This is a genomic window from Flavobacterium pectinovorum (assembly GCF_900142715.1).
Taxonomy (GTDB): domain Bacteria; phylum Bacteroidota; class Bacteroidia; order Flavobacteriales; family Flavobacteriaceae; genus Flavobacterium; species Flavobacterium pectinovorum.
In genome coordinates this window covers 518,747-634,089 of the sequence record NZ_FRBX01000002.1, presented here as the reverse complement: position 1 = coordinate 634,089, position 115,343 = coordinate 518,747, and the positions used below count along the sequence as shown (strand labels likewise).

Genomic DNA, 115,343 nt, shown 5'->3' with positions numbered 1-115,343 from the left:
GACAAAAGGCGGAGTTGATAGCGACAGAAACAAAAACAGAAGATTAGAAGATCAACGTGTTCAGAATTATTCTCTTCGCGGAGAGCATTTAATTAACTCAAAACTAGACTTAGACTGGTCTGCCAATTATGCAAAAGCCAGAGAATATCGTCCGGGAGAGCGTTATATCGAATACCGTCAGACAGGTTTGGAAATGTCTCAGGATTTATCTGATTTGAGATTTCCTTTAGTTACACCAACCGGAGAAGCGGTTGATCAATTCGAATTTAATTCGGTTACAGAAAACACAGATGAAACTAGCGAAAGTGAATTTGGTGCAAAAGTAAATATCCGTTTTCCATTCTCTATTATTGCTGCGGAGAAAGGAAGAATAAGAACAGGACTTCGTTTGAGAATGAAAGAAAAAGAAAGAAATAATGTTTTCTATTCTTATGAACCTGTAAACGGCGGAATGGATTTATTATCTGAAGTTCCAACTAGCTTTTATGATGGAAAAAACTTCAATCCGGGAAGTAAATATGTTCCGGGAACTTTTGCTTCGGCAAGTTTCTTAGGAAGTCTTGATTTGAATAATTCAGCATTATTTGATAAAGAAGCAGATCCTGCAGAATTTTTAGCGGTAAATTATAATGCTAAAGAAAACATTTATGCAGCTTATGTAAGATGGGATCAGGATTTTAATGATAAACTTTCGATGGTTTTAGGTTTCCGTGTAGAGAATACGCACATCGATTACACCGGAAATCGCGTTCTTGACGAAGAAGAATTAGAGAGCAAAATCAACACTACAAATGCTTATACCAATGTATTGCCAAGTATTTCATTTCAATATAACGCTACAAAAGATTTAGTTTTAAGAGCGGCTGCCACTACAGCTTTGGCAAGACCAAATTATTATGCACTTGCGCCTTATGTAAACAATATTGCGGCTGATAAAGAAATTACTGCAGGAAATCCTGATCTTGATGTAACGTATTCATACAATTATGATTTCATGGCCGAGAATTATTTCAAATCGGTTGGATTAATTTCCGGAGGTGTTTTCTACAAAAGATTAAATGATTTCATCTACAATTACAGTGACAATCAATATACTGATGCAAAATTTGCTGCAGATTTCCCTAATCAGGCAAACCCAATTCCGGCTGGCGAAAACTGGTCGTTTGTACAATCAAGAAACGGAGATGTGGTTGATGTTTACGGATTTGAAGTTGCTTTTCAACGTCAGTTAGATTTCTTGCCGGGGAAATTTTTGAAAGGTTTTGGTATTTATTTGAACTATACTTACACCAAATCGAAAGCAAAAGGAATTGCAGATGAAGACGGAAATGAAAGAAACGACATTAGTCTTCCAGGCACAACGCCACATATGTTTAATGGATCATTATCTTGGGAAAACAAACGTTTTTCTGCCAGAATTTCAACCAATTTCACTTCTGATTATTTAGATGAATTAGGTTCAGAATCATACAAAGACAGTTATTATGACAAACAATTTTTCTTAGATGCAAATGCTTCTTATAAAATTACGTCGCACCTTCGCATCTTTGCCGAAGCCAACAATTTAACCAACCAACCATTACGTTACTACCAAGGTGTAGAAGCGCATACTAAACAAGCAGAATTCTATCAGGCGAGATATAATTTCGGTTTGAAGTTTGACTTGTAATAATCAATTTATAAAATTCTTAAATTAGACAGGACTTAACGGCTCTGTCTAATTTTATTAAATGAAAATCATAATGAAACATAAATCTATACTTGCTTTTTTCCTTTTAAGCACTTTATTAATAGCCTGTAAGGACGATAAATTAGCGCCCGTTGCCGCAAATGCCGTAAAGCCAACAGCTGTTACACAAGTGTTACCACATGACACAGATGATCCTTCAATCTGGATTCACCCAACAGACGCTTCAAAAAGCATAATTATAGGAACAGATAAAGATACAGACGGCGGTTTGTATGCCTTTGATTTGAATGGAAAAATCCTTAAAAAATCAATCACTTTAAAACGTCCAAATAATGTTGATATCGCTTACGGTTTACTAATTGATGGAAAAAAAGTAGACGTTGCCGTTACAACAGAACGTGAAAGCAATAAAATAAGAATTTTTAGTTTACCTGATTTAAATCCAATTGACAATGGCGGAATTGCTGTTTTTGAAGGTGAAGAATTACGTGACCCAATGGGAATTGCTTTATACACACGCCCTAGCGACAAGAAAATCTTTGCTATTGTGGGAAGAAAATCAGGACCTTCAAGAAGTTATTTATGGCAATATGAACTTTCTGGCGCTGGAAAATTTGCAACGGCAAAAGTCGTTAGAAAATTTGGCGCTTACAGCGGAAAAAAAGAGATCGAAGCCATTGCTGTTGATAACGAATTGGGAACTGTTTTATATTGCGACGAACAATTCGGTATCAGAAAATACAAAGCTGATCCTGCTTTAAATGATAATAAAGAATTGGTTCTTTTTGGAAAAACAGGTTTCAAAGCAGACAACGAAGGAATCGCAATTTACAAAAAAACAGATTCTACCGGATATATTTTAGTCTCTAACCAACAGGCGAATACTTTTATGGTATACCCGAGAGAAGGTGCAAAAGGAAATCCAAACGAATATCCTCTATTAGCAGAAATCCCTACATCAACTATAGAATGTGATGGTGCCGATGTAACAAGCGTAAACTTAGGAGGAAAATACAAAAACGGACTTTTCGTAGCCATGAGCAACGGAATGACTTTCCATTATTATGCCTGGGATTTGATTCAGAAACGTATCGATTCTAAGAAATAAGTTTTTTTGTTTCAAGTTTCAGGTTTCAAGTTCTTTACTGTGAGTTAAAACCAAAACTTAAGCCCCCAATTTGTCAGGCTGAGCGTCCCGAGGCTTCGGGAGAAGCCCCGCAACGAAAAGCCGCAAACTAAATCACATTTTCAATGCGTCAAAAAACGAAGTCGAAGTGCTTTGCGTGGGCTTCTCCCGAAGCCTCGGGACGCTCAGCCTGATAAACAAAACCAAACCCAAAGCCCGAAACTTGAAACTTGAAACTTGAAACTTGAAACTTGAAACTTGAAACTTGAAACAAACAAAAAAGCTGTTCATCACTGAACAGCTTTTTTTAGTTTGAATTAGTAATCTTCCTTATTCTGTTTTAGGCGCACCCGCTAAAATTTCAGCGTTGGCAAACTCTTCAAATTTGGCAAAATTCGCTTTGAATTTCTGTGCCAATTCGATTGCTTTTTTATCGTATAACTCAGGATCTTCCCAAGTATTTCTCGGATTTAAAATTTCACTTGGAACATTCGGGCAAGATTGTGGTTTTGCAATTCCAAATACTGCGTGATTTTCAAACGCTACATTATCAAGTTCTCCTTTTAATGCAGCTGTAATCATGGCGCGGGTGTATTTTAGTTTCATACGCGTTCCTGTTCCGTAAGCACCACCTGTCCAACCAGTGTTGATTAACCAAACTTTTACGTCTGCATCTTTCATTTTTTTAGTCAGCATTTCAGCATAACGAGTTGGGTGCAAAGGCATAAATGGCGCTCCAAAACATGCTGAAAAGTTAGGTTGCGGTTCTGTAACTCCCGCTTCTGTTCCGGCAACTTTTGCAGTATAACCTGAAATAAAATGGTAAGCTGCCTGACCTGGAGTCAATTTTGAAATTGGAGGCAAAATTCCGAAAGAATCTGCCGTTAAGAAAAATATATTTTTAGGATTATGCCCAATAGATCCCGGTTGAATATTGTCAATATGAGTTATTGGATAACTTACACGTGTATTTTGAGTGATAGAAACATCATCATAATCAACTTCGTTTGTTCCCGCTTTAAAAACCACATTTTCTAAAAGCGCTCCTTTTTTGATCGCTCTAAAAATATCCGGTTCATTTTCTTCAGATAAGTTAATTACTTTTGCATAGCAACCACCTTCAAAATTGAAAACAGTATTTTCAGCTGTCCAGCCATGTTCATCATCACCAATTAATTTACGATCAGGATCTGCAGATAAAGTCGTTTTTCCTGTTCCTGACAATCCGAAGAAAATAGCAGTATCTCCATCTTCTCCAACATTGGCGCTGCAGTGCATTGGTAATGTATTTTCGAAAACCGGTAAAATGAAATTTAAAGCAGAAAAAATTCCTTTTTTCATTTCTCCAGTATAACCCGTTCCTCCAATTAAGGCTACTTTTTTAGTAAAATCTAAAATAGCAAAATTCGACTGACGTGTCCCATCTACAGCAGGATCTGCCATAAAACTTGGTGCACAAATTACTGTCCATTCTGGTGTAAAGTTGGCTAATTCAGAATCTTCTGGTCTTAGAAACATATTGTAACAAAACAAATTAGACCAGGCTGTTTCTGTAACCACACGAACATTCAATCTGTAATTTGGATCTGCACAAACGTATGCATCACGAACAAATACTTCTTTATTCGATAAAAATTGAGTTACCTTATTATATAATTTTTCAAAAGCTTCTGATGAAAACGGAATATTTACATTTCCCCACCAAACTTTATCTTCTGTTATGCTGTCTTTTACGATAAAACGATCTTGCGGAGACCGCCCTGTAAATTCACCCGTATTAATTGCCAGTGCTCCTGTAGAGTTCTCAACACCTTGTCCTGATTGCACTGTAATTGCATGCAATTCGTCTGCAGATAATTGATAGTGAACCTTGGCATTTTCAATTCCTAATTCAGAAAGCGAAATCGATTGCGTGAAAAGTGTGTTAGTGTCCATAAATTTGTAGTTGTGTATATTATTTTTTTATTGCACAAACATATTTTACTTTGAACTTTAAGCAGTTAGCCTAAAGATATTGAATTGTTATATTTTTTATCAATATTGATAAAAAGCAATAAAAACTCACATAAGTAATGTTTTATGTTATTTATGAGACAAAATTAAAGATTAATTTTTAGATAGAATTTTTTATTCGGTATTTTATGATTTTTGCCTCAAAATACTAACAAATAATCCCAACCAAGCAAGAATTAATAAAAATCCACCCAAAGGTGTTGCGAATACGATAATTTTAGAATCGAAAACTGTAAGATTTTTTGTAGCTAATAAATAGATAGATCCGCTAAATAAAATTACACCGGCAACGGCTAAATTATAGATGGTTTTTATCGTTTTTTGAGAAAGTTCTTTTCTTGTAGAAAGAAAAAATAAAAAGAAAGCGTGATACATTTGATAGCGAACTCCGGTTTCGAAAGTTACTAATTGCTCAACAGATAAATATTTTTTTAGCAAATGCGCTCCAAAAGCCCCTAAAATAATAGCCAACATTCCTATAAAAGCACCAGTAAGGATAATTTTTCTTTTCATATTTTTCTATACTTTCTATTTGAATACAAAAATACTTCAAACTATTGGAAAAGCTTTTCTACTTTGTAAAAATGTTTTCACGAAACAGAATTCTTTAGTATTTTATCTGAAATAAAAAAGATTTCATTTTTTTGAATTAATTTGATTGTTATATTTGTAACAATTTAATATATTTGTGTTATAAATATAAAATATGAAAAGCATTTTAATTTTTGGAGCCGGAAGGTCAGCCTCTTCATTGATACGGTATTTGTTATCAAAATCAGAAAGTGAAAATCTGCATTTGGTTGTAGCCGATTTATCTTTGGCTTTGGCCGAAAAAAAGACACAAAATCATCCCAATGCAACTCCAATTGCTTTAAATATTTTTGATACCGAACAAAGAAAAGCGGCCATAGAAAAAGCGTCAATCGTTATTTCGATGTTGCCGGCTCACTTACATATTGAAATTGCAAAAGATTGTTTAGAATTTAAAAAACACCTTGTAACGGCATCATACATTAGCGATGCCATGCAAGCCTTAAATGAAGAAGCTATAAAGAATGATTTAATTTTCATGAACGAAATTGGTCTTGATCCCGGAATCGACCACATGAGTGCCATGAAAGTTATTGACGAAATTAGAGCAAAAGGTGGTAAAATGCTGCTTTTTGAATCTTTTTGCGGCGGTTTAGTTGCTCCCGAAAGCGACAACAATCTTTGGAATTATAAATTTACCTGGGCGCCTAGAAATGTGGTTTTAGCAGGACAAGGCGGTGCCGCCAAATTTGTTCAGGAAGGCACTTATAAATACATCCCGTACGGAACTTTATTCCGCAGAACAGAATTTCTGGAGGTAGAAGGTTATGGGAAATTTGAAGCTTATTCCAATCGGGATTCTCTAAAATACAGATCAATTTATGGTTTGGATGATATCCTGACTTTATATAGAGGAACCATCAGAAGAGTTGGTTTTTCGAAAGCATGGAATATGTTTGTGCAATTGGGCATGACAGATGATAGCTACATCATGGAAGATTCTGAAAGCATGAGTTATCGTCAGTTTACAAACTCTTTTTTACCGTATCATCCAACAGATTCTGTTGAAATTAAAACACGATTAATTTTAAAAATCGATCAGGACGATATTATGTGGGACAAGCTTTTGGAATTGGATTTATTCAATCCTGACAAAAAAGTAAATCTTCCTAATGCAACTCCGGCTCAAATATTAGAAAAAATACTTTCAGATAGCTGGGCACTTGAACCAGATGATAAAGATATGATTGTAATGTACCATAAATTCGGTTATGAATTAAATGGAAAGAAAAAACAAATCGATTCAAAAATGGTTTGTATTGGAGACGATCAAACCTATACGGCAATGGCAAAAACCGTTGGATTGCCTGTAGCAATGGCAACTTTATTAATTTTGAATGGAAAAATTAGAACTCCAGGCGTACAGCTTCCTATAAACAAAGAAGTGTATTTACCTATTTTAAAAGAATTAGAAGAGTATGGCGTTATTTTTAACGAACAAACCATGCCTTATTTCGGCTATAATCCTGATCTATTTTAGTGATGGCTTAGTTTTTTTTGAGAATTTTTTTTAGTTTTTAATTGATCCGCTTCCTTTTTAAGAAAGCGGATTTTTTTTGTTAAAGGCGCAAAGGTTCATAGCAACAAAGGTTCAAAGGTTTCATGAAATAGCTAAAAATTTTGTCGCTCTGCACCTTTGAACCTTCCTAAAAAACTATTTCTCTGTCTGCACTGTTATTGGCATAGTGTACAAAACACGCGCTGGCTTTCCATCTTTAGTTCCCGGAATCCATTTAGGAGAAAGTTTTATGGCACGAATTGCTTCATTCCCTATACCATAACCCAAATCTTTTACGATTTTAAATTCCGATAAACTTCCATCTCTTTCTACCATGAATTCAATTATGGCTTTACCTTCTAATTTCTGCTTTGAAACTGCTGCAGGTATTTTAAAATTCATGCCTACAAGTTTATAAAATTCTTCAATTCCTCCTGGATATTCAGGTTGTTTATCCATACAATCGTTGCTGTCTTTCACTATCATTTTATCATAATCTGATTTGTCTTTCACCTTCTGCGCAATAGTTTCTGAACTGAAAACAAACAATGATAATACACAAACAATACTTACAATCAATACTTTAAACGTCATTTTAAATCGGGATTCTTTTTTGGTCATCATAATAAGGCGTTTTTTGGTTATTAAATAATTAAGATTACTGGCTAATGCTATCGTATTTTTATTAGAAGCAAAATTTAATAACAGTTTTTGATACCTGGTAACCGACTCAAATTGAGTATTAACCTCTTCATCAGCTAAAAATTCATGGTTCAGTTTTATTGCTTTTTTGAATAAAACGATAAGCGGGTTAAACCAAAAAACAATTTGCAAAACTTCTATAAAAAGAATATCCAAAGTATGTTTTTGTTTTAAATGTGCTTTTTCGTGCGCTATTAATTCTAATGGAATTTTACCGGTTTCAAATTCTTCTTTATTGATAAAAACTGAGTTCCAAAATGAATGCGGTAATGTAGGTTCTTCTATTAAAACTACTTCTACGTCATTCAATAATTGCTTGCTATTGATTTTAGTTTTATTATAAAACGAATACAAATTCACAAAAAACTGAACCGTAAATAACAATACAACAACGAGATAAATTATACTTAAAACAGAAATCATAAGCTGTTCTGAATTATCATTATTTAAAACTACGTTGCTGGTTCTAATGACAACTCCATCGAGTTGAATTACAGATAATGTATTCCCCAACAAAGGTCTAACCGAAATTAATTGCAACGGAATTACAAAACTAAAAACCAAACTCAACAACAAATAAGCGCGATTAAAACGAAACATTTTTTCGTTTTCAAGCCATAATTTATACACTGCATAAAAAATCAAAAGCAGCATTCCTGATTTTAAAAGATAGTTTATCATTTTTTCTTTTTTTGAATTTGCGAATCGATTATTTTTTTGAGTTCTTCTAATTCTGAAGTAGACAAATTGGTTTCTGTAGTAAAAAATGAAGCAAATTGCGATGCCGAATTATTAAAGAAATTGCTAATTAAACCGTTTACATGTTTGGAGAAATAAGCTGTTTTTTTGACAAGCGGATAATATTCGCGAGAATTCCCGAATTCATTATACGCTACGAATTTCTTGTCTATCATTCGTTTTAAAAGCGTTGCAACGGTTGTTGTTGCCGGTTTTGGTTCCGGATACGCTTCGAGTAAATCTTTCATAAAAGCTTTTTCAAGCTTCCAAAGATGCTCCATTAATTGTTCTTCTGAGTTTGATAATTGTGTCATTATTTAATGTTTTCAAGTTTTTCAGTTTCAGGCAATTCCTTTTTATAAGCTTCTAAATTCCATTCAATATTCATTTTTGCCGCATATTCGGCCATAGTACCAAGCCCAACTTCAGCACGTCTCTTATCTACATTATCCGGATCTATCATCGGTGATATGTATAATTTATTAGTCGTTTTATTTTTCGAAGACTGGCTTCCATAAATTTGTCTTCTTCCTTCTCTTAAGGCTACTCTATCTTCCAGGTATGCCAGGTTTCCTTGGTTTGCATTACCTTTCTTAACAGCCTCTCGCATCATTGGCAAATATTTTTGCTGATATTTTAAATCAGAATGTTGTATAACCAAAAACAAGGTTTGATTGGCCTGTGCTCCAACAACATCTTTTCCAACCCAGCCTTTTTCATCTAAAATCTTTATGACCTTAATGAGATTAATACTGTCTTTTTTTCTCATTAATTTACCAATGCTGTCAATTTTCTTTTTATCCGAATTAGGGTCTTTATAAATTTTCATAAAATCTCCACGAATACCCTGATCCTCTGCATAAATCTCCAAAAGTTCTTTTTGAAGGGGCTTATCATAATTAGCACTCAAAATATTCATTTGCTTTTGAAGCTTATCTATAGTCTTTGTCCATTCTTTCTTATTGTGCAGCGATTCTAAATCATTATCTATTTTTATATGAGCAATGTTTTCATAACCATTATCAATTGCTAAATCCAGCCACTTAAAAGCTTTATCATCATCATTATTTAAAGCTGCAGCGCACGCACCATTATATAAATCTGAAGAGGATTTGTGTTCGATTTTAAATGCCTTTTCATAATAGCCAACAGATCCTTTATAATCTTTCGCTTTATAACAATTATCCCCTTTTGCTACAAATTCTTTATAGGTTTGAGACTGCATCAATCCAATATTCACAGTAATAAAAAAGAAAGCAATTAATTTTTTCATAGGTTTAAATCGATTAGTGGTTATTTTATTTTTTCTTCCGAGATTAATTCACCGTTATTATACTTTTTGATTTCGGTTAGTTTTCCTTTATCTGAATAGAATTTCCAGTCTCCAAAATAGAACCAATGTGTTTCTACTGCATTAGATTCTAATTTTGTTTTTCCTTTTGATTGTACTTTTCCGTTTTCATAATAATATTTTACGGTGCAAATTCCGTTTTTGTATTTTTCTGTTTTGTATATTTTTCCGTTTATGTAGGATTTCCATTTTTTGACCGGTTGATCCTGTTTGTAATATTCGAATGATTTGTATTGAATACTGTCTTGTGTATAATCATCAATCCAAACACCTTCTTTTTTCTTGTCAATCTTTTGATTAATTGGTTTGCTTTTGCAATTTGAAAGCATCATTCCAAAAATTAGCAAGATTATAAGTTTCCTCATTATTTGAATATTTTTACTCTACACTTATAGTTGTTGTTCTACAAATGTAGAGATTAATTTTTAATATGCAAGAAAAAAGAAACAAAGTTGCAGGGGTACAAAGGAACAAAGATGGAAATCGGCTAGTTTTTTTGAATTGCCCCAGCTTTAGCCGGGGTTTACAATAAATGCAAAAAAAAGGCTTTAGCCAAATAATTACGTTTTAGGATTAAAAAATTTCGGCTAAAGCCAATTACTTTTCTATAAATAAACCTCTAGCTAAAGCTAGGGGCTATTGAATTTTAATGCTAAAACCTTTGTAGCTTTGAACCTCTGGACCTTTGAGCCTCTATTGCGCGTTAGGGATTGAGGCGGTATCCTTTTATGAAGTGGAACGGAATAAAAGATATAGCCGAAAGCCCGACCGGAGGGAACGCCCAAAAAAAGAAATTCCAATTCTAAAACTCCAAATTCCAAAGTTGTGGAAACAAAAAAATCCGCTCATTTCTGAACGGATTTAATATTGGAAAATCTTTGTCAAAGTTTAAAACTTTGACAAAGATTAGAAACTTAAAAAACTTTGCGTCTTAGCGCCTTCGCGGCAAAATCTTACTTACTTAATTCCACAAAATACTTGTAAAACAACGGAATAGTTTCAATTCCCTTTAAGTAATTAAAGATTCCGAAATGTTCGTTTGGTGAGTGAATCGCATCTGAATCTAAACCAAAGCCCATTAAGATAGTTTTGCTTTTTAATTCTTTTTCGAACAAAGCCACAATCGGAATACTTCCGCCTGAACGAACCGGAATTGCTGGAACTCCAAACGTTTCTGTGTATGCTTTGTTTGCCGCCTGATATCCAATACTGTCAATTGGCGTAACATAACCCTGACCTCCGTGATGTGGCGTTACTTTTACGGTAACTCCTGCCGGTGCAATACTTGTGAAATGTTTCGTAAAAAGATCTGTAATTTCATGCCAATCCTGATTTGGAACCAAACGCATCGAGATTTTAGCAAAAGCTTTGCTCGCAATAACGGTTTTTGCTCCTTCTCCCTGGTATCCGCCCCAGATTCCGTTTACGTCTAATGTTGGACGAATCGAGTTGCGTTCGTTGGTTACATATCCTTTTTCACCGTAAACATCGTTTAGGTTTAAGGCATTTTTATATTTTTCTAAGCTAAAAGGCGCTTTTGCCATTTCGGCTCTTTCTTCTGTTGATAATTCCTGAACTTTGTCGTAGAATCCCGGAATTGTAATATGATTGTCTTCGTCGTGAAGTGAAGCTATCATTTTGGCCAAAACATTAATTGGGTTTGCCACTGCTCCACCGTATAAACCTGAATGTAAATCACGATTTGGACCTGTAACCTCAACCTCAACATAACTCAAACCGCGTAAACCTGTCGTAATTGACGGTTGTTGGTTAGAAATCATTCCGGTATCTGAAATTAAAATAACGTCATTTTTCAGTTTTTCCTGATTGCGCTCTACAAACCAGGCCAAACTTGCCGAACCTACTTCTTCTTCACCTTCGATCATGAATTTTACGTTACAAGGCAACGTATTGCTTTGTACCATATATTCTAAGGCTTTTACGTGCATGTACATTTGTCCTTTGTCGTCGCAGGCACCACGGGCGAAAATCGCTCCTTCAGGATGAATTTCTGTTTTTTTAATAACCGGCTCAAAAGGTGGCGACGTCCATAATTCCATTGGATCTGGCGGTTGAACATCATAATGACCGTAAACAAGAACGGTTGGTAAATTTGGGTCAATAATTTTCTCTCCATAAATAATTGGATAGCCCGGAGTGTCGCAAATTTCGACTAAATCGCAGCCTGCTTTTGATAAACTTTCTTTTACGGCCTCGGCAGTATCGATAACATCTTGTGAATATGCAGTGTCGGCACTTACCGACGGAATCTTTAATAATTCGATCAATTCGTTGATAAACCGATCTTTATGTTGTTGAACGTACGACTTAATATTTTCCATTTAAATTATTTTTATAGAAATTCAAAAATACAAAAAAGAGAATTAATATTTTTTTTCAAAAAATGCTTTGAAATTTAGAAGTTATGATTATCTTTGCACCCACAATTGAGCGGATATGGTGAAATTGGTAGACATGCCAGACTTAGGATCTGGTGCCGCAAGGCGTGTAGGTTCGAGTCCTATTATCCGCACGAAAAAAGCTTCTGAGAAATCAGAAGCTTTTTTGTTTTTAGGATCTCGTCGAATTTAACTATGAATGATGGATTAAAATCCATCCCTACAATATGATCCGTTTCTCCGAAACTCATTATAAAATTCCGTAGGAATGATTTATTTTGTAGCCAGGGATTTCAATCCCTTAAAACGCAACGTAACCCCAATATTGTTAAACCCGACAGGTTTTAAAAACCTGTCGGGTTTAATACGAACTTGCCATCAATAACAACTTGTCTTCATTCAACATCCAAATAAGGATCCAAAACTTCCGCCAACTTATTCAGCCAATAAAAATTATCTTCGAGATTATTGAATTCAGTTTCTACGGTTTCGCAGCCTCTCATGGCGCAAAGTGAAAGAACATAATTTACTTGTCGGATTGTTTTTGCCATATCTTCAGAATCAATTGTCTTTCTAAAAAAATCTATTAATCTGGTTTCTGTTTCTTTTGAGAGATTTTCCGTAGTCATTGTCTTATTTTTTTGATGCGCCAAATATAATAAATTGTAGGCAAATTTGCCTACATGAACAAAATAAATCTTGTGACTTTTGAAATATGAATATTTCAGAAGAAACTTTTATTATAAATCTTGGAATTCACATTCGCCAACTACGTGAAAAGAAAGGCTTATCCCAGCAGGGCTTAGCTGATGACTGTAATATTAGCAAATCTCAAATAGCGCGTATAGAAGTTGCTAAAATAAATACCGGCGTAAAAACTCTTGTAAAAATTGCCAATGCTTTAGATATTGAACCCAAAGAGTTGTTTAATTTTTCTACAAAATAATGCAAAACATTATTTTGAAAAAATACAAGAATCTTCATCTAACACAAAAATTTGCAATTGCAATTCCACTTTTGTTTTTATTAAGCTGCGCAACAATATCTTTTGTTTCAAGATTTAGATTTTCTGATAACTATCGTTGGATATACCAATTTGGCTCTATTGGGTCATTCATTTTATGCCTGTTACTTTTCGTTTTTTCTTTGGTTAACTCTATTTTAATTCTTCGGGTTTTGAGAATGAAATTAGTCACAAAACTCTTGTGGTTTTTATTAAGTTTTTCTGTTTTCTTTTTTATAATTATAATGATCAATATAAGTACCCTTAGAACACATTAAATGATTACAACCAAAAAATTCCGGCTTACCAAAAAAGAATATTTCACGTTCCTTGTTAGACTTGAATTAAAAAGACGAGGATGGTTATTTGCTTTTATGTGGATATTTTCTACTCTAGTTCTTTTTACCGGAAAGAAAGATTCCTTTAGCGTTTTTATTATAGTTGTTGGATTTATGTATCCTGTTCTTACCATCTATAAATATTGGAGTTTTGCAAATTCAAAGGATAACAAAATTATTTTTAAAGAAAGACAATACGAAATTTTCCCTGATAGAATCATTTCTCGTATGGGTGAAATATCAGAAGGCACAATTGATGTACAGAATTTCATAAAAGTTTTTGAGTTAAAAGATCTTTATCTTTTATACATTTCTAAAGGTCAGACATTTTTTCTTCCAAAACGAGTTTTTGAAACTCAGGAAGATGAAAATTGGTTTAGAAATGAAGTGTTTTTGAAGGTTAAAAACAGATAATTTCGGCTAAAGCCTTTTTTCTCTCAAAACATAAAAAAACCTCCAGCTAAAGCAGGAGGCAATTCACTTAGCGCAAAAAAACCTTTGTCAAAGTTTTTAAACTTTGACAAAGGTCTCTCATATTTTAAATGAACTTATATCTCTTATATGGTTTAAAATTTTAACTATTCAATAATTCTAAAACTTTATCAACATTAACTTCACTATAATCATTAATATAAAAATTACATGGCGGAAGCTGTTCTTTTGTATGCGTACTCAAAACGCCAACCACTTTCATTCCTGCATTTAAGCCCGCTGTAACGCCCGAAAAAGAGTCTTCGAAAACAATACAATCAGCAGGAGAAACGCCAACACGTTTGGCAGATTCCAGGTAAACTTCGGGATTTGGTTTATGAGCTTTCACATCTTCGCTTGACATCATAGAATCCATTTTATCGCCTATTTTTAATGTACTTATAATCAAATCAAGATTGGCTCGCGGCGCCGAAGTTGCAACAGCAGTTTTAAAACCACGAGATTTTAATTCGCTTAAAAACTCCAAATAATGCGGAATCGTTTCGACTTTGTCTTTATAAACTTCACGAAACATAGCTTCTTTTTCGTCTTCCAATAAGGTAAGTTCTTCTCCGGCAATAGAACGTTTGAAGAAATGCGTCATTATATAACCATTATGTTTTCCGTACATATGCTCTTCAAACTCTTCGTTTGTATACGGAATTTCATATTTATTAAAAAATGCCTCGAAAGCCTTTACATGATGCGGATTCGTGTGACAAATAACACCATCCATATCAAAAATAACACATTGCTGTTTCATTGTATATTTTGTTTTTAACGGTTCGCAAGATAGTTTAATAAAGTGTTATTCCACAGAGATTCACGGAGGTTTTCACGGAGAGTCGCGAAGTTTTTGTTTCACGCAGATTTTAAAAAGATTTAAGCAGATATGCGCAGATAATTATTATAATTTATTGAAAAAAAAATCTGCTTAAATCTGCAAAATCTGCGTGAAAAAATCTTCTACTTTATAAATTAAATTTATTTCAGTTTTGGAATTTGGAATTTAAAAAAAATTGGAATTTGCGTTCTAGCCAATCCAAATTTTACTTTTAACCAAAGTCATCGTTTGTCTTAAATGCTGATTACAGGCAATCAAAATAATCAAAACCACCAAACCATAACCAACGATAGTATAAATTTCCATATCAGCCAATAAAGTCGATTGTTTGGCAACGGTGCTAAAAAGTTTTTTTAACGCCAATGTATTAGAGTCATCAGCTGAATATCCTTTTGCCATAAAACTCTGTGCTGTTTTGGCTATGGTTTCCTGCGCTTCGGGATTTTCGCCGGTCACAAACTGACTTAGCTTTAAAAAGTGTTTTTTGTTTAAAAATGCCATGGCATTCTGCATCACGCAAAACCCGATTGTACTTCCCCAAAAACGTCCTGAAACCCCAACAATTCCTGAAGAAACCGCCATTTTTGCAGGAACCGACGATGTGGTAAATAATATTAAAGGAACAAATAAAAACCCAACGCCAATGCCTTGCAAAACATACGGAATTATAATATCTGATAAAGCCACATCGGGCACAAAAAGAAACGTAAACCAAAAGTGAAACAACGCAATTAGCGAAAAACCAATGATAAAAATAATTTTGGTAGAAACAGATTTCATCAGAAAATAAGCAGCCAGAATTAACCCAATTACATTCCCTAATCCGTTAATGTACTGCACGCCCGCAACGCGCGACGGATCCCAATTCCAAATAGAGAACATTGCCGAATGACATAAACTCAACGTTGCTCTGCTTATGTAAAAAAGGAAGAACAATAAAAACCCGATACGCAAATTGGCGTATTTAAAAACTTCGAAATTAAAGGTTGGTCTTTTTACCAAAAGCTCTTTAAAGATGAATAATCCTCCCGTAATCAAGGCAATCATGAGCATTAAAACCATTTGAGAAGATTCGAACCAATATTTTTTTTCGGCATAAACAAAAAAGTAAGCACCGCAGAGAATGGCTGTTAGAACCAAAATATAACTCATCCAGTCAATTTGATACAGTGGGATTTTCTTTGTAATTCTGTGTCCGCGAAAAGTAACCAGAATCAAAAAAACATTCAAAACCTGAAGTCCGCCCGAAACATACAGCATGTATTTCCAATCGTAATGATCCAGAAACCAAACGGCAATATTCATGATAAATGGCGTTGATAATAATAACGAACCATAATAAAAGGAGAAACCAATTATTATAGCGTTTTTAGAATGAAACTGCTCAATCAATAATTGTCTGATCGTAATTACCGGAAGCGCCATTAAAATTCCCTCGAGAACGCGCAGTAATAAAAACACATAAAAATTAGTAATATACGCCGATGAAACAATCGTAATTCCGATTAAGGAATACACCGCCATCAGGTAATTTTTTGCGGGGAAAAAACTCGAAAATCGGCTTTCTATTAAAATCGTGGCCAGCAAAGTTCCGTAAGTTACGCACATCGCAAACTGCAAATCTTCGGGTTCAATATCCAGAAAACTAGCTGCGTACGTTACGTTTGACGTATAAACTCCCAATAAAATCATGGAATGCAGCAAACAGACAAACAAAATAATAATGATTGCCCATTTTGGAACCCAGGATTTAAAAATACTTTTATCTTCCATTTTATTGGTGTTCTGCGATAACCGTGATGTTCATTCCGGCTCTTAAAAAATCGGCTTGTTTATCGGTTTCTTTCAACTGAATTCGAACCGGAATTCTTTGTTCGATTTTTACAAAGTTTCCTGTTGCATTATCCGGAGGCAATAACGAAAATCTCGCGCCACTTGCCGGAGATAATGATTTAATAACTCCCGTAAATTCTTTATTATTTACAGCATCGGCCTGAATTTTTACTTCCTGACCAACGGTTAAATACTGCAATTGTGTTTCTTTAAAATTGGCCGTAATCCATTTTTCTTTACTCACAATAGAAAGCAGCGATTGCCCTTCTTTGACCATTTGTCCCGGCTGCAAAATTCTTTTTCCAACCCAGCCGTCGTAAGGGGCGGTAATTATAGTATATGAAAGAAATAATGCCGCATTATCTGCCACAGCTTGTTTCGATTCTATAATCGTTTGCGCCGTAGGAACATTGGCCTGCGCTTGCGAAGTACTTAAATTAGAAGACTGAATTCGGTCCTGCATTTCTTTATAATGCGCTTGCGCCGATTCGTAATCTGCCTTAAATTTTTCTAATTGCTGAGACGTTGCCGCTTCCTCTTTTACTAAAGCCTGATAACGCTCGTATTCTAATTTTGTTTTCCAAAGATTGGTTTTTGCCGCCGCCAATTGCGATTCGCCAATAACTGTTGAAATTGCCGTAGTCGCCACATTTTTTTGAGCCACAACACTGCTTTGTTTCGCACTTTGAACATCGGCAAGAGCCACATTCAGTTTTGATTTGTATTCTCGATTATCAATTACAACCAAAGTATCGCCTTTGTGCACAAACTGATTTTCTTCAAAACGAACTTCCTGAACATAACCTGTAATTCGCGACATAATTGGCGTTACATATTGTTCTACCTGCGCATCATTGGTTTCTTCGTGATTGCTATTAAACACATAAAACCAAATTCCTAAAATGATTCCGCTTATTATAAGCGTACACGCAATAATTGTTATTATGATATGAAACGTTCTGTTTCTTCTAGTTTCATTCTTTATCTTAACCATAAAATCTATATCTTTTGTTGTCTATTTTCTATTCTCTAAATTCTATTCTCTTACCTCTTTCTTTTAACTTCTTTCTTCTTGCCTCTAAATTCTAAACTCTAACTCTGAGGCATAATCCCAGCCGTATGAAGCAATTCGTAATGTTTTAGAATCGCATCAAGTCGTGTAGAAATTTTATTGTATTTTGCCTGAAGCAATGCATTATCGGCATCCACCATTTCGGTAATTAAAACCAATTGGTTTAGGTATTTCAGTTTTACGATTCGGTAATTTTCATTCGCCAAATCCAAAGCTTTATCCACAACCACAAATTTTTCAAGGATTTCCTGATATTGTGTATGCTCCTTAAACAGCTTATCCTGAATTTCATCTTTTATAATTTCAGACTGCATTTTCTGCCATTCGATTTCTGTACTGGCTTGTTGTACTTTGGTTTTGTTTTTATACAAAGCCGAAATGTCAAAATGCGCTTCAATACCAATTTGCCCTAAAGTGTACAAATACGGATTTGGCGGGAAGAATTTGTAATTTGGATAATAAAAACCATAATTCCCGAAGAAGTTTACCGTAGGCAAATAATTGCCTTTCACCAGCTTTAGTTCTGTTTTTTTGATGTTTAATTCCTGACTCGCTATTCGCATTTCTTCATTCTGAAAAGCTTTTTCCAAATAAAAATCATACGGATCTAAACCATTCAATTCATCCATATTCGCTGTTGTATCGATGGTAATTTCTTCTGTTTCCGGAAGCTGAATCAACGTTTTTAAATCGTGAAGCGCGATTTTTATGTTTTTGGAATTTGTAAGCGAATTTAATTCACGGTCCGAAAGCTGCAATTCAGCTCTAATAACTTCGTTTTTGGTTATCGTTCCGTGTTTTTGCAGTGACTGCACTTCTTTTAATCGGCTTTTTTCTTCTTTAATGTTTTCTTCAAAAATTTTCTGAAGTTCCATCATTTTATAAATCGCCAGATAATTGGCCACCACTTCAAGCTCGATATCATTTTCGGTTTTTTCCGTTTTTATTTTGGCGATTTCACTTTCCTGATTGGCAATTTTGATGGCATTATTGATTTTATTTCCAGCATAAATTGGCATCTTAAAGCTTGAATTAACCTGATAAATTTCAGGAATTGCCTTCGTTACTTCTTTGCCATTCAAAAAACCATTGCCTTTAAATTCGGTAATATTGGTAATTCTGGAATATTCGCCGTTTAATTCGATATCCGGCAAACGAAGTTCTTTTCTTTCTTTGATATTTTGCTCTGAAAGCGTAGTCTCTAATTGAGATCTAAGGATTTTTTTATTGTTTTCTTTCGCCAGTTTCAACGCTTCATTTAACGAAACGGCATGAATTTCCTGAGCCTGTAAACTATTAAATGTCAATACAATTAGAAATAGCAACACGATTTTGAGAAAACAATCTTCTGTAGAATTTGTTATTTTAAGGAACATGAATATATAAATATTTTGATACTGCAAAGTTCCTGCATTTTTCTCATGACTGATAATTCTAAAAAGTCAATGACATATTCATTTCGGACAAGAATATTTGTTTTGATTGCCCACAGATTTTACGGATTTAGACAGATGTTCACGGATTATTTTTAGTAAATAAAATCATCAAGTAGGTTTGGCTTCAGACAATCGCATGATTTTTAAACAAAACCTGTGTAGATTCGCTCAAACCCGTCAAATCCGCGTGCCATTATTCACTTTCTATTTTTTCCTCAAAACATCCTCTCCATTTAAATAATCAGAAGGACGTTGACCGAGGATTTTAAAGAATGTATTACTAAAAGTGGGTACGCTGCTATATCCCACTTCCTGCGCCACTTCTTTAACCGAAAGTTTTCTGTCAAGCAAAAGTTCAATCGCTTTCAAAATTCTGCGAATCGTATAATATTGAATGAAAGACATTTTAAGATCTTTTTGAAACAAGCGATACAAAGAGCGTTCGCTATACCCAAATTCATGCGCCACATCGGCAAACAGAATTGTTTCGCCAAGATTGTTTTCAATATGTCTCAGGATTTTACCCAAACGCGGGTCTTTTGGCAAAGGCAATTCAAGTGGTAAATTGGTCAGGCATATTTGAGGAAGAATCGCTTTTATCGCTTTCGCAATCACAAAATTCGGACTTCCTTTTTTCAAATCACCGTTCCATTGATTGGTAAAAAGCATCATTTGAAGCAGTAAATTATTTACCGGATAAATACCTTCATTTTGATAAAATTCATCTTCATTTTTTTCAACCGGAAAATACAGATTTCGCATCATCACATTTTCAGATTTTGGATGAATGCTGTGTGCTACATTAGCCGGAATCCAGATAAAATGACGTGCCGGCAAGAAATACGTTTTGGTTTCTGTAGTTACAAAAACAACATCGCCTTCGGCATACAGCATTTGCGCTTTATCATGTTTATGTGTCGGAACAAGCAATTCTCCCATCAAATCATGATGACAGTAAATGCTCTTTTTATCAGCATCTACTTTTTTGATGTAATACTTGTCTACTTTAAAAGTTGATTGTTCCATTGAATATCTTTCTAGCGAAATTTAAATTCCAATATTTTAAAATTCCAAATTCCAAAGCTGGATTGTAAGTTCGCAAAGTAAAAACGCAAAGTTCGCTTGGGATACATAAATATAGGGAAATTTAAATTCCAAATTCCAATCTTGGATTGTAAAGATTTACCACAGCACGCAAGGCAAAAGCGCAATCCCGACACCTCGGGACGCAAAGCTTTATCAAAATCATAGCCAATGGTTTCAACCATTGGAGCGCAATGCATTTGCTTCAATATAAATAATCTCAACACGTCTCCCAAGATTGAAACCTTGGGCTATATTTGAAATACAAAAATATAAAAGCAAAAAAACTCCAAATTCCAATGATATCGGTATTTAATTGGAATTTTCTATTTGGAATTTATTTTTAGAAAACTTTCTAAAATAAAAAAGCCTTTCCGTTAAGAAAGGCTTCTCCCAATATTTGCGGTCTGGACGGGACTCGAACCCGCGACCCCATGCGTGACAGGCATGTATTCTAACCAACTGAACTACCAAACCAACTGCGTTATTGTGACTGCAAAAATACAATAGAACTTTGATTCTGCAAGGGTTTTTACGAATAAAAATTGATAAAATTTTAAAAGGTTAAATTCCAATATTTTATCCCGAAGCATCGGGACCAAATTCCAATTAAATACGCAGATCTTTGTCAAAGTTTCGAATTTTTATAGAGATTTTTCATACAGAAATATTTATCATCTTGCCAAACATAACCCGTGGTTTCAACCACGGGATACGGATTGTGATCATGATTGTGTCCCGTGGTTGAAACCACAGGCTATGTCTAAAATCCAATTCAATAAATCATTATAAGCGCAAAGGTCCGCAAAGCTATAAATAAACTTTGCGAACCTTTGCGTAAATCTTAGCGCTCTTTGCGGTAAAACCAAAAGTGTTATAAATCAAAAAAGCCATCCACAAAAGTGGAAAGCTTTTCATTGGTCTAACTACTAAACCAGCTACGAGTTACAAATTCGTAGCAAAACAACACAACTAATCTTAGATACCGTATTTGGGCAAAAAAGCCTTTCCGTTAAGAAAGGCTTTTCCCAATATTGCGGTCTGGACGGGACTCGAACCCGCGACCCCATGCGTGACAGGCATGTATTCTAACCAACTGAACTACCAAACCTCTGCGTTATTGCGGTTGCAAAGATAGTACAGAATTTCATTTCTGCAAGTGTTTTGATAAAAAAAATTAAATATATTTTTAATTCCTTAGCCAAAGTTTTGTTTTTCAACTAAATATGTAGTCAATATTTTTTCAAAATTGTCGCCCACATTTACCGGAACGTACTTAATTTGGTTCTTTGCGCAGGTTAAAGCGAGTTCTTTAAAATAACTTTCTGCTCTTTTTTCGTATTCTGCTTTTACATTATCTGCAAAAATCGATACTTCTTCTCCAGATTCTAAGTCGATAAACTTTCTTGGTGTATTGTCAAAATCAAATTTTAACTCTGTTGCATTATCAACAACATGAAACAAAATCACTCTGTGTTTGTTGTGTTTTAAATGTTGCAAAGCATTAAATAACTTCTCATCATCTTCAGACTGAAACATATCTGTAAACAAAATAATCATCGAACGACGGTGCATTTTCTCTGCAATTTGATGCAAATACGTAATCGTATCGGTGGTTTTTTGGACTTTTGGCTGTTCTAACAATTGTTCTAATTTATTGAGCAGCATTCTATGATGACGATCGCTTCCTTTTTCGGGAGCATAATATTCGTAATTATCTGAGAAAACACTTAAACCAACCGCATCCCGCTGTTTTTTTAAGATATTCATCAAAACTGCCGACGCCAAAACGGCAAACCCAATCTTCTTTTCATAAAAAGGCTGATTCGATTTTAATTCCGGATAATGCATCGATGACGAATTATCGACAATAATATGACAGCGCATATTGGTTTCTTCCTCAAAACGTTTCGTATACAAACGATCGGTTTTGGCAAACAATTTCCAATCGATGTGCTTGGTACTTTCTCCGGCATTATAGACTTTATGCTCAGCAAATTCAGCAGAAAATCCATGAAACGGGCTTTTATGCATTCCGGATATAAAACCTTCAACAACCTGATTTGCCAGCATTTCGAGATGCTGAAAACTCGAGACTTTCTCTATTTCCGTTTCAATTTTCATTCGGTTTCTTTTTTAATATTTTGGGCGCGATACAAAGCATCTGTCGCCTGAAATAATTTTCGTTTTAATATCGGACTAAAATTAGGGTTTTCTTTTAAGAATTGCTGCACTTCATCAAAAGCATATTTGGAAGAATAACGACCAATGGTTCCACTTAGCCAGTCTTTCGGAAAAAATATATCTCCGGTTCGCTGAATTTCATCGGTCAAATCCAAACAAAATCTCAAATGTTTTTGAGCGCTTTCCTGACGCAAAGGGTGAAAAACATTTCCTAAAGCAGATGAAACCCACGATTCTTTTTCTCTGTTTTTCTCTTCTTTTAATGATTGAATAAATGCATCACGAACAGATTCTTCTTTTGATAATGAAGGTAATAAAAACTCAAATCGCTTTTGCCTGTCCGGATTTGTAATTGCAGCTTTCGTTTTATTCAGAATTTCATCTGCTTTTTCATGTTTAAAGATAGCCAAATTCATAGCAATATTGGTGTAATCGTCTTCGTTTAATTTCAAATTTGCGATCACAATTTCCTTATTCCAAATCTGATATAATTTGGCTTTGGCCGAATCTGAATACGCAATTGAGCTAAATAAATTAAATAACGTTTTTTTGATATTTCCCGGCAAATTGGTCTGCAAACGATTGTAAACTACATCTTCAAATTGTTTTTGAGTGGCGTTTTGTTGTTTTTCAGTTAGAAATCTCCAAAAAATACTGCTCGCATTATTCGTCAGTATTTTTAAAACTAATTCATTTTCTTCAGTTTGAATTCCTTTTAAAAAACAATCAAAAGCTTTAGTTGGTGCAATATTTCCCGTTAAGGTATTTTCATAAAGATTACTATAACTCGATGCTCTTGCAACCTCATCTTTTAAACTTGAAATAGAGTTTAAATTATTCCCGTCAAGCGGAAAAACACCGTAACCAAAACCATTATAATTGTAAATGATATTCAATGGTTTTTCAAGCCCGATTGCCTCTTTTAAAACCGTTTTTTTATCCTTTACAGCAACATCAATAATCTTGACATTATCAACATAAACTAACCCTATTTGAAAAACCTGAGGCCAGATATTGCTAGATTTATCTTCGGCTTGTTGATTGATTTCAAACTTTTTGATTCGGTTTTTAGCATCATATTCTACTTTATCCGAAAAAATCGCTCTTCCTGATTTATTCACCCAAACTTCACTCCATTTTTTCATATCGAGCGGCGTTTCAGCATCCAGAATTTCTACGAGATTATTCCAATCTGCATTATCGTTGGCATATTTTTGAATGTATTTTTCAATTCCTTTCTGAAAAGCTTCCTTGCCCATTGTAGCTTCCAACTGACGCATCATAATGGGCGCTTTGTTGTAAATAATGCTTCCGTAAAGCGAGCCGGCATCTTTTAAATTGGCTAAATGTTGTCTTATAGGATGTGTACCCAAAGAACGATCTTCGGCGAAAGCCCCGGAATAATGTGTTGTAAAAAATTGCAGATTATGATTGATTTTCGGAAAAATCGGATTCATAATTTTATCTGCCATAAAATTCGCAAACACTTCTTTCATCCAGACATCATCAAACCATTTCATGGTCACTAAATCGCCAAACCACATATGCGAAGTTTCGTGAGCGATTAATTTGGCACGGCTTAATTTTAATTCGTCAGTCGCGGTATTATCCAAAAACAAAGCCGATTCTTTGTACTGAATAGCTCCAACATGCTCCATTCCGCCATATTGAAATTCAGGAATCGACGCAAAATCCAGCTTCTGAAATGGAAACGGATAATTAGTATATTTTTCTAAGAATTCTAAAGATTGTTGGTGCAGTTTAAAAATGGTATCGGTACTTGTCTGAAGCTTTTCGGTATTGTTTTCGCGATACAGCATTGTCATTTCTCGATTGCCCTGTTTTTGAGTGACGTTTTTGAATTTCCCGGCAACAAAGGAGAACAAATAAGTACTCATTTTATCTGATTCATTAAAAGTGTAATTGACAAAATCCCCTTTTTCAGATTTGTTGTTTACATCGGCTCCAGCCAAAACTGTCCAGTCTTTTGGAACTTGTAAAACCATATTATAAGTCGCCTTAATATCCGGCTGATCAAAACACGGAAACAACGTACTTGCACGATCCGGAACCAGTAAAGTATATAAATAATCATCGTTTCGGTTTAATGATAAATTACCGGCGATAAATGAAATTGCAATTTTATTTTTTCCTAAAATCAAACTTTCAGCAGGAATAATAATATGCCCTTTTTCGTGTAAAACGGTAATACTTTTTCCGTTAGCTTCAATTGATTTTATGTTCTGCGTTTTCTCTTTAAAATCTAAATATAATGGCTGACTTATATCTGATAAAGTCAAATGCAGCTTCATTTCCGATTTAATATCTTCATTTTTTTGATATGGAATTTCGAATAATAAATCATAAGAAACATCAGAAATTTGATGTTTTCTAAAAATAGCCAATTGTTCTGAAACTCCGTTTTCTAAAACAACACTTTCTTTTTGTTTTGATTGAGAAAAACCAATTGTTACGATTGTAAAAAAGCAAAGAAAACTATAAAAGATTTTCATTTTTCGAGGAATATTTGATTCGTAAAAATAAAAAAAGTTTGCCACGAATTGCATTAATTTTCACGAATTAAAATAGTTTAGTTTTTTTCAGATTAAAAGATTAAAATAATTTCTAATCTGTGAGAATCATTTAATCTGTGCCAAATTTTTTAATCACAATCAAAATAAATAATTCGTGAATTCGTGGCAAAAAAAACTTTATTCCAATAAAAAAGGCTTGACTTTCGTCAAACCTCTTTTATATAAATCATAATCTTACGATTACAACAAAGCGTCTAAACTATCAGAGTAAGTTTGTTTCGGAGCAACTCCTACTTGTTTACCTACTACTTCACCGTTATGAAAAACCAAAACGGTAGGTATGTTACGCACACCATATTTTGCAGCAAATTCCTGGTTAGCATCTACATCTACTTTACCAACCACTACTTTACCTGCATATTCTTCGCTGATTTGGTCAATAATTGGACCAACCATTCTACAAGGACCGCACCATGCTGCCCAAAAGTCAACCATTACTGGTTTATCTGATTTTAAAACTACTTCGTCAAAAGTAGCATCTGTTATTGCTAATGCCATAATATCTATCGTTTTTAAATTTATCGTCTGATTAACTTAAGTATCAAACTAGAGTACAAATTTAAAAATTAAAAACCAATCAAACACCATTACCAAATTAGTTTTCATTATAAATGCATTGTCATTTATTATATTAATCCCATGTTTTAAAATTGTGAGATTTAACTTAAACTACAGAATGACGTATTTTAAAAATAAGGTCAGTTTTTTATGCTATCTTTAATGTTCCGGAAACTTCATTTATATGAAAGCACTTTTACACCACATAAAAAGCTTTTTACAATCCTCTCATTTTAAGATATATGCCAAAAGATTTGGCTTTTTTATTTTAGGATGCATTGCGTTTGTGATTATTGCATCGGGCGCTTTATCGTTTTATTTTAATCGGAATAAAACCGAAATCATTGCTAAAATCAACACAAAAATTAATGAAAACATAAATGGAAAATTTCATGTTGGCGATTTTCAATATAAATTTTTAACCGGTTTCCCGAATTTTACGCTTGCGCTGAAAGATGTCGAAATCAAAGACAACCAATGGAATATCCACAAACATACTTTATTGAAAGCCAAAGAAATCGAAGTTCGTTTGAATGTTTGGAGTTTATTGCAAAACGAAATCAACATTCATAAAATGCTCATTAACGATGCAGATATTTATGTTTATAAAGCCGAAAACGGTTATTCGAACGCCAATATTTTTAAACCCAAGAAGAAAAAATCGGCAGAAGATAAATCTGATACCGAAACCAGCATTGACCAAATCGACCTCAACGACGTTCATTTTACTTTAGACAATCACGTTGGACATAAATTATTTGATTTTGAAATCGAAAGTTTAAAATCGAAAGTTGATTTTGACGGAGACGACTGGCAAACCGATGTTTACCTGAGAACCAATATAGAAAGCCTGGCTTTTAATACCGTTCACGGCAGTTTTGCGAAACAAAAAATTCTCGAAGGCACTTTTAATGTTTCTTATTCCGATGAAAAAGAAAAAATTGATGTTGTCACCAAAAATCTGAAAATCGGAACCGACTCTTTTGATATTATTGCTTTTTTTAATCTTACCGAAGGAAAAGCGCTTTTCGGAATCAATATTACCACAACGATTTTATGGCAAAATGCGTCGAATTTATTATCGGCAAACATTAGTTCGAAGTTGAACCGATTTGATTTAAAAGAAGAAATCGATGTTAATTGCGACATTAAAGGCGATTTTAATCAGGAAGGCGATCCGAAAATTGTGGTTCAGGCCGAAGTAAAAAACAACGAACTCAGTATTCCCGACGGATTAATTACCGATTGTGGTTTTAAAGGCATTTTTACCAATAATTTCAAGCCAAAAGACGGTTTTAACGACGCAAACTCTGCCGTAATTTTAACCCGATTTTCGGGTAAATACAAAAATATTCCGCTTACAATTCCACAGGCTGTGATTAATAATTTAGAAAAACCACTGGCAACCGGAATTGTAAATTCTGATTTTGACATCGAGAACCTCAATGAAGAAAATACCGAAAAATGGATTCATTTTACCGAAGGTCACGCTTCGGCCAACTTAAAATTTCAATTTGATATTGTCGATTTATACATTACCAAACCCCGTTTTATTGGCAATGTAAACGTAAAAGATGTTTCTTTTCATTTTATTCCAAAGAATCTTCACGCCGAAAAAGTAAACGTTCAGCTCGACTTTACCGAAAAAGCGTTATTGATTAAAAAAATCGCTTACAAACACAACAAAAACATCATTTATCTGGAAGGCAAAATCGATAATTTCCTGAATTTATATTACGACGCTCCCGAAAAAATGATTGTAAACTGGGATATTTATTGCCCCAATATTGACTTAAAACAATTTTTAGGCGTTTTGGCAAGTTCACAAAAAAAGAAAGTCACTGCAAAAAAAACCACAATGTCTGACCAATTGCGAAACGCCATCGAAAAATGCATCGTAGACATCAACATCAAAGCTGATAAAATAAACTACAATAAACTGACCGCCACAAACACAAAAGCCGAAATCCAGATGATCGATTCACGCCTTGTAATTAAAAATGGTTCACTTCAAACTTCCGGCGGAAGCATTACTTTTAATACTACAATTTCGCCAAATGGCAAGAACTATAATTTTGTCTCCAACGCGCAGGTAAATCGTGTAGATATTGCCAGTTTTTTAAGGTCGTTCAACAATTTCGGAATCACCTCTTTTAGTCCCAAAAACATAAAAGGCAGATTGAGCAGTCACGCCAATGTGAGTGGTTTTATCAACAGTCGGGGTGAATTACTGACCAATTCGATGCACGGAAAACTAGATTTTAAAGTGACTCAGGGCGCTTTACTCAATTTTGAACCGATTGTAAAAGTAGGTAAATTTGCTTTTCCGTTTCGCGATGTTCAGAACATAACCTTCAGCGATTTATCCGGAAACCTCAACATGCGCGGCGAGCAAATTGATATTAACAACCTCCTTATCAGTTCTAATGTGCTCAACTTAGACATTAACGGAATTTATTCTTTTGGCCGAGGCACCAATCTCGCCCTCACCATCCCACTCCGAAACTCTAAAAACGACGCCAAACTTGCCAGCCAGGAAGAACGCGACGCCGTTCGTGATCGCGGAATTGTCCTGCATTTGGTTGCGGTGGATGATGAAGGGAAAATGAAAATTAAGTGGGGGAAGAAGGGGAAGGATAAGTAGGCAATATTACAATCTGATTAATAATGAAAACAAAAAAATATTATACGATTTACACTACATTAATTGTTCCGTTTTGTATCAATTTTATAAATTGAAGGCAATCATGTTCATTAAAATTGTAAGTTTGTAATCATAATTATAATGTTTAAATTGGATGAAAGTAGTGTCATTTTTTGCAGGAGCTGGAGGGCTTGATTTAGGTTTTGAAAAAGCAGGTTTTGATGTTATATGGGCGAATGAATACGACAAGGAAATTTGGGCAACTTATGAAAAAAACCACACAAAAACATTTTTAGATAAAAGAAGTATTGTTGACATTCCTTCTAGTGAAGTTCCAGATTGTGACGGAATAATTGGTGGACCACCTTGCCAAAGTTGGTCAGAAGCCGGATCAAAGAGAGGCATTTCAGATAAAAGAGGTCAACTTTTTTATGAATTTATGAGAATTTTAGCTGATAAAAAACCTAAGTTTTTCTTAGCCGAAAACGTATCAGGAATGCTATTAACTACACATAAAGATGCCCTAGAGAATATAAAGCAAATGTTTACTGACATCGGCTATGATTTGACATTTCAAATGTTAAATGTTTCCGATTACGGTGTACCACAAGATCGAAAACGTGTATTTTTTATTGGGTATAGAAAAGATTTAGGAATGAAATTTACATTCCCAAGACCAACTACACTTGAAAACAAAATTACACTCGAAAAAGCCATCGGCGATTTGAAAGATAATGTATTGCCTGCAAAGTTAGGAAATTACACAAATGGTAGCGATTGCAAAATTTTAAATCATGAATATATGATTGGAGGTTTTTCATCAATGTTTATGTCAAGAAACAGAGTTCGTTCTTGGGATGAAGTTTCATTCACTATTCAAGCAGGGGGACGACATGCACCACTTCATCCACAGGCTCCAAAAATGAATTTTATTGAACAAAATATTCGAGAATTTGTAAAAGGTAAAGAACATTTATACAGAAGATTAAGTATTCGAGAATGCGCTAGAATTCAAACTTTTCCTGATTCGTTTTCTTTTGAATATAATAATGTTGTAGCTGGCTATAAAATGATTGGAAATGCGGTTCCTGTAAGAATGGGGAAAGTTTTAGCTCAAAAAATACATTCTGATCTACAAGAATTAAAAAACACAAAAAAAGCTAATTCAAAAAATATTGAAAATGAGATAAATGGAAATGTTGTACTTGAAAAAATGAACGAAATAATTAAAAACATGTCCGCATAATGATAAAAACATCGACACAAACAATTAATGGTAAAGCTTTTGAATATGCTTTATTAAATGAATTTTCTGAGCGCTTGAAAGTTCTGACTTCTGTTACAATTATCGAAAATGAGTCATTTAAAACCGCGCTTAAATGCTTTTTAAATTTTGATGAAAAAGAACAAAGCCATTATCAATTGGTCGCTAGTTTTTCTGTTAATTTTCTTCTTGATATTGAACCTCGCTTATCAAATGGAATTAATTCAGAAGATATTTTACAACTGGAAATTGTTGCTGATAAAGCCGGTCAAAGTGGAGATGTTCGTGATGTTTTAATGATTAGATCATTACAAAATTGGGAAATAGGGATTTCAGCAAAAAATAATCATAGAGCAGTCAAACATTCTCGTCTATCCAATGACATTAATTTTGGAGAAAAATGGCTAGGTTTTCCTTGTTCATCTGATTATTTTGAAGAAATTAAACCTATTTTTAGCAATTTAGCAGTTTTGAGGACAGCAAGCAAAGCAACACAAACATGGGATACTTTAGGTGATTATCACACATCTGTTTACGTACCTGTTTTAAATGCTTTCAAGACTGAATTATTACGATTAGATACTGAAAATCCTGGAATTGTTGCGGAAAGATTAGTCAAATATCTAATTGGAAATCAAGATTTTTACAAGGTTATTAAAGGCAAAAATAAAGTTGAGATACAAGCTTATAATTTACATGGTACACTAAACTTACCATTTAAGGATATAAAACCAAAAGCAAAAATGCCACGATTGAAATTACCAAATCGATTAATTGAAGTTGTATATCAAGATAATTCCAAAACCACACTCTTAGTTACCTTAAATGAAGGTTGGCAAATTTCTTTTCGAATTCATAATGCAAGTTCTAGAATTGAGCCATCACTAAAATTTGACATAAATTTAGTTTCTGCACCACATACTCTTTCTACAAATCACCTTTTTATTGGTTAATATACCTACATTAATAATTTCTTTATATTTATTTTAATCTAAACAAATATTAAAAAGCAAACATTAATTAACTCATTCATAGTAAAATAATACAACTTTTATTAAATAACATATAATCCATAAAATACCACTAATTATTAAATTTAAATCTTTAATAATTAAACCTATGGATTGTTTTACACCACAACAACGTTCCAAAGTTATGAGTGCTATCCGCAGCAAAGATACCAAGGAAGAAATTACTTTGGCAAAAGCTTTATGGCATCTTGGATACCGTTATAGAAAAAACAATCGAAAAATTTTTGGCTGCCCAGATTTAACTTTTACAATACTTAAAATTGCCATTTTTGTTGATGGCGAATTTTTTCATGGAAAAGATTGGGAGACCAAAAGAAAGCCTCAAACCAATTCGGAGTATTGGATCAAAAAAATAGAACGAAATATGCAACGAGATATAGAAGTCAATGCGTATTTAGAATCTCAAAACTGGAAGATTCTTCGTTTTTGGAGTAATGATATCAAAAAGAATTTAGATTCGTGTATTCTTGAAATTCAAAACGCAATAAACGAAAGACAAAAAACAAAATAAAAAAAGCCACTTCATCAGTGGCTTTTCCCATTGTAAATTTTATTCAAAATCCAAATAAGGATTTAAAATCTCGGCTAATTCATTGAGCCAGAAATAACCTTCTTCAACTGATTTCATATCGATTTGCAGAGTTTCGCATTCGCGCATTAGAGACATGGCGAGAAGATAATTTACTCTTCGAATTGCTTTTGCGAAACTTTTGGGGTCAGTCGCTTGGTTGAAAAATTCGTTTAACCGTAATTCTGTTTCTTTTGAAAGGGAGTTTACACTCATAATCTGAAAGTTTAGGGAATATAAAACCCATACAGGTTAGCTGTCCTACGCCTTTCAGAGCGTTGCAGTTGTTTCCAATACCGCCAGCATACCGCATGGGCAAAAGTTTTATCGAAGTCATAATCTGAAAGTTTAGGACTGCAAAGATACCAAAAAACGTGGGGTTTTGGTATTGATTGAAAAAGTTAATTCTTAGTTTGTTTGCTTATTGTTGTGTGGGCTTCTCCCGTCCCGAAACTTCGGGATCGAGGACGCTCAGCCTGACAATATTGTGAAACTTCCAATTCAAGCAGACAGAAAAAACACAAATAAAAAAATCTGTTTTTATCCGCGTTTTCACGAAGTGAATCCGTTAAATCTGCGTTCCATAATAACATTTCGACATCTGCCAAGTCTAACAAAAAATGCGATCAATTTTTCGCAAAAAAAATTCATAATGTTTTATTAACTCACTTGGCTTTTCAACCTAAATAAAATAGCTTTGAGAATAATCATTAAATATAAACCAATATGAAGATTCAAATCAATACCGACAAAAACATTGAAGGACACGAAAGATTAGCCGCTTATTTTTCTGAAGAATTAGAAAAAGGCTTAACTCGTTTTGAAGAAAAAATAACCCGCGTTGAAGTACATTTCGGAGATGAAAACGGAGAGAAATTCAGCCTTAACGATAAAAAATGTGTAATCGAAGTGCGTACTGCAAAATTACAACCACTAACAGTTACAGAACACGCTGATACTATAGAAAAAGCCTTTAGTGGCGCTTTGGCAAAAGCAAAAAAATCATTGACTACTACTTTCGAAAAAATGAAAGAACACTAAATATGTCCTGAACGTTTTTTTCACCATATAAGTTATATAAGTTCATATTAAAGTTTGTGGCTATATAACAAGCCGGTAAATTTTTAAACCATATAAGTCATATGAGTTCATTTAATTTAGTAGTGCATAACGCAAAACTAATTTGAACTTATATGACTTATATGGTTTGTTTTTTTATATAGCAGGCTTAACACAAAACTAACCTGAACTTTAATTTTTTATTCCGCAAAGCTTACCACAAAGTTTATATGAACTTATATAACTTATATGGTGAAAAAAAATTAAGATTTCGGTAACGGCGCTCCTACCGCGATATCGCAACGGTGTCCGGGTTGTCCGTGAGCCGGATTCATTCCTTCGGCTACAGTTGGGGTTTCGGTACTTAATAAAGCCGGAACATTATTGTTTGCTGGTGGTGTAACAGTAAAACTTTGCGAAGTGCTTCCGCTTTGTGCTGTATTTGTCGTTGTTTGTTTTGCTGCAACCGGCGAATTTAAAGACGCTCCAACCGGAATATCACATCTGTGTCCGGGTTGTCCGTGCGACGGGTTCATTCCCTTTCCTACTTTTACAGGCGCTGCAGTTGTTGTTGTAGTCGTAACCATCTTTTGTTGCTGAGTGGGGTTTACCTGAACGGTTTGCGTTGGCTGAGCTGTTGCCGTTTGTCCTTGCGTTGGAGCCGAATTTAATGGCGCACCAACAGCAATATCACATCGGTGTCCGGGTTGTCCATGTGCAGGATTTAGTCCGGCATTAGAACTCAAAACGGTATTTGGATTGGTTTGAACCGGAGTTTGAACAACAGAATTTACTTTTGTGGTATCCTTCATCAATCCTAATTTTACTAATTCTGATGTTGGTGTGTTTTCCTGAGGTTCTAATTCTTTTTTGCAAGAAGTAAAAAGTATTGAAGTAAGAACTAACAAACTGATAAGTATTTTTGAATTCATGATTGTAGATTTTAAAAGCCCTCAAATATAGTGGTTTTTGACGTTTCACCATATAAGTTATATAAGATAATTTAAGTTTGTGTTTTGTGTTTTAATCTCGCAAAGTCGCAGAAGCGCAAAGTTTTTGTTTCACGCAAATTATACAGATTTGAGCAGATTTTTTTTTTAATTAAATCACTTGCAAAAAATCATCTGCGCATATCTGCTTAAATCTTTTTAAAATCTGCGTGAAATAATTTGCAGCAAAAAACTTTGCGCCTTCGCGACTTTGCGAGATTATTATAATATTTGCTAACTTTAACCAAAACAAACTTTACATGAAAAAATCAATCCTGCTTCTATTATTCGTTACCGCTTTTGCAAATGCGCAAAACGTTGAAAAAGACAAAATCAATCAAACACTAGACGCCTGGCACAAAGCCGCTGCCGATGTAAAATTCGACGCTTATTTTTCTGCATTAAGCGATGATGCGATTTACATAGGTACTGATGCTACAGAAAACTGGACAAAAAAAGAATTTCAAGTTTGGGCAAAACCATTTTTCGATAAAGGAACAACGTGGAATTTTACGACTCTTGAACGTCATATCTTTTTTGATAAATCCGGAAAAATTGCGTGGTTTGATGAATTGTTAAATACACAAATGAAAATCTGTCGCGGATCTGGCGTTTTAGTAAAAGTGGGGAAAGAATGGAAAATTCAACATTACGTTTTATCCATGACAATTCCGAATGATGAAGTTGATGCTGTAACGAAATTAAAATCTCCGGTAGAAGATGTTTTAATTGGCAAGCTTAAGAAAAAATAAACAATTTCAGTGTTTCTTATTATAATCCTAACTTTTCTAGCGTTTTACAAAACCCGATATCAAATTAATTATAATATAATTGACAATTTTGGTTGTAAATTAGAAGTTCAAAATAAGATTGTCTCAAAAAAAGAGATCGAATTTTACAAAATCAACTAAAATAAACATCAAGCCTCTATTTTTTGAGCCCTGAAAATCTAAATATTGATTTTTTTTTAACTTTGACCCCAAAAAAAATAGGGTTCAATAAAGTATTTGAAAAATGAAAATAGAAAAACGCTGGGTCATCTCCTTTATTATTATAAGTATTGTTTGTATTACAGGTGCATTTTGGCCAACAGTTACCGAAAATAGCTATGTAGCATCAGAATTTGGAACAACAGATCATATAGTTCCTGCCGATGTTGCCTGGATGTTGACTTCGTGTTGTCTGGTTTTAATCATGACGCCGGGATTATCCTTTTTTTATGGCGGAATGGTAGGCCGAAAAAATGTGATTTCGACCATGCTGCAAAGTTTCATTTGTTTGGGCGTTGTTACGCTTTTATGGGTTGTAGTTGCTTTTAGTCTGGCTTTTGGAGAACCGGTTGGTTTTGGCTCAGGAGATCACTTTTATAGTTTCTTCGGAAACCCGACAACTTTTGCTTTCATGGATTATGTGGGTGTTTTGCCTCATAAACAATTGGCAAACACGATTCCGTTTATGTTATTTGCATTGTTTCAAATGAAATTCGCGATTATTGCTCCGGCCATTATTACGGGTTCGTTTGCAGAACGTGTTCGATTTATCTCGTATTTACTTTTCATTAGTTTATTCACGATTTTCATATACGCGCCTTTGTGCCATTCGGTTTGGTATCCAACAGGTGTTTTAGGAAGTTATTTTGGCGTAAAAGATTTCGCCGGAGGAACGGTAGTACACATGAGTTCAGGATTTGCTGCTTTGGCAGGAGTTCTGGTTTTAGGGAAAAGAAAAAACAGCGATCATATTCCAACCAATATTCCGTTTGTATTATTAGGAACCGGAATGTTATGGTTTGGCTGGTTTGGTTTCAACGCCGGATCTGCGCTTGCCGCGAATGGAACAGCCGCAATGGCTTTTGCTACAACCACAACTTCATCTGCTGCAGCCATGTTAACTTGGGTTTTCTTTGATCGAATGAATGGCAGAAAAGTTTCGGCTCTTGGCGCTTGTATTGGTGCCGTTGTCGGTTTAGTTGCCATAACGCCTGCTGCAGGTTTTGTATCGGTTCCGGAAAGTATGTTTTTCGGATTCATCACGGCTTTGGTTTCAAACTCAGTTGTAAATTGTCGTTTATCTAAAAGATTTGATGATACGCTTGACGTTTTTGCCTGTCACGGTGTTGGCGGAATTATGGGAATGATCTTAACTGCGATTTTCGCTCACGGCGAAGATGCAAGTTTACTTCACGGTGGCTGGAACGTATTTGCACATCATATGATGGCGTTGGTTCTGGTTTCGATATTTACTTTCTTTGGTGCTTATTTCTTGTTTAAAGTAACGAATTTCATTATTCCTCTTCGAGTTTCAGAAGAAAACGAACATATTGGATTGGATTTATCTCAACACGATGAAACACTTGATCCAAAATTGAAACCAATTACTGAGGCGCATTACGGGTAAAAAAGTTTGCCACGAATTGCACTAATTTTCACTAATTTTTTCTTTCAAACTGTAAAAATTAATTCGCGAAAATTCGTGTAATTCGTGGCGAAAAAAAATATTCTTCCTGAAAAATTCGTGGCAAAAAACTTTAAACGTAATTGCGCTATTTTCATTCGTTTATATTCCTTAATTTTGCCGAAAATTTTTGTACAAGTGGGAAGTAAAAATAAACTAAAAAGATTCAGAGAAAACGAAACATTTCAAAACGTTTTTCAACCAACCAGAGAAGAAGTTGTAGGCGATTTAATGCCTTTAAAAGGAAAATGGAACTCTGATTTCTTCAAAAATGATAATCCATTAGTTTTAGAATTAGGATGTGGAAAGGGAGAATATTCTGTTGGATTGGCAGAAAGATATCCAAACAAAAATTTTATCGGAATTGACATCAAAGGCGCGCGTTTCTGGAGAGGTGCAAAAACCGCTGTTGAAAACGGCCTACATAATGTTGCTTTTATTCGAACTCAAATCGAATTGATCAATCATATTTTTGCTGATAATGAAGTGGATGAAATCTGGATTACTTTTCCGGATCCGCAAATTAAATACAAGAGAACAAAACACAGAATGACGAATTCTGAATTTTTGAAATTGTATAAAAAAATCCTTAAAAAAGACGGTGTTGTGAACCTTAAAACCGACAGCGAATTTATGCACGGTTATACGCTGGGATTGCTTCACGGAGAAGGGCATGAAGTTTTATATGCCAATCATAATGTGTATACAAATGAAGGAAGTCCGGAAGAAGTTACTGCTTTTCAAACATTTTATGAAAAACAATATTTAGAAATTAATAAGGCAATTACGTATATTCGCTTCAAAATTAAAGATTAATTTAATTTTGAAAACAAATTTACGAACATATTAAACAACTGAATGGCCTTACTTACTCCATTACTTTCAGGTTTTATTGCAGCTTTCATTGGAATTATCCCGCCTGGCTTAATTAACATGACGGCAGCCAAAATAAACTTGAAAGAAGGAAAAAAGAATGCCTTGTGGTTTGTTATTGGTGCTGTTTTAGTCATATTTTTTCAGGTTTTTGTAGCGGTTTTATTTGCACAGGTAATTGATAACCGACCAGATGTTGTAACTTTATTACGCGAGGTTGGTTTTGTAATTTTTGCTTTTTTAACGATTTACTTTTTATTTCTTGCCAAAGAACCAAAAACCAAAAAGAAATCGAAGATTAAAAAAAGCAGTAAAAAAAGCCGTTTCTTTTTAGGAATGTTACTTTCGGGGTTGAATTTTTTCCCGATTCCTTATTACGTTGTGGTGAGCGTTACTTTGGCTTCCTACCATCTTTTTGTATTTGAAAACAACATTATTTTTACTTTTGTTTTAGGATCTGTTTTAGGATCTTTCGCAGCTCTTTACAGCTATGTTGCTTTCTTTGGAAGAATCGAAAAGAAAACAGATTATCTAATGCGCAACATGAATACTATTATTGGAAGCATTACAGGTTTAATTGCCGTCGTAACACTTTTTAATATTTTGAATTACTATTTCGGATAACTACAGATTAAAAATTTAGGTTTTATAAAAATTGAACCATTAAGAAATTAAGAAAAATTAAGTTTCGCTTTGTAACTTCACTTTCTTAATTACCTTTTAGATAAAATTTAAGTTTCGACTTAATGAAACTTAATGTCTTAATGGTAAATAATTTAAACTTATGGCTGAGGATAATTTTTTTGAAAAAGTTTATGCCATTGCAAGACAAATTCCGTACGGAAAAGTAACTTCTTATGGTGCTATTGCGAAAGCTTTAGGAACCGCACGCTCTGCCCGAATGGTCGGCTGGGCCATGAACGCCTGCCATAATATGGACGATGTTCCTGCACATCGCGTTGTTAACAGAAAAGGGCTTCTTACGGGAAAACATCATTTTGACGGAACCAATTTAATGCAGCAGCTTTTGGAAAACGAAGGCATTAAAGTCGTCGATAATCAAATTATAGATTTTGAGAAGCATTTTTGGACTCCTGAAGTGGAATATTAATTTTCACCATATAAGTGATATGATCTCATTTTAGGATTTCCTGCAAGGTTTCCAAAACCTTGTAGGTTTGACTTTTAAATCAGCTTTAATCTAAACAAAAAATACTTTACGACAATATACCTACAAGGTTTTGAAAACCTTGCAGGAAAACGGATGGCAGAAATCATCAAATCAGGCAAATAACAAAACTAGTTTTGTCTTCATCGGTTTGATAGCTTAAATAACCGCCGTGTGCTTCTATAATGTTTTTAGAAAGCGTTAAACCAATTCCGGCACCGTCTTTTCTGGTCGTGAAAAATGGCAAGAATACTTTGTCCCGAATTTCAGAATCGATTCCTTTTCCGTTGTCTGAAATGGTAATGAAAAAACGGTTGTTTTCTGTATAACTTGACAGAAACATTTTCTTTTCCTGTTTTTCTTTTAAGGCGTAAATACTGTTTGTAATCAAATTGATAATAACTTGTTCCATTTGGTTTTTATCAATTAAAATCGAACGTGAACTGTTAATGTCATTTACCAATTCAATGTTTTCCGCTTTTAAAATCGGATTCATGATTCGTAAACAATCTCCAAAAAGAGCATTTATTGGCGTCATTACTTTTGTTGGCGTTGGCAGCATGGCCAATTTACGGTAGTTTTCTACAAAAACCTGTAAATGATCACTTCGGTTTATTATCGTCGAAATACTGCTTTTAATATCATCAAAATCATCTTCTTCCAGTTTCTCCTGATCTACAATTTGGAGTAAATTCTGCGAAAGCGCGCGTATTGGCGTTAAAGAATTCATTAATTCGTGCGAAATAATCTTCATCAAATTGATCCAGGCTTCTTTTTCCTTTTTTTCAATTACACGCTGAATACTATCCAATAAAATGATGAAATATTCTTTGTTATAGGTTTTGGTGAGAGAGGTTTGCAAAATAAAAGTCTGCACATCCTGTTCTTCAATTTTAATCGAAATCGCCGATTTTAGTTCTGAAAATTCTGTTTTCTCAATTTCGCTGCAAAGCGATGGAAGATAATTTTTAAGGTATTTCCAATGACTCACTTTTGGAACTTTGAATAAATCTGAAAAACAATCGTTCATCAAAAAAATATTCCATTCTTCATTGTCTTTTTCTAGAATTAAAACGCCTGTTTCGATATTATTTAAAATCGATTGGTAAACAATTTCTTTTGATGTTTGTTCCTGTTGCTGCACTTTTAAACTTTCATATAAAAGATACATACTTTTAAAATTTTCGTTTTTATTTTCTTCCGGGAAATTGGTCGAAAAATCGTTTTGAAGCATCGAGAGCAATGTTCTGTCGTAAAAAAGCAATTGATTTTTGACATAAAAATACATTTCAAAAAGCATTACTAGGGCAAAAAGCCCAATCAAAATAGCATTGTAATAAAACATTTTATAAATTAAAAACACACAAATGAAAAAGAGAATCATAACAAATAAGATTCTCACAAACAAGGCGTTATAAAACTTCCAATTTTTCATTGTTTTTTTCTTGATAATGCTGATGAAATTTAACCGCAAAGTTCGCAAAGGGTTTACGCAAAGTTCGCCAAACAGCTTTGCGAACTTAATAAAGCCAATGCAAACACACCGAAAAAATACCTTGCGTGCTTTGCGGTAAAATCAACACTGTGTTTAAATATTCTTTAAATCGTATTTCTCAATTCTTCGATATAAAGCGGCTCTTGACAAACCTAGTTCTTCGGCGGTTTTGCTGATGTTTCCGTGGTGTTTAAATAATGCTTTTTCGATGGCATTCCTTTCCATTTCTGATAACGGATTTTCGTCGTTTTCCTGAATTTCTTCAAAATCAAGAATATCCAGATCCTGCACAGAAATCGTATTATTATCGGCTAAAATCAAAGCGCGTTCGATCTTATTTTCCATTTCGCGGATATTCCCTTTCCACGGATATTTTTCTAAATATGGCGCAACATTATCCTCAAAATGCCAATCGGTTTGATTGTATTTTTCAGCAATTTGCTCTAAGATAAAATCTGCCATTGGTACAATATCATCTTTTCGTTCACGTAATGACGGCAAATGAATTTCCATTGTATTAATTCGGTACAACAAATCTTCTCGAAAGGTTTTATTTTTTACCTCAGTTTTAATATCGCTGTTTGTTGCTGCAATAATGCGAACATTCAACGGTCTGGCTTTGCTTTCGCCCAAACGTGTTACGGTTTTGGTTTGCAAAACATGCAATAATTTAGATTGCAAATGCAACGGAATATTTCCTATTTCATCCAAAAAAATAGTGCCGTTTTGTGCGGTTTCAAATCTTCCTGGCGTATCGGTTTTGGCATCGGTAAAAGCACCTTTGGCATAACCAAAAAGTTCGCTTTCGAATAAATTATCACTCAAAGAACCTAAATCAACATGTACAAAAGGCTGATTTTTTCGTTCTGAATTTTGATGAATAAACTCGGCAAAAACATATTTTCCTGTTCCGTTTTCTCCCAAAATCAAAACATTAGCCTCTGTTCTGGCTACTTTTTCTGCCATAGAATAAGCTTGTTTTATTTTGATGGAAGTTCCGGTAAAATAACGTTTTTCTGTTTTTTCAATTATTGTCTTCTTGGTATTCTTTCTGCTTTCGGCGACAGCCTTATCAATGGTTTCCAGTAATCTTTCGTTGTGCCAAGGTTTTAAAACATAATCAAAAGCGCCAATTTTTATACCTTCAACAGCGGTATCAATTTTACCAAAAGCAGTCATTAAAATCACAATGGTTTGCGGCGAAAGTGTTTTTATTTCTTTTAGCCAATGAATTCCTTCGCGCCCGTCTTCAAAACCAATTCGGTAATTCATGTCTAACAAAACCACGTTTATTTCATTTTCATTTAAAATAGAAATAATCTTTTTGGGACTATTCGCTGTAAAAATGGTTTCAAAATGTTTTTTGAGAATCATTTTTGCCGAAAAAAGAATTTCTTCCTGATCGTCAACAACTAATATTTGGGCTTGTTTTTTTCGCATGTTGTCTTTTTTGTCCGATTTTGAACGGTCAACTGTTCATTATCGAACACTCTTTTTTTGATTGTTTTTTAAAGCTCCTTTAAAATCAATGCTTTACAAATAATACTTTTTGTGGCACAATATTTACCTATTGATTATCAGTAAATTATTTAAAAAATGGACAAGGTAATTCCTCGTAAAAATAGAAAATTTAGGTATCTGACAATAGCAATTGCTGTTTTTTTAGTTTTGGCTGTGATCGTCTTTTTTTCTTTTAGCACTAAAAGAAGTTTAAATGTAAAAGCAGAAGAACTTACGGTTCAAAAAATTGAAAAAGAATTTTTTGAAGATTTTGTGGTTTTTCAGGCCAAAGTAGAACCTTTGAATGTAATGCTTGTAAACGTTACAGAAGGTGGTTCTGTAAAAGAGATTTTTGTAGAAAATGGTGCCATGGTAACTAAAGGGCAATCGCTGGCTCGTTTGTATAATCCGAATACGGAACTGAATTACCTGACTCAGGAAACGGCTATTATCGAGCAAATCAACAACTTGAATACCGGAAAACTGAATATTAGAAATCAGGAACTGAACTTAACCAAAGACTGGGTTTTGATAGAACACGATTATAATGATGCTAAAAGATTGTACGACATGAACTCGAAATTGTTTGCTAAAGATGTGATTTCGAAAAATGACTGGAATACTTTTAAAGAAAGTTTACGTTTTCAGGAAGAACGCAAAAAAACGATTCAGCAAAGTATTCAAAAAGAAAAACAATCTAATCAATTGCAAATTTCTCAAATCAACCGTTCTATTCAAACAATGGAAATGAGTTTGGATATTTTGAGAAATAACAAAAAGAATTTTTTGATTACTGCTCCGGAATCTGGTCGATTAACGTCATTTGAACCTGTTTTGGGAAAAACATTCCAGGCGGGAGAAAGCATCGGGAAAATCGACTCTAAACAAGGTTATAAACTGATAGCTGAAGTAGATGAATTTTATTTGGAAAAATTAAGAGAAGGCTTAAAAGGACAGGTAGAATTTAAAGGAAAAATACTTGAAGTTTTGGTTACTAAAGTAATTCCGGAAGTAAAAAGCGGTCATTTTACAGTAGAACTGGCTTTTACATCTAAAGAAAACATCACTTTACAAGACGGACTTAGTTTTGGCGTGAAGTTGATTTTATCGGAGAAAAATAAAACGTTGGTTGTTCCTAAAGGAAGTTTTAATCAGGAAACCGCCGGAAAATGGATTTTTGTAGTAAAAGGCAATAAAGCAGAAAGAAGAAATATAAAATTAGGAAGAGAAAACCCTTCGTATTATGAAATTCTCGAAGGATTAAAAGAAGGCGAATCTGTCATTACTTCATCGTATTCTGATTATAAAGATATTGAAGAATTGTCGATTAGTAATTCGCAGCAATAGTTTTCAGTCACAGGCACAATTCATAATTAATAATTAATAATTCACAACTAACAATTAATAATACGTTTCAATCATCAATCAAAAAACAATAACATTAAAACCTTAAAAAATATGATAACCATTCAAAATTTAACCAAAGTTTTTAGAACCGAAGAAGTAGAAACTTCTGCATTAAGCGGGATTTCTTTAGAAATTAAAAAAGGAGATTTTTTAACGATCATGGGACCTTCAGGTTGCGGAAAATCTACTTTATTAAATATCATTGGGCTTCTTGACAGTGCTACTGACGGAAGTTATAAATTATTAGACCAGGAAATGGTGGGTTTAAAAGAAAAAGGAAGAGCTAATGTTCGAAAAGAAAATATCGGATTCATTTTTCAGAATTTTAATCTAATCGATGAACTTTCTGTTTATGATAATATTGAATTGCCTTTGCTTTACAATAATGTAAAAGCATCTGACAGAAAACAAAAAATTGAAGCGATTGCTGAGAAACTAAATATCTCACACCGATTGAAACATTATCCGCAACAGCTTTCTGGAGGACAACAGCAACGTGTTGCGGTTGCAAGAGCTTTGGTAAACGATCCGAAAATTATTCTTGCCGATGAACCTACAGGAAATTTGGACAGTAAAAATGGTAATGAAGTAATGGAACTTTTAACGGATTTGCATGCTAAAGGTGCCACAATTTTGATGGTAACACACTCTGATTATGATGCTTCGTTTTCGCAAAAAACAATTCATATGAAAGATGGTGTAATATTCTCTGAAAAACTAAACCAGAGAAATGTTGATGTTTTTATGGACGCTAAATAAATATAAAATGATAAAATTTATTGTAACTGCAATCGTAATTCTGGTGGGATTTGTTTGCAAAGTATTGTCAATTATCTAACTAACCGTTTCTAAAATAATAAACTATGATTTTTAACTGGTTTAAAATATTTATATATCATTTAAGGCAAAACAAATTGTTTTCGTTTTTAAATGTTTTGGGATTAAGCATTGGGATTGCCGGAGTAATTTTTGCCATTTTATATTGGAATAATGAAAACGCCTACGACCAATGGAATCCTGAAAAAGAGAATTCTTATCAGGTTCTAAACAAAATTGGCGGCACCGGAAATACATGGGCATCCAATTCAATACCTTTTGGAGAAACCTGCAAAGCTACCATTCCTGAAATTGAATCTGTTTGTTTCTTTAATAATACATGGTATGACAATGCTCCAATAAAATATCAGAATAAAAAGATAATGGCTGAAAAAATCACGATGTCTGACAATGGTTTTTTTGATGTTTTTCCGTTTCCGATTGTAAAAGGAGCCAAAACTAATATACTTAAAGAAGACAGCAGCGTTGCCATATCTGAGGAAACTGCAAAATTACTTTTTAATGATCAGGACCCAATTGGTAAATCACTGTCATATAACAATAAGGTTTATACTGTAAAATCGGTTTATCATTTGATTAGACCATCTTCTATAGAACCAAATTACGTTTTTGGCGGTGTTAAGCGTGAAGGTGATAAAACAAGCTGGGGAAATTTCAATTATGGCCTTATGATTAAAGCCAAAAAAGGCACTGATCCTAATGCACTTGTAAAGAAAATGCAAAATGTAAATTTTGTCAACAGAACAGTAAAAGATGCCAAAGAAAGTGGTCAGACGGTAGCACAATACGTTAAGGAAAATGGCGAAACAACTGTTATAATCGATCAGTTAAAAACGGCGCGTTTACACGGAACAAAATCTTCGCAAGGAATTAATTTTCCTGAAGGAAAAGGTAATTTACAATTGCTTTATATCATGGTTGGGCTTTCAATTTTGATTTTGGTTTTATCATTAGTAAACTATATTAATCTGGCAACAGCTTCGGCTATAAAACGCGCTAAAGAAGTTGGAGTCCGCAAAATTGTAGGCGCTACAAAAAGCCAGATTGTTACCCAGTTTATTTTTGAAACTGCCATAATTGTAATTTTGGGCATACTCTTCGCTTTGGCCATTGTTGAACTTTCCCTGCCTTATTATAATGTCTTTTTAAAGAAAACTTTGACTATGAATGGCAGTGAATTTTACCTGCAGCTTATTTTTATATTTGGATTAGTAATCGTTCTTGCCGGTATATTTCCTGCTGTTTATATCTCAAATTTTGAAACTTTAAAGGTTTTAAAAGGGAATTTCTCAAGAAGTAAAAGCGGAATCTGGATTCGAAATTCGATGTTGATTTTTCAATTCGGAATTGCTGCCTTTTTTATCATTGGTGCATTGATTGTAAACTCACAGGTAGATTATATGATGAATAAAGATCTTGGTTTTAGTGGCGATCAGGTAATTAGGGTTCCTTTTAATACTCCGGAACGCATAAAAAGAACAAGTCAATATCTGACCATGAAACAAGAAATTAAGAAGATTTCAGGAGTTCAGGAAATTTCTACTTTTGCAGGAACTTTTGGTAACAGTACCAATTCGAGTTCCGGGTTTACGCACAATGGTATTCATGTACAGCCAAGAAATGTTGAAATGGATTTTGGTTTTCTTGAAATGATGAAGATTAAAATTGTTCAGGGCCGCGATTTGCTGCCGCAGTTTGCATCAGATACTGTTAGTAATATGCTAATGAATGAAACATTGGTTAAAACCTTAAATCTTAAAAACCCGATAAATACTATTATAACATCTGGCTGGGGAAAAGACAGTGATGAGGAAAATATGAAATTTAAAATCGTGGGTGTTGTCAAAGATTTTCATATTACAGGACTTCAGGATAAAGTTCCTCCTATGGTTTTTATCAATCTTAAAACTTTACAATGGAATAATTTTAATAATGTTTATTTAAAAGTTTCTCCAAATAATTTAACCGAAACTTTGGCAAAACTAAAAACCTATTGGGAGAAAAATGTAAATCCTGATTATCCTTTTGATTATGAATTTGTCAATAAAGGATTTGCAAAAACGTATCAGGAACAAGTAAAACAAAAAGATTTATTCTTCATTTTAAATCTTGTTGTTATTGTCATCGCTATTTTTGGTTTGTTTGCTTTGGCTTCTTTTTCGATGGAAAGACGATTGAAAGAAATCGCTATCAGAAAAACTTTGGGTGCAGAAACAGATGCTTTATTGAAAGAATTATCAAAACAATATGTTGTTTTTTGCTTAATTGGTTTTGCGATTGGCGTCGTTCCTGCTTATATTTTATTGCAAAAATGGCTGGAGAATTTTGCTTTCAGAATTGGAGTTTCGGTAGTCCCGTTTACTATTGCGTTTATATCATTATTGGTTCTGACCTTATTAATTGTTTCGGCAAAAGCGTATCAGGTAACTAAAATAGATATTTTAAAGTATTTAAAATATGAATAAGAACTTGTAGACCATTTTTTTTAAATACCCGTTAGATTTTATAAATCTAACGGGTATTTTTTATTCTTCTTAAAAATGAATATCGATCTATTTCATTACAACATCAGAATATAATAGTTTATCAAGTTGTTTGTCTCTATCGTAAACATCTGCAAAAAAACTAATTTCGCCGGTTTCATCATTTACCCATGCGGTAAAATATCCGATATAAATTGGAATTTTGTTTTTAAGAACACAAGGCGTTTCTTTTTCTCCGCTCATTGCTTTGTCTATTTTTTCAACCGGCCAGTCAGGATTGTCTTTTAAAATTGCCAATGCTAATGGTTTTGCTTCTTTTACGTTTATACATCCGTGACTAAAGGTTCGTTTCTCAAATTCAAACAAACTCTTTGCAGGCGTATCGTGTAAATAAATATCGTTGGGATTCGGGAACATAAATTTTACTAATCCCAGAGAATTTTTAGGCCCTGGTTTTTGTCGCACACGACCTCCATTCCACTCCATATTATTTTCTTCCAGATAGTTTTTATCGCCCGCAATTTTGAGTTTTAATTCGTTATCTATTATGCTCTGCGGGACATTCCAATATGGGCTAAAAACTATTCTGTCCATCATTCCGCTAAAAATAACCGTTTCTGTCATTCTGGTACCCACAAAAACATCAGACACTATTTCGTATTTGCCATTTTTGACATAAAACAGCCTAAACGACGGAATATTAACCATTATATATTCATTTGCTTTTGCCAGTTTTGTTGGTATCCAGCGGCAGCGTTCCATATTGAGCATAATAGTTCGAATTCTATTCGAAACAGGTTCATTCATTTGATCGATATGCTCTCTCGTTAATGTGTAATTTAATTTAAGTCCATATCTTTTTTTATAATTTAATATGCCCGCCATCATTTCTTCATCATAAACATTTCTTTTAGAGTCTTGTTTTAAATCTCCCACAACAAACAAACGTGTCCTGATTTGTCCTACCATTGCTGAGCTATCCATTGGTTTTAGCTCTTTGTATGTTGCACTATCAATATCAATTTTATTCCATAAGTTATTCTTTTCGATAGTTCTGTATTTTTTCAATACATCCTGAAGTTTATAATATTGACCAAATAAAAGATGTTCGTCCTGATTAAGTCGCGCAGGATCAACAATAAGAGAGTCTAATATTCTGGAATACGAAATGTTTTTGGTTGGCAAATACCAGCCTATTTTTTTCAGGGTTGCGGCATCTTCGCCAGAATAAACATTACTTGCGTAAAACACATACATGCTTGTTAGTAGTAATTCGGTATTGATTTGAGAAGGTTTATCGGTAACATTTTCATTAAAAATCTCATCGATTTCATCTTTATAAGGCATCTTTTTCTCGATTCCCTGCTCTTTCAATAAATCGACTTTTTCATATAGCAAATGTCCGAATTCGCTAACTCTTTTATCGTCGTACCAAATTGTATTGTATTCTCTTTTTTTATAGAGTTCTAAAACATCTTTCTGGTATTTTTTTAACTTAGAATAGGTTTTGAAAAATTGCATAATAGAAACACTATCAACATTGAATCTTGTTAGTGATTTTTTAGGAAGCAAAGTATTCCCGATTAAAGGCAATTTATGAGGCAGATTCGGTTTTTCATTATTAGCAAAACCGGAAGAAGAAAATAAAAACCCCACTACGATAAATAAAAATAAGAAGGTAGAATTTCGCATCGTTTTATCTTTTTAAATTTTAGAAATAAATCTTATTTAAAAAACAGCGAAAACTATAAAATACCATAAAATAAGCTTCCGTCTATCTTTTATAATAGTAGAAAATCAAAAAATTTAGGGTACTCAAAGATACAAAATAAATTGAAGAGCATTTTACCTCAAACTACAAAATCATACGAAAATTCACATTTATTAACATTTATAATCCATTAGAAAATAATTTAAATTATGATCTTCTTTTTTCTTACAATTCAAAACCGAAAATAAAAAATTCGATTGTATTGGTTTGAATAATCTCTATATCAACAAATCCAATACAAAAAAGCCAAAATCCGAACAGAATCATTTATCTTTGCAGTCTGAAATGAGTTTAAATAAAAACAGTATTTAAATTAATTTCAGTCCATACAAACACGACAATAAAATGAAATTAGACAGAAAAGAAATTCTTAAAGCTTTGGAAACAATTACCGTAGCTGGAGAAGGAAAAAATATGGTTGAAAGTGGAGCTGTTGCCAATGTATTAACTTTTGGTGACGAAGTTGTAGTCGATTTAGTATTACATACTCCGGCAATGCACATTAAAAAAAGAGCAGAAGACGATATCAAAAAAACAATTCTTGAATTGGTATCTCCAGAAGCAAAAATTAAAGTAAACATTAAAGTAGAAACTCCGGAGAAAAACGAAATTAAAGGTCGTGCCATTCCGGGAATCAAAAATATAATTGCCGTTGCCTCTGGTAAAGGTGGAGTTGGAAAATCTACTGTTACGGCAAATTTAGCGGTAACATTAGCAAAAATGGGATTTTCAGTTGGAGTTCTTGATGCGGATATTTACGGGCCATCTATGCCTATTATGTTTGATGTCGAAAACGAAAAACCGACTTCGATTATGGTTGATGGAAAATCTAAAATGAAACCTATTGAAAGTTATGAGATCAAAATACTTTCTATCGGATTTTTTACAGCTCCAAGCCAGGCTGTAATCTGGAGAGGACCAATGGCAGCAAAAGCATTAAACCAAATGATTTTTGATGCAGATTGGGGAGAATTAGATTTCATGTTAATCGATTTACCTCCGGGAACAGGAGATATTCATCTTTCGATCATGCAGTCATTGCCAATTACAGGAGCAGTTGTTGTAAGTACACCACAAGCGGTGGCTCTTGCCGATGCTAAAAAAGGAGTTGCCATGTTTATGCAGGACAATATTAATGTTCCTGTTTTGGGAATTATAGAAAATATGGCTTACTTTACACCGGAAGAATTACCTGACAATAAATATTATATTTTTGGTCAGGAAGGAGCTAAAAACCTTGCAGAAGATTTAGATGTTCCTTTCTTAGGAGAAGTGCCAATTGTACAATCAATTCGTGAAGCGGGAGATTATGGCCGTCCGGCAGCTTTACAAACAGCATCAGTAATTGAAACTATTTTTGAAGAAATTACCCGTAATGTTGTACAGGAAACGGTAAACAGAAATGAAAGCTTACCTGCTACCGAAGCTATTAAAATTACAACTATGGCAGGTTGTTCAGCAGTAAAGAAATAATTATAATGAGAAAATTAGATAATTAGATAATGATATTTGGAGGATTTAAAATTTTCTAATTGACACATTATCTAATTATCTAATTCGCTCTAATTGACACATAAATATTATGACAACAGAAGAATTAACAAGCAACGTATTATTGGCTCTTGACGAAATCAGACCTTTTTTAAATTCTGACGGAGGAGACATTACACTTATTTCTATAGACGATGACAAACATGTTAAAGTTCGTCTGGAAGGAGCGTGCATTAGCTGTAGCGTAAATCAAATGACGCTAAAAGCGGGCGTTGAAACCACTATAAAAAAATATGCTCCACAAATAGAAACTGTGGTAAATATCATGTAATAAACATAATTTTAAGGGTCACTAAGAAAATTCTGATTTAACAAGAATATTTGACCTTTAATGATTTTGATTTCGAAAAACTCAAAAAACATTCAAAAAAAAGCTTGTTTTTGCGATTTTATTAAAAAAGTATCTAAAGTTTTAAGATATTTCAGTAAGGTATTGTTACATTTTTAACTTAAATTTGTGACGTAACCCCTTAAACCGAAATATATGAAGAATTTTTACGCTCTATTTTTATTAATGTTTTTTGTTTCAGCGAGTTATGCTCAACAAAATATAACAACACTCGTTGTTGACAAAGCTTATCTGAACGAAGCAGAAGAATGGTCTGATTTTACCTATTCAGGAAAAATTGTGTTCTCGACAAATTCAAATGAAGAAGAAGGAACTTTAAGAATTGGTAATTACGATTTTTTATATGATTTCTGCGACGGAAAAGCTAAATTTGCCAATAAAGCAACTTACAGCTCTGCAGAATTTTCACACCCAAGAAAAGTTTCTGTTAGCACCGATAAACAAGGTGTTGTAAACTCAACTTATGAAGGAACGCTAATTTTCCAGGCTGATAGAGATTATTACTCAGTGATAGCTGTTGTAACTTTATTAGAAAAAAACGGTTATATTCTGGGTGTAAAAATGCGCCAAAAAGAAGGAAACAAAAAAGAATACGCGTTTAGTACAAAACCAGGCAGTTAAAATAAACAAAAAGGATTTTTTCACGTTATTAAATCCTAAATCAGAAAAATTCCAACATTAAAAATGGATGTATTAATAAAGATTAAAGATCGAGAAGGAGTTATACACGAGTTACAAGCTCCAACTGATATGGCAATGAATATAATGGAGTTATGCAAGGCATACGAACTTCCTGTTGAGGGAACCTGCGGAGGAATGGCCATGTGTGCTTCTTGCCAGTGTTACGTTCTAAATGATGTTGCATTACCTGAAATGGGAGATGAGGAAGAAGCCATGCTTTCGGAAGCATTTTATGTTAAATCTAATAGCCGTTTAGGTTGTCAGATTCCAATTACGGAGCAATTAGAAGGTCTGGAATTAGAACTGGCACCTGAATATTAAGAATAAATTACAATATTTTAAATTCCAAATTCCAATAGTGCTGGTCGTTCTATTGGAATTTTTTATTTGAAGCTAATTCTAGAATATTTAAAAAAAGCGAGAATTTATAATTCTCGCTTTTTTTATTTCTGGTCTCTAAATTAAACCGGACAGTCCCGAAGCCTCGGGATAAAAACCTGTCCGGTTTGTCAATCTCTATCCTTTTTCACAAAAAAACCGTAATCACATTGCTGCAATTACGGTCTTTCCTTTATAACAATTTTCTTTAATCTCGAATTATACCAAACCTGCCTGAATTAAATATTCAGCAATTTGAATTGTGTTTGTTGCAGCTCCTTTTCTTAAGTTATCAGCAACAATCCACATGTTTAATGTGTTTTCCTGGCTTTCGTCACGACGAATTCTTCCAACAAAAACATCATTTTTACCTTCTGCATACAATGGCATTGGGTAAGTAAATGTGTCCAAATTATCCTGAACCACTACTCCATCAGTATTGTGTAAAATTTCGCGAACTTCGTTTACATCAAAATCATTTGTAAACTCAACATTTACAGCTTCGCTATGTCCGCCTACAACTGGTACACGAACCGCAGTAGCCGTAACTCTGATGGTATTATCACCAAGAATTTTTTGAGTCTCACGCACTAATTTCATTTCTTCTTTAGTGTATCCGTTCTCTTCGAAACTATCACAATGTGGAATCGCATTTCTATGGATCGGGTATTTGTATGCCATTTCTCCCTGAACTCCTGCGTATTCATTTTCTAATTGTCTAACTGCTTTTACACCCGTTCCGGTGATTGATTGGTAGGTAGAAACAATGATTCTTTTAATGTTGTATTTTTTATGCAAAGGTGCCAATGCCAAAACCATTTGAATAGTAGAGCAGTTTGGATTTGCGATAATTTTATCTGCACTTGTCAAAGTATCTGCATTGATTTCCGGCACTATTAATTTTTTAGTCGGATCCATTCTCCATGCCGATGAGTTGTCGATAACGGTTGTTCCGGCAGCAGCAAATTTTGGAGCCCATTCTAATGACGTATCTCCTCCGGCAGAAAAAACTGCAATATCAGCTTTCATATCAACCGCTGTTTGCATTCCTACAACTTTATATTTTGTTCCTTTATATTCAATTTCTTTTCCTATTGATTTTTCAGATGCAACAGGAATTAATTCTGTAACAGGAAAATTTCTTTCTGCCAACACTTTAAGCATTACTTCGCCAACCATACCAGTGGCACCTACAACCGCTATTCTCATTTTTATATTTTTAGTATGAATTAAATCTAATTTATAATGCAAAAGTATACATAATAAAAGTCAAAACAAGGCGCTTCACAAAAAATAACAAAATGTTACAAATTAAACAAAACAAAAAAAACCGCCTCAATTAAGAAGCGGTTAAGTTAGACTTAGTGTAGCGGTATATTATATTATTGTTTATTTTTTAATAAATCCCTAATTTGAATAAGCAGCTCTTCCTGCGTTGGTCCTGCCGGAGCAGCTGGTGGCGGAACTTCTTTCTTTTTAATATTATTTATTCCTTTAATGATTAAGAACAAAACAAAAGCCACAATTATAAAGTTAATTACTGCCGAAAGAAACAAACCATACTTTACGCCCCCAAAAGCCGTAAGCTCTTCTATAGTAGATAAATGCGCCGCATCAAGAGCAGGTTTCAATATTAAAGGCGTAATTACATTTTCGATTAATGAGCTTACAATTTTGCCAAAAGCAGCTCCAATAATAACACCGACAGCCAAATCGACTACGTTGCCTTTCATTGCAAATTCCTTAAATTCAGAAAATATTCCCATAACTGTTCTTTTTATTTGTAATTAATAGATATCGAAAATACGGAATTTTCTTTAAAGTTACAGCAAACTATCTGAAAAATACCCTTTTTACGCGTTGCGAAATACTAGTCAGAATTTCGTATGGAATTGTTTTTAAAGCATTTGCAATCTCCGTTACTGTTGGGCTTTCGCCAAAAATAATAACCGAATCTCCTTCTTTACAATCAATTTCGGTTACATTAACCATTAACATATCCATACAAACACTACCTACAATTGAGGCTTTTTGATTTTTAATGACAACATAACCTACCTCATTTCCCCACAAACGTGAAATTCCGTCTGCATAACCAATTGGAATTGTTGCAATTTTAGTGGGTTTCTCTGCCATAAAACGGCGTCCGTAGCCTACGCTATCGCCTGCCGGAATCGTGCGAACCTGAGAAATAATCGATTTTAAAGTTCCAACATTTTCCAGATATTTTTGTTCTGCCGGATCGTTTGAAACTCCATATAAACCAATTCCTAAACGAACCATATTAAATTGCGCCTCAGGAAAATTGCTAATTCCCGAAGTATTCAAAATATGACGAATTGGATTAATATTTAATTCTGAAATTAATTTTGATGATAATTTTTCGAATAACTTAATCTGAGAAATCACAAAATCATAGTGATTCATATCGTCACTTGTTGCCAAATGTGATAAAACACTTTGCACTTTAACGGTTGTGTTTCCTTTTAAGGTTTCAATTAATTCGGTTAATGTATTTTCTTCAAAACCCAAACGATGCATTCCGGTATCAAGTTTTATGTGAATCGGAAAATCTTTTAGATTCTTTTCTCGTGCAATTTTTAAAAAGGCATTTAATCCTTTTACACTATAAATTTCAGGTTCTAACTGATATTGAATAATCGAAGGAAAACTGGTCGATTCCGGATTTAAAACCATAATTGGGAGTTTAATTCCGCCATTTTTAAGTGAGATTCCTTCATCGGCGAAAGCCACACCCAAATAATCGACTTTATGATGTTCAAGCAATTTAGCAATTTCCAAACCACCGTTTCCATAACCAAAAGCTTTTACCATTACCATGATTTTTACATCATTGGCCAATTTAGATTTAAAGAAATTTAAGTTATGACTAATCGAATCGAGATTAATTTCAAGAATCGTTTCATGTGTTTTCTCTTCTAGTAAAGTCACGATTTCTTCAAACTGAAATGATCTTGCCCCTTTTATCAAAATAGTTTCATTGGCAAAATTCAGGCTTTCAAAATGCGCAATAAACTCTGCTGTATTTTGAAACGTAATACAATTGGAAAACTTGTCTGCAAAAGATGAAATAGTCGAACCAATGCCAATTACGCGATTGATTTTATTGTCTGAAATAAGCTGGGCAACTTTAGAATATAATTCTTCATTTGAAAATCCGCTTTGAAAAATATCTGATAAAATAACCGTTTTTGAAGCGTTCTTTTTTTGACTTTCCAGAAAATCCAACGCAATTTTCAGCGATTGAAAATCAGAGCTGTAACTATCATCAATAATACTGCAGTTGTTGATTCCGTTTTTAACTTCCAGGCGCATTTCTACCGGATACAACATTTGCATGCGATTTTGAATTGTTGCAGAATCATACTCAAAATGAAGTAAAACCAGCAAACAAGAAATAGCATTTTCTATAGAAGCAGAATCCTGAAACGGAATTTCAAGATCGAAAATTTCATTTTTATATTGATATTCAATACGTGTTTTATCGTTTCTTTTTTCTTTTTTCAGAATAAAAACATCAGCCGTTTGATCCCTGAAGCTCCATGAAAAAAGTTTTCGCGGGTGAAGCATATATTCTGCCGCAAATTGTGACATACAGGAATCAACAGTTTCATTTTTTTGATAAATAATTACCGGACAATCTTTAAACAAAAGCAGTTTTTCGTCAATCTTTTGCACTAAATTTAAAAAACCTTCATCGTGCGCCGTACCAATATTGGTCAGCACGCCAATTGTTGGTTTAATAATTTTTTCGAGTTTATCCATTTCGTTAACCGTCGAAATTCCCGCTTCAAAAATACCCAGGTTGTGTTTTTCGTTAATAGCAATTACAGAAAGCGGAACGCCAACTTGTGAGTTATAACTTTTTGGACTTCTGATAATATTATAATCCGGACTTAGTAAAAAATTAAGCCATTCTTTTACAATCGTTTTTCCGTTGCTTCCGGTCAGGCCGATTATTGGAAAATCGAAAAGATGTCTGTAATAAGCCGCAAAATGCTGCAATGCATTTAAAGTGTTTTTTACAACCATAAAATTGGCTTTCCCCTCGCAATTTTCAGGAATATACTGCACAACAAAATTCTGAACGCCTTTGTCTATAAGTTCTGATATATATAAATGAGCATCATTATTTACGCCGGTTAAGGCAAAAAATAAAGTTTGCGATCCGTTTTGCAACGAACGGCTGTCAATCGAAATATGATCGATAAAAATAGCAGCTTCAGCGCCAATCCATTTGGCTTCAAGAACTGATATAAGGTTTTTTAAATTTATGCTCATTTTGGAAATTTCTTTTGTCAAATTTAAAAAAAGGTTTGCCACTAATTTCACAAATTTTCCCGAATTATTCTTCACGCAGATTTAAAAAAGATTTTGGCAGATGCCCACAGATTTTTATTTATCAAATCTGCAGAATCTGCGTGAAACAAATATTGAACAGGTTTGCCACAAATTAGCGCGAATTATTTTTCACGCAGATTTAAAAAAGATTTTAGCAGATGCCCACAGATTTTTATTTATCAAATCTGCTAAAATCTGCAGAATCTGCGTGAAATAAATATTAAACATAATTTAAAAAGTTTGTCACGAATTCCACGAATTTAATTTGCGAAAATTCGTGAAATTCATGGCAAAAAAAAATATTTCCCTATATTTGTGAAGACCTCAAATTAAAGATTTTGAAAAAAATACTGCCTATATTCTCCTATATATTGCATCCGATTTTTATTTCGATGTATGCTACTTTATTTTATTTGTTTTGTAAAGGTGATATTTTTACAAATCAGGAGAAATATTATGTTTTATTTCAAATTCTCATCATTACGATTTTGGTTCCCGTATTATTTTTTATGCTCCTTCGCTCAACAGGACATGTAAAATCTGTAATGGTTCATGAAACTTCGCAACGCAAAATTCCGCTTATTTTACAATGTTTTCTTTATATTTTATTGGTAAAAAGAAGCATTGTCATTATGCGTTATCCTGAATTGCATTTCTTTTTTCTTGGTGCTTTGTTCAGTACAATTTTGGCTTTAATAGGATCCCTTTTCAAAATAAAGGCAAGTTTGCACATGATGGCAATTAGCGGATTTACTGTTTTTGTTATCGGGTTAAGCATTCACTTGCAAATGCAAAATCCTTATTGGACTGCGTTGATGGTTTTCCTGACGGGAATTGTAGCATCATCAAGATTAGTTATGGAAGCGCACACAAATAAAGAGCTGCTTATTGGTTTGGCACTTGGTATATTTCCGCAAATGCTCTTTTTATATCTGTGGCTATAAAATATAAAATATCAATCCCGCATTTAAGGTTCTAACATCTATTTTTTGTCCAGAAGTAGTAATGACGTCTTTAAACAAAGGGTTTAATCCGTAATTTAGGTAAACATTCCAGGTATTGTAACCTGCAGCGAGGTAAACGCCATATTGAACTTTATTTATATTCGGATTATTTTTAACTACATACTTCTCTTCGCCATTGTCTAAAACAGATTTATTAGAAAAGACATAACTAATTTTAAATCCTCCATAAATTCTCCAAAATCTATAACTTTCATAAGTCGAATTTCTCCATCGAAATTCTATTGGAAGATCGACCAAATACTGCCTGTATCTATTGGAACTAATATCATTATAGTCACTTACGGCATAAGCCAAACCTCCGTCGGGCATTTTAGAAATAGTAAGATTTTGAAAATAATTCTGATAGCTTAATCCTAAACCAGTAGCAATTGCAACGGTTCTTTTTTTATTAATTGGCATGTCGCGCAAAAATCCTGCAGAAAGTCCCGCAGAAAATTTATTTTGTTTGAGGCCTTCCGGGATCTGAGTTAACAAATTATAAGTGATCGAAAAATAAAACTGATCTTCACGATATAATGAATCGATTTTTACAATCGGTTCTATTTTAGGCTTTGTTTCTTCCTGAGAAAAAACACTAAAAAACGACATTATAAATAAACAACTAAAAAGGAATCGCATATCGTATTTTGGTTTTAAGGATGTTCTCAAGTAAACGTTTTTTAGAGTTGAATTATTTCACTTACAAATATAATATAATGCTGGCTCAAGAAGTGAATTGACATGAAATTATTCTTTTTTTCGCTACAAATAAATTCTTTCATTGCACTATTTTCAATAAATCAGTAATAGAATCAAAAAAACAAATCGATTATTCATTGCTCTTTTATACCTTTGTCATGCATGAAAAAAAAGCAGCTCATATTAAGTGTTTCTTTGGCGCTGACAGTATTGTTCTCAATATTGTTTCAGTCGATACACAGTTATGAGCATATTGTAAAGCAGCTTTCAGAGAAACAATGTCATCATGATTATAGTGATCCAAACGGAGAAATAACACATCAGCATCATGATTATGATTTGTGTTATGTTTGTCATTTTGCTTTTGGAAGTTATATTATTCCCGAAGAATTTTCATTTCAACTTTATACTTTACACAAAGAAATTCCTTATTTCTTTACACGTTCAGAAAAAATATTTTCATTTTCAGAAAGTGCTTATTTATTACGTGGTCCGCCCGCAGCTTTAGTTTCTTAATTTCGATTATTCGAAAAAATCAAAAAAGTCTTTATTCTAATGCGAAACAGGCAAGTTTTCCATCTTGAAAATGTATCAGGATTGGCAAGTTTACTTTGATTTCATGTTTTAGTTTAAAGAAAAAATCAATTAACTATAGCATCATTTTCAAATGAAAAAAATAATATTAGCCCTTATTTTAGGGTTTTCGAGCCTGCTTTCGGCTCAAAATTCTGTTTCAGGAACCGTAACAAATCTTGAAAACCAAGCCATGCCCGGCGTTTCTGTATATGCGCCTGAATTGCACAGAGGAACAACCACTGACGAAAACGGAAAATATGAATTTAAAAATCTTCCAAACGGAAGTTTACGACTTGCTTTTGCTTTTGTTGGATATACAACTCAAAACAAAACTATTTCCAAAATATTAAAAGACAACACTTTAGACATAATTCTTACCGAATCTATTTTTGAAATGGACGAAGTAGTCGTTTCAACTCCTTTCAACAAATTGCAATCGCAAAACGTTATGAAAGTCGAGCATGAAAGCATCAAAACATTACAGCAAAAAGGAACTTCGACGTTAATCGAAGGTTTGGCTACGATTCCGGGAGTTTCTCAAATTTCTACCGGAACTTCTATCGGAAAACCGGTTATTAGAGGTTTAAGCGGAAATCGTGTTTTGGTATATTCTCAAGGGGTAAGAATTGAAAATCAACAATTTGGAGACGAACATGGTTTAGGTTTAAACGATGCGGGAATTGAAAGTGTTGAAGTTATCAAAGGACCGGCTTCTTTATTATATGGCTCTGATGCTTTGGGAGGAGTTTTATATTTTAATCCTGAAAAGTTTGCTGATGCCGGGACTTTTAAAGCGAATTTCAGTCAAAAATATTTCACGAATACACAAGGAAGCAATTCATCTATTGGATTAAAAACTTCTACAGACAACTGGAAATTTTTAGCTAGAGGAAGTTACAACACACATTCTGATTATAAAATTGCCGATGGCAATCGCGTAACGAATTCACGTTATAATGAAACCGATTTTAAAACCGGAATTGGATACAGTAATTCCAGCTTTTCTAGTGTTTTAAGATACAACTACAACAAACTGGATATCGGAATTCCGGAAGACGGAATTGGTGAACAATCTTCTAGCAAAGACACACAATTTCCAAGACAGGGAATTTTCAATCATTTATTGAGTTTAAACAATGTAATCTTTTTCGAAAATTCGAAACTAGATGTTGATTTGGGCTACATTTCAAATGACAGAAGTGAATTTGAAGATAACAACGAGGCTTCTTTACACATGAAACTGAATACTTTAAATTATAATGCAAAATATCATTTTCCGAAATTTGGTAAAATTGAAACGATTTTAGGTGTTCAGGGAATGCATCAAACGAACAAGAATTCTGGTGAAGAATATTTGATTCCGGATGCTACAACGAATGATTTTGGTGTTTTTGGAACTGCAAATTACGAATGGAATTCCAGCGTTTTACAAGCAGGATTGCGTTTTGACAACAGAAACGTAACTTCTGAAGCGCACGGAACTGAGGGCGAAGAAGGTTATTTTCTTCCTTTAGACAAATCATTTGACAGTTTTAATGCTTCTTTGGGATATAAAACAAAACTGGCAGAACCGCTTACACTTCGATTGAATGTTGCGACTGGTTTTAGAGCACCAAATCTTGCTGAGCTGACTTCAAATGGCGTTCATGAAGGAACAAACCGTTATGAAATTGGAAATGCTAATTTGAAAACTGAACAAAACGTTCAGACTGATTTGAATTTAGAATATAAAAATTCGCATTTTGAATTCTTCATCAACGGATTTTACAATCACATCAACAATTACATTTATACTTCGCCAACCGGAGATGTTTTAGACGATAATGACGTTTTTGCCTATATTCAGGATAATGCAAAATTATACGGAGGTGAGCTTGGATTGCATTTTCATCCGCATCCTTTAGACTGGCTGCATTTTGAGACAAGTTTTGAAACTGTAACGGGTAAAAAAGACAACAATGATTATTTGCCTCTGATTCCGGCAAACAACTGGAACAATACGCTAAGAACTGAATTTAAAATCAAAAATTGGTTTGAAGAAGGATATGCTTCTTTAAACGTTTCTTCGACTTTTGATCAAAGTAATGTAAGTGGTTTTGAAACGGCTTCAAAAGGATATACTTTAGTAAATTTAGGTTTTGGAGGAACTGTAAAATTAGGTAAAACTGCTTTTGATGTAAACCTTAACGGAAACAATTTATTCGATAAAAAATATATCGCACATCTTTCGAGATTAAAAACTGACGGTGTACCAAATATTGGAAGAAATATTGTGTTAGGAGTAAACTTCAATATCTAATTTTTTTTAAAACCATATAAGTTATATAAGTTCATTTAAGCTTGCTTACATTTACTTATATAGCTTATATGGTTTATTTTTTAACACAAAAAGTGCTATTTTTGTTACAACTGACAAACCTAAACTATGAAAAAAACAATTCTTATAATGGCTATTACTACTGCAGGGATTTCATTTGGGCAAAATAATATTAAATATCCCGAAACTAAAAAAGGCGAAACTGTTGATGTGTATTTCGATACTAAAGTTAGCGATCCGTATCGTTGGCTTGAAGACGATAAATCTGCTGAAACAGGTGCCTGGGTAAAAGCACAAAATGAAGTTACGTATGGTTATTTGGATAAAATTCCGTTTCGTGAAGAGTTAAAGAAACGAATGGAAAAACTTTGGAATTATGAAAAGATAGGTGCTCCGTATACAGAAGGAAAGTTTACTTATTTTTCTAAAAACAACGGACTTCAAAATCAATCGGTTATTTATAGAAAAGATGAAAAAGGCAAAGAAGAAATTTTTCTGGATCCGAATACTTTCTCTAAAGATGGAACGACTTCACTTGGCGGTTTAGATTTTTCTAAAGATGGAAATAAAGCTGCATATTCTATCTCTGAAGGCGGAAGCGACTGGAGAAAAGTAATCATTATTGATGCTTTGTCTAAAAAAGTCCTTGAGGATACTTTAGTTGATGTAAAATTTAGCGGTGTTTCATGGTTAGGAAACGAAGGATTTTATTATTCTAGTTACGACAAACCAAAAGGAAGCGAATTATCTGCCAAAACAGATCAGCATAAATTGTATTTTCACAAGTTAGGAACTTCTCAAAAAGAAGATAAAGTCATTTTTGGCGCCGATCAAAAACGTAGATATGTGGGTGGCTATGTTACCGAAGACAATCATTATTTGGTAATTACAGCAGCCAATTCTACTTATGGAAATGAGCTTTACATAAAAGATCTGACCACCCCAAACAGCCCAATTATAACTATTGTTGATAATTTTAACAGCGACAATATTATTATTGATAATGATGGAAGTAAATTATTTATCGAAACCGATTTTAATGCGCCAAACAAACGCGTTGTATCTGTAGATTTCAGCAATCCGAAACCAGAAAACTGGAAAGATTTCATCAAGGAAACAGAAAATGTTTTAGCACCTTCAACAGGCGGCGGATATTTATTTGCCAATTATACAAAAGATGCTGTTTCATTGGTTTTGCAATATGACTATAACGGAAAATTAGTTCGTGAGATCAAACTTCCTGCCGTAGGAACTGCCGGCGGATTTGGAGGTAAAAAACATGAAAAAGTCTTGTATTACAGCTTTACCAATTATACAACTCCGGGAAGTATTTTTTCTTTTGATCCAAAATCAGGCAAATCAGAAGTATATCAAAAACCTAAAGTAGATTTTAAAAGTGAAGATTATGAATCTAAACAGGTTTTCTACACTTCAAAAGACAGAACAAAAATCCCGATGATTATTACTTATAAAAAAGGGACAAAACTAGACGGTAAAAACCCAACGATTCTTTATGGTTACGGTGGATTCAATATTAGTTTAACTCCGGCATTTAGTATTGCAAATGCTGTATGGATGGAAAACGGAGGTGTTTATGCGGTTGCCAATTTAAGAGGCGGTGGTGAATACGGAAAAAAATGGCATGATGCCGGAACAAAATTGCACAAACAAAATGTATTTGATGATTTTATCGCTGCTGCGGAATATTTAATTGCACAAAAATATACTTCATCTGATTTCTTAGCGATTCGCGGAGGTTCAAACGGAGGTTTATTAGTAGGCGCAACAATGACACAACGTCCAGATTTAGTTAAAGTAGCATTGCCAGCCGTAGGTGTAATGGATATGTTACGTTACCATACTTTTACTGCCGGTGCAGGCTGGGCGTACGATTACGGAACGGCTCAGGACAATAAAGAAATGTTTGAATATTTAAAAGGATATTCGCCAGTACAAAACGTAAAAAAAGGCGTAAAATATCCGGCAACAATGGTAACAACAGGAGATCATGACGATCGTGTTGTACCGGCACACAGTTTTAAATTTGCTGCAGAATTACAGGATAAACAAACCGGAGATAATCCTGTTTTGATTCGTATTGATGTAAAAGCGGGTCACGGAGCAGGAAAATCTGTTGCAGCTACAATTCAGGAAAATGTAGATATTCAGGCGTTCACGCTTTACAATATGGGATTTAAGGCTTTACCGAAAAAGTAAACTTTAGTCTATAATTTTTATAGCCACAAATTCACTAATTAATATTGTGAGTTTGTGGTTATTTTTTTGCCACAGATTAGGGGATTAGAATGATTTTAAAATCTGTAAAGTTTTTTTGCCACGAATTTCACGAATTTTCACTAATTAAATTCGTGTCATTCATGGTAAATTTTTGCATTAATCTGTGAGAATCTTTTAATCTGTGGCAAACTTTTAACCGCAAAGAATTAGTGAAAATTCGTGAAATTCGCGGCGAACTTTTTTAAGATTTGTTTCACGCAGATTCTGCAGATTTGAGCAGATTTATTTAATTTGAAAAATAAGATCTGCACGAATCTGTTTAAATCTTTTTAAAATCTGTGTGAAAAAATAATTCGTGAATTCGCGGCGAACCTTTTTTAAACAATTCTTTTCTCTTAAATTTGAGAAACTAAAAAACCAACAAATGAAAATTGTAAAATGGGGAATAATAGGTTGTGGAAATGTAACTGAAGTTAAAAGCGGACCAGCTTTTCAGAAAGCTTCAAACTCAGCGTTAGTTGCTGTAATGCGAAGAGACGCTGCTCTTGCCGAAGATTACGCCAAACGTCATAATGTTTCCAAATGGTATTCGAATGCCGTAGATTTAATAAATGATCCCGAAGTCGATGCTGTTTATATTGCTACTCCGCCTTCTTCTCATAAAGAATATACAATTTTGTGTGCCAAAGCCGGAAAACCGGTATATGTTGAAAAACCAATGGCTTTGACATTTGAAGAATGCAACGAAATGATCAGCGTTTGCAAAGAACATAATATTCCGCTTTTTGTGGCATATTACAGAAGAAGTTTACCAAGATTTTTAAAAATAAAAGAACTAATCGATCAAAATAAAATAGGAACTATACGACACGTAAATTGCGTTTTGTATCATCCGTTTGAAGAAAGATATGACGACGAAATCAACTTGCCATGGACGGTTTTACCGCACATTTCAGGCGGTGGAATTTTTGTCGATTTGGCTTGTCATACTTTAGATTTTCTTGATTTTGTTTTGGGTCCGATTAAATGGGTTCGCGGACATGCAAGTTCACAGCTTCAGGCATATCCTGCAGAAGATTCGGTTTCTATGTCGTTTTTATTCGAAAACGGAATTCACGGAACGGGTTTATGGAATTTTGCCAGTTTTGAACGTTACGATAATACTGAAATTGTAGGTGATAAAGGAAAAATTTCTTTCTCTACTTTTGGAAATGACCCAATACATATTCAATATGCAAATGGCGAAAAAGAGAGTATTACAATTGAAAATCCATTACATATTCAGCAGCCCTTTATTGAAACTGTTGTCGCAGAGCTTTTAGGTAATGAAGGAGTTTCTCCTTCTAAAGGAACTTCCGGAGCAAGAACAACCTGGGTTATTGATGAAGTTTTGAAGGAGTTTAGAGGTTTGAAATAATCATTTTTTTGAATTGCCTTCAGCTTTAGCTGGAGGTGGAAGAATCAATACTAAAAGGCTTTAGCCCAATAACCTCGTGTCTTTTGGCTAAAGCCTTTTTTTATCTTTTACAATTTATACCCCATCTAAAGCTGGAGGCAATTCAAAATGCTATAGATGGATTAAAATCCATCCTTAAAAAATGCGCTATAACATAAAAAGAGGATATTTTAACGAATATCCTCTTTTGTTATAAACTATAAAATTTCTTTACAAAATTATAGGCTGTATTTAAGACCTAAAGTCAAACCTAAACCTGAAATTCCAACGTATGTACTAACATCATCAGTAGCTTTAGTATTATCAAAACCAGCTGCATTAGTTACTTTACTATTTGAAGTAGAATTGATTGTTTCAACATATTTGGTATGACTTGCAGAATATGATGCATCAGGACGGAAAGCAGTTGGAGTGTTTAATTTATCTACACCATTTTCAGTATATATTTCAGTTTCTTTAGTTTTTCCGTGCACTGTAAAGTTACGGTATTCTAATTCAGCAAAAGCCGAAATATGTTTTCCTAATTTATAAGAAGTACCAATAGACGCCATAAAACCAAGTGAAGGATTAGGTTTCACAACATCTTTTGAATAAGCATTTGTTGAAGCAACTTGATTAGCACCTACAAATGTATTGTATTGTCTATCTGTTTTAATATCTAATGTACCGTGAATTGGAACAATAACCCCAACTTTTGTATATGGTTCAAAACCATGAGCTTCACCTAAAAACATTACAAGTGCCGGAGCTAAATCAAAAGCTTTAATTTCTCCTTCTGCAGTAAAGTTCAAATAAGTAACTGGAGCTGTAGCAGATGGATTTGGAGTAACCATTCTGTTTGTAGTTTGTGCCATTGTTTTAGAGTTGCTTATATAATAATTTGCAGCCATCTCAACTCCTAAACGTGCAGAAAAACGGTAACCAGCAGTGATTCCACTTCTAAAACCTTGTCCAAAAGAACCTGTAATTCCTTCTCTTGAAACTAATTTATTATTTGCTAAAGTACCTTCATAAACATCCCTATTTGGTAGTTGACCTCCTACAGTTGGAAACTCTGTCGAAGCAGTTTGATTAAAATATGATCCTCCTAATTTAAAATACCAGCTTTCTGGTTTATCTGCTGTTTCTGTTTGCGCCATTGTGGCCATAGAGCAAACTAATAATCCTAATAAAAATAGGCTCTTTTTCATAATTCTGATTTTAATTAATTTATACAAACTTATAATAATTTAACATATTCCTGTACTCTGTGATACTTCCCTTTGTACGAAAACGTTGTAATTTTGAGCAATATTACTAAAAAACTATTATGCACGCATAATTTTAACTTAAAAAAAATGCATTCTTCTAAATTTTAACTGTTAAAATTTAATTCAGCTTAAAATTTACCTGCATTTTTTCTAATTCCTGCAATAACTCTGTCGAAATCCTGATCTTTAATCGTCGGCTTGGCATTGTCAATTTGGTTACAACCTTTATTTCCTCTACTTCTTTCACTTCCTGCATTTTGGTTTCACTTAATGCTACTTCGTTATCGTCATTTTCACTTTCATCAACAAAAACAGCATCTTCGGTTTCTTCAAACTCATTAGTTGTTTCTACCTCAACTAAACGCTTAATTTTTTCTAATTCCATGATCTCAAAAGTCACTGAATTATCTCCTTTATTATCATTAAATAAATGGCTTAGTTTATGGATAAATTCCGTTTGAAGATCTTTTATATTCAACAATACAACTAATTTTTTAGCAAAGGCTTCAAGTATGTCCTGCAGCTGTCTAATTTCGACAAACTGCATTCTTGGCTCTGATTTTTTCCCTGTATCGTGATTTACCCATCCGTCTTTAATCAATATTTTCAGGAATGCAAAATTGTTCTGAATCAGGAAGTGACGGAATTTTAAATATTCTTCACCAAAAATCTTAAACTCAAAACTTTCATCGTAACCTTCTAAATTAAACACTGCCCAGCCTTTTCCGTTCTTTGCTACACGATGTTGTACGTTATGAATGATGCCTGCAAAAGTCAGGTTTTTGCCCACATATTCGTTCATACTCTTCAACGCTTCCAATCGTGCATTGCAGAAGTATTTCATTTCAAATCTAAAATCATCAAGCGGATGTCCGGAAAGATAAATTCCAACTACCTCTTTTTCTTTTGCCAGTTTTTCCATCGTGCTCCAGTCTTCACAAGGAGGCACAACCGGTTCTGCAATTTGCACTTCACTGGTTTCTCCAAACAAACTTACCTGCGATGAATTTTCGTTTTCCTGAAACTTCGATCCGTAACGCATCGCTTTTTCATAAAACGTAATTCCGTCGCCATCATCATGAAAATATTGTGCTCTTGTAGTTCCTTCAAAAGAGTCAAAACCTCCGGCAAGAGCCAGATTTTCAATCGCCTTTTTGTTGGCTGCACGCAAATCTATTCGCTTTGCCAAATCAAAAATCGATTTATATCTTCCGTCTTTTCTGCATTCTACAATTGTCGCAACGGCTCCGGAACCTACACCTTTAATTGCGCCCATTCCAAAACGAACGGCGTAATCATCGTTTACAGTAAATTTATAATACGACTCATTTACATCCGGACCTAATACCTGTAAGCCCATACGCTTGCATTCTTCCATAAAAAAGGATACTTGTTTAATATCATTCATATTATTCGAAAGAACCGCTGCCATATATTCTGCAGGATAATGTGCTTTTAAATATGCCGTTTGATAAGCAATCCAGGCATAACAGGTTGAGTGCGATTTGTTGAAGGCGTAACTCGCAAAAGCTTCCCAGTCTTTCCAGATTTTCTCCAGAATTTTTGCATCATGACCTTTTTTTGCTGCTTGCTCAACAAACTTAGGTTTCATTTTATCAAGTACATCTTTTTGTTTCTTACCCATCGCTTTACGCAAAACGTCGGCCTCACCTTTTGTAAAGTCTGCCAGCGATTGCGACAAAAGCATTACCTGCTCCTGGTAAACCGTAATTCCGTAAGTTTCTCCCAAATATTCCTCACAGGCATCTAAATCGTATTTGATTTCTTCTTCGCCATTTTTTCTTCGAACGAAAGATGGAATATACTCCAAAGGTCCTGGACGATACAAGGCATTCATTGCAATTAAATCTCCAAAAACCGTTGGCTTTAGATCTTTCATGTATTTCTGCATTCCGGGCGACTCGTATTGGAAGATTCCAACAGTTTCTCCTCTTTGGAAAAGCGCATAGGTTTCAACATCGTCAATTGGAAAAGTATCCGGATCCAGATCAATTCCGGTTCTGTATTTTACCAGTTTAACGGTGTCTTTTATTAAGGTAAGGGTCTTCAGACCCAAGAAGTCCATTTTTAGTAATCCTGCACTTTCTGCAACCGAGTTATCAAACTGTGTTACATATAAATCAGAATCTTTTGCTGTGGTTACGGGAACGAAATTCGTAATATCCGATGGCGTAATAATTACACCACAGGCGTGAATTCCCGTGTTTCGCATGGATCCCTCAAGAATTTTTGCCTGCTGAATTGTTTCTCCTGCCAAATCATCTTCATTGGCAATAGCGATTAATTCTTTTACGTTATCAAATTCATCAGATCGAAGGGCTTTTTTAACATCCTCTTCGTTTTCAGAAATAAAACGTGCCAAATTCCATTTTGAAGGCATCATTGCCGGAATCAGTTTTGCAATTCTATCGGCTTCAAATAAAGGTAAGTCCAATACACGCGCCGTATCACGAATCGCCGATTTGGTTGCCATTTTACCATATGTAATAATTTGCGCAACCTGATTTTTTCCGTATTTATTGATAACGTAATCCATAACACGACCACGACCTTCATCATCAAAATCGATATCAATATCGGGCATGGATACACGATCCGGATTCAGGAAACGCTCAAAAAGCAAATCGTACTTAATTGGGTCAATGTTTGTAATTCCTAAACAATAGGCAACGGCAGAACCAGCCGCCGATCCACGTCCGGGTCCTACCGAAACGTCCATATTTCTGGCCTCGGCAATGAAATCCTGAACGATCAAAAAGTAACCCGGATATCCTGAATTCGAAATCGTTAACAACTCAAAATCTAAACGTTCCTGAATAGATTCCGTAATTTCGCCATATCGTTTTTTAGCTCCAACCATCGTTAGGTGTCGCAGGTATTTATTTTCACCTCGTACACCTCCGTCAGCTTCATCTTCGACAACAACAAATTCTTCCGGAATATCAAATTTTGGAAGTAATACATCACGATAAAGTGAATAACCTTCTACCTTATCTACAATCTCCTGAATATTGATAATGGCTTCCGGCAAATCGGCAAAGAGTTTTTTCATCTCTTCTTCCGACTTATAATAATATTCCTGATTTGGCAATCCGTAACGGTAACCACGACCACGACCAATTGGCGTTGCTTGTTTTTCACCGTCTTTTACACACAATAAAATATCGTGTGCATTGGCATCTTCTTTATTTAAATAATAAGTATTATTTGTCGCAATTAATTTGACATTGTGTTTCTGAGCAAAATCAATCAGGGTTTTATTTACACGATTTTCATCTTCCTGATTGTGGCGCATAACTTCGAGATAAAAATCATCTCCAAATTGTTCTTTCCACCAAATCAAAGCTTCTTCGGCCTGGTTTTCACCGACATTCAGAATTTTACTCGGAATCTCGCCGTATAAATTCCCGGACAAAACCATGATGTCTTCCTTGTATTTTTCGATGATTTTTCGATCAATTCTTGGAACATAATAAAACCCCTCTGTAAATGCAATCGACGACATTTTTGCCAGATTATGATAACCATTTTTGTTTTTGGCTAATAATACAACCTGATTTCCGTTGTCTTTTTTGCTTTTATCTAAGTGATTATCACAAACATTAAATTCACAACCTACAATTGGTTTTATTTCGGTTTCCGTTGGTTCTTCTCCAGCTTCAGCCAAAGCTTTATTTTTTCCGGATGCTGCTTTGTTGTGGTTCATAACAGCACTTACAAAATGGAAAGCTCCCATCATGTTTCCGGTATCTGTCATGGCTACTGCCGGCATTTTGTTTTTGGCTGTAGCTGCAACAATATTCCCAATACCTATAGTCGACTGAAGAACCGAAAACTGTGTATGGTTGTGTAAATGTGCATATTTTGCAGCTTTAAAATCGGCTCTTTCTGAGTCTGAAACCGTAGTTTGTACCTCATCAACTTGTAAAGCTTTTATTTGCTCTCTGATTTTATCAGAAGCTGCTTTTAAATTGATGTGTTTTAATCCTATTAACGGAAATTCCTGTGGATTTCTCTCTTGAAATTCCTTAAAATATTCTTTAGGAACATCCAGTTCTTCTTTCGTAAAAACTTCTCTTCTAATTAACTCTAAGAAACAACGCGTCGTTGCCTCAACGTCGGCAGTTGCATTGTGCGCTTCTGCAAAAGGTTTATCAAAAAGATAACTGTGTAATTCTGTTAAGGTTGGCAGTTTGAATTTTCCTCCACGACCTCCGGGAAGTTGTAATAACGAAGCGGTAACTTCGGTACAAGTATCTAATACCGGCATTGTACTCATTGGAGAATCAACACCCATTCTATGGAATTCGGCTCCCATAATATTAACGTCGAAACCTAAATTCTGACCAACGATAAATTTGGTTTTGCTTAAAGCGATATTGAATTTCTCCAGCACTTCGGCCAGCGTGATTCCTTCGGCTTCAGCCAATTCAGTTGAAATTCCGTGAATACGTTCGGCATCATAGGGAATATTAAATCCGTCAGGTTTAACCAAATAATCCTGATGTTCGATAAGCTGTCCCATTTCGTCATGCAGCTGCCAGGCGATCTGAATACAGCGAGGCCAGTTATCAGAATCGGTAATGGGAGCATCCCAGCGTTTTGGTAATCCGGTTGTTTCGGTATCGAATATTAAATACATAGAGTTAAAATACAAAAATTAAGCTCCAAATTCCAAATTTTTACCATATAAATAATTGATTATATGAATGATACAAATTTGCCTTGTAGAAAATGGAGGAAGTTCAAATTTACGTTTTTTTTAGGCTAATGAAAAACGAATTATCAACAAAAAGCATTAATCAAAATCATTATTAGAAACTGTTAAAAACCAATAAAAATGATAAAATTTCGGTTATTTGATGTTAAAAACTTCGATTATTCATTTTGGATACTCATTGGTTCAAAATGAACACTTTTAACCGCTGCTCTCGCCTGAACTTTGCTTCATCAAATTAAAACAAATTATTATGAAAACAATTTTTATCACAGGCGCTTCATCCGGATTAGGAAAAGCTACAGCAAAATTATTCCACAACCAAGGATGGAATGTAATCGCAACAATGAGAAATCCGGAAAAGGAAGAAGAACTTTCGGGTTTAAAAAACGTGACCTTATTACCATTAGATGTTACCAATTATGACCAAATACAAAGCACGGTTCAAAAAGCTATTGAATTGGGTGATATTGATGTTGTCTTTAACAACGCCGGTTATGGACTGATTGGTCCTTTGGAAAGTTTTAACGACGATCAGATTACCAAACAACTTAACACTAATTTGTTAGGGGTAATTCGTGTTACGAATGCTTTTATTCCGTATTTCAGAGAAAGAAAAAGCGGATTGTTTATCTCAACTACTTCTATTGGCGGATTGATCTCTTTTCCTTTAGGATCTGTATATCACGCAACAAAATGGGGTCTTGAAGGCTGGAGCGAAAGTATGGCTTATGAATTGAATCCGTTTGGGGTAAACATAAAAACCGTTTCTCCGGGCGGTATTAAAACAGAATTTCTGCACGGCTCACTTGATTCTGGATCTAAACCAGAATATGAAGCAATGACAAACGCCTTGTTTGCAAATGTTGATACCATGTTTGAAATGGCATCGACTGCTGAACAAATTGCCGAAGTTGTTTTTGAAGCAGCAACGGATGGAAAAACCAAATTGAGATATGTCGCCGGAGAAGATGCCAAAGCGCTTTACCAACAAAGACTGGAACAAGGCGACGAAGTTTTTCGCACCGCTTTTGGCAAACAATTTTTGGGAGCATAATTTATACTGATACCGCTCAGGTTTTGACAATCTGTGCGGTATTCGTTTTTGATTTTTTATACCTTTATATCATGGAAAAGAAAAATAATAATCCGTCAAAACTTTCTTCTATATCGCAGTTTCATAGTTTATTTAATCTGCCAAAACCATTACATCCAATGATTAGTCTGGTGGATAATACCAAACTGGTCATCAATGCTGAATTGACAAATAATGCCTTTTTGCTAGATTTCTATAAGATATCTTATAAATATTCGACCAACGGAAAAATGGGATACGGTCAGAGCTATTATGACTTTAATGAAGGCGGATTAATGTTTACATCGCCCAATCAATTGATTTTTACCGATAATGAAGAAGGAGCCGAATATTTCGGATTTACGCTGTTTTTTCATCCCGACTTTATTAGAAATTATCCTTTAGGGAAAAACATCAAAAAATATGGGTTTTTCTCCTATGATACCAATGAAGCATTGCATCTTTCTGACACAGAAAAAACAACTATTATAGGATTATTAACAAGCATTGATAACGAACTTCATACCGCAATAGACGAAATGAGCCAGGATGTTATTGTTTCGTATATTGATGTTTTGCTTAATTACAGTAATCGCTTTTACAAACGTCAATTCATCACCCGAAAAACAATCAGTAGTGATTTATTACTTAAAGTAGAAGACACTCTCGATAATTATTTCAATAATGCCGAAACCTTAAAAAACGGATTACCAACAGTCGACTTTTTGGCTTCACAAATTAATGTTTCTACGCATTACCTTAGCGACATGCTTCGCAATTTAACCGGACAAAATGCACAGCAGCACATTCATTCAAAACTAATTGAAAAATCTAAAGACTTTCTGATTTCCACCAATCTTTCAGTGGCAGAAATAGCCTATCAATTGGGTTTCGAATATCCTCAATCGTTCAGTAAATTATTTAAAAAGAAAACCAGCCTGACACCATTAGAATTTAAAAATTCACTGAACTAATCTTCAAAATTATCCTAAAAACATTCTCATAAAAAACTTAGTTTTTATTTTAAAAAACATAAAATTTCATAAAAATACACTTCTTGGATGTCGTAGTATTTAGACATTTTATTGAGTCTAAATAGTGGCTTAAAAAACAGCTTAAAAGCGTTCATAATCCATGAAAGCATCCATTTCGAAAAGAAATCAAAAATAGCAATTATTACTATTTTTATTCATTTTGTTACATATTTTCAAATTAATTATTATATTTTATAGTGATTATAAGATAAATTTGCAAACTATTAAAACAAAGAGCAATTAAACAAAATTAAAGCTAAAAAAGAAAATCAAAATCAATTTCTAAATCATTTTTCTGCCAAAATTTAATACACAAAAGCCTATTCGCAATTTGTATTTTGCTTTGGGTATCGTATATAATGAAATATTGAAATTGACGCATTTGTATCTTTTTTTACTTTTGTTTTGCTATTTAATAAACAGGAATTGCTGTGATTATAGAAATTACAATTAAAAAAAATAAAAATGAGTAAGACATTATTTGACAAAGTATGGGATTCACATGTAGTGCGTAAAATTGAAGATGGACCAGATGTGTTTTTTATTGACCGCCATTTCATTCACGAAGTTACGAGTCCTGTTGCTTTTTTAGGATTAAAAGCAAGAGGCGTTAAGGTTCTTTACCCTGAGCGTACTTTTGCAACTGCAGATCACAATACACCAACCATAAACCAACATTTACCAGTTGAAGATGCGCTATCTGCAAATCAGCTTAAAGCGCTTGAGGATAATGCTGCCGAATACGGTATTTCGCACTGGGGATTAGGTCACATTAAAAATGGAATTGTACACGTAGTTGGTCCTGAAAACGGAATTACTTTGCCAGGTGCTACTATTGTATGTGGAGATTCTCACACGTCTACTCACGGTGCTTTTGGAGCGATTGCTTTTGGTATCGGAACTTCTGAGGTGGAAATGGTGCTTTCTACGCAATGTATTATGCAGCCAAAACCAAAGAAAATGCGTATTAACGTAAACGGTCAATTAAGTAAAGGTGTTGGTCCAAAAGACGTTGCTCTTTATATTATTGCACAATTAACTACTTCTGGAGGTACAGGATATTTTGTTGAATACGCCGGAGATGTTTTCGAAAATATGACTATGGAAGGCCGTATGACCGTTTGTAACTTAAGTATCGAAATGGGTGCACGTGGTGGAATGATTGCTCCTGACCAAAAAACTTTTGATTTCCTTGAAGGAAGACTTTACGCTCCAAAAGGCGAAGCCTGGACGAAAGCTGTTGAATATTGGAAAACTTTAAAAACGGATGCTGATGCTGTTTTTGATGCTGAATTAAACATCAAAGCTTCAGATATTGAACCAATGATTACTTATGGTACTAACCCAGGAATGGGAATTGGTATCTCAAAACATATTCCAAACGCCAATCAGGTTGAAGGCGGTGAGGAAACTTACAAAAAATCGCTTGCCTATATGGGCTTCCATGAAGATGATGTGATGATTGGAAAACCAATTGATTATGTTTTCTTAGGAAGTTGTACAAATGGCCGTATTGAAGATTTCAGGGCTTTCGCCGAAATTGTAAAAGGAAGAAAAAAAGCAGATAATGTAACTGCTTGGTTAGTTCCGGGTTCTCATGTTGTTGAAGCTCAGATTAAAGAAGAAGGTATTTTAGATATTTTGACAGAAGCTGGTTTCGTATTACGTCAACCGGGATGTTCTGCTTGTTTGGCTATGAATGATGATAAAGTTCCTGCCGGAAAATATGCAGTAAGTACCTCAAACAGAAACTTTGAAGGTCGTCAGGGTCCAGGTTCAAGAACGCTTTTAGCAAGTCCAATTATGGCTGCGGCTGCGGCTGTTACCGGAAAATTGACAGATCCTAGAGAATTGTTTTAATTTTATTATCAGGCAGAGTTTCATGAAAAAAATAGTATTAGTATTTACAATTTTAGCTTTTTATTCTTGCAATCAATCTTTAGAAGATAAAATTGTTGGGAAATGGAATTTTGAAAATGTAGATTCTCAAATACTAGACCTTTCAGAATTGCGATACAAAAATTCAAGTCTTAGCAACTTACTGGGAAGTAGTTTTTATGAAACGAATTATTTGTTTTTTCAAAAAGAAAAAAGCTATAAAGGTGTTTTAGGCGTGTACAATGGCATTTATACTGATGGTAATTGGTCTTTTAATGAAAATGATTCGATTGTGTCATTTACTGAAAACAGAATCACAAAACCATTTCTAAAAATAAAATCTGTAAGCGATAAAGAACTACGATTTAGTGTCGTCAGTAAACATCCAACTCTGGATAATCTCATGGAGTTTGTTTTTGTAAAAGAGAATCAGGAATTAAATAATTCGAAATTCGATTATACTCAAAAGCAATTTAATTTATGGAGAAAAAGCCCTGATGAGCCTGAAGATTTAAATCAGATATCAAAACGAGTAAAGCAATGTCTTGAATATTCGGTTACTTATTTGAAATACAATTTAGAGCAAAAGAAAAGCAGCGTTTCATTAAAAGAAATAAGTTTTCTGCCTATCAATTTTTACGATAACGGAATCCAATTGAAAGATCCTGATGAATTACAAAAATGGGACAATGTCTTTTTTAGTAATGTAGATGCTTTAAATGGCCGTGAGATTATTAAACAAATCATTAAAACTGATTTTAGTTTACCAGAAGATAAAAGTGGATTAGAATTAGATATCTACATATTAGAAGAGATAAAAAATAGAATAAAATAAAAAAGACCATCATGGCATACGATAAATTTAATATACTTACCAGCAGCGCAGTGCCGTTGCCAATTGAGAACGTAGATACAGATCAAATCATTCCGGCTCGTTTCTTAAAAGCTACAAAACGTGAAGGTTTTGGAGATAATCTTTTTAGAGACTGGAGATATAACGGAGATGATTCTCCAAAAGCTGATTTCGTTTTAAACGATTCAACTTATAGCGGAAAAATCCTTGTTGGAGGAAAAAACTTCGGTTCTGGATCTTCAAGAGAGCACGCTGCATGGGCAGTTTACGATTACGGTTTTAGAGCCGTAGTTTCAAGTTTCTTTGCTGATATCTTTAAAGGAAACTGTTTGAATATTGGAGTTCTTCCAGTTCAGGTTAGCCCTGAATTTGCTGATACTATCTTTAAAGCAATTGAAGCTGATCCAAAAACAGAATTGGAAATAAACTTGCCAAACCAAACGATTACTTTATTGGCAACTGGTCAATCAGAATCTTTTGCGATTAACGGATACAAAAAGAATAACATGATTAATGGCTTTGATGACATTGATTATCTACAAAATATTAAAGAAGATATTGTGACTTTTGCCGATAAACTTCCTTACTAAAAAATCAGGTTCAGTCCTATGAGACCCGGCAGGTTTTTGAAACTTGTCGGGTTTTTCTAAATTAAATTAGAAAACATAGAACGCAGATCAAACGGATTTGCTATCGCAAAAACGCTAAAAAAAACAGATTTTATTTTTAACTAAAGTAAAAATCAGTGGTAATCTGCGTCTTCGCAAAGCGAATCAGTAAAATCAGTGTTCAAATTAAAATATGGGATATCAGTAATATCCAAACAGTTAGAAATTAGAATATCAATATGGAAAAAAGAAAAATTGAAATAATGGATACGACGCTTCGTGATGGTGAACAAACCTCGGGAGTATCTTTTTCTGCTGCAGAAAAACTGACCATTGCACAATTGTTGTTGGAAGAATTAAATATTGATAGAATCGAAATTGCATCTGCCCGCGTGAGCGAAGGCGAATTTCAGGCCGTAAAAGGCATTACATCCTGGGCAACCGAGAGAGGCTATATTAATCGTATTGAGGTGCTTTCGTTTGTAGACGGAGGTGTTTCTATAGACTGGATGAAAAAAGCCGGAGCAAAAGTGCAGAATTTGTTAACCAAAGGTTCAATGAATCACTTAACGCATCAATTAAAAAAAACTCCGGAACAGCACTTTTCTGAAATTGCCCAAATCATTGCTTTAGCAAAAGAAAATGATATTGAAACCAATGTTTATCTGGAAGACTGGAGCAACGGAATGCGAAATTCTCCTGAATATGTTTTTCAATTTCTGGATTTTTTAGCGACTCAACCGGTTAAAAGGATTTTATTACCTGATACTTTAGGCGTTTTAATTCCATCTTTAACTTTTGAATTTCTTTCAAAAATCAGAGCTAAATATCCACAGATTCATTTCGATTTCCACGCGCATAACGATTACGATTTAAGTATTGCTAATGTTATGGAAGCTGTAAAAGCTGGTATAAACGGACTTCACGTAACAGTAAACGGAATGGGAGAACGCGCCGGAAATGCGCCTCTCGAAAGTACGGTTGCCGTTATAAATGATTATCTGCCAGAGGTAAGTATAAACATCAAAGAAACTTCTCTTTATACGGTAAGCAAATTGGTAGAAACTTTTACAGGCTATAGAATTCCTGCAAACAAACCAATTGTTGGCGATAATGTTTTTACGCAAACTGCCGGAATTCATGCCGATGGTGACAATAAAAATAATTTATATTTTAATGATTTACTTCCGGAACGCTTTGGAAGAAAAAGAAAATACGCTTTAGGAAAAACTTCAGGAAAAGCCAATATTGAAAAAAATCTTCAGGAATTAGGTTTAAAATTAAATCAGGAAGATTTAAAATTGGTTACGCAAAGAATTATAGAATTAGGCGATAAAAAAGAAACCGTTACTAAAGAAGATTTGCCATACATTATTTCAGATGTTTTGGACAGTCATACTTATCAGGATAAAATTACAATTGAATCTTATGTATTAATGCACTCAAAAGGAATGCGTCCGTCTACAACTTTGCTGTTAAAAATTGACGACGAAATTATCGAAGAAAGTGCTCAGGGCGACGGTCAGTTTGATGCTTTTATGAATGCTTTGTCGAAAATTTACAAAAGTAAAAAACTAACGCTTCCAAAATTAATTGATTATGCAGTAAGAATTCCGCCCGGAAGTAGCTCTGACGCCTTATGCGAAACAATTATAACCTGGACAAACAACGGAAAAGAATTTAAAACCAGAGGATTAGATTCTGATCAAACAGTTGCTGCAATTATTGCAACTCAGAAAATGCTGAATGTAATTGCTTAAGATAGTTGCAAAGGTTCAGAGCTACAAAGGCACCGAGGTTTTTATACCTGCTTTTAAAAACTTTGAACCTTTGCTCCTTTGTCACTTTGAACCTATAAAACAATAATTACTTAAAAACAAATCTTAACATCAGTAAGATTCTGACTATTTTTGCGAGCCAAACCTATATTAAATAATGAAACCTACTTTTACAATTATTATTTTTATTCTGTTTTTTTGTCGCGGTTACAGTCAGACTTATAAGCCCTTTGATACAATTTCATACGAAAAAAGAAAACTGTTTTTAAAAGAATTCAAAAGCAGTAATGATCAAAAAATAAAAGAAATAAAAAAAACTTATTCAGGAAAAGTGAGTAAGGAAATGGAAGCTGTGTACAAAAGTCAATTTGAAGATTTTTCAAGAACAATCGACAATAAAGAACTTTATTTTGATGAAAATCTTCAAAATTATAGTCAAAAAATACTAGCCGAAATTACACGCAATAATGCTTCTTTAAGCAACAAAAAAATCGCTGTTTACTTTTCCCGAGACACGGAAGCTAATGCATACAGTATTGGTGACGGTACAATTGTATTCAATCTGGAATTATTAAGATATTTAGCTGATGAAGCAGAAATAGGATATATTATTTGCCATGAAATAGCGCATTACACTTTAAATCACAGAGAAAAAAGTATTGAAAAAGAAATTTCATCTCAAAATTTAAAAGAAGCAAAAGCACTGGAAAAAGACCTGAAAAAATCCAAATTCAACAAACAAATTAAGTCAGAAAGTTTTGCAAAAAACAGTGTATATTCAAGAAAAAACAGATCTCGCCTTCAGGAATTCCAGGCAGATTCATTAGGTCTTGATTATTTTAAAAATACCAAATACAATAGTGCATCAAGCATTAATTTATTAAAACATCTTTCGAAAACGGATATAGAAACAGATAGTTTGCCGAGAGTTAGTTATCCTAAAAACTTCACAACTAAAAATCAGAAATTCATTAAAGACTGGGTCACTATGGAGGACTACTCTAAATACTCCTACTCTAAAGAAAATATATTTAAATGGGACGTTGATTCGTTAAAAACACATCCTAATTGCGAGCAGCGCATTGAAAAAATAAGCAAACAAGTAAAAAATACTAAGACGAATTATTACACAGATAAAGCTTTTTTTGATGATTTAAAAAAGAGAATCGAATACGAGCATATATATAGTAATTATTACTTGAAAAACTATGGTTCAAGTCTATACGATGCTCTTAAATTGAAAGAAAAAAATCCGAAAAGTATTTATTTAAAAGAAATGATTACATCAAATCTGGAAGCCCTGGCCAAAGCCAAAAAAGAAATGAGAATCAACTCTTATATACCATCAATAAATCCGAATGAACAAACAAAGAGTCAGCAGTATTATTTCAATTTCATGGCGAATTTAACTTTATCTGAGTTAGAACAATTAGCTTTGGATTATAAAAATGAACCAACAAACCCAATTAAATAAATATAAAAGCCTACTTATCCCTTATGAAAAAAACTTACTTATTATTTTTCCTGCTCCTCACGACTTTTTGTTTTAGTCAGTCCTATACTGTTTTAAATGCAGCAGCCGGAGAATATATGGCTTTTCAACCTATTTACGATGATTCTGAACTTTTTGGTTATGTAGAATTACGTACCATGAATATTGATGAAAATAACACTGTAACAATAAAATATATTGTTTTAGATAAAAATTTCAACACAATGTGTTCCGGCACTTTAATGGAAAAAACCTCTAATTCAAAACGCAAGAAAAAATTTGAAGACATTACCTATTCTGATGGTTTCATTCGCCTTGACTTTTTTGAATTTTCACAAGCTTTTGGACAAGATGCTTTTCCTTACTTTAAAACGTATCAGGTTATTGATTTAAAAAAGAACACTGTTATTAGTAAAGGAATTTATAATCCTGAAGTAAAAGACATTGACAAGAAGTATGATAAAATAGACCGAAAAGGTTATCTCTGCTACTCTTTAAATAAAACAGGTTTTTTAATCATGGAAACAAACCCGGATACAGAAATTGGGAATGAAGCTTCTATCTTTTATGCGTTGAATTTTAAAAACGAAAAAATTTGGGAATACAAGACCAATCGTGAATTGAAAAAATACCTTATGAATTATACACCTATTAATTATGATGAAAAGTACATTGTATTGGAAGGTTATTTTTATAAAAAAACAAAAAGAGAACAACGACATATTCTGGTGTTAGATGCTAAAACAGGAAAAGAATTGCTTTATCTGCCAACATCTAGTGAATATACCGTAACAAGAGAATATACTTACCTTAATGGAGATAAAATTTATACCGGTGGAAGATTTTTTGAAAAAGACTCAAAAGAAGAATACGTAACTGATGAATCTTTAGGTATTTATCAAACTATTATTGACATTAAAACAAGTAAAGTTATTAGAGACAAATATGTTAAGTACGATCAATTTCCGGATTTAAAAATCAATAAACACGGAAAAATACGCGGTGAAGGATTTTTAAGCTTTAAAAGAACAAGCATTAACCCAGACGGAACTACATTTGTACTTGGAGAAGCATATTGGCAAAAACAACAATACAGAGCTTATACACAGCTATATACATTTTTAATGGATAAAGATTTTAATCCGGTAAAAACTGTAGAATATGAAGTAAAACGTACCAGAGGATCTAAATATGATTTTTCGCAACGTTTAGCAAATAGCGCCGGAAGAGCGTATTTCTTTTTTGACAAGAATGATGATAAAGATTTAGAATTGAATATTTTAAATTATTATTTTAAATCACAAAAACAAGCAATTCAAAAAATGCCAATTACTAATGACGATAGTGCAATTAGCGTTTTTCCAGCTAAAAGCGGCTATGTTGGAATTGCAGAGTACTTTAAAAAACCGGAGAAAACCGGAAAATATATGGAAGTGCGACTTGAGAAATTAAATTATGAACGCGAATAAACCCGATTATCTATTAACAATTATATAAAACCATTAAATATGAAATTTAATATAGCCCTTTTAGCAGGAGACGGAATTGGTCCTGAGGTAATTAATGAAGCTGTAAAAGTATCTGACGCTATTGCCAAAAAATTCAATCACGAAATAACATGGACACCAGCTTTAACAGGAGCTTGTGCAATCGACGCAGTTGGAGTTCCTTATCCTGATGAAACTCATGAAGTTTGTATGAAAGCCGATGCAGTTTTGTTTGGAGCAATTGGACATCCAAAATACGATAACGATCCAAGTGCGCCAGTTCGCCCGGAGCAGGGATTATTGTTAATGCGTAAAAAATTAGGGTTATTTGCTAATGTTCGTCCTACTTTTACTTTTCCTTCTTTAATTGATAATTCTCCTTTAAAAAGAGAAAGAATTGAAGGAACTGATTTGGTTTTCTTAAGAGAATTAACAGGCGGAATTTACTTTGGAGAAAAAGGAAGAAGAGACGGCGGAGAAACTGCTTTTGACAATTGTGTTTACACAAGAGCCGAAGTGCAGCGCTTGGCTAAAAAAGGTTTTGAATTAGCTATGACAAGAAGCAAAAAATTGTGTTGCGTTGATAAAGCAAACGTTTTGGAAACTTCACGTTTATGGAGAGAAACAGTTCAGGCAATGGAAAAAGATTACCCTGAAGTTACTGTTTCATATGAATTTGTTGATGCCGTAGCCATGCGTTTGGTTCAATGGCCAAACTCTTATGATGTATTGATTACTGAAAATTTATTTGGAGATATTTTAACTGATGAAGCTTCTGTAATTTCGGGTTCAATGGGATTAATGCCTTCTGCGTCTGTTGGAGAACACACTTCATTATACGAACCAATTCACGGATCTTATCCACAAGCAACAGGATTAAATATTGCTAACCCTTTAGCGACTATTTTATCTGCAGCAATGATGTTCGAAGATGCTTTTGGTTTAAAAGACGAAGCCGAAGCGATAAGAGCAGTTGTAAATAAATCACTAGAACAAGGAATTGTTACAGAAGATTTAGCACCAAAAGGGTCAAAAGCTTACAAAACCAGCGAAGTTGGAGATTGGCTTGTAGCGAACTTATAATTAATTTGTTTCAGGTTTTATTTTGTTTCAAGTTTCAGGTTATTGAAACGTGAAACAAAATAAACTTGAAACTTGAAACAAATTTCACCGCATAAAAAAAGGGATCAACTTTCGTTGATCCCTTTTATATATTTAGAAAAAAATATTAATATCCTCCTCTGTTACCACCACGGTCATTTCCACCACGGCTGTTTCCTCCACCATAACCTCCGCGTGAATCTCCACCACGACTGTTATTGTTGAAGCTTCTTCTTTCACCTTCAGGTTTCGGTTCAGATTTATTAACCACAATTGCACGACCTTGAACAGTAGCTCCGTTCAATTCATCAATTGCTTTTTGAGCTTCAGCATCGTTTGGCATCTCAACAAAACCAAAACCTTTGCTTCTTCCTGTAAATTTATCAGTAATGATCTTAACTGAATCTACTGCTCCGTAAGCCTCGAAAGACTCTCTTAAATCTGCTTCCTCAATACTGAATGGAAGACTTCCAACAAAAATGTTCATATGTACTTATTTATAATAATGTAGCAAATGTAGTCTTATTTTTCTCTAATCTACTATATATTAGTTTATTTATGTTTTTATTTTGATTTTAAAAAGCAGAATTCAATAAAAATGGCTACTGATTATTAAAATGTTAATTAGCATTAAAATTAGAACTAACAGAAACAGGCACTTTATAAAAAACCCCTTCAGAAAAATTGATCTGTGTTTTTTCAGTGTTTTCGGCATTAGTATTTACTGCGGTAAATTTAAATGTTCCTGAAATAGTGTTATTTTCAGTATTATACTCAGTAATCACAATCTGGCCATTTCCTATATTAGTACCTGTGGTAAACTCTTCTGTTTGTGTTGAAAGAGTATTAGAATAAGATGCTTTGGAAATATCATTTTTGCCAAGAGTATAGGTTTGCGGTGATAGAGAATTAGTTTGCAATGTTACTTTTTCAAATCCTAAATATCCTTCTATAATTAAATTACCTGTCGTTGTTGTATATGCTTTATAATCTTGGGCTCTCCAAAAAACATTGTCTTTTAAGGTTTGAAATGCCGGATTATTGAATTTCACATCTTCGGTACAAGAGGTGATCATAAAAATTAATAAAAACAAATAAAGGTACTTTTTCATAGAAATGAATTTATAAGACAAAAATATTGCATTGGATATAAATATTTTAAAAACCTGCTGAAATACAACAAAAAATTAAGGAAATTTACTTTAACATATTTAATACTGTTGGGAACGCAGAATTCAGAAAAAAATTATATCTTTGCGCCCTTAATTAACAGAGGTCGAGTACCTCAAAATTTAATCATACGATTATGTCAGTAAAAATTAGATTACAAAGACACGGTAAAAAAGGAAAACCTTTTTACTGGGTTGTAGCTGCAGATGCACGCTCAAAAAGAGATGGTAAATACTTAGAGAAAATCGGTACTTACAATCCAAACACTAACCCGGCAACTATCGACTTAAACCTTGATAGTGCAGTTAAATGGTTACACAATGGTGCACAACCAACTGATACTGCAAGAGCAATTCTTTCTTACAAAGGTGCTTTATTGAAACACCACCTTGATGGAGGTATTCGTAAAGGTGCTTTAACTCAAGAGCAAGCTGATGCTAAATTATCTGCTTGGTTAGATGCTAAAGCTGGAAAAGTTGATGCTAAAAAAGACGGTTTAACAAAAGCACAAGCTGATGCTAAGGCTAAAGCTTTTAAAGCAGAGCAAGAAGTTAATGCTAAACGTTTAGCTGCTGCAGCTCAGGCTGAAGCTGATGCTATCGCTGCTGAAACTCCTGCAGTTGAAGAAGAAGTTGCTGAAGTTGAAGCAGAAGCTACAACTGAAGAAGCTCCTGCTGCTGAAGAAAATAACGAAACAACTGAAGCATAATTTTAGCTAGCGAGAATGCGTAAAGAAGAATGTTTTTATTTAGGTAAAATCGCTAAAAAATTTAGTTTCAAAGGTGAAGTTCTGGCTTATTTAGACACGGACGAACCTGAGTTATACGAAAATCTGGAATCAGTGTTTATTGAATGCAATAAACATCTGGTTCCTTTTTTTATTGAAAAAAGTTCATTGCATAAAAACGACTTTCTAAGAATTCGTTTTGAAGACATGAATACAGAAGAAGATGCAGATGCCATTATGGGAAATGCTATTTATCTTCCTTTAAGTATGTTGCCAAAACTTTCCGGCAACAAATTTTATTTCCACGAAGTTATTGGTTTCGAAATTGAAGACCAGCGTTTAGGCGTTTTTGGAAAAATTGCTGCCGTAAACGATACTACAGCCCAACCTCTTTTTGAAGTTTTAAATGGCGAGGTCGAAATGCTAATTCCGATGATTGATCATTTTCTTGTAAAAATTGATCGTGAGAACAAAAAAGTAATCATGAACTTGCCTGAAGGGCTTGTTGAAATGTACCTTTAATAAGAAATTCCAATTTTTTAAATTCCAAATTCCAATACGAAGAGTTATTTCTTAAATTATATTTGACAGAAAAAACTTTCAAAATAAATATTTTCGCTATTTTTAAATCCTATTTATTGGAATTTGAAATTTTAAAAATATTGGAATTTACACTATGACTAAACCCTACGATTTAGAGGAAAGAACTTTTTGTTTGCAAAAGAGTGTCGAATTTATATTAGAACTTTATCTCAAACAATATCAAATATTGAAGATGGAAAACAATTAATAAGATCTTCAGGCTCTATTGGAGCGAACTATATTGAAGCGAACGAAAAGCTCGGAGACAAAGATTTAATATTTAGACTTAAAACATCCCGAAAAGAAGCCAAAGAATCCAAATTTTGGCTACGATTACTTCATGAATTAAATCCAGACCAAAAAACACTTTCAGATTCCTTATTATTCGAAATAGAAGAATTACGAAAAATTTTATCTGTAATAATCACTAAAACTTCAAAATAATTATTGAGATTTTAATCTTACTTTTGCAATTCAAAAACACATAGTTTTTACTCCTTTTGCAATTGGAATTTGGAATTTCTTTTTTTGGAATTTTGCCTTTTCAGAGTTGGAATTTGGAATTTAAAAAAATTGAGATTTCTATTTATGTTTACATTCAAGCAATTTTCTATCGAACAAGACAAAACCGCTATGAAAGTCGGAACAGATGGTGTTTTACTAGGTTCTTGGGCTCCAATTCATCATAATCCGTTTAGTATTTTAGATATTGGTGCCGGAACCGGAATAATTGCTTTAATGCTTGCTCAGCGTACTTCTGCCGAACAAATTGATGCGCTTGAAATTGACGAAGATGCTTATGAACAAGCTGTTGAAAATTTTGAAAATTCGCCTTGGGGAGATCGGTTATTTTGTTTTCATGCCGGGTTGGATGAATTTATCGAAGAACCGGAAGATGAATATGATTTGATTGTTTCAAATCCTCCTTTTTATGCCGAAGATTACAAAACAGAAAACGAGCAACGCGATTTGGCACGTTTTCAAGACGCAATGCCTTTTGAGGAACTAATTGAGGCTGCTGATTTATTACTTTCTGAAAACGGAATTTTTGCTTTAATCATCCCATTCAAAGAAGAAAAAAACTTTATTGCCTTAGCCAAAGAATCTGAATTATACCCGAGTAAAATTACCCGAGTAAAAGGAACTCCAACTTCTGAAATCAAACGTAGTTTATTGGCTTTTAGCCGAAATGAAACTTCAGAAATTGAAATCGACGAATTAATTATCGAAATCAGCAGGCATGTTTATACTCCGGAGTATATTGAATTGACTAAGGATTTTTATTTGAAGATGTAAAGCAGTTTTTTCAAAGTTTTGAGCTTTTAAAAAGATTAATGTATTTGTTATTTACCATTTTTAGCAAAAAGTATTGCTCTCTCCAAAATCTCATCTTTTCCTTGCTGAATCCCCACAATAGTTCGTTTTATCTCAATATCAGGAACAATTCCAATACGCTGAACTTCTTTTTTGTTTGGATAAAAAACACCATAACACGTAAATGACGAAGAAAATCCTTTTATAATACCAAATCTATAGTTTGCACCATCTGCGCCTCCTGTCTGACTGCCAATAACAGTAGTTTTGGGAGCGGTTTGAAGCGCCATAACGTTATGTTCTGCATGACTAACCACATTTTCATCAACTAGGACAATTACTTTTCCTTTGTAATAATCTGGATTTGTTTTACCACATTTGTCAACTTCTGATCTCCAAACATAACGACCTGGAAAACTAACATCCGGATCAATATATTTAACATATTCTATTGATTCTGGATTAAGCCATTCTGCAAGGGCGTACATTACATCGTGAGGTCTTTTTCTGTTATCAAAAATAATAGCATTTGTGTTTCTAAATTCTTTAATTAAATTTGGAACATCTTCAACATCAAGCGCATCAAAATTTACATAACCAATATTTCCTTCTAAAATTTTCCATTTTTCCTCCTTTAAAAATTGAACTTTTAAATCCTGATATTTATATCTGTTTATTAATTTTACAGCTGTTTTTCCATCTCTGATAAATTCAATTTCAAAAGAGGGTGTTTTTCCATTAAAAATGGCCCAATAAGCATTTTTTAAAACTGAAGGTTCATTCGATCCTTCAACATATTTCGAATTTTCTTTTAGAATTTGGGCGATTGTTTTTCCTTCTACTTTTGTAATTACATCTCCAATTTTCAAATCGCTAATTTTTGCCAGAGAATCGTTTTTAAAACCAACAACAACTGCTTTCTGATCGATGATTTTAACCTCAACAGGAATAAATTTATCACCAAAATATTCAAACAGCTGAGGCATTTGAGTTGAACCGTGTGTGTCGTTTATTTTTATAGAAATTTCACGCAATGCTAAAGCAAAATCTTTTTCAGATTCTGGCGCAATAATTCTTGGAAGGAATTCAATTAGTGTCTTATCCCAATTTTGATCCATTTGATATTTATACGGAAAAAAATATTCAATGTAATTCCAATATCTGAACAAAGCCAAAAGACGCATATTTTTGTCTGTCCATTTAAAATCTGCATATTTTACTTCATTCTTAAATTGCAAAGGCGCACTGCCTCCGCCAAATGAATAATCAACATAATATTGTTTGCCCTGAATTCGATTTTCCTCAATAAATTTCAGTTTTTTAGAAAGTGATTTAGAAAATAATTCATTTTTATTGATCCACGACAAATCAAAGTTTTTGTCAAAATACTCTTTTTTTGAATTTATCGCTTTATACATTTTTACTTCGCCTAATGAAGTAATCCAGTTTTCCATCACTAAAGAAAATGCTTCTGCAGAGTTTGCTTCTTCTACTTTCGGCAAAACCTGAAACAATTGCTCGTCCCAATTTTTACTTCCGTCAGCAACATTTGGATGATAATATTTTAGAAATCCCCAAATTTTTGCTGTTGTAGCTAATTTTTGAGTTTCGCTGACAGGCTTTGAAAACGAATATTGGCATAATAGAAAAAAAACAATCAATAAAATCTTTTTCATTTGAAAAATTGGTTTGGTTAGTCAATGGTTTGGGGAAATAATTCTACACCTGCTCGAAAATACTTTTAAACTGATACAGTATTCTTTCGAGTAATCGTAAATCTTCTGTTACAATTTCTGCACTTCCTTTCATTTCTTGTTGAAACACAATTTGTTTCTTATAAGAGGTTTTTAATCCGTTTGGAAGAGCAACATCTAATAATAAATTTCCGTCTTTATCCGGAACCAGGGAAATATTCTGAATTTTGCCATACAATACACCAAATTCCCTATCTGGAAAATTTGCCAGACGAATATTTACTTTCTGTCCTACTTTGATTTTTCCTGAATTCAGAGCCGGAGCTTTTACTTTTCCAACAAAACCATTTTTAGCGTCGGGAATTATCGAAAACACATTATCACCCGTATTTATAGTTTGATTTTCTGTCCAAACTTGTAAAAAAGTGACAACACCGCTAACCGATGATTTCAAGGTATAATTAAGTTCCCAGTCTTTTATTACTTTTTTGAGCTGATAGAAAGACTGCGCCATACCGCGTTCCAGATTAACTTCTTCTTTAGTGCTGTTTATGTGAGAACTCTGGCTCGATTTTGTATTATCAATCAAAGCAGATCTTAATTGAGAAATAGACGTTAAAAGGCTCTTATAACTCTTTTGAGCCTGCAGATAACCTAATTTTTTGGCCTCCATTTCCTGTGCCGAAATAATTCCTTTATTGAATAAAGTTTCAAAACGTGCAATTTCATTTTTTTGAAGCTGCAACTCGCTTTCATTCAATATTTTTTGCTGCTGCAGAATATCCAATCTTTCTTTTATCTGAATTTTTTCAGAAATCTGTGCCCTGTTTTCTACTTCATACGGATGCAAACTTTCATTTAATTGCTGCGCCTGATAATCTTTCTGAAAAACAGCATAAGCGCTTTCAATTTCTCCTAACTGTGTGTTTTTTAGTAAAGCAAATGGAAATTCTTTTTTTGAATCGTTGATATTATATTCATCAACTATTTTTTTCAATAAAAACACATTTTTATAATTGGCTGTATTTTCGATAATGGCAAGTGTTGTGTTTTTTTCTACTATCGATTTATCTTTAACCAAAATCGCTTCAATTCGCCCCGAAGTTTTTGAGACTATTTTTTCTGGTGGAATATTGGTTGTAATTACAATTTCGGTATTTACAACATCCGGATATTTAATAAACCAGGACACAAAAAACAACATGAAAAGTATCACGAATATCAAAACTGTTCCCCAACGTATCATCCAATGTGGTACTTTGGTGAGAATGTCCTGAACTTCTTCACTTCTTAATTCAAATGTATCTTCTGCCATGATTAATTTCCTAATTGCAATTGATTTCTAACCAACTCAAAATAATTTCCTTTTTGTTCTACTAAAGCCGAATGTGAACCAATTTCAATGATTTTTCCTTTATCCAAAACCACAATTTGATCGGCGTTCATAACTGTACTTAATCGATGTGCGATCACAACAACGGTTTTATCTTTAAAGAAAATATCAAGTTTTCGCATAATTTCTCTTTCATTATTGGCATCCAAAGCCGAAGTTGCTTCATCAAAAAACAAAATTTCAGGGTTTTTATAAACGGCTCTGGCTATCAATAATCGCTGTTTTTGTCCGGTACTCATTCCTAAACCTTCAGAACCAATTTTTGTGTTATAACCTAGTGGTAAACCGCTTACATATTCTTTTATATTGGCTACGTCTGCGGCATAAACCAATCGTTCTTTATCGACTTTATCTACTCCAATGGCAATATTATTGGCAATGGTATCACTAAAAATAAAACCTTCCTGCATTACGGCCCCAATATTAGATCGCCATGCTTTTTGAGAAATATTTTTTAATTGTGTGTTTCCAATATTGACTTCTCCGGTATTTGGCTCATAAAATTTGAGTAATAATTTCATGAGTGTTGTTTTTCCGCTTCCGCTAACACCTACTATTGCGGTGACTTTATTGGCCGGAATTACTAAACTTAAATTTTCCAGTACCGGAATATCAGATCCTAAATATCGGAATGACAGGTTTTTTATATCAATATCGGCATCATAAGGAACATCACTTGTTTGATTTGTTTCTTGCTGGATTTCATCTTCCTTTTCATGGATTTCAGATAATCTCGCTAGTGATATTTTGGCATCCTGAAGTTCTCTGACAAATTCAATCAGCTGCGTAATTGGCCCGTTTAAACTTCCAACAATCGAGCTGATAGCCAGCATCATCCCAAGGGTAATTGAACCATCAATAACCAACTTAGCAGATAAAAAGATGATGAAAATATTTTTCAATTCATTGATCACAGAAGATCCAATGGTTTGTGTTTGTTCTAAAACCAATCCTTTAATCGAAACCCTGAAAAGTCTTGCCTGTACATACTCCCACCCCCAACGTTTTTGTTTTTCGGCATTGTGCAGCTTAATTTCCTGCATTCCGTTAATAAGCTCCATTACTTTGCTTTGCTCTTGAGAAACTTCGGCAAAACGTTTATAATCCAGCACTTCTCTCCTTTTTAGGAATAAAGTAATCCATCCAAAATAAAGAATACTTCCGGCAAAAAACACAAAGAAAATCTGGAGATTAAAGTAAGCTAAAACACCTCCCATAACAAACATATTAATTACAGAGAATAATACGTTTAAGGATGAAGTGGTTAGAATTCGTTCAATTCGTCGATGGTCATTGATACGCTGCATGATATCGCCCGTCATACGTACATCGAAAAATGAGATTGGAAGATTCATCAGTTTAATGAAAAAATCCGATATTAATGAAATGTTTATTCGGGTAGAAAGGTGGAGTAAAATCCAGCTTCTAATGAGTTCCAGGCCTGTTCTTCCGGCAAAAAGAAATAACTGCGCAAAAAGGATCAAATAAATAAAATGAATATTCTGGTTTTGTATCCCAATATCAACAATACTTTGGGTTAAAAACGGAAAAATAAGCTGTAATAAACTGCTGGCCAATAAACCGATACTTAATTGTACTAAAAATGATTTGTAACGCAAAACATATTGTGCCAATAATCCAAACCCTAATCCTTTATTTTCTTCTTTATCAAATTCTGATTGAAAAAACTTTGGAGTTGCTTCTACCAATAATGCGATTCCTTCCTGAGTTGATTCATCTGCATTATTTCCTATCCAAAATTTAAGGAAGTCTTTTTCATTATATTCTATCAATCCAAAACCCGGATCAGAAACATAATATTTCCCTTTTTTAATTTTATAAAGAACCACATAATGGTTTTTATTCCAATGCAAAATACAAGGCAATGGGGCTTCTTCCAGCCTTTTTACATTTAGTTTTACTCCCAAAGTTCTAAAACCAATTTTCTCGGCAGCATCGCTCAGAAAAAGCAAATTACTTCCTTCACGAGTTGTTTCGCTACTATCGCGTAACTCCTGAATATGGATTGTTTTGCCGTAATGCTTTGCTATTATTTTTAGACATGTAGGGCCACAATCTTTATAATCTGCTTGTTTGTAATTGGTGAATTTTTTCAATTATAAATTTGGTTTATTTAAAGCAATATTATACAAAAATTCTTAAAAAAAGAAAAATAATGATCTGAAATGTATTAAATCACAATTTCAATTTTAATCAAATTTACTAATTTCAAAAGCATTATAATTGTTTATATATCAGAATATTATATGAATAAAAAACAAAAAAACCTTGTTAACTAAATAACAAAGTTTTTATTCTTACAGTTAAAATATTTATTCTTTTAAATATTTATGATTCTAATGGGCAATTGTGGTCAATAACACCTCCACAGCCTTCACCTTCTGTAGCTATCCCTGCAAAAGTACCATCAGGACAATAACAAGCTATGGGACCACCACCTCCTGTTATACTTTTTTGTTCATTTTTACTTAAAACTTCAACACCTTTTAAATCTTTTAGGTTTTTCATAATTAGGTTTTTTTGATTTTGATTAGCTCTTCAATCCTTTTAAGACAGTTGAAGTTTCTGTCTGTTTTTTTATTTAACAGATTAATTTATCTCAAAAAAAAAACAGAGAGAAATAATCCTCTCTGTTCTTTATCTAAAAAGTGTAAAATTTAAGTAATATAATTTTCTCTAGGATATGGCACTGGTTAGCCCTAACCAATTAAAACCAACTCAGTGGCCACCTTTCCTGAGAATCCCGACACCAATCATCAATGTGGGGATATTTGCTCAATGTTCCACGATCGAGCGCCTACAAATTAAAAAAAACATGACTAAATTCTAATAAGGCTTTATCTTTATTACTTGTTTATTGTTATTGTTTAAGAAAACTAGCAACAAAGTCTGTTTGATTCGCAAATACCTGACTCCATATCCAAAGGACAATTTTCGCCAACCGACATTAACAAACATCCTGCTTCAATTGCATAAACCCAGCATTCCGGAATTCCTCCCTTCATTGATTTTTGCTCCATTTTGGTTATTTTTTGAGCACTTTCCAAGTTTAAAATTTTCTTTAACATGATTTTATTTTAAATTATTCTATTCCCGGAGGCGCTGGTGGCAAAGGAAAAGGATAACCACAATTTCCGGTGCTGCCTTCTGTTATCCCAGGGATTGATCCGTTTGGACATAATGAATAACAATATGCATTAACATTTTTATTTCCAATGTAACAAAAGCAGGCACAAGTAGCTGGCTGAACAGGTAATCCTCCAAAAATGTTCTTTTGCTCTATTGTACTTAACCTTTGAACTCCGTCCAGATTTATAATATTCTTTAGCATAATTCTAGTTTTTTGCTTTTATACTTAATTGTTATTTTTAACAAGCAGTAGTACCAATTGGCACACAAAGCCAAAAAGAAGGCACCGTTCCAAACTCTGTACATCTTTTTGCTACAAAACCTTCTTCGCAAACAGGTGCATTACCACCAGTAATTGATTTTTGCTCATTAGCACTTAATTCTTTAGCTCCTTTAAGGTTTAAAATGTTTTTTAGCATGATATTTAGGTTTTTATTGTTACTTGTTTTTTTGTTTTAATCTTAAATGATTTCTTAATCTATTCCTCCACAGCAACATCCTCCGCTAGTTGCATTAGGAAAATCTGCGGGGCAGGCAGTATTGCCTTTTCGAACACAAATTCCAGCAAAAATTGCATCAGCGCATTCTTTTGTTATTCCACCATTAATACTTTTTTGCTCCATTTTTGTAAGCTCATAAGCTCCTTCTAGTTTTAAAATCTTTTTTAGCATAACAATAGTTTTTTGTTTGGATAAATATCTTCAATCAGTTTTAAGACATTTGAAGCTCTGTCTATCCATACCAATGGATATTGTTAGGGGCTAAGCTATTTTTTCTAAAACTTCTACTTCTTCAACAAAATCGTTTAAGAAATATTTTAGTTCACTCAATTCGTATTGTTCTGGATATATTTTTTCATTTACAATTTTAACTGGCGTATAATTAAAATTGTTTTTTGAACACCATTCATATTGTTTTTGTATTTCCTGATTGATCATCATACTAACTGGTTCTGTATGCCATTTTTTCAACCATTTTTTAAGCTCCATTTTTTTTATATGCCAATCTGAAATTGCTTCCACAATTTTGCCGGGAGTTGCTCTATTTATTGTTAAAAGTCTTTCGACAACAATTTTATATGGATTCTCGGCATTTTCGGGATTAACATTAAATAATATATTTAAAAATATTCTGTCCGGAAATTTCAAAACCAAATCAAATGCCTCCTGAAATGTTTTATGACAATGCCCACAACTAGGGCTTAAAACTATCGAAAGTTTAACTCCGGCATTTCTGTTTCCAAAATTCAAACCTCTTAAGTCTTCTAATCCATTTGCATTAGGTATTTTTTTAGATAAGAAATTCAATAACGAATAATTTCTTTTAAATTTTTTAAGCTCTTTTACATTGTTATCGCTATTCAATACATTCCTTACAACAGGTTTTATTAATAACCAGGCTGATGTTAAAAGAACCAATGCGAATAAAAATGGAAATATACTAGTCAAACTAAAACTTAGTGTAAACCAATCTGAGGAAAACCAAATAATACTTTGCGAAAAAATCAGAAATGAAACAACCAAACACATTACACACCATTTTTGAATTTCAAATTTTTGTATCCAAATTGAGGTTACAATAATAGGTATCGCCAATAAACTTAAAAAACCTATAAAAATTGTCGAATCTAAAGGTCTCAACAAAATAGCAAGGAAAGATGAACCAAAGAAAATCAAAGGTAAATCTGAAAAATTAATCCATTTATTAGTGTTACTATCAAAATTAATAACTGAACTGCAAGATGTATTAGTGGTTAAATTGCAAAACTTTGAAATAATATTAGTTTTAAAGCCTAATTTTTCCTGAACAATAAAAACACTAACGATCAATCCTAAAAGTGAAGTGATCAAAAACACAAGACTAAATACACTATAAGTATTGTAGAAAAATGAAAATCCAAATAAAATCAATAAAGGCATAAAGAATTTTACATCTTTATATTCACTTTTAAAGTTATCTCTTGCTACAACATTATTAGGTTCAATTGCAACGATTACACCATTCCAGTCCAAAAGGAAATTATCGTATGATATTTTTTGACCTGTTTTTTTATTTGTATCAATTCGAACAAATTCTTTTGTTCTTTCAACCAAAGTCAGTTCATCTTTAAAGTAAGCCAAAAAATTGGATGGTAAATTTTCGATTTGTTCTTTCGAAACTCTTACAGCAGCATTCTCCACAGACAACAAATCTAACGAGTCTGTTATCGCAAATAAGCTTGGATAGTTTGGATGAGAAAGAAACAAATCTTTGAACTCATTTTTCACCTCCGAATACTTATTAATTTGAAGAAATTTCTGTACTAATTTTAACATCGTTTTGTGCCTTTTAAATCGTAATGACAATGCAAATATTGTTGTTTTTATTGGAAAAAAATCACCGAAGGCACACATTTTATTAATTATACTACATACAATTTATAAATTATATCAGTCAGAATAAATCAATCAAACCATTGTATATCAAATAATTATACTAAATTTATGCTCATAAAATTCTCCAAAAGTCCATTTTCGATTAAGGGTTTTGCTTTTTGCCTAGTTTTGAAATATCAATAACCATAACACGTAAAAACATGACACGTACGACATTAAAATTAGAAGATTTTGCAGTAGAGAAATTGACAAAAAAACAGCAAAAAACTGTTAAAGGAGGAGACCAACAAGAACCCATTATTGATCCAATTAAAGGAGGTGGAAGTAATGGAAATTTGTAGAAATTAAAAACTTAATGAATATAATTAATTAATCAATAAAACATAAAATCATGGCAAGTAAAAAAATAAAACTCGAAGATTTTGAAGTAGAAAAACTATCTAACAATCAACAAAAGGAAATTAAAGGAGGGGATGGAGAAGGCCCAATAGATCCAAATCAATTAAAAGGAGGTGCTGGAAATCCTTAAAACTTGGAAATAAATTAATAGTTCCTAAGAAAACTTATAACACATTTAATAAATAACAATAAAATGAAAAGTAAGAAACAGAAAATTGAAATTTTTCTAAAAGAAAAATTATCTAAGAACGAGCAAAAATCAATTTTAGGGGGAGATCAGCAAGAAGTAGATCCTACCAGAATGCGTGGTACTGACGGAACTCCATAAATTTTTTTAAAACTGATATTTAAATATTATTCGCAAACTGAGCTGGAGATACTCCAGTTCTTTTGCGAAATGATTTAGCAAAAGAAACTGCATTTTTAAAACCTACACTTTCTGCAATAGCCTGTGTAGAATATTTGCGGTACATATGATTGCTAATCATTTCATTGATCACATAATTAATTTTAAGTTCATTTGAATATTCTCCAAACGATTTACCAAATCGTTTATTTACAACATAGGATAAATAAGTAGTATTCGTTTTAATTTTTTTAGCAACATACGATAAAGTAAAATCGGGATTTAAATACTCCAATTTATTCTCAAGTGCCAATAATTTTTCGACTATTTTATTTTCTTTAGCTTCATCAATACTCAAATTGACATTTTCTTTTTTAAACAGAACGTCCTCTATTTCTGGTTCAGGCTCTTCATTTTGAGCGATTATTTGATTTTCTTTCTTTTCTAAATTGGCTTTAAATTCTTCAATTAAAGCATTCATTTTCTTATGCGCTTTGTTTTTATCCCTTATGTTTTTTATCAATAAAAACACAATTCCTATTACCAATAAAACGTAAAATACTCTTAATGCTTTGTTTAACAGTACTTCGTTTTCAAACTTTTCCTGAATACCAACCATTTCATCACTTAAATCTCCGGTTCCAAGTTTGTAATTAACTTCTAAAGCCTCATTATTTAACTTTGCTTCTGATTTTTCGTAGTTATCAAGATAAATTTTAGAATATTTATAAGCTAATTCAGGTTCTTTCTTTATATTATAAATTTTAGCCAAATAGTAATTTGCCTTTAAAAAACTTTCATCTTTAGAATCATTAGCCTGAGAAATAGAATCTACTCTTTTTAAAAAAACGAGTGCTTTATCATACTTTTTTGTTTCATAATACAAATTACCTAAGTTATAATTGGCAATTGTTATTCCTCTATCAATATTGTTTTGTTTAGCAATAAATATAATGTCATAATAGGTTTTTTCAGCACTTTTGAAATCTTTTTTAAAGGAATAAATGTTACCCAAACTTGTTTTAGCTGCTATTTTATTAAATGGAATATTCTGCGAGTATGAAATTGTTTTTTTATAAAAATATTCAGCAGAGTCTAACAAATACTTTTTATTATTCCTATTTTGATCTTTCATATAACTGCTCTCATATGAACCACCCAAAGTAATATTATTATTACTCTTTATCGTATTATATTGCTCTTTCGTATACAAATTTTCATTTTGATCTACTACGTTATCAAGCTGTCGTAAATTTTTAATCGCCAGCTGATAATTACCAACTGCTTCATTAAGGAGTGCAATATTACCTTTGAATTTTACGATCTGAATAATATCATCTAATTGAATAGACAGCTTCATTCCCTGCTGATAATTTTCAAGTGCCTGGCTGAAATTGCCTCTTTTATATTCTATTAATCCTCCGTAATTGTATAAATATGATTTAAGACGTATTTTATCGTTAGAGTCAGGCATCTTATCTAAATACTTAAATGCCAAAAGATACTTTTCTTTTGATTTTAAGGTATTGTTTTTAGCTTGTAATAAATAAGACAATGATCCATTTGCAAAAGCCAAATGTTTATTATTGTTAGATTGAGCCATTTTATTGGCATATACGAAGGCACTATCTACATTTACATTCGCATTTAGCCGAATTTTATCCTGCAAGAGCAAATATTCCTGTTCTGTTAATTCCTTCTTTTGTTGGGCAAAAGAAGTATTGAGAACAAGAAAAAGTAAAAAAGAGATGATCAGCCTCATTTATTATGTTTTTGGAATTCAAAAATAGTGCATATATTTTCAATAAGCTACATTTAAATTGCCAATTTCCTAATAATTTTATTTTATGGATAAAAAAATATAACAAAATGTTTTTGTTTTGTTATATTTTTATTGCGTAAATTTGTTTTTGTAAAACTACCAAAAAATGAAACCAGACTTATTTCAAGCTCCAGATTACTACAACCTTGACGATTTATTGACAGACGAACATAAATTAGTTCGAGAATCTGCTCGTGCCTGGGTTAAAAGAGAAGTTTCTCCTATTATAGAAGAATATGCTCAAAAAGCAGAATTTCCAAAACAAATCATTAAAGGACTTGGAGAAATAGGTGGTTTCGGCCCTTATATTCCGGTAGAATATGGCGGTGCAGGTTTAGATCAAATTTCTTATGGTTTAATCATGCAGGAAATCGAGCGTGGCGATTCTGGTGTAAGATCTACTTCATCGGTGCAATCTTCCCTAGTTATGTATCCTATCTGGAAATATGGAAACGAAGAACAACGAATGAAATATTTACCTAAACTAGCTACTGGAGAGTTTATGGGCTGTTTTGGTTTGACAGAACCAGATCACGGTTCTGATCCCGGAAGTATGATTACCAACTTTAAAGATATGGGAGATCATTATCTTTTAAATGGTGCCAAAATGTGGATTTCGAATGCTCCATTTGCAGATATTGCCGTTGTTTGGGCAAAAAATGAAGAAGGAAGAATTCACGGTTTAATTGTAGAACGTGGAATGGAAGGTTTTACAACTCCTGAAACACATAACAAATGGTCGCTTCGTGCATCATCAACCGGTGAATTGATTTTTGATAATGTAAAAGTTCCTAAAGAAAATCTTTTACCAAATAAATCCGGATTGGGAGCTCCGCTTGGCTGTTTAGATTCTGCCAGATATGGAATTGCCTGGGGAGCAATTGGTGCTGCAATGGATTGTTACGATACTGCTTTGCGCTATGCAAAAGAGAGAATTCAGTTTGGAAAACCAATTGGAGGAACACAATTGCAACAAAAAAAATTAGCCGAAATGATTACCGAAATCACAAAAGCACAATTACTAACCTGGCGTTTAGGTGTTTTAAGAAACGAAGGAAAAGCAACAACATCTCAAATTTCGATGGCGAAACGTAATAATGTAGACATGGCGATTCATATTGCCAGAGAAGCCAGACAAATGCTGGGCGGTATGGGAATAACAGGCGAATATTCGATTATGCGTCATATGATGAACCTTGAAAGTGTTATTACTTACGAAGGAACCCACGACATACATTTATTGATAACCGGAATGGATGTAACTGGAATTCCAGCATTTAAATAATAAACAACTATTAAAATATTTGCAAAAACAATACGAAAAGCTTCTTCTTACCGAGAAGCTTTTTATCTTTGCAAAAAATTCCACAAATGAATATTGAAACTATAAACAATAGCATTCAACCACAAAAAGAGCAATTATTAAGACATTCCTTATATAATAAAATTCAAAGCATTGATGACTTGCACAGCTTCTTAGAAAGTCACGTTTTTGCAGTTTGGGATTTTATGTCATTATTGAAAGCTTTACAAGCCAAACTTACGTGTACTACTACACCGTGGTTTGCAACAAAAAATCCTGAAACCAGATACTTAATTAACGAAATTGTCCTGGCAGAAGAAACAGATTTGACTATTGACGGAAGAAGACAAAGTCATTATGAAATGTATCTTGAAGCCATGGAAGATTGCGGCGCCGATACAAACGGAATCAACACATTTCTATCTGAAGTAAACTCATTGCACAATATTTTTGTAGCTATAAAACAAAGTTCATTACATCCTGATGTAAAAGCATTTTTAGATTTTACATTTAGAGTTATCGAGCAAGGTAAACCACACGAAATTGCAGCTGCTTTTACTTTTGGAAGAGAAGATCTGATTCCGAGTATGTTTACTGAAATCCTGAAAAACTTTCAAAAAAATCTTCCTGAAACAGATTTAAGCAAATTGCTTTATTATTTTGAAAGACATATCGAACTTGATGCCGATGAGCACGGGCCAATGGCGATGCAAATGATTTCTGATTTATGTGAAGATGATGCCCAAAAATGGAAAGATGTTGAAGAAATTTCGATTTTAGCATTAGAAAAACGAATCGGACTTTGGAATGCCATTGAAGAACAAATTCTGCTAAAAACAGAAATGGTATAAAACCAAAACAATATATTTAACGTAACTATTTGTTTAGAATGAACCCTCTAATTTATACAAATTATGAAGCCACAATTCAAGCAAATAGTTACTATTATTTTTTCTATCTTCCTTTTAAGCTGTAGTTCTGACGAAATAAGTTCAGAAACTTCAGATTCTCCAATAATTTCAATTCCTAAAATTCCGCTTGCAAGCTCAATAAAATATTTGGCTTTGGGCGACAGTTATACTATCGGACAAAGTGTTTGTGAAACTTGTAATTATCCGCAACAACTAAATACAAGTTTAGAAGCAATATATCCGGAAACGAAATTTTCGTTAAAAATAATTGCCAAAACAGGCTGGACAACTTCAAATTTGATTTCGGCAATTAATGAAGACAATCCACAATCTAATTACGATTTGGTGACGCTTTTAATTGGAGTAAACAATCAATATCAGGGCATAAATTTTTCGGTTTACGAAAAAGAATTTCCCGAATTATTGAACAAAGCTATTACTCTGGCAAAGGGTGATAAAAAAAATGTTGTGGTACTCTCCATCCCCGATTATGCCTTTACTCCTTTTGGAACCATGTTTGGAGGAACTACGAAAATTTCAACCGAAATAGCACAATATAATTCCTTCGCTGAAAATTATTGCAAAGCAAACGAAGTTACTTTTGTTTCTATCACAGACATTACACAAAAAGGAATTCAAATTCCTTCTTTAGTCGCAGGAGACGGCTTGCATCCGTCAAAAGAAGCTTATACTTTATTTGTTGAGCGTATTTTTCCTAAAGTTAAAGTGGCTTTGCAGGATTAATTTTTCTTCGATTTCCAAATAAATCCATCTAGTAAATAGTGCGTAAACTGTGGTACACTTAATAACGGAACTATTAAAAACTGCCAATTTGAAAAATCAAAAGTGGTTAATGAGATATTTTCGTTCCAAACTAAAATTTCCCATAGAAATTCTTCTGAAAAAGCAATTATCAATAGAATCAATATGTAAATAAACATTGCATTGTAACTTCTTAAGTAACTAAAAACCCGGGAATTTACATTTGCTTTATTTTCAATTTCTCTAAAATAAATTAAAGCCATATATGGAAGTCCGTGAGAAACCACGTTCAACAACGTAAAAATAAGATCATCATTAAAATAAACAATTCCAAAATACCAAGACAGTGCCGTTCCTAAAATGATAGCGTTTTTGGGAAAGTTAAAAAAATTATTATGTATGCTTTTGTAAATTGTATAAGTGATATAAACGAGTATAATAATCAAATAAACCCAAAAAAGTATCTCTAAAAAGAATGAGTTATGGAACTTAAAAAACTCATTCTCAACAAACCAATTGAATTTTCTTTCGGACGAAAAAAACCAATACAACATAGGATACCCCGTTGATGCATAAATCGTCAGATTATCTATAAAAACAGAGAACTTTGTTTTTTGTTCATTTCTGGCATACAATCGCATAAAACCATATTGCTGTCTTATAAAATGAAAAACGGCAACATAAGCCAGAAAAGACCAAAATACAAGACTTCCAAAAGAGAAAAGAATTATACCAACTACAAAACAAATTGTCGGCAAAAGCAGTAATCTTCTTTTGTTCTTTCTAAATTCATCTGCCACAAAATAGGTTTTAAATAAAGTTGCGTAAACATGAGCAACATCTATAAAAACAATTAAAAAAAGCCAGGTATAAAAGGAATATTTGTCTTCAATATCAGTTATATAATCCTGAAACAGAAAAATTATGGCCAATACAAAAAAAGACGGGCCAATGATGAATATCAAATCTGTTTTGGCTTTATGAATCCAGGGCTGTATCATCTAAAATTTGGTTTACTACATTAATTCCGTGATGAAAAGCTTCTTCAAAAATCGAAATTCCGGATAAATCCGTATGGGCAAAATAAATTGCATTTTGAATATTTTTTGAAGCTTCTTTTTTTGCTTCTCCAAAAATAAATCCGGGTACGGGACTTACCATTCCGTGACCTAATAAAAAAACTTCCATCTGCTCTGTACAATCTTCAATATCCGGATGAGCAATTTTAAGATCATCAAAAACAAATTGTTTCCAATAATCTTTACTTTTTTTATACAATTCTTTGCGTGATTTTCTTAAATCTGCAGAGGAGAAACTATAATAATAGGTAATCACTTTTTTTTCCTGAACCTGATTTAAAGATTGATGCTGATCATAGACATATCCCAATCCTTTTGCCTCATAAATAACATTATCCCAGGAAAGCGGAAAACTAAAATTATCAGATAAATTGGTTACTGTTAAACTCGCCAAAAGCCACGGTGTATAATGAAATCCTTTTGTGAATTCTTTTCGATCTTTAATTAAATACTGATTTACAAATTGAGGCGTTGCCATAATTACTTTGTCAGCAATAATTTCTACCGAAACTTTTTTAACATCATCAAATGCTTTGGCAATAACTTTATGGTTTTCGACTCTTACCTCATAAACCAAATGATTTTTCAACGTTTTCCCGTCAGTATATTTTTTAAGGTGAGATGCAAGTCTTGCGTTTCCTTCCGGCCAGGTTAGAACACTTTCTTTTTTATCAGTAGTTGCGTCTTGTTTTCGTGCTGCGAAATAATGAATTCCGGCCCAAGCTGAAACATATTCAATTCCGAGTCCGAAATCATCTTTGCAGCAATAATCTATATAATCAAATAAAGGTTTTGTTTTGAAATTATTATTCTCAAACCATTTTTTCATTGTGATTTTATCTAAGTTTCGAATTGCAATATCTTCTGAGGAAAGATAAAGCGGAATATCGAATAAAAACTTTTCATCATTTCCTTTTCCTTCTCGAAAGGCATCCATTTGCCTGAAAAATCGCTGAAATTCCAAGTCTTCCTCTTTTGAATTTCCCTCTTTTGGAACAACTCCATCTTGCCAGTTATTTTTATAAAACAAACGTTCATCAGGAGCAAAAGATAATTGTAATTCATCAAAAACAGGAAATCCTTTCTGATCATAACTCAAAATGATTTTCTCTTCTTCAAGAAATTGTAATAATTCCTTATCTTTTAAATTAGGCAATGGTAGATAATGTGCTCCTAGCGGAAATTTAGAATATTGATTTTCTCCATTAGATGAATTTCCCCCTAAATGTCCTTCTAATTCTAGTAAAATAAAATCAGAAATTCCTTTTTTATGAAATTGCCGGGCAGCACTTAATCCTGAAATTCCACCTCCAACAATTAAATATGGTATATGAATTTCATTTGTTGGTTTCGGAAAATCTCTAATCCAAAGGCGATGTCCCAAAAGATGATTTGTTCCTGACAAACGAAACATTAACTGAATAATTTTATCAGAACAGAATTGCAAAAAAGGAATTAACAGCAAAGAAGCTCCAATTCCTTTTACAAAATTGCGTCTTGATTTACTGTAATTTTCCCCATTCTTCATCAAAATAGCGTACTAAAATTTGGTTGTCTAATCGATTGATTTCAATTTCATTTGAGATCATATCTGTTGTAAAATAATTAAATCTATCGAATTGATAATTATAAAATTTTAATCCCGGGGCTTTTCTGTTTATAGTATTAAAAGTAGTTCCAAAACCATTAATAGCAATCGTATAACCCCATTCCCCAAACGAGGGTACATAAGCGTGATAAGCATCAACCTGAGAAAAAACCTGCATAACTGTTTTGTTGATACACCAAAATGATTTTGGCGCAAAATAAGGTGACGTTGTCTGAATAACAACAGCCGCATCAGTCTCTAAAATGGCTTTGATTGTTTGATAAAAATTTAAAGAATATAACTTTCCTAAGCTATAATTTGATGGATCCGGAAAATCAATAATAACTACGTCAAACTTTTCTTTACAGCTTTTTGCCCAAATATAAGCATCGGTATTTATTACTGTAACTTTCGGGTTATTAAGTGCTCCTTTATTAAAATCTGTTAATACTTTATTGGTTTTAAACAACTTTGTCATTCCCTGGTCAAGATCGACCAACGTGATTTTTTGGACTTCTTTATATTTTAAAATTTCACGGACTGCGAGACCATCTCCACCACCCAAAACCAAAACGTGTTTTACATTTTTGGCAATTGACATTGCCGGATGAACTAAGGCTTCGTGATAACGATATTCATCGGCGGAACTAAATTGTAGGTTGTTGTTTAAATAAAGTCGGTAATCACTCTTATTATGCGTTAAAACAATACGCTGATATTGTGTCGAATTAGTATAAATGATATTTTCTCCATAAAGTTTTCCTTCTGAATAATCCAAAATTTTATCTGAAAAAATAAAAACCCCTAACAGAACTGCAAATGAAAAAATGGCTTTTGTTTTCAGGAAATAACTATTCTTCAATTCTCTCTTTAAAAGAAAACACAAAGCGATAGCAATACTTACGTTTATCATTCCGAAAAACAATGATGTTCCCATTATTCCTAATTTCGGAATTAAAATCAATGGAAAAAGTATCGATGCCAATAAAGCTCCGATATAATCAAAAGTAAAAACATTGGATACTAAATCTCTGAATTCGACTTTATCCTTTAAGATATTCATTAATAACGGAATTTCTAATCCGACCAAAAATCCGGTTATAAAAACCAGTAAGTATAAAATAAATTGAAAGTACTCAACACTTTCGAACAGCAAAAACAAAATTACTGAACTCAAACCTCCAATTAAACCCACTAATATTTCGATTTCCACAAAAGTATTGAGTAGGTTTTTGTGGAAAAACTTAGAAAAAAAAGAGCCAATACCCATTGAAAACAGATAAACTCCAATAATAAATGAAAATTGTTTTACTGAATCACCTAATAAATAACTGGCTAAAGTACCCGCTACAAGCTCGTAAACAAGTCCGCAAGTCGCAATAATAAATACAGCAAATAGAAGTAAAAATTCAAACCTGAGAAATTTTTTACCCATGAATTGCAGCACTAATAATCATTGAAATTCCAATGATAAATGCTGCAAGAACAATTGCAACAGCTATATTATTTTTTTGAACTACTTCTTTCCAGGTATTTTCCGGAGTAATTTTTTCGATTATGAAATAACCTATTAGCAAGATCACTATTCCTAAAAAAGAATAGATGATCGAATTAACGATTGGTTGTGCGTGTATTAATTCCATATTTAAAGTGTTATTTATGATAAAAACGATTTATTGAAGTACGGCTTCCTGCAGAACTATATTTTTCTGTTGTTTCGCAATCACAGATTCTGTTTCCTGCGTAGGCAAAATACAAATAGCATCCCAAGCAGAAAAATCCAATTAATATTGGCGTCAAATTATTATAAAGAAAATCAGAGATATTTTTCATATAAATTTATTCAGAGTAAGGAGAATAGTTACTGTCTGCCCAGCGTGTCTTTTCAAAATTAAGTTTAAAAAATCTAATAACTAAAAAAACGATAATCATAAAAATAACAATAATCCAAACGTTTCGATTTGAAGGCTGATTCCAGACTACATTTATTTTTATAACTTTATTATTAAGGTCTTCAGGGGCTTTAAGGGGCGTTATTAAAAGGTGGTATTTTCCGCCTTTGACACCACAAATATTAAATTCTTCAGATTGGGCTCCTTCACTCCAACTTTCGCCGTCACTATAACCATGGTAATACTCTATATCCTTACTTGCATATATTTCATCATTAGTATTTTCATTAATTAAAGCAATATTCACATTTGCCCAAGAATTATCCACTTCTGTAGATACATGAATCGTTAACGGCGCAGAACCACCATTTAAAGTAAAAGAACTGCTTGTAATTTCTTTATTATCAATATCACTAAACGTTATTTCTTTATAAAACACATTTTGTTCTGCCTGATCTTTATAAATAAACCAGTTTGCCGTAATAATTATCAGAGCAAAAATGCAGAAAATAATAGCCGTATTTCTAATATCAAACTGAAACGGTTCAATAATATTTACACCACTTTGATAAGGCATAAAACTTCTTGAAAATGCCTTTTTAATTTTATCTTTTTTAATGTATTCACCATAAAAAGCTGTTTCAACGCCATTCATTCTTTCAACAGAAATCATATAGGGCGGCCTAATATATTCAACAAGGTGAATTAAAGTATTGTTGGGTAATGCAAAATCAAAAAATCCCTGAGCATTTACAATTTCCGTATCAGAATACTCATAAATATTATAATCTTCATTATTGTGTTCTAAGATCAAAGGATGCGTTCTTACCCCAAAAGTTTCTTCCATCTCCGTCAGCAAAATCCAATGTCCTTTTGATTCAGAAAGGTATAGAAATTCTTTCTCGCTATTTTGTAGTATATATTCAGTCCAGCGATAATTAGGGTAAATGTTTTTGTCCAATATTCCTGTAACGGTATAATCGCTTCCTTTTAGGAAACCCTTATCACCAATTTGCAGTGTATAATCGTTTAGTGTGTTTTTATATTGAGATTTTCTGCGAAACTTACCTTCACTATCAACAGCATATAAACTCTGGCAATTGGGACAAACAAAATTTATCACCTCAAAGCCAACCTCTAATTCGGTTACAGTATCACATCCATAACAAGGAATTTTCATATTTTCTTATCGGTTAATTTCAAAATCCTTAATAATTGCTCCTTCAAAATAAGTGATATATTCTGCCATAATTTGTCTTACTTTTTGAGAATTATCCTGTTGGTAATTACACAAATAAACATCTAATGTAAGCTGATTATATTCTGGCCAGGTATGTATACAAATATGAGATTCCTTTAAACAAAATGAAATAGTGAAACTGTCATTATCAAAATCATGAACAATAACGCCTACTTTTTCTAAATTAAATTTTTCTAAAATTGAATCTGTAATAGCAACAAAACCCTTACTATTGGTTAGTTTTTGGGTATCATCGACATGTAAAGTAACCAGTTTATGCAAACCCGGTGAGTAAGGAGGAAGATCCATCAAAATTATTTATGGAGCCAAATATATAATATTTTCTGGAAAAATTAATAAGAATAAATTATAAGATTTAACTTGCTTTTTTAAAAAAAATATAAAGCGTGAGAAAAATTATTTAATTTTGTCGAAAGCATATTCTGCATGATCCAACCCAAAAAACAATCAGCAATTAAGCGATGCAAGTTTCACCATCAAAAGAATTAACATCTTATATTAAGCATTATTTATTTTTAGACAATAAAGAAACTGCTATTCAAAAACTTAGACTATTTTCTGATGGGAATACCGGTGTGGTATTTTCTTTAAAAAGTAAACTTATATCGGAAATCAGTAATGATGAAGTAAAAAAATATTTACCAACTTCTTTTTTATACGGACAACTTCATGGTTTTAAAGATATTTATTCTGAAAATGAAACATCCTTAATCATTGTCGTTTTCCAGCCTAATGGAATTTACCAATTACTAGGAATTCCTGCCACTGAATTTCAGGATTCTATTATTCCTGTTGAAGAAGTTTTTGACCAAAAAGTTGCTGCACTTCAGGAAAAATTATCCCAGCAAAATAATCAAGCACGTGTTGAACTTTTAAATCTTTTTTTTAGATCATTGATTGCTGCAAAATCGATTTCAAATCAGTCCATAATAAATAATTCCTTAGATTTTATCCTTACAAACAAGGGCGATTTCTCTGTAAAGCAATTAATTGAATATACTGGTTACACCGAAAGACATCTGGAAAGAAAATTCAAAGAATGCATTGGATTAAATCCGAAGAAATTTGGGAACGTTATAAGACTACATCATTTTCTAAAATTATTAAAAAATAGATCTGACGCTACAAACCTAACGGCAATTTGCTACGATGCCGGATTTTCAGATCAATCGCATTTAATAAAAGATTTTAGAAAACATACCGGAATATCACCCCGAGAGTATTTATTTAATAGTAGAAAGCTAGCCAACAATCTTATCAAAACATTTCCTGTTTCAACATTTTAAAATGTCGGTTTTATACAATTTATAAAATATTGCTAATGCTATTTTTGACCCAAAATAAATAGCAGAATGTATGAAAAATGTAAAAATAGCCACCGCTCAGTTTGAGAATAAAAGTGGCGACAAAAACTATAATTTATCTGTAATCGAACAACTTTCAAAAAAAGCAGCCAATGAAGGTTGTGATGTAATTTCGTTTCATGAATGTTCAATCACCGGATATACCTTTGCAAGGCACTTATCGAAAGAACAAATGCTGAATTTGGCGGAAATTATTCCGAATGGGGAAAGTATTTTAAAACTCACTGAGATTGCAAAAAATAATGACATCATAATATTAGCAGGCCTTTTTGAAAAAGATAAAAATGATAATCTATTCAAAGCTTATGTTTGTGTTGACAAAAATGGATTAGTCGCAAAATATAGAAAATTACATCCGTTTATAAATCCATATCTCACCCCAGGAGATAATTACTGTATTTTTGAAATTAAGGGCTGGAAATGCGGCATTTTAATTTGTTACGACAATAATATTATAGAAAATGTTCGTGCAACAAAACTTTTAGGTGCCGATATTATTTTTATGCCACACGTAACAATGTGTACACCTTCTACCCGACCGGGAGCTGGTTTTGTTGCACCTCAACTTTGGGAAAACCGTGAAGCTGATCCAACTTCTTTACGATTAGAATTTGATGGAATGAAAGGTCGGGATTGGTTAATGAAATGGTTGCCCGCAAGAGCTTATGATAATGCTATTTATGCCGTATTCTCGAATCCAATTGGTATGGACGACGATCAATTAAAAAATGGCTGTTCGATGATTATTGATCCATTTGGAGATATTTTAGCCGAATGCAGAACTTTTGACAACTCTTTTGCTACAGCAATAATTACTCCCGAAAAACTAAGTCAGGCTGGAGGAAATCGTTACATAAAAGCTAGGAGACCAGAATTATATCGGGATATTATTGGGCAGAATCACGAATCTCAGCAAAATGTGGTGTGGTTAAAAACTGATAAAAAAAGTTAAAACTAATAATTTATAGAACTTTCAATACCCGAAGATTTATCTTTACAGAATACATAAATCTACAGAATACACCCAAGCAATGGAATTTTTTAAAACTAAAAATGAAGATATCGATGCTGTTTTTGATGTCTATAATGCAGCAACATCTTATCAAAAAACAGTTAACAATAAAAGTTGGAGAGGTTTTGAAAGAGCACTAATAGAAAAAGAAATAGCCGAAAATCGACATTTTATCATCAAAGAAGGAAACGAAATAGCCTGCACATTTGTTATTACTTTTAATGATTTAATAATCTGGAAAAAAGCCAGTTTAGATCCTGCAATTTATCTTCATCGTATTGCAACAAATCCAAAATTCAGAGGACAATCGTATGTTAAAAAAATCGTTGAATGGGCAAAAACGTATGCGAAAGAAAATAACAAATCATACATCAGACTCGACACACATAGCGGAAACGAAAGAATAAACAAATACTATATGAGTTGTGGTTTTGACTACAAAGGCATAAGTACCATCGAATGGACAAACGAATTACCTGAACATTACAAAGAAGGTTCTTTTAGTTTGTTTGAGATTAAGCTTTAGATTTTAATCTTATCTAAAAAACAAAACCCTTGCGAAGTTATTCACAAGGGTTTTTTATAAAATCATTTTCGCAGAGAGGAAGGGATTCGAACCCTCGATACAGTTACCCATATACTAGCTTTCCAGGCTAGCTCCTTAAACCACTCGGACACCTCTCTATTTTGGTTTGCAAAGAACACAAAAAAAACTGAGTTAGAAAAACAAAATCAAAGATTACTTACATGCTTTTTCTAAATTCTTCCATAAACAGTTTTACGGCTTTCTTTTGATACGCACCTTCAATCGTTAACATAAACGAATCTCTTTGCGTTGTAACTCCTGTAATGTTAATTGCCTTTATATTATTCCAGCCTTGTAAAGCTTTCTCTGTCACAATGGTAGCCCAATAATCACTATCACCTACCAAACGTAATAAAGCATGAACTGCGTTTAATTCTATCGAGACTTTTGGTTTCATATTGTTTTTTAAAAACAATTCATCCAAAAACTCTCTTGAATTAAATCCTTTTACGGGTAAAATAAGTGGGAGATCTTCTATTTTTTTAAAGGTTATTTTATCTAAAACGGCTAATGGATGTGCTTTTGAAACAGCCAAAACCAATTTTGACCTAAACAACGGCTCTTTTTGAAAAGGAAGTTCAATTTCATTAGAAGAAATTACCAAAACCAAATCTAATTCGTTGTTTAATAGTTTTTGTTCCAAAGGTTCCGTTGTGCCATATTCAACAACAATTTTTAAATGCGGATATGTTTTAGCAAACAAATTTACAACCGGCAAAACTAAAAGTCCGAAAATATAGGTTACGCCAATTCGTAATTCGCCGCCAATCATTTGGTTCAAATCGTCAATTGCCTGTTTACCGCTTTGCACATTTTCTATAATTTGTTTGGCATGAACCAGGAAAACAGAACCTGCTTCCGTAAGCTGAACTTTCTTTCCAATTCTCACAAACAAAGGCATTCCCAACTCTTCTTCGAGTTTTTTTATTTGTTGAGACAAACCGGATTGCGTTACAAAACACAATTCGGCAGCTTTTGTAAAATGAAGAACTTCGGCTGTTTTAATAAAATATTCTAATTGATAAATCTCCATATCGATAAGTTTAAATACTTATTATCAGTAAAATTATTAATTTTTCTAATGAAATCATAATCCCGAACTTTGTAAAAAATATTTAAGGTTATGTTTAAAGCGTTAAGATCAAAAAACTTCAAGTTATTCTTTTACGGGCAATCTGTTTCTGTTGTTGGAACGTGGTTACAGAAAACAGCTGTAAGCTGGATGGTGTACAGTGTTACAGGTTCAGTTTTCTTATTAGGATTAACGACCTTTTTAAGCATGATTCCATCTTTATTTTTGGCACCATTGGCAGGAAGTATTATTGGACGTTACGACAGACACAAAGCCATGATTTTATTGCAGTCTCTCGCAATGCTTCAGGCTGGGGCTTTGGCTTTATTGATTTACTTAAAAATATACAATATCAATTTTATTTTAGCATTAAGTCTTTTTCAGGGAATTATAAACTCTTTTGATATGACCTGCAGACAAACGATGATGATTGATATTGTAGACAATAAAGAAGATTTACCAAACGCGGTTGCCCTAAATTCTACTTTGAATAATTTTGCCCGAATTGCAGGTCCGGCTCTCGCCGGAATTATTTTACATCAATATGGCGAAGACATTTGTTTTATTGGAAATTTCCTTAGCTACATTCCCGTTTTGATTTCGTTATTAATGATGAAAATAACTCCACATATAAAAGCAACAGATAAATTTAAAATGCTGGAAGATTTTATCGAAGGTTTTGATTATGTAAAAAAAGAAGCAGAAATGGCAAAAATGCTTTTGATGCTTATGTGCAGTAGTTTATTTGTCATTTCATTCAATACTTTAATGCCTGTTTTTGCAAAAGATATTTTTAGCGGAAACGCCCAAACCTTCAGCTGGTTTGAAAGCGCAGCCGGAATTGGTTCTATTTTATCTGCCATTTATCTGGCAAATCTTAAAAGATCTGATATTATGGGCAAAATAATGATTGCTGCGAGCTTATTATTAGGTTTTAGCATCATTATACTAGCCTATTCAAATAGTTTAACTGTGGCGCTTATTTGCATGGCTTTGAGCGGTGTAGGGATGATGGCACAAACCTCATCTATAAACATTTACATTCAAACGCAAAGTGCTGTTAATATGCGATCCAGAAGTATTAGTTATTATTTAATGGCCTATCAGGGAATGATTCCTGTGGGAAGCTTGATAATTGGTTACGTTTCACACATCATCGGAACCAGAAATACAGTTGCCATTCAGGGAATTATCTGTATTATTTCGGTAATTGTTTATGTGTATTATAAAAAACAGAGTACTGAAGAAGAGTTGGAAACTTGTCCGGTTCAGTATAAAGATTAAAAATTCCAATTTTTTTAAATTCCAAATTCCAATCGTCTATCTACAATCTTGTCATTTTGAGGAACGAGAAATCTCCACAAGAAACTCGACAAAGACTGGTACATTAGGAACGGAGCTACTTGCGGCATCTCGACTCCGCTCGATGTGACAAACGAAATCAAATTCATTTTTTAAACTTCTTCTAAAATGAACTTATATCAATTATATGGTGAAATAATTTTACAACGAAATTTCCCCACGCAACGCCGTTTCAAAAACATCTTTAAATTCAGCTGGCGGAATATTATGACCCAACAAATACATCAATTTTGTAATTGCGGCTTCTGTAGTAATATCTTTTCCTGAAATAACGCCCAGAGATTTTAGTTTTGTGCTTGTTTCGTATTGTCCCATATTTACACTTCCGCCGGAGCATTGTGTAACATTTACAATATGAAGACCGGATTGAATGGCTTTCTGGATTAAATTTAAAAACCAATCTTCGGTTGGAGCATTTCCTGAGCCATAAGTTTCTAAAACAATTCCTTTTAAATCCTTAATTTCAAGAATTGAAGACAAAACAACTTCGCTCATTCCCGGAAACATTTTTATTATAGCAACATGATTGTCTAATTTTTTATGGACAATTAGTTTGGCATCTTTTTTTACAGGAAGAAATAAATGTGAGTTTAATTTAAGATGAACTCCGGATTCTACCAATTCAGGATAATTCGGTGCTGTAAAAGCTCTAAAATGTTCTGCATTTACTTTTGAAGTTCGGTTTCCGCGGTACAATTTATATTCAAAATACAAGCAAACTTCTTTGATAACCGGTTCTCCGTTTTCCTGAAGAGAAGCAATTTGAATTGCCGTTATCAGGTTTTCTTTTGCATCGGTACGCAAATCACCAATTGGCAATTGAGAACCCGTAAACACAACCGGTTTTGCCAAATTCTCCAGCATAAAACTCAATGCAGATGCCGAATATGACATTGTATCTGAACCATGCAATACTATGAATCCATCATACGAATTATAATTCTCTTCGATGATTTCAGCAATTTTCGTCCACATTTCAGGATTCATGTTCGAAGAATCTATTGGGTGTTCGAATGAAACTGTTTCAATTTCGCAATCTAATTGTTCAATTTCAGGAATGTTCTGCAATAGTTTATCAAAGTTAAACGCTTTGAGTGCACCAGTTGCAAAATCTTTGCTCATACCGATGGTTCCGCCGGTATAAATTAAAAGTATTTTAGCTTTAGATGACATCCTGATATTTTAATTTATTGACAACTGGATTGGCATACATTGATAAAAACCCTAGTCTTGTAACAGGATTATCGCTGCCAATACGCATTTCTAAACGACGCTCAAAAAGTGATTTCTCAGTTTCTTTGTACAAATGAGAGAACTTATCAGTTTCGTTTAAAATATCGTAAGCAATAAAATTTGTTGGCCACAATTGGTAATTCTTCAAGATAGAATCATCAATTACTTGTGCCAACGCCTGAACTTGTTTGTTGGCATTGTCATTTTCGGCCACAATCTGATCGATTTCTGTATCCAGAACGTCACCAACAGAAATATGTATTCTTTTTTTGGTTCCCATGATACCACTCAAAATGGTCATGAAATCCTCATTTTTATCTTTAACGTAAACTTCATTGTTTGCTTCTGCCATTAATTGCGGCATTTTCAAAACATCCGTAGGATCATATTCGTATGAAATCGAAACCGGAACGATTTTTAATTTCTTAAAATAATCCATCAAATTGGCTTCATCAGAACCCATTCCGATCATTTTTAAAACGCCTGGATTAGTTTCGTCGTTTCCGTCTTTCGTACGTCCTTCTCTTTGAGCTATCCAAACCGAACGATTTTCGCGAAGCAATAATTGTCCCATATATTCTGCCAGCAATTTAGAACTCTGCAGCATTTCTCTCGGCGTTAAACCTCTTAAAACCAAAAAGTTTCTATTCAGTTTTGCCAATGTGCTTAAAAATGCTTTTTTAACCAGATTGTCTCCAATTGCAGATGCTGTCATTACCAAACCATGCTCGAACAAACAAACATTTAATAAGGTTGTATCTAGAAGAATATCTCTGTGATTCGAAATAAATAGGTAAGAAGTATTTTTTTCAAGTTTCTCAAATCCTGAAGTTGTAAGTCCTTCAGAACTTTTTTCAAGAACCTTTTGGATGGTATTATAAATAAAGTTGCATTGAAAATCACGAATCGAATGTGTTTTCTTAAGCTGCTCTTTCCAAACCTCATCTTCTACTTCCGGAAAAGTAAAGTTCATCATGGTTTTCATCATCGGATGATTGACAACATCATGAAGTGCTTCATTTATTTCAGAATCATAAAACGGTCGAATGGCATCAAATTTCTGCATTAATATCTATTTTTAGTGGGCAAAAGAACAAAAAAAAAACTAAAGTTAAGTAACTATAGGGTTAAATCCCAAAAACGTCTTTTGAATTTTGTGTTGTAATTGTCGCTATTTCTTCTTCAGAAACATCATATATATCGGCTAATTTGGCAATAACATTTACCAAATAACCGCTTTCATTTCGTTTTCCGCGATAAGGAATTGGTGCTAAATACGGCGAATCAGTTTCAAGAACAATATGTTTTAATTCGATTTGATTTAAAAATTGATCAATTTTTCCGTTCTTAAAAGTTACAACTCCGCCAATTCCCAGTTTCATATTATAGGATATTGCCTGTAAAGCTTGTTCGTGAGTTCCGGAGAAACAGTGAAAAATCCCAAACAAATCATCTGATTTTTCTTCTTCCAAAATTGCAAAAATTTCATCAAAAGCTTCACGGCAATGAATTACGATTGGCAGTTTGTATTGTTTTGCTAATTGAATTTGTCTTTTAAAAGCAATTTGCTGCTCTTTTAAATGCGTTTTATCCCAATACAAATCAATCCCGATTTCACCAACGGCGTAGAATTTTCTTTTGGCCAGTTCAGCTTCAACGTGCTTTAACTCGTCCAGATAATTATCTTTCACGTAAGTGGGATGCAAACCCATCATTAAAAACACATTATCCGGATAATTTTGCTCTAAATCGTACATTGATTGTGTTGCAGCGGCATCAATTGCAGGAATAAAAAAACGCGTTACGCCAGCATCAATGGCTCTTTGAATCATTTCGTCGCGATCCTGATCAAATTCTTCAGAATATAAATGGGTATGTGTATCGGTAATTATTGTCGTTGAATTCAATTTTCTAATTTTTAAAGGTTCAAAATTACGACAATATTAAAAACTTTCCCAATTTGAATGTTATGACGAAAATGGCACACGGATGAAACGGATTCACTTCGTGAAAACGCGGATTGGGCGCGGATTTTTTTCTCTTTGCTTCTTAATAATAAACCCGACAGTCCCGAAGCCTCGGGATAAAAACCTGTCGGGTTTGAATACATAAAAAAATTTGGACAAAGTTTTGAACTTTGACAAAGGTATCTCTGATGATTCTCTTTGTGAGACTTCTCCCGAAGCTTCGGGGTCGCTCAGTCTGACAAAGCAAGCGAGAAATTAATACTCACTATTATTTCCCGTTTTTAGCAAACAATTTAGCTCTATCCAGTACTTCATCTTTTCCTTGTTGAGCTCCCACAATAGTTGGTTTTACTTCAATATCAGGAACAATTCCAATACGTTGCGTTTCTTTTTTATTTGGATAAAAAACACCTGCTGAAGTAAAAGAGGAATCAAAACCTTTGATAATCTTAAAGTAATAATTTGGACCGTCAGCACCAGAAGTTTGACTGCCAATAACAGTTGCATTTGGTGCCGTTTGCAAACTCATTGCTGTTTGTTCTCCAAAACTATGAGTTCCCGAATTTACCAAAACAATTACTTTACCTTTATAATAATCTGTATTGATTTTACCACATTCTTCCATCTCATCACTAAAATAGTAACGTCCAGGATAACTCAAATCCTGATAAAGTAATCTCAAAATAGGTTTCGGTTCCGGGTTTAAATATTCACTAACTAAAAAATCGGTATATGTTGGTCTGTTCCTAACATCGAAAATTATAGCTTGTGTATTCTTTAATTTCTCCATCATTTCCGGCACTTCTTCTTTTGGCACTTTATTCATTTTTACATAACCAATGTTATCTTCCAGAATTTCCCAATTTGGACTATTTTTTGGCGGTGACCTTTTAATTTTTTCATTCGGATAACGATGTATTTTTTTTACCGAAGTAATATTGTCGCGAATGAACTCAACCTCAAAGTCATCTGTATTTCCTGTAAACATTACAAGGGCCCCATTTAATATAGCAGCTGGCCTATTAGAGCCCTGCATGTATTTTAGGAGTTCGTCTAATTTTTGTGCGACCGTTATACCATCAATTTTAGTGATAACATCTCCTATTTTTAAATCGTCAATCTTTGCTAAAGAATCATTTGCTATAGTAGTAATTACGGCTTTATCATCTATGAATTTAGTCCCAAAAGCAGTATATTTCTCCCCGCCTAAATACTGCATCATTTGCATATTAAAAGTCGCTGCATGAGTATCGTTAAGTTTTATAGATATTTCGCGCATTGCTAATAAAAACTCTTTTTCAGATGCCGAAGCACTTATATGCGGCAGAATTTCAACCAGCGCATCATCCCATTTTTGATCCATTTTATATTTATATGGAAAAAAATATTCTACATAATTCCAAAAACGGAATAAAGTAAGAAGACGTAAATTTTTATTTGTCCATAAAACTTCTGCATATTCCGGCTCGTTAACAAACTGAAAACTGACTTCTTTTCCATCACGGTTTACATAATGATTTGCTCCTTGAAATCTATTCTCTGTAATAAATTTCAATTTATTAGAAAGGCTTTTAGAAAACAATTTGTCTTTTTGTGTCCAGTCTAAGTTTAGATTTTCATTAAAAAAATCTTTTTTCGGATCATCAGCAAGAGGTTTATTTGTGGGTACAACTCCCAGATCATCTATCCATTTTTCTATTACTGCTGAATATTCTTCTTTGTTTTTTGCGCTTTCAATTTTAGGCAAAACCTCAAAAAGTTTTTCATCCCAATTAAAATCGCCGTTGGCGACTTTTGGGTGGTAATATTTTAGATAACCCCAAACTTTGCAGGTTGCAGCAAGTTTTTCGGTTTCGGTAATTTTAGCATAGCCAAAAGTAATTTGAGAAAGAAGCAGTAGAAAAAAGAGGGTAATTTTTTTCATTAAGACTTAAGTTTAAATTTATAATAGTTTTGTTTTTGGATTATTTTCCAGTTTCAACAAACAGCAAAGCACGATCTAAAACTTCGTCCCTTCCTTCCTGAATTCCTTTGATTGTTGGTTTTACTTCAATATCCGGAACGATTCCGATTCTTTGCGTTTCTCGTTTGTCTGGATAAAAAACACCAATCCCTGAGAACTGCGTATTAAATCCCTCAAAATCAAATATGGAAATATTTCCATCTGCACCAGAAGTTTGACTTCCGACAATTGTAGTATTTCCTGAAGTTTGAAAACACATTGCAGTCCATTCTGCCTGACTTTGCGTTTTTTCATCCAATAAAAGAACAACTTTCCCTTTATAGTAATCTTTATTATCAAAACCAATTGAAGATCCACTACTCCATTTACATCTTCCTGGATAAGTTAAATCCGGAAGTGTGTAAATGGCAAATTTCTTTTCTTGTGAGTTTAAAAAATTTCCTATTGGTTCAAAAGTTCCTTTTGGGTAATTTCTAAGATCAAAAATGATTGTTCTAGTATTTTTTAGTGCTTCAATCATATCCGGAATATTTTTTCTTTCTATAATTCCCATATTAACATAGCCAATATTATTCTCCAAAAGCTTGAATTTTTCCTTCTTTTTTCGTGCACCTTTTTTAAATTCATTTCTGTGAGAATCATGATAATCATACCAAATCATTGTTTTTGTGACATATAGGTCATTTTTAGAAAACTCTACTTTTACTAAATCATCAGAATAACTTCTTAAAATTTTCTCCGCCAGTTTATCTAAATATTTAGGCTCGTTTGAAGCACAAATCAAATCTCTATTCTCTGCAATAATTTCTCTTATCGTTTTATCATTTATTTTAGTAATTATAGTTCCAACTTTTATATCATATGCCTGAGCAAGACTATCAGCCAAAATTTCTGTAATGACTAATTTCTCATCAATTATCTTTCCATGAGCAGGGAAAAAATTTTTTATTTTTGGGACCGTTGGAGGCAAAAATGTAAAAAATTCTGTGTGACTGTCATCAATTCTTGATACCATTTTTCTCATTGCCAGATAAAAATCATCTT

Annotated in this window: 101 protein-coding genes, 4 tRNA genes and 1 pseudogene (2 of these 106 running past the window's edge); 51 read left to right on the top strand and 55 right to left on the bottom strand. The window is 33.4% G+C overall.

Annotated features, from left to right (window positions below; translation table 11 throughout):
- Together BUE22_RS09310 and BUE22_RS09305 are read left to right on the top strand one after the other, a co-directional pair.
- Window positions 1–1,669, top strand: the 3' portion of a protein-coding gene (locus tag BUE22_RS09310; protein WP_073395030.1) for a TonB-dependent receptor. 1,142 nt of this gene lie to the left of the window's left edge; the window shows 1,669 of its 2,811 coding nt (coding positions 1,143–2,811); its start codon lies off the left edge, out of view; its stop codon occupies window positions 1,667–1,669.
- 73 nt (window positions 1,670–1,742) lie between these two features.
- Window positions 1,743–2,798 (top strand): phytase, encoded by a 1,056-nt coding sequence (locus BUE22_RS09305; protein WP_073394759.1) that lies wholly within the window; start codon window positions 1,743–1,745, stop codon window positions 2,796–2,798.
- Window positions 2,799–3,146: 348 nt separating this feature from the next.
- On the opposite strand, the gene pckA is transcribed toward BUE22_RS09305, so the two are convergent.
- Complete coding sequence (gene pckA, locus BUE22_RS09300; protein ID WP_073394757.1) at window positions 3,147–4,751, bottom strand: phosphoenolpyruvate carboxykinase (ATP); 1,605 nt, start codon at window positions 4,749–4,751, stop codon at window positions 3,147–3,149.
- A 204-nt stretch (window positions 4,752–4,955) separates the two neighbouring features.
- Complete coding sequence (locus BUE22_RS09295; RefSeq protein ID WP_042563365.1) at window positions 4,956–5,342, bottom strand: DUF423 domain-containing protein; 387 nt, start codon at window positions 5,340–5,342, stop codon at window positions 4,956–4,958.
- A 193-nt stretch (window positions 5,343–5,535) separates the two neighbouring features.
- On the opposite strand from BUE22_RS09295, the gene BUE22_RS09290 reads away from it, so the two are divergent.
- Entirely contained in the window at window positions 5,536–6,900 is a 1,365-nt protein-coding gene (locus tag BUE22_RS09290; RefSeq protein ID WP_073394755.1) for a saccharopine dehydrogenase family protein, read from the top strand.
- Window positions 6,901–7,074: 174 nt separating this feature from the next.
- Here the strand turns inward: BUE22_RS09290 and BUE22_RS09285 are convergent, their stop codons facing one another.
- From BUE22_RS09285 to BUE22_RS09265, 5 genes are all read right to left on the bottom strand, one after another.
- Window positions 7,075–8,301 carry a M56 family metallopeptidase gene (locus BUE22_RS09285; protein ID WP_073394753.1) on the bottom strand — a complete coding sequence of 409 codons (1,227 nt, stop codon included), beginning with the start codon at window positions 8,299–8,301 and terminating at the stop codon, window positions 7,075–7,077.
- Window positions 8,298–8,672 carry a BlaI/MecI/CopY family transcriptional regulator gene (locus tag BUE22_RS09280; protein ID WP_073394751.1) on the bottom strand — a complete coding sequence of 125 codons (375 nt, stop codon included), beginning with the start codon at window positions 8,670–8,672 and terminating at the stop codon, window positions 8,298–8,300. Before BUE22_RS09280 ends, BUE22_RS09285 begins: the two co-directional genes overlap by 4 nt.
- Entirely contained in the window at window positions 8,672–9,631 is a 960-nt protein-coding gene (locus tag BUE22_RS09275) for a DUF6624 domain-containing protein (RefSeq protein WP_073394749.1), read from the bottom strand. Before BUE22_RS09275 ends, BUE22_RS09280 begins: the two co-directional genes overlap by 1 nt.
- Window positions 9,632–9,651: 20 nt before the next feature.
- Entirely contained in the window at window positions 9,652–10,074 is a 423-nt protein-coding gene (locus BUE22_RS09270) for a toxin-antitoxin system YwqK family antitoxin (RefSeq protein WP_073394747.1), read from the bottom strand.
- A 588-nt stretch (window positions 10,075–10,662) separates the two neighbouring features.
- Window positions 10,663–12,051, bottom strand: coding sequence for a dipeptidase (locus tag BUE22_RS09265; RefSeq protein ID WP_073394745.1), 1,389 nt, complete (start codon window positions 12,049–12,051; stop codon window positions 10,663–10,665).
- A 109-nt stretch (window positions 12,052–12,160) separates the two neighbouring features.
- Here BUE22_RS09265 and BUE22_RS09260 point away from each other — a divergent pair.
- A tRNA-Leu gene (locus tag BUE22_RS09260) sits at window positions 12,161–12,242 on the top strand.
- A 261-nt stretch (window positions 12,243–12,503) separates the two neighbouring features.
- On the opposite strand, the gene BUE22_RS09255 is transcribed toward BUE22_RS09260, so the two are convergent.
- Window positions 12,504–12,737: a hypothetical protein gene (locus tag BUE22_RS09255; protein ID WP_073394743.1), complete on the bottom strand. Its 234-nt coding sequence runs from the start codon at window positions 12,735–12,737 to the stop codon at window positions 12,504–12,506.
- Between the two features lie 86 nt (window positions 12,738–12,823).
- Here BUE22_RS09255 and BUE22_RS09250 point away from each other — a divergent pair, with 86 nt between their 5' ends.
- On the top strand, window positions 12,824–13,054 hold the full coding sequence (locus tag BUE22_RS09250; protein ID WP_073394741.1) for a helix-turn-helix domain-containing protein: 231 nt from the start codon (window positions 12,824–12,826) through the stop codon (window positions 13,052–13,054).
- Window positions 13,055–13,389: 335 nt separating this feature from the next.
- The gene (locus tag BUE22_RS09245; protein WP_073394739.1) at window positions 13,390–13,863 is read left to right on the top strand and encodes a YcxB family protein; all 474 of its coding nucleotides are present in this window, start codon (window positions 13,390–13,392) and stop codon (window positions 13,861–13,863) included.
- A gap of 292 nt (window positions 13,864–14,155) precedes the next feature.
- Here the strand turns inward: BUE22_RS09245 and BUE22_RS09240 are convergent.
- The 10 genes and pseudogenes from BUE22_RS09240 to trxA all read right to left on the bottom strand — a co-directional run.
- Window positions 14,156–14,683: pseudogene (locus BUE22_RS09240) on the bottom strand (HAD family hydrolase); the annotation flags it as partial.
- Between the two features lie 270 nt (window positions 14,684–14,953).
- Window positions 14,954–16,537, bottom strand: a complete 1,584-nt coding sequence (locus BUE22_RS09235; protein WP_073394734.1) for an MFS transporter — start codon at window positions 16,535–16,537, stop codon at window positions 14,954–14,956.
- A 1-nt stretch (window position 16,538) separates the two neighbouring features.
- On the bottom strand, window positions 16,539–17,591 hold the full coding sequence (locus tag BUE22_RS09230) for an HlyD family secretion protein (protein ID WP_042563355.1): 1,053 nt from the start codon (window positions 17,589–17,591) through the stop codon (window positions 16,539–16,541).
- A 98-nt stretch (window positions 17,592–17,689) separates the two neighbouring features.
- Window positions 17,690–19,045: a TolC family protein gene (locus BUE22_RS09225; protein WP_073394732.1), complete on the bottom strand. Its 1,356-nt coding sequence runs from the start codon at window positions 19,043–19,045 to the stop codon at window positions 17,690–17,692.
- Window positions 19,046–19,309: 264 nt separating this feature from the next.
- Entirely contained in the window at window positions 19,310–20,131 is an 822-nt protein-coding gene (locus BUE22_RS09220; protein WP_042563421.1) for an AraC family transcriptional regulator, read from the bottom strand.
- Window positions 20,132–20,591: 460 nt separating this feature from the next.
- A tRNA-Asp gene (locus BUE22_RS09215) sits at window positions 20,592–20,665 on the bottom strand.
- 560 nt (window positions 20,666–21,225) lie between these two features.
- Window positions 21,226–21,299 (bottom strand) — tRNA-Asp (locus BUE22_RS09210).
- Window positions 21,300–21,385: 86 nt separating this feature from the next.
- Window positions 21,386–22,312, bottom strand: coding sequence for a DUF58 domain-containing protein (locus BUE22_RS09205; protein WP_073394730.1), 927 nt, complete (start codon window positions 22,310–22,312; stop codon window positions 21,386–21,388).
- Complete coding sequence (locus tag BUE22_RS09200; protein WP_073395029.1) at window positions 22,309–24,885, bottom strand: M1 family metallopeptidase; 2,577 nt, start codon at window positions 24,883–24,885, stop codon at window positions 22,309–22,311. Before BUE22_RS09200 ends, BUE22_RS09205 begins: the two co-directional genes overlap by 4 nt.
- Window positions 24,886–25,146: 261 nt before the next feature.
- A complete protein-coding gene (trxA, locus tag BUE22_RS09195) occupies window positions 25,147–25,464 on the bottom strand; it encodes a thioredoxin (RefSeq protein ID WP_042563349.1) in 318 nt (105 codons plus the stop codon).
- A 244-nt stretch (window positions 25,465–25,708) separates the two neighbouring features.
- On the opposite strand from trxA, the gene BUE22_RS09190 reads away from it, so the two are divergent.
- The 4 genes from BUE22_RS09190 (at window position 25,709) to BUE22_RS09175 (ending at window position 30,974) form a co-directional block, all read left to right on the top strand.
- Window positions 25,709–28,168, top strand: a complete 2,460-nt coding sequence (locus BUE22_RS09190; RefSeq protein WP_073394728.1) for an AsmA family protein — start codon at window positions 25,709–25,711, stop codon at window positions 28,166–28,168.
- Window positions 28,169–28,322: 154 nt separating this feature from the next.
- Window positions 28,323–29,414, top strand: coding sequence for a DNA cytosine methyltransferase (locus BUE22_RS09185; RefSeq protein WP_073394726.1), 1,092 nt, complete (start codon window positions 28,323–28,325; stop codon window positions 29,412–29,414).
- Window positions 29,414–30,385: a HaeIII family restriction endonuclease gene (locus BUE22_RS09180; RefSeq protein ID WP_073394724.1), complete on the top strand. Its 972-nt coding sequence runs from the start codon at window positions 29,414–29,416 to the stop codon at window positions 30,383–30,385. The genes BUE22_RS09185 and BUE22_RS09180 overlap by 1 nt, the downstream gene beginning before the upstream one ends.
- 166 nt (window positions 30,386–30,551) lie before the next feature.
- Entirely contained in the window at window positions 30,552–30,974 is a 423-nt protein-coding gene (locus BUE22_RS09175; protein ID WP_073394723.1) for a very short patch repair endonuclease, read from the top strand.
- A gap of 39 nt (window positions 30,975–31,013) precedes the next feature.
- On the opposite strand, the gene BUE22_RS09170 is transcribed toward BUE22_RS09175, so the two are convergent.
- Window positions 31,014–31,247 (bottom strand): hypothetical protein, encoded by a 234-nt coding sequence (locus BUE22_RS09170; RefSeq protein WP_073394722.1) that lies wholly within the window; start codon window positions 31,245–31,247, stop codon window positions 31,014–31,016.
- A 510-nt stretch (window positions 31,248–31,757) separates the two neighbouring features.
- Here BUE22_RS09170 and BUE22_RS09160 point away from each other — a divergent pair.
- Window positions 31,758–32,072: an HPF/RaiA family ribosome-associated protein gene (locus BUE22_RS09160; RefSeq protein ID WP_042563342.1), complete on the top strand. Its 315-nt coding sequence runs from the start codon at window positions 31,758–31,760 to the stop codon at window positions 32,070–32,072.
- Between the two features lie 281 nt (window positions 32,073–32,353).
- On the opposite strand, the gene BUE22_RS09155 is transcribed toward BUE22_RS09160, so the two are convergent.
- Window positions 32,354–33,022 carry a hypothetical protein gene (locus BUE22_RS09155; RefSeq protein ID WP_073394720.1) on the bottom strand — a complete coding sequence of 223 codons (669 nt, stop codon included), beginning with the start codon at window positions 33,020–33,022 and terminating at the stop codon, window positions 32,354–32,356.
- 317 nt (window positions 33,023–33,339) lie between these two features.
- On the opposite strand from BUE22_RS09155, the gene BUE22_RS09150 reads away from it, so the two are divergent.
- The 5 genes from BUE22_RS09150 to BUE22_RS09130 all read left to right on the top strand — a co-directional run bounded on the left by BUE22_RS09150 (window position 33,340) and on the right by BUE22_RS09130 (window position 37,517).
- On the top strand, window positions 33,340–33,831 hold the full coding sequence (locus tag BUE22_RS09150) for a nuclear transport factor 2 family protein (RefSeq protein ID WP_073394719.1): 492 nt from the start codon (window positions 33,340–33,342) through the stop codon (window positions 33,829–33,831).
- Window positions 33,832–34,093: 262 nt separating this feature from the next.
- Window positions 34,094–35,476, top strand: a complete 1,383-nt coding sequence (locus BUE22_RS09145) for an ammonium transporter (RefSeq protein WP_073394718.1) — start codon at window positions 34,094–34,096, stop codon at window positions 35,474–35,476.
- Between the two features lie 195 nt (window positions 35,477–35,671).
- The gene (trmB, locus tag BUE22_RS09140; protein ID WP_073395028.1) at window positions 35,672–36,349 is read left to right on the top strand and encodes a tRNA (guanosine(46)-N7)-methyltransferase TrmB; all 678 of its coding nucleotides are present in this window, start codon (window positions 35,672–35,674) and stop codon (window positions 36,347–36,349) included.
- 42 nt (window positions 36,350–36,391) lie between these two features.
- Window positions 36,392–37,030 carry a LysE family transporter gene (locus BUE22_RS09135; protein ID WP_073394716.1) on the top strand — a complete coding sequence of 213 codons (639 nt, stop codon included), beginning with the start codon at window positions 36,392–36,394 and terminating at the stop codon, window positions 37,028–37,030.
- A 160-nt stretch (window positions 37,031–37,190) separates the two neighbouring features.
- Entirely contained in the window at window positions 37,191–37,517 is a 327-nt protein-coding gene (locus BUE22_RS09130) for an MGMT family protein (protein ID WP_073394714.1), read from the top strand.
- A 166-nt stretch (window positions 37,518–37,683) separates the two neighbouring features.
- Here BUE22_RS09130 and BUE22_RS09125 read toward each other — a convergent pair whose 3' ends face one another.
- Window positions 37,684–39,009 carry a sensor histidine kinase gene (locus tag BUE22_RS09125; RefSeq protein WP_073394712.1) on the bottom strand — a complete coding sequence of 442 codons (1,326 nt, stop codon included), beginning with the start codon at window positions 39,007–39,009 and terminating at the stop codon, window positions 37,684–37,686.
- A gap of 153 nt (window positions 39,010–39,162) precedes the next feature.
- A complete protein-coding gene (locus tag BUE22_RS09120) occupies window positions 39,163–40,509 on the bottom strand; it encodes a sigma-54-dependent transcriptional regulator (protein WP_073394710.1) in 1,347 nt (448 codons plus the stop codon).
- A gap of 156 nt (window positions 40,510–40,665) precedes the next feature.
- Here BUE22_RS09120 and BUE22_RS09115 point away from each other — a divergent pair, with 156 nt between their 5' ends.
- The 3 genes from BUE22_RS09115 to BUE22_RS09105 all read left to right on the top strand — a co-directional run bounded on the left by BUE22_RS09115 (window position 40,666) and on the right by BUE22_RS09105 (window position 45,278).
- The gene (locus BUE22_RS09115) at window positions 40,666–41,916 is read left to right on the top strand and encodes an efflux RND transporter periplasmic adaptor subunit (protein WP_073394708.1); all 1,251 of its coding nucleotides are present in this window, start codon (window positions 40,666–40,668) and stop codon (window positions 41,914–41,916) included.
- 111 nt (window positions 41,917–42,027) lie between these two features.
- Window positions 42,028–42,735 carry an ABC transporter ATP-binding protein gene (locus BUE22_RS09110; protein WP_073394706.1) on the top strand — a complete coding sequence of 236 codons (708 nt, stop codon included), beginning with the start codon at window positions 42,028–42,030 and terminating at the stop codon, window positions 42,733–42,735.
- Window positions 42,736–42,839: 104 nt separating this feature from the next.
- A complete protein-coding gene (locus tag BUE22_RS09105; protein ID WP_073394704.1) occupies window positions 42,840–45,278 on the top strand; it encodes an ABC transporter permease in 2,439 nt (812 codons plus the stop codon).
- An 87-nt stretch (window positions 45,279–45,365) separates the two neighbouring features.
- On the opposite strand, the gene BUE22_RS09100 is transcribed toward BUE22_RS09105, so the two are convergent.
- Complete coding sequence (locus tag BUE22_RS09100; RefSeq protein ID WP_073394701.1) at window positions 45,366–46,988, bottom strand: L,D-transpeptidase family protein; 1,623 nt, start codon at window positions 46,986–46,988, stop codon at window positions 45,366–45,368.
- A 424-nt stretch (window positions 46,989–47,412) separates the two neighbouring features.
- Here BUE22_RS09100 and BUE22_RS09095 point away from each other — a divergent pair, with 424 nt between their 5' ends.
- The 4 genes from BUE22_RS09095 to BUE22_RS09080 all read left to right on the top strand — a co-directional run bounded on the left by BUE22_RS09095 (window position 47,413) and on the right by BUE22_RS09080 (window position 49,969).
- Window positions 47,413–48,540 carry an Mrp/NBP35 family ATP-binding protein gene (locus BUE22_RS09095; RefSeq protein WP_042563330.1) on the top strand — a complete coding sequence of 376 codons (1,128 nt, stop codon included), beginning with the start codon at window positions 47,413–47,415 and terminating at the stop codon, window positions 48,538–48,540.
- 109 nt (window positions 48,541–48,649) lie between these two features.
- A complete protein-coding gene (locus BUE22_RS09090) occupies window positions 48,650–48,889 on the top strand; it encodes a NifU family protein (protein WP_026982674.1) in 240 nt (79 codons plus the stop codon).
- 213 nt (window positions 48,890–49,102) lie between these two features.
- A complete protein-coding gene (locus BUE22_RS09085; protein ID WP_073394699.1) occupies window positions 49,103–49,588 on the top strand; it encodes a hypothetical protein in 486 nt (161 codons plus the stop codon).
- Between the two features lie 63 nt (window positions 49,589–49,651).
- Window positions 49,652–49,969, top strand: a complete 318-nt coding sequence (locus BUE22_RS09080; RefSeq protein ID WP_042563328.1) for a 2Fe-2S iron-sulfur cluster-binding family protein — start codon at window positions 49,652–49,654, stop codon at window positions 49,967–49,969.
- A gap of 276 nt (window positions 49,970–50,245) precedes the next feature.
- Here BUE22_RS09080 and BUE22_RS09075 read toward each other — a convergent pair whose 3' ends face one another.
- From BUE22_RS09075 to BUE22_RS09065, 3 genes are all read right to left on the bottom strand, one after another.
- On the bottom strand, window positions 50,246–51,235 hold the full coding sequence (locus tag BUE22_RS09075; protein ID WP_073395027.1) for an aspartate-semialdehyde dehydrogenase: 990 nt from the start codon (window positions 51,233–51,235) through the stop codon (window positions 50,246–50,248).
- A 173-nt stretch (window positions 51,236–51,408) separates the two neighbouring features.
- On the bottom strand, window positions 51,409–51,792 hold the full coding sequence (mscL, locus tag BUE22_RS09070; protein ID WP_073394697.1) for a large conductance mechanosensitive channel protein MscL: 384 nt from the start codon (window positions 51,790–51,792) through the stop codon (window positions 51,409–51,411).
- Between the two features lie 67 nt (window positions 51,793–51,859).
- Complete coding sequence (locus BUE22_RS09065; protein ID WP_073395026.1) at window positions 51,860–54,328, bottom strand: bifunctional UDP-N-acetylmuramoyl-tripeptide:D-alanyl-D-alanine ligase/alanine racemase; 2,469 nt, start codon at window positions 54,326–54,328, stop codon at window positions 51,860–51,862.
- Window positions 54,329–54,726: 398 nt separating this feature from the next.
- On the opposite strand from BUE22_RS09065, the gene BUE22_RS09060 reads away from it, so the two are divergent.
- Window positions 54,727–55,332 (top strand): hypothetical protein, encoded by a 606-nt coding sequence (locus BUE22_RS09060; protein ID WP_073394695.1) that lies wholly within the window; start codon window positions 54,727–54,729, stop codon window positions 55,330–55,332.
- Here the strand turns inward: BUE22_RS09060 and BUE22_RS09055 are convergent.
- Window positions 55,327–56,061 (bottom strand): porin family protein, encoded by a 735-nt coding sequence (locus tag BUE22_RS09055; protein WP_317043534.1) that lies wholly within the window; start codon window positions 56,059–56,061, stop codon window positions 55,327–55,329. The genes BUE22_RS09060 and BUE22_RS09055 overlap by 6 nt on opposite strands.
- Before the next feature lie 192 nt (window positions 56,062–56,253).
- Here BUE22_RS09055 and BUE22_RS09050 point away from each other — a divergent pair, with 192 nt between their 5' ends.
- The 4 genes from BUE22_RS09050 (at window position 56,254) to BUE22_RS09035 (ending at window position 62,639) form a co-directional block, all read left to right on the top strand.
- On the top strand, window positions 56,254–56,607 hold the full coding sequence (locus tag BUE22_RS09050) for a hypothetical protein (RefSeq protein ID WP_042563325.1): 354 nt from the start codon (window positions 56,254–56,256) through the stop codon (window positions 56,605–56,607).
- A 151-nt stretch (window positions 56,608–56,758) separates the two neighbouring features.
- Window positions 56,759–58,966 (top strand): TonB-dependent receptor, encoded by a 2,208-nt coding sequence (locus BUE22_RS09045; protein WP_073394693.1) that lies wholly within the window; start codon window positions 56,759–56,761, stop codon window positions 58,964–58,966.
- Between the two features lie 126 nt (window positions 58,967–59,092).
- On the top strand, window positions 59,093–61,201 hold the full coding sequence (locus BUE22_RS09040) for a prolyl oligopeptidase family serine peptidase (protein ID WP_073394691.1): 2,109 nt from the start codon (window positions 59,093–59,095) through the stop codon (window positions 61,199–61,201).
- 445 nt (window positions 61,202–61,646) lie between these two features.
- A complete protein-coding gene (locus BUE22_RS09035; RefSeq protein ID WP_073394689.1) occupies window positions 61,647–62,639 on the top strand; it encodes a Gfo/Idh/MocA family protein in 993 nt (330 codons plus the stop codon).
- A 257-nt stretch (window positions 62,640–62,896) separates the two neighbouring features.
- Here the strand turns inward: BUE22_RS09035 and BUE22_RS09030 are convergent, their stop codons facing one another.
- On the bottom strand, window positions 62,897–63,868 hold the full coding sequence (locus BUE22_RS09030; protein ID WP_073394681.1) for an outer membrane beta-barrel protein: 972 nt from the start codon (window positions 63,866–63,868) through the stop codon (window positions 62,897–62,899).
- A 178-nt stretch (window positions 63,869–64,046) separates the two neighbouring features.
- Window positions 64,047–68,591, bottom strand: coding sequence for a DNA polymerase III subunit alpha (gene dnaE, locus BUE22_RS09025; protein ID WP_073394678.1), 4,545 nt, complete (start codon window positions 68,589–68,591; stop codon window positions 64,047–64,049).
- Between the two features lie 328 nt (window positions 68,592–68,919).
- Between dnaE and BUE22_RS09020 the strand changes: the two genes are divergently transcribed.
- From BUE22_RS09020 to leuB, 9 genes are all read left to right on the top strand, one after another.
- A complete protein-coding gene (locus tag BUE22_RS09020) occupies window positions 68,920–69,723 on the top strand; it encodes an SDR family oxidoreductase (RefSeq protein ID WP_073394675.1) in 804 nt (267 codons plus the stop codon).
- A gap of 71 nt (window positions 69,724–69,794) precedes the next feature.
- Window positions 69,795–70,715, top strand: a complete 921-nt coding sequence (locus tag BUE22_RS09015) for a helix-turn-helix domain-containing protein (protein ID WP_073394671.1) — start codon at window positions 69,795–69,797, stop codon at window positions 70,713–70,715.
- A gap of 525 nt (window positions 70,716–71,240) precedes the next feature.
- Complete coding sequence (gene leuC / locus BUE22_RS09010; RefSeq protein WP_073394668.1) at window positions 71,241–72,635, top strand: 3-isopropylmalate dehydratase large subunit; 1,395 nt, start codon at window positions 71,241–71,243, stop codon at window positions 72,633–72,635.
- A 22-nt stretch (window positions 72,636–72,657) separates the two neighbouring features.
- Complete coding sequence (locus tag BUE22_RS09005; RefSeq protein WP_073394666.1) at window positions 72,658–73,488, top strand: hypothetical protein; 831 nt, start codon at window positions 72,658–72,660, stop codon at window positions 73,486–73,488.
- Window positions 73,489–73,499: 11 nt separating this feature from the next.
- Window positions 73,500–74,096, top strand: a complete 597-nt coding sequence (gene leuD, locus BUE22_RS09000; RefSeq protein WP_073394664.1) for a 3-isopropylmalate dehydratase small subunit — start codon at window positions 73,500–73,502, stop codon at window positions 74,094–74,096.
- A gap of 257 nt (window positions 74,097–74,353) precedes the next feature.
- Complete coding sequence (locus BUE22_RS08995; protein WP_073394661.1) at window positions 74,354–75,874, top strand: alpha-isopropylmalate synthase regulatory domain-containing protein; 1,521 nt, start codon at window positions 74,354–74,356, stop codon at window positions 75,872–75,874.
- Between the two features lie 175 nt (window positions 75,875–76,049).
- Window positions 76,050–77,366: a M48 family metalloprotease gene (locus BUE22_RS08990; RefSeq protein ID WP_073394658.1), complete on the top strand. Its 1,317-nt coding sequence runs from the start codon at window positions 76,050–76,052 to the stop codon at window positions 77,364–77,366.
- Window positions 77,367–77,389: 23 nt separating this feature from the next.
- Complete coding sequence (locus BUE22_RS08985; RefSeq protein WP_124020492.1) at window positions 77,390–78,853, top strand: DUF6770 family protein; 1,464 nt, start codon at window positions 77,390–77,392, stop codon at window positions 78,851–78,853.
- Window positions 78,854–78,892: 39 nt separating this feature from the next.
- Window positions 78,893–79,954, top strand: coding sequence for a 3-isopropylmalate dehydrogenase (gene leuB / locus BUE22_RS08980; RefSeq protein WP_073394652.1), 1,062 nt, complete (start codon window positions 78,893–78,895; stop codon window positions 79,952–79,954).
- 145 nt (window positions 79,955–80,099) lie between these two features.
- On the opposite strand, the gene BUE22_RS08975 is transcribed toward leuB, so the two are convergent.
- Window positions 80,100–80,459: an RNA recognition motif domain-containing protein gene (locus BUE22_RS08975; RefSeq protein ID WP_026982652.1), complete on the bottom strand. Its 360-nt coding sequence runs from the start codon at window positions 80,457–80,459 to the stop codon at window positions 80,100–80,102.
- A 133-nt stretch (window positions 80,460–80,592) separates the two neighbouring features.
- Entirely contained in the window at window positions 80,593–81,084 is a 492-nt protein-coding gene (locus BUE22_RS08970) for a DUF6252 domain-containing protein (RefSeq protein WP_073394649.1), read from the bottom strand.
- 194 nt (window positions 81,085–81,278) lie between these two features.
- Here BUE22_RS08970 and BUE22_RS08965 point away from each other — a divergent pair, with 194 nt between their 5' ends.
- The 4 genes from BUE22_RS08965 (at window position 81,279) to BUE22_RS08950 (ending at window position 83,747) form a co-directional block, all read left to right on the top strand.
- Window positions 81,279–81,851 (top strand): 30S ribosomal protein S16, encoded by a 573-nt coding sequence (locus BUE22_RS08965; RefSeq protein ID WP_042563312.1) that lies wholly within the window; start codon window positions 81,279–81,281, stop codon window positions 81,849–81,851.
- A 15-nt stretch (window positions 81,852–81,866) separates the two neighbouring features.
- Window positions 81,867–82,391, top strand: coding sequence for a ribosome maturation factor RimM (gene rimM / locus BUE22_RS08960; protein WP_042563311.1), 525 nt, complete (start codon window positions 81,867–81,869; stop codon window positions 82,389–82,391).
- Window positions 82,392–82,580: 189 nt separating this feature from the next.
- Window positions 82,581–82,895: a four helix bundle protein gene (locus BUE22_RS08955; RefSeq protein WP_243396778.1), complete on the top strand. Its 315-nt coding sequence runs from the start codon at window positions 82,581–82,583 to the stop codon at window positions 82,893–82,895.
- 144 nt (window positions 82,896–83,039) lie between these two features.
- The gene (locus tag BUE22_RS08950; protein ID WP_073395024.1) at window positions 83,040–83,747 is read left to right on the top strand and encodes a tRNA1(Val) (adenine(37)-N6)-methyltransferase; all 708 of its coding nucleotides are present in this window, start codon (window positions 83,040–83,042) and stop codon (window positions 83,745–83,747) included.
- Between the two features lie 47 nt (window positions 83,748–83,794).
- Here BUE22_RS08950 and BUE22_RS08945 read toward each other — a convergent pair whose 3' ends face one another.
- The 9 genes from BUE22_RS08945 to BUE22_RS08905 all read right to left on the bottom strand — a co-directional run bounded on the left by BUE22_RS08945 (window position 83,795) and on the right by BUE22_RS08905 (window position 92,317).
- On the bottom strand, window positions 83,795–85,441 hold the full coding sequence (locus BUE22_RS08945; RefSeq protein ID WP_073394637.1) for a S41 family peptidase: 1,647 nt from the start codon (window positions 85,439–85,441) through the stop codon (window positions 83,795–83,797).
- Window positions 85,442–85,484: 43 nt separating this feature from the next.
- Window positions 85,485–86,774 carry an HlyD family secretion protein gene (locus tag BUE22_RS08940; RefSeq protein ID WP_073394636.1) on the bottom strand — a complete coding sequence of 430 codons (1,290 nt, stop codon included), beginning with the start codon at window positions 86,772–86,774 and terminating at the stop codon, window positions 85,485–85,487.
- Between the two features lie 2 nt (window positions 86,775–86,776).
- Window positions 86,777–88,969, bottom strand: coding sequence for a peptidase domain-containing ABC transporter (locus tag BUE22_RS08935; protein WP_073394635.1), 2,193 nt, complete (start codon window positions 88,967–88,969; stop codon window positions 86,777–86,779).
- Window positions 88,970–89,201: 232 nt separating this feature from the next.
- Window positions 89,202–89,381 carry a hypothetical protein gene (locus BUE22_RS08930; RefSeq protein WP_042563306.1) on the bottom strand — a complete coding sequence of 60 codons (180 nt, stop codon included), beginning with the start codon at window positions 89,379–89,381 and terminating at the stop codon, window positions 89,202–89,204.
- 368 nt (window positions 89,382–89,749) lie between these two features.
- Window positions 89,750–89,941 carry a hypothetical protein gene (locus BUE22_RS08925; RefSeq protein WP_042563305.1) on the bottom strand — a complete coding sequence of 64 codons (192 nt, stop codon included), beginning with the start codon at window positions 89,939–89,941 and terminating at the stop codon, window positions 89,750–89,752.
- 14 nt (window positions 89,942–89,955) lie between these two features.
- Window positions 89,956–90,204: a hypothetical protein gene (locus BUE22_RS08920; RefSeq protein ID WP_073394634.1), complete on the bottom strand. Its 249-nt coding sequence runs from the start codon at window positions 90,202–90,204 to the stop codon at window positions 89,956–89,958.
- Window positions 90,205–90,241: 37 nt separating this feature from the next.
- The gene (locus BUE22_RS08915) at window positions 90,242–90,421 is read right to left on the bottom strand and encodes a hypothetical protein (protein ID WP_042563302.1); all 180 of its coding nucleotides are present in this window, start codon (window positions 90,419–90,421) and stop codon (window positions 90,242–90,244) included.
- A 54-nt stretch (window positions 90,422–90,475) separates the two neighbouring features.
- Window positions 90,476–90,673, bottom strand: coding sequence for a hypothetical protein (locus BUE22_RS08910; protein ID WP_042563301.1), 198 nt, complete (start codon window positions 90,671–90,673; stop codon window positions 90,476–90,478).
- Between the two features lie 90 nt (window positions 90,674–90,763).
- Window positions 90,764–92,317 (bottom strand): vitamin K epoxide reductase family protein, encoded by a 1,554-nt coding sequence (locus tag BUE22_RS08905; protein WP_073394633.1) that lies wholly within the window; start codon window positions 92,315–92,317, stop codon window positions 90,764–90,766.
- 260 nt (window positions 92,318–92,577) lie between these two features.
- Here BUE22_RS08905 and BUE22_RS23600 point away from each other — a divergent pair, with 260 nt between their 5' ends.
- The 3 genes from BUE22_RS23600 to BUE22_RS24010 all read left to right on the top strand — a co-directional run bounded on the left by BUE22_RS23600 (window position 92,578) and on the right by BUE22_RS24010 (window position 93,104).
- Window positions 92,578–92,718: an rSAM-modified peptide gene (locus BUE22_RS23600; RefSeq protein WP_089075939.1), complete on the top strand. Its 141-nt coding sequence runs from the start codon at window positions 92,578–92,580 to the stop codon at window positions 92,716–92,718.
- A gap of 50 nt (window positions 92,719–92,768) precedes the next feature.
- Window positions 92,769–92,906, top strand: coding sequence for an rSAM-modified peptide (locus tag BUE22_RS23595; RefSeq protein WP_089075938.1), 138 nt, complete (start codon window positions 92,769–92,771; stop codon window positions 92,904–92,906).
- Between the two features lie 63 nt (window positions 92,907–92,969).
- Window positions 92,970–93,104 (top strand): hypothetical protein, encoded by a 135-nt coding sequence (locus BUE22_RS24010; RefSeq protein ID WP_262489547.1) that lies wholly within the window; start codon window positions 92,970–92,972, stop codon window positions 93,102–93,104.
- 19 nt (window positions 93,105–93,123) lie between these two features.
- On the opposite strand, the gene BUE22_RS24065 is transcribed toward BUE22_RS24010, so the two are convergent.
- A complete protein-coding gene (locus BUE22_RS24065) occupies window positions 93,124–93,417 on the bottom strand; it encodes a helix-turn-helix domain-containing protein (protein WP_394332799.1) in 294 nt (97 codons plus the stop codon).
- A gap of 1,633 nt (window positions 93,418–95,050) precedes the next feature.
- Between BUE22_RS24065 and BUE22_RS08895 the strand changes: the two genes are divergently transcribed.
- From BUE22_RS08895 to BUE22_RS08885, 3 genes are all read left to right on the top strand, one after another.
- Window positions 95,051–96,229 (top strand): acyl-CoA dehydrogenase family protein, encoded by a 1,179-nt coding sequence (locus BUE22_RS08895; protein ID WP_042563298.1) that lies wholly within the window; start codon window positions 95,051–95,053, stop codon window positions 96,227–96,229.
- An 86-nt stretch (window positions 96,230–96,315) separates the two neighbouring features.
- Window positions 96,316–97,098 carry a DUF3050 domain-containing protein gene (locus BUE22_RS08890; protein WP_073394631.1) on the top strand — a complete coding sequence of 261 codons (783 nt, stop codon included), beginning with the start codon at window positions 96,316–96,318 and terminating at the stop codon, window positions 97,096–97,098.
- 63 nt (window positions 97,099–97,161) lie between these two features.
- Complete coding sequence (locus BUE22_RS08885) at window positions 97,162–97,902, top strand: SGNH/GDSL hydrolase family protein (RefSeq protein WP_073394630.1); 741 nt, start codon at window positions 97,162–97,164, stop codon at window positions 97,900–97,902.
- Here the strand turns inward: BUE22_RS08885 and BUE22_RS08880 are convergent.
- The 7 genes from BUE22_RS08880 to BUE22_RS08850 are packed head-to-tail and all read right to left on the bottom strand — an operon-like array spanning window position 97,899 to window position 104,028.
- Window positions 97,899–98,921, bottom strand: coding sequence for a hypothetical protein (locus BUE22_RS08880; protein WP_073394629.1), 1,023 nt, complete (start codon window positions 98,919–98,921; stop codon window positions 97,899–97,901). The genes BUE22_RS08885 and BUE22_RS08880 overlap by 4 nt on opposite strands.
- Complete coding sequence (locus tag BUE22_RS08875) at window positions 98,899–100,527, bottom strand: NAD(P)/FAD-dependent oxidoreductase (protein WP_084540239.1); 1,629 nt, start codon at window positions 100,525–100,527, stop codon at window positions 98,899–98,901. The genes BUE22_RS08880 and BUE22_RS08875 overlap by 23 nt, the downstream gene beginning before the upstream one ends.
- Window positions 100,502–102,022 carry a polyamine aminopropyltransferase gene (locus BUE22_RS08870; protein WP_073394628.1) on the bottom strand — a complete coding sequence of 507 codons (1,521 nt, stop codon included), beginning with the start codon at window positions 102,020–102,022 and terminating at the stop codon, window positions 100,502–100,504. The genes BUE22_RS08875 and BUE22_RS08870 overlap by 26 nt, the downstream gene beginning before the upstream one ends.
- Complete coding sequence (locus BUE22_RS08865; protein WP_073394627.1) at window positions 102,015–102,230, bottom strand: DUF350 domain-containing protein; 216 nt, start codon at window positions 102,228–102,230, stop codon at window positions 102,015–102,017. Before BUE22_RS08865 ends, BUE22_RS08870 begins: the two co-directional genes overlap by 8 nt.
- Window positions 102,231–102,240: 10 nt before the next feature.
- Window positions 102,241–102,420 (bottom strand): hypothetical protein, encoded by a 180-nt coding sequence (locus tag BUE22_RS23715; RefSeq protein ID WP_073394626.1) that lies wholly within the window; start codon window positions 102,418–102,420, stop codon window positions 102,241–102,243.
- 6 nt (window positions 102,421–102,426) lie between these two features.
- Window positions 102,427–103,659 carry a DUF4178 domain-containing protein gene (locus tag BUE22_RS08855; protein WP_073394625.1) on the bottom strand — a complete coding sequence of 411 codons (1,233 nt, stop codon included), beginning with the start codon at window positions 103,657–103,659 and terminating at the stop codon, window positions 102,427–102,429.
- Window positions 103,660–103,665: 6 nt separating this feature from the next.
- A complete protein-coding gene (locus BUE22_RS08850) occupies window positions 103,666–104,028 on the bottom strand; it encodes an S-adenosylmethionine decarboxylase family protein (protein ID WP_073394624.1) in 363 nt (120 codons plus the stop codon).
- Between the two features lie 173 nt (window positions 104,029–104,201).
- Between BUE22_RS08850 and BUE22_RS08845 the strand changes: the two genes are divergently transcribed.
- The 3 genes from BUE22_RS08845 to BUE22_RS08835 all read left to right on the top strand — a co-directional run bounded on the left by BUE22_RS08845 (window position 104,202) and on the right by BUE22_RS08835 (window position 106,642).
- The gene (locus BUE22_RS08845) at window positions 104,202–105,026 is read left to right on the top strand and encodes an AraC family transcriptional regulator (RefSeq protein ID WP_073394623.1); all 825 of its coding nucleotides are present in this window, start codon (window positions 104,202–104,204) and stop codon (window positions 105,024–105,026) included.
- 70 nt (window positions 105,027–105,096) lie between these two features.
- Window positions 105,097–106,056 (top strand): nitrilase family protein, encoded by a 960-nt coding sequence (locus BUE22_RS08840; protein WP_073394622.1) that lies wholly within the window; start codon window positions 105,097–105,099, stop codon window positions 106,054–106,056.
- 79 nt (window positions 106,057–106,135) lie between these two features.
- Window positions 106,136–106,642: a GNAT family N-acetyltransferase gene (locus BUE22_RS08835; RefSeq protein WP_073394621.1), complete on the top strand. Its 507-nt coding sequence runs from the start codon at window positions 106,136–106,138 to the stop codon at window positions 106,640–106,642.
- Window positions 106,643–106,713: 71 nt separating this feature from the next.
- Here the strand turns inward: BUE22_RS08835 and BUE22_RS08830 are convergent.
- Both BUE22_RS08830 and BUE22_RS08825 read right to left on the bottom strand, forming a co-directional pair.
- A tRNA-Ser gene (locus BUE22_RS08830) sits at window positions 106,714–106,800 on the bottom strand.
- Window positions 106,801–106,859: 59 nt separating this feature from the next.
- Window positions 106,860–107,735 carry a LysR substrate-binding domain-containing protein gene (locus BUE22_RS08825; protein ID WP_042563293.1) on the bottom strand — a complete coding sequence of 292 codons (876 nt, stop codon included), beginning with the start codon at window positions 107,733–107,735 and terminating at the stop codon, window positions 106,860–106,862.
- A gap of 90 nt (window positions 107,736–107,825) precedes the next feature.
- Here BUE22_RS08825 and BUE22_RS08820 point away from each other — a divergent pair, with 90 nt between their 5' ends.
- On the top strand, window positions 107,826–109,058 hold the full coding sequence (locus BUE22_RS08820; protein ID WP_073394620.1) for an MFS transporter: 1,233 nt from the start codon (window positions 107,826–107,828) through the stop codon (window positions 109,056–109,058).
- A gap of 219 nt (window positions 109,059–109,277) precedes the next feature.
- On the opposite strand, the gene BUE22_RS08815 is transcribed toward BUE22_RS08820, so the two are convergent.
- The 5 genes from BUE22_RS08815 to BUE22_RS08795 all read right to left on the bottom strand — a co-directional run.
- Window positions 109,278–110,309 (bottom strand): asparaginase, encoded by a 1,032-nt coding sequence (locus tag BUE22_RS08815; protein WP_042563291.1) that lies wholly within the window; start codon window positions 110,307–110,309, stop codon window positions 109,278–109,280.
- Window positions 110,299–111,435: a 1-acyl-sn-glycerol-3-phosphate acyltransferase gene (locus tag BUE22_RS08810; protein ID WP_073394619.1), complete on the bottom strand. Its 1,137-nt coding sequence runs from the start codon at window positions 111,433–111,435 to the stop codon at window positions 110,299–110,301. Before BUE22_RS08810 ends, BUE22_RS08815 begins: the two co-directional genes overlap by 11 nt.
- 61 nt (window positions 111,436–111,496) lie before the next feature.
- Window positions 111,497–112,276, bottom strand: a complete 780-nt coding sequence (locus BUE22_RS08805; RefSeq protein WP_073394618.1) for a TatD family hydrolase — start codon at window positions 112,274–112,276, stop codon at window positions 111,497–111,499.
- Between the two features lie 328 nt (window positions 112,277–112,604).
- Window positions 112,605–114,260 carry a S41 family peptidase gene (locus tag BUE22_RS08800; protein WP_073394617.1) on the bottom strand — a complete coding sequence of 552 codons (1,656 nt, stop codon included), beginning with the start codon at window positions 114,258–114,260 and terminating at the stop codon, window positions 112,605–112,607.
- A gap of 40 nt (window positions 114,261–114,300) precedes the next feature.
- Window positions 114,301–115,343, bottom strand: partial view of a S41 family peptidase gene (locus BUE22_RS08795; protein WP_073394616.1) — the 3' portion only. It continues 616 nt past the right edge of the window; the window shows 1,043 of its 1,659 coding nt (coding positions 617–1,659); its start codon lies off the right edge, out of view — the gene reads right to left on this strand; the stop codon is at window positions 114,301–114,303.

Excerpts from the sequence above, each read along its gene's own strand:
- BUE22_RS09305 (WP_073394759.1), top strand. The coding sequence starts at position 1,743 with ATGAAACATAAATCTATACTTGCTTTTTTCCTTTTAAGCACTTTATTA.
- pckA (WP_073394757.1), bottom strand. The coding sequence starts at position 4,751 with ATGGACACTAACACACTTTTCACGCAATCGATTTCGCTTTCTGAATTA.
- BUE22_RS09295 (WP_042563365.1), bottom strand. The coding sequence starts at position 5,342 with ATGAAAAGAAAAATTATCCTTACTGGTGCTTTTATAGGAATGTTGGCT.
- BUE22_RS09290 (WP_073394755.1), top strand. The coding sequence starts at position 5,536 with ATGAAAAGCATTTTAATTTTTGGAGCCGGAAGGTCAGCCTCTTCATTG.
- BUE22_RS09285 (WP_073394753.1), bottom strand. The coding sequence starts at position 8,301 with ATGATAAACTATCTTTTAAAATCAGGAATGCTGCTTTTGATTTTTTAT.
- BUE22_RS09280 (WP_073394751.1), bottom strand. The coding sequence starts at position 8,672 with ATGACACAATTATCAAACTCAGAAGAACAATTAATGGAGCATCTTTGG.
- BUE22_RS09275 (WP_073394749.1), bottom strand. The coding sequence starts at position 9,631 with ATGAAAAAATTAATTGCTTTCTTTTTTATTACTGTGAATATTGGATTG.
- BUE22_RS09270 (WP_073394747.1), bottom strand. The coding sequence starts at position 10,074 with ATGAGGAAACTTATAATCTTGCTAATTTTTGGAATGATGCTTTCAAAT.
- BUE22_RS09265 (WP_073394745.1), bottom strand. The coding sequence starts at position 12,051 with ATGGAAAATATTAAGTCGTACGTTCAACAACATAAAGATCGGTTTATC.
- BUE22_RS09255 (WP_073394743.1), bottom strand. The coding sequence starts at position 12,737 with ATGACTACGGAAAATCTCTCAAAAGAAACAGAAACCAGATTAATAGAT.
- BUE22_RS09250 (WP_073394741.1), top strand. The coding sequence starts at position 12,824 with ATGAATATTTCAGAAGAAACTTTTATTATAAATCTTGGAATTCACATT.
- BUE22_RS09245 (WP_073394739.1), top strand. The coding sequence starts at position 13,390 with ATGATTACAACCAAAAAATTCCGGCTTACCAAAAAAGAATATTTCACG.
- BUE22_RS09235 (WP_073394734.1), bottom strand. The coding sequence starts at position 16,537 with ATGGAAGATAAAAGTATTTTTAAATCCTGGGTTCCAAAATGGGCAATC.
- BUE22_RS09230 (WP_042563355.1), bottom strand. The coding sequence starts at position 17,591 with ATGGTTAAGATAAAGAATGAAACTAGAAGAAACAGAACGTTTCATATC.
- BUE22_RS09225 (WP_073394732.1), bottom strand. The coding sequence starts at position 19,045 with ATGTTCCTTAAAATAACAAATTCTACAGAAGATTGTTTTCTCAAAATC.
- BUE22_RS09220 (WP_042563421.1), bottom strand. The coding sequence starts at position 20,131 with ATGGAACAATCAACTTTTAAAGTAGACAAGTATTACATCAAAAAAGTA.
- BUE22_RS09205 (WP_073394730.1), bottom strand. The coding sequence starts at position 22,312 with ATGAAAATTGAAACGGAAATAGAGAAAGTCTCGAGTTTTCAGCATCTC.
- BUE22_RS09200 (WP_073395029.1), bottom strand. The coding sequence starts at position 24,885 with ATGAAAATCTTTTATAGTTTTCTTTGCTTTTTTACAATCGTAACAATT.
- trxA (WP_042563349.1), bottom strand. The coding sequence starts at position 25,464 with ATGGCATTAGCAATAACAGATGCTACTTTTGACGAAGTAGTTTTAAAA.
- BUE22_RS09190 (WP_073394728.1), top strand. The coding sequence starts at position 25,709 with ATGAAAGCACTTTTACACCACATAAAAAGCTTTTTACAATCCTCTCAT.
- BUE22_RS09185 (WP_073394726.1), top strand. The coding sequence starts at position 28,323 with ATGAAAGTAGTGTCATTTTTTGCAGGAGCTGGAGGGCTTGATTTAGGT.
- BUE22_RS09180 (WP_073394724.1), top strand. The coding sequence starts at position 29,414 with ATGATAAAAACATCGACACAAACAATTAATGGTAAAGCTTTTGAATAT.
- BUE22_RS09175 (WP_073394723.1), top strand. The coding sequence starts at position 30,552 with ATGGATTGTTTTACACCACAACAACGTTCCAAAGTTATGAGTGCTATC.
- BUE22_RS09170 (WP_073394722.1), bottom strand. The coding sequence starts at position 31,247 with ATGAGTGTAAACTCCCTTTCAAAAGAAACAGAATTACGGTTAAACGAA.
- BUE22_RS09160 (WP_042563342.1), top strand. The coding sequence starts at position 31,758 with ATGAAGATTCAAATCAATACCGACAAAAACATTGAAGGACACGAAAGA.
- BUE22_RS09155 (WP_073394720.1), bottom strand. The coding sequence starts at position 33,022 with ATGAATTCAAAAATACTTATCAGTTTGTTAGTTCTTACTTCAATACTT.
- BUE22_RS09150 (WP_073394719.1), top strand. The coding sequence starts at position 33,340 with ATGAAAAAATCAATCCTGCTTCTATTATTCGTTACCGCTTTTGCAAAT.
- BUE22_RS09145 (WP_073394718.1), top strand. The coding sequence starts at position 34,094 with ATGAAAATAGAAAAACGCTGGGTCATCTCCTTTATTATTATAAGTATT.
- BUE22_RS09135 (WP_073394716.1), top strand. The coding sequence starts at position 36,392 with ATGGCCTTACTTACTCCATTACTTTCAGGTTTTATTGCAGCTTTCATT.
- BUE22_RS09130 (WP_073394714.1), top strand. The coding sequence starts at position 37,191 with ATGGCTGAGGATAATTTTTTTGAAAAAGTTTATGCCATTGCAAGACAA.
- BUE22_RS09125 (WP_073394712.1), bottom strand. The coding sequence starts at position 39,009 with ATGAAAAATTGGAAGTTTTATAACGCCTTGTTTGTGAGAATCTTATTT.
- BUE22_RS09120 (WP_073394710.1), bottom strand. The coding sequence starts at position 40,509 with ATGCGAAAAAAACAAGCCCAAATATTAGTTGTTGACGATCAGGAAGAA.
- BUE22_RS09115 (WP_073394708.1), top strand. The coding sequence starts at position 40,666 with ATGGACAAGGTAATTCCTCGTAAAAATAGAAAATTTAGGTATCTGACA.
- BUE22_RS09110 (WP_073394706.1), top strand. The coding sequence starts at position 42,028 with ATGATAACCATTCAAAATTTAACCAAAGTTTTTAGAACCGAAGAAGTA.
- BUE22_RS09105 (WP_073394704.1), top strand. The coding sequence starts at position 42,840 with ATGATTTTTAACTGGTTTAAAATATTTATATATCATTTAAGGCAAAAC.
- BUE22_RS09100 (WP_073394701.1), bottom strand. The coding sequence starts at position 46,988 with ATGCGAAATTCTACCTTCTTATTTTTATTTATCGTAGTGGGGTTTTTA.
- BUE22_RS09095 (WP_042563330.1), top strand. The coding sequence starts at position 47,413 with ATGAAATTAGACAGAAAAGAAATTCTTAAAGCTTTGGAAACAATTACC.
- BUE22_RS09090 (WP_026982674.1), top strand. The coding sequence starts at position 48,650 with ATGACAACAGAAGAATTAACAAGCAACGTATTATTGGCTCTTGACGAA.
- BUE22_RS09085 (WP_073394699.1), top strand. The coding sequence starts at position 49,103 with ATGAAGAATTTTTACGCTCTATTTTTATTAATGTTTTTTGTTTCAGCG.
- BUE22_RS09080 (WP_042563328.1), top strand. The coding sequence starts at position 49,652 with ATGGATGTATTAATAAAGATTAAAGATCGAGAAGGAGTTATACACGAG.
- BUE22_RS09075 (WP_073395027.1), bottom strand. The coding sequence starts at position 51,235 with ATGAGAATAGCGGTTGTAGGTGCCACTGGTATGGTTGGCGAAGTAATG.
- mscL (WP_073394697.1), bottom strand. The coding sequence starts at position 51,792 with ATGGGAATATTTTCTGAATTTAAGGAATTTGCAATGAAAGGCAACGTA.
- BUE22_RS09065 (WP_073395026.1), bottom strand. The coding sequence starts at position 54,328 with ATGAGCATAAATTTAAAAAACCTTATATCAGTTCTTGAAGCCAAATGG.
- BUE22_RS09050 (WP_042563325.1), top strand. The coding sequence starts at position 56,254 with ATGAAAAAAAAGCAGCTCATATTAAGTGTTTCTTTGGCGCTGACAGTA.
- BUE22_RS09045 (WP_073394693.1), top strand. The coding sequence starts at position 56,759 with ATGAAAAAAATAATATTAGCCCTTATTTTAGGGTTTTCGAGCCTGCTT.
- BUE22_RS09040 (WP_073394691.1), top strand. The coding sequence starts at position 59,093 with ATGAAAAAAACAATTCTTATAATGGCTATTACTACTGCAGGGATTTCA.
- BUE22_RS09035 (WP_073394689.1), top strand. The coding sequence starts at position 61,647 with ATGAAAATTGTAAAATGGGGAATAATAGGTTGTGGAAATGTAACTGAA.
- BUE22_RS09030 (WP_073394681.1), bottom strand. The coding sequence starts at position 63,868 with ATGAAAAAGAGCCTATTTTTATTAGGATTATTAGTTTGCTCTATGGCC.
- dnaE (WP_073394678.1), bottom strand. The coding sequence starts at position 68,591 with ATGTATTTAATATTCGATACCGAAACAACCGGATTACCAAAACGCTGG.
- BUE22_RS09020 (WP_073394675.1), top strand. The coding sequence starts at position 68,920 with ATGAAAACAATTTTTATCACAGGCGCTTCATCCGGATTAGGAAAAGCT.
- BUE22_RS09015 (WP_073394671.1), top strand. The coding sequence starts at position 69,795 with ATGGAAAAGAAAAATAATAATCCGTCAAAACTTTCTTCTATATCGCAG.
- leuC (WP_073394668.1), top strand. The coding sequence starts at position 71,241 with ATGAGTAAGACATTATTTGACAAAGTATGGGATTCACATGTAGTGCGT.
- BUE22_RS09005 (WP_073394666.1), top strand. The coding sequence starts at position 72,658 with ATGAAAAAAATAGTATTAGTATTTACAATTTTAGCTTTTTATTCTTGC.
- leuD (WP_073394664.1), top strand. The coding sequence starts at position 73,500 with ATGGCATACGATAAATTTAATATACTTACCAGCAGCGCAGTGCCGTTG.
- BUE22_RS08995 (WP_073394661.1), top strand. The coding sequence starts at position 74,354 with ATGGAAAAAAGAAAAATTGAAATAATGGATACGACGCTTCGTGATGGT.
- BUE22_RS08990 (WP_073394658.1), top strand. The coding sequence starts at position 76,050 with ATGAAACCTACTTTTACAATTATTATTTTTATTCTGTTTTTTTGTCGC.
- BUE22_RS08985 (WP_124020492.1), top strand. The coding sequence starts at position 77,390 with ATGAAAAAAACTTACTTATTATTTTTCCTGCTCCTCACGACTTTTTGT.
- leuB (WP_073394652.1), top strand. The coding sequence starts at position 78,893 with ATGAAATTTAATATAGCCCTTTTAGCAGGAGACGGAATTGGTCCTGAG.
- BUE22_RS08975 (WP_026982652.1), bottom strand. The coding sequence starts at position 80,459 with ATGAACATTTTTGTTGGAAGTCTTCCATTCAGTATTGAGGAAGCAGAT.
- BUE22_RS08970 (WP_073394649.1), bottom strand. The coding sequence starts at position 81,084 with ATGAAAAAGTACCTTTATTTGTTTTTATTAATTTTTATGATCACCTCT.
- BUE22_RS08965 (WP_042563312.1), top strand. The coding sequence starts at position 81,279 with ATGTCAGTAAAAATTAGATTACAAAGACACGGTAAAAAAGGAAAACCT.
- rimM (WP_042563311.1), top strand. The coding sequence starts at position 81,867 with ATGCGTAAAGAAGAATGTTTTTATTTAGGTAAAATCGCTAAAAAATTT.
- BUE22_RS08950 (WP_073395024.1), top strand. The coding sequence starts at position 83,040 with ATGTTTACATTCAAGCAATTTTCTATCGAACAAGACAAAACCGCTATG.
- BUE22_RS08945 (WP_073394637.1), bottom strand. The coding sequence starts at position 85,441 with ATGAAAAAGATTTTATTGATTGTTTTTTTTCTATTATGCCAATATTCG.
- BUE22_RS08940 (WP_073394636.1), bottom strand. The coding sequence starts at position 86,774 with ATGGCAGAAGATACATTTGAATTAAGAAGTGAAGAAGTTCAGGACATT.
- BUE22_RS08930 (WP_042563306.1), bottom strand. The coding sequence starts at position 89,381 with ATGAAAAACCTAAAAGATTTAAAAGGTGTTGAAGTTTTAAGTAAAAAT.
- BUE22_RS08925 (WP_042563305.1), bottom strand. The coding sequence starts at position 89,941 with ATGTTAAAGAAAATTTTAAACTTGGAAAGTGCTCAAAAAATAACCAAA.
- BUE22_RS08920 (WP_073394634.1), bottom strand. The coding sequence starts at position 90,204 with ATGCTAAAGAATATTATAAATCTGGACGGAGTTCAAAGGTTAAGTACA.
- BUE22_RS08915 (WP_042563302.1), bottom strand. The coding sequence starts at position 90,421 with ATGCTAAAAAACATTTTAAACCTTAAAGGAGCTAAAGAATTAAGTGCT.
- BUE22_RS08910 (WP_042563301.1), bottom strand. The coding sequence starts at position 90,673 with ATGCTAAAAAAGATTTTAAAACTAGAAGGAGCTTATGAGCTTACAAAA.
- BUE22_RS08905 (WP_073394633.1), bottom strand. The coding sequence starts at position 92,317 with ATGTTAAAATTAGTACAGAAATTTCTTCAAATTAATAAGTATTCGGAG.
- BUE22_RS23600 (WP_089075939.1), top strand. The coding sequence starts at position 92,578 with ATGACACGTACGACATTAAAATTAGAAGATTTTGCAGTAGAGAAATTG.
- BUE22_RS23595 (WP_089075938.1), top strand. The coding sequence starts at position 92,769 with ATGGCAAGTAAAAAAATAAAACTCGAAGATTTTGAAGTAGAAAAACTA.
- BUE22_RS24010 (WP_262489547.1), top strand. The coding sequence starts at position 92,970 with ATGAAAAGTAAGAAACAGAAAATTGAAATTTTTCTAAAAGAAAAATTA.
- BUE22_RS08895 (WP_042563298.1), top strand. The coding sequence starts at position 95,051 with ATGAAACCAGACTTATTTCAAGCTCCAGATTACTACAACCTTGACGAT.
- BUE22_RS08890 (WP_073394631.1), top strand. The coding sequence starts at position 96,316 with ATGAATATTGAAACTATAAACAATAGCATTCAACCACAAAAAGAGCAA.
- BUE22_RS08885 (WP_073394630.1), top strand. The coding sequence starts at position 97,162 with ATGAAGCCACAATTCAAGCAAATAGTTACTATTATTTTTTCTATCTTC.
- BUE22_RS08880 (WP_073394629.1), bottom strand. The coding sequence starts at position 98,921 with ATGATACAGCCCTGGATTCATAAAGCCAAAACAGATTTGATATTCATC.
- BUE22_RS08875 (WP_084540239.1), bottom strand. The coding sequence starts at position 100,527 with ATGAAGAATGGGGAAAATTACAGTAAATCAAGACGCAATTTTGTAAAA.
- BUE22_RS08870 (WP_073394628.1), bottom strand. The coding sequence starts at position 102,022 with ATGGGTAAAAAATTTCTCAGGTTTGAATTTTTACTTCTATTTGCTGTA.
- BUE22_RS08865 (WP_073394627.1), bottom strand. The coding sequence starts at position 102,230 with ATGGAATTAATACACGCACAACCAATCGTTAATTCGATCATCTATTCT.
- BUE22_RS23715 (WP_073394626.1), bottom strand. The coding sequence starts at position 102,420 with ATGAAAAATATCTCTGATTTTCTTTATAATAATTTGACGCCAATATTA.
- BUE22_RS08855 (WP_073394625.1), bottom strand. The coding sequence starts at position 103,659 with ATGAAAATTCCTTGTTATGGATGTGATACTGTAACCGAATTAGAGGTT.
- BUE22_RS08850 (WP_073394624.1), bottom strand. The coding sequence starts at position 104,028 with ATGGATCTTCCTCCTTACTCACCGGGTTTGCATAAACTGGTTACTTTA.
- BUE22_RS08845 (WP_073394623.1), top strand. The coding sequence starts at position 104,202 with ATGCAAGTTTCACCATCAAAAGAATTAACATCTTATATTAAGCATTAT.
- BUE22_RS08840 (WP_073394622.1), top strand. The coding sequence starts at position 105,097 with ATGAAAAATGTAAAAATAGCCACCGCTCAGTTTGAGAATAAAAGTGGC.
- BUE22_RS08835 (WP_073394621.1), top strand. The coding sequence starts at position 106,136 with ATGGAATTTTTTAAAACTAAAAATGAAGATATCGATGCTGTTTTTGAT.
- BUE22_RS08825 (WP_042563293.1), bottom strand. The coding sequence starts at position 107,735 with ATGGAGATTTATCAATTAGAATATTTTATTAAAACAGCCGAAGTTCTT.
- BUE22_RS08820 (WP_073394620.1), top strand. The coding sequence starts at position 107,826 with ATGTTTAAAGCGTTAAGATCAAAAAACTTCAAGTTATTCTTTTACGGG.
- BUE22_RS08815 (WP_042563291.1), bottom strand. The coding sequence starts at position 110,309 with ATGTCATCTAAAGCTAAAATACTTTTAATTTATACCGGCGGAACCATC.
- BUE22_RS08810 (WP_073394619.1), bottom strand. The coding sequence starts at position 111,435 with ATGCAGAAATTTGATGCCATTCGACCGTTTTATGATTCTGAAATAAAT.
- BUE22_RS08800 (WP_073394617.1), bottom strand. The coding sequence starts at position 114,260 with ATGAAAAAAATTACCCTCTTTTTTCTACTGCTTCTTTCTCAAATTACT.